We start from the raw sequence: 113204 nt of genomic DNA, 5'->3' as shown, positions 1-113204 counted from the left end.
CTTCGAATCGGTCATCGAATCGCGGATGGCGATGGTCTGCGCACCCGCGCTGGGGATGATGGTGGCGGTTGCCGTGCAGGGGCTGCTCGGGACCGGGACGGAGCAGGCGGGCGCGCGCCTGAGGGGGGTGCCCCGCGGACGGGTCCTCCGGGTGACCCTTCGGACGTTCCTCCGGGCGAGCCTGCGAGCCGTCCGCCGCGCACCCCTGCGCACCGTCCTGCGGATCGCGGGACTCGCCGCCGTCGCCGCCGCCCTGCTGCCGATCGTGCCCCGGCCGCTCAAGGCGGTGGACCGGGCGCCGGTGCCGGCCTTCATCGCCGACGGCACCTGGTCGGTGTATCTCCCGGACCCCGACACCCGCACCGGCGAGACCCTCGTGCCGGTGCCGCTGCCCGATCCCGGAAACGCCGAGGGGCTGCACTGGCAGACCATCGCCCACCTGGGCTTCAGCCTGCCCGGCGGCTACTTCAACGGCCCCTACGGACTCGACCGCGTCGGCATCTACGGCGCCCCGCCCCGCTGGACCTCCCTCCTGCTGCGCCAGGTGAGCGGGACGGGCCGGGTCCCCGAGATCGACGCCGTGTGGCGGGCCCGGGCCAAGGCCGACCTCGCGTTCTGGAAAGCGGGGTTGGTGGTGCTCCCGCCCCAGCGGAACGACGTGGCACTCCGCCGCGTCCTGCGCGAACTGCTGGGCCGCCCGGGAACGTGGGTCGACGGCGTCTGGATCTGGGACCTGCACGGCCCCGCGGGGACGCGAGGACGTAAGACGAGAGACGCGGGGACGTGAGGACGCGGGGACGTAAGACGAGAGACGCGGGGACGTGAGGACGTGAGGACGTAAGCGGACGTGTGGACGTGCCGACGCAGGCACGTGACGGCCTCGAGGGTGAACCGGCCCTTCCGCCGGGTACGCACCGGGCCAGGGGCCGACATGCCGCCGACGCATTACGCTTTCTTGACCGTGTGACGCGCTTCACGTGCCGTGGGCGGCGCCGATGCGCGCGAACCAGATGACCGTACGACCCCCGTACGACCCCCGTACGAGCCGTAGGCGACCTACGTGAGGAGTGCTCCTTGGCCTGTGACCTGTGGCTGGTCCCGCTCGTCGACGTGCTGTGCCACAGCCCCGACAACCCGTTCGCCGAGGAACTGGCGCTCTACGACCGCACGCTCGGCGAGGCCGGGCTCCCCCCGGTGCCGGTCTACGCCTACATGCCGGGCCTGTCCGGCGACGTGGCGCCCGTCGCCGGCTTCGACTACGACGCACTGCACTTCCTCCGGCGCGCCTATCTGCTCCAGATGTGCGGCCTCGCGGTGACGCCGGTCGACGAGCTGGGCGGGGACTACGAGCAACTGCTGGAGATGTTCGAGTCCACGGCCCAGCAGTCCCACCTGGTCTGGCACTACGACCACGCGGGAGCCTACGTGCCGGTGGACTTCGCCGAGCCGCTGTGCAACGACGACCTGCTGGCCGGGGGCGGGCCGCTGGGGTCGTCGCACGCGCTGCTGCGGGAGTTGGAGTACGTGGCACCGTCGATCGGGATCGACCCGTCGAAACCCCCGGCGGCACCCCGGCCGCCCACGGCGCCCACGGAGTTGGAGGAGCCGGCGGCACCGGTACCGGCGGACGGTGATCCGTTCGCGCGGGAGCGGCACGTGTGGGCGGGACTGCACGCGGCGGCGATGCGGAGCCTGGCACAAGGGGCGATGATGGTCTTCAGCTGACCGCCACCCGGCACGCCCCGGCGTGCACGGGGCGTGCCGGGCGCGCCCGGTGTACCCGGGCGATCGGGTGCCAGGGCCGCCCGGGGCGCCCGGGGCGCGGTCGGACGCGTGCTCCGCCGGTCGCGACGGGGGCGCGTCCGCCGTTCCGAAAGGGGACGAGGTGCTCGCCCACTGACCGCCGTCCAGGAAGAGGACGTCCGGCTCTCGGACACCGGCCGGGTCGAGGCGTTCAGCGACGCCGTCCTCGCCATCGTGATCACGCTTCTGGTGCTCGACCTCAAGCCGCCCCCGCACCGGCCCGGGCGTCTCCCGTACGCACTGGGGCAGCTGTGGCCCTCGTACCTCGCGTTCCTGGTCTCCTTCTGCTACGTCGGGGTCATCTGGCTGAACCACCACGCCCTCTTCCGGCGGGTACGGCGGATGGCGATCGGGCTGAAGTGGATCAACCTGGGCATCCTCTTCGGGGCGGTGATCGTGCCCTTCCCGACCGAGATCCTCGCCACCGCGTTCGCCGGGGGGAGCCGGCACGACGAACGCGTGGCGGTGGTGGTCTACGCGGCCGCAGCTGCGGTCATGGGCGGCCCGTGGTGGGGAGCGTTCACCTATCTGCGGTCCCGGCCGCACCTGCTGGAGCCGGGCGTGACGGCGTCCTATCTGCGCATCCAGCGAGTCCGTCCGCTCACCGGCGTGGTGCTGTACGTGGTCTGCGGGATCGGCGGCTGGTTCATCGCCCCGTGGGTGGGGCTGGTGTGCGTGATCGTGGTCATCCTCTACCACGCCCTCACCAGCGAGGGCCTGTACGAGGGCCCGCTCGGCCGGCTCGTCAGGTCCGTCCGACGGTGATCGTCACATTCGGTATCCGTCGGTTGTCCGGTGATCGTCGCATCGGGTGATCGTCACAGGTCGAGCACCACGGCGTCGCGGGGCGTCGAACAGCAGGTCAGCGCGTTGCCCTCGGCCGGCGGGTCCACGGGTTCCGGGAGGTACGCCACCTCGCCGGACAGCAGCCCGGTCTCGCAGGTGTGGCAGATGCCGGTCCGGCAGCTCCAGCGGACCGGCACGTCACACGCCTCGGCGAACTCCAGCAGGCTCGCGTAGGCCGGGTCCCAGTTGGCGCTCAGGCCGCTGCGGGCGAACGACACCTCGGGCCCAGGACCCGGCGGGCCCTTCGGCGGGTGGGGCGGACCGGACGGCTCCGTGCCGGCGGTGACCCCCGGCGTGACGGCGGGTTCGGTGCCGAAGGTCTCGGTGTGGATCAGGCCCGGGTCGATGCCGTAGTCGACGAGACCGGCGTGCAGGTCGCGCAGGAAGGCCTGCGGCCCGCACAGGTAGGCCGCCGCCCTCGTCGGCACCCCCAGCTGCGCGAAGCGCCCGGCGGACAGGTGCCCGGCGGCCGCGTAGTCCCGGCCGAGGCGGTCGCCGGGCAGCGGCGCGCTGTAGCAGACGTGCGCGTGGGCGCGGGGCAGCCGGGCCAGCAGGGCGTCGGACTCCGCGGCGAAGGCGCGCTCCGCACCGTTGCGCGCCCCGTGCAGCCACCACACCTCCCGACCGGAGCGCTCGGCGGCGAGCGCGTGCAGCATGGCCATCTCGGGCGTGACGCCGACGCCGCCGGAGACCAGCAGGACCGGATCGTCCCCGGGGGCGAGGGTGAACGTGCCGCGCGGCGCGGCCACGTCCAGCAGGTCCCCCTCGTGCACGTGCTCGCTCAGCTGCCCGCTGGCACGGCCGTGCGGCTCGTGCTTGACGGTGATGCGGTAGCGGCTGCCGTCCGGTGGGCCGGAGAGCGAGTAGCTGCGGATGAGGGGCGCCCCCTGCGACGGGGGGTGCAGCCGCAGGGTGAGGAACTGGCCGGCGAGGGGCACCGGCAGCGGCTCGTCCCGCTCGCCCGTGAACGTCAACGAGAAGATGTCCCGGCTCTCCCGGGTGATCGCCGTGACGCGCATCGGGCGGAAGCCGGGCCAGGCGGGCTTCGGCGCCCCGGCCGCCGCGTTCAGCGCCGGGTTGCCGCCCGCCGTCCCCGTACCGGCACCCTGGTCGAGGAGCGTCTGCAACGAGGACTGCCAGCCGGGACTGAGCGCCGGGATGCGCCGGGCCCGCGCGATCCTCTCCCGGTCCTCCGGCCGGTGGCCCGGCAGGTACAGCAGCGCGTCGATCTCCGCGACGGTGACGCCCTCCGGTCCCCGCACCACCCGCACGATCTCGTCGCCGGCCGTGACCTGCCCCTCGGTGAGCACTCGGAAGTAGAACCCGGGCCGGTGGTGGGAGACCAGCAGCGCGGCCATCTGCGGCTCGCCCATGCGCATCCCCACCCGGTAGCAGGTGACGCGTGGCTGGGTGACCTCGAAGACCGCCGTGCCGATCCGGTAGCGGTCCCCGATGCAGACCTCGTCGTCGGCGAGCCCGTCGACGGTGAAGTTCTCCCCGAACTGGCCGTAGCCGAAGTCGTCCCGGCCGAAGTGCTCCTGCCAGTACCGGTAGGAGTCGATCTGGTAGACGAGCACGGCGCGCTGCTCGCCGCCGTGGCCCTGGAGGTCGCCCTGCCCGTCCCCGTCGATGTTGAGCCGCCGCACCGTCTGCGGTCCCGGCACGGACTGCTTCCACACGCCGGTGTAGACGGTGCGGTCGTGCCACGGCACGTGCCGGGGAAGACCGACGTTGACCGACAGCAGCCTCGCCACCCGCTCACCTCGCAGCGCTCGGCCCCCTACGCCCATCGTCGCCCGGTCGCGTGCCGGCGCAAGCGGGGCGCGACCGGGGCAGGACCCGCGCCGCGGGGGCACCGCTCGCCATCAGGACCGCTTGCCGTCGCGTGGCTGGCAGTGCGGGCACCACACCGTGGCACGGCCCGAGACCCGGTCACGCCGTAGGCCCGTGCCGCAGCGCGGGCACCGGGCGGGATCGTCGTCGCGGTGGCCGGTGAGCCAGGTGGCGCGGTCCGGGATGCGGCCGGCCTGGACCGTCGCCTTCAGGGTGCTGCGCATCTCCTTGTAGAGGCGTGCCCGGTCGGCGTCGGTGAGCGTGCCGACCGGGGTGTCGGGGGCCAGCCGGGCCCGCCACAGGAGTTCGTCGGCGAGCAGGTTGCCGAGCCCCGCCAGCAGCGACTGGTCGGTGAGCGCCGACTTCACCCCGCCCCGCCGCCGGGCCAGCCGCTCGTCGAACTCCGCCTGGCTCACCTGCGCGGCGTCGGGCCCCTGGTCCGCCAGCATCCGCTTGGCCCCGGCGTCGTCGACCAGCCACAACCCCTTCAACTTGCGCTGGTCGCGGTAGCGCAGCTCGCGCTCGTGCCGGCCGCGCTGCGCCGGTGCCACGGTGAAGACCACCCGGTCGTGCGCGTGCCGCTCCTCGCCGGGTGCACAGCACACCAGCCGCCCCGTCATGCCGAAGTGCAGCAGCACGGTGGGGGAGCCGTCGGCGTCGTCGTCGCCCGAGGTGCGGGCCAGCAGCCACTTGCCGTGCCGTTCGGGCGCGGCGAAGGACCGGCCCGTCAGCTCCCGCCGCAGCCGGGCGGCGCTGACGTCGTGCAGCACACCGGTGTCGTACACATCCACCCGCCGGATCACCGCGTCCTGCGCACAGGACGCGAGGACCTTCCGGAACGCCTCCACGTCGGGGAGCTCGGGCATGGACCTCCACCACCTCGCCGTGCACCGTCGTGGCCTCGGCCGCCCGGTCCCGGGCCGCCCACCACGGGTGCCCAGGCCGGGCCCCGGGATGCATGGGACGTCGGGCCGCCCGAGCACGTAGGCTCGTGTTCGGGCGGCTGCCATGCGGGCGGCTCGCCATTGATTGAAATACAGACCACTCACCGCAACCATTCATTGAGTCACCACGACGAAACCGCAACCAGCTCCGCGAAAGCGGGCGCCGGTTCAGGCGCAAAGGACATCCCGAACGTGATTCCCGGTGGTGGGCAGCCCAACATGCAGGAGCTGCTCCAGCAGGCCCAGAAGATGCAGCAGAACCTCGCGCGTGCGCAGGAGGAGCTGGCACAGACCGAGGTCGAGGGACAGTCGGGCGGTGGCCTGGTGCGGGCGACCGTGACCGGTGCCGGCGAGCTCCGCGGGCTGCACATCGACCCGAAGGCGGTGGACCCGGAGGACACCGAGACCCTCGCCGACCTGATCGTCGCCGCGGTGCAGGCGGCCAACGAGAACGCCCAGCAGGTGCAGCAGGACAAGCTCGGCCCGCTCGCCCAGGGTCTCGGTGGCGGCGGCTTCCCGGGCCTCGGCGGCGGCGGTGGCTTCCCGGGCCTGGGCGGCCGCTGACCCGGTCGGCGGCGCACGGGCGGGGCCCGGTCCCGCCCGTCGGGCCCGGTCTGGCCCGGGCCGGCCGGAATCGTCCCGAGGCTTCAAAGAACGCGGTCCGGCGAACTACGGTTACCGGTCGGGGCCACCACCAGCCTCGACCGGCACCGGGTACGACCGGAGCCGGTCCCCAGCGACCCGGACAGCCACCGCCGACGACCGTACGACCACCGTCCACGACCGTACGACCAGCACGACCTGCGAGGTCGCGCGACCTGTGAGACACAGACCACGGGAAACCCGTGGGCCGGAACGCGTGAGACCCGTTCCGGGGGCAAGGCGCACGACAGGGCACGGCGGAGGCCGGACACCCCGGCATCCGCACCAGGCAAGAGAGGCAGTCCGTTGTACGAAGGCGTGGTCCAGGACCTCATCGACGAACTGGGCAGGCTGCCCGGCGTCGGTCCCAAGAGCGCGCAGCGGATCGCCTTCCACGTGCTCCAGACCGAGCCGGCGGACGTACGGCGACTGGCCAACGCCCTGATGGAGGTCAAGGCGAAGGTCAGGTTCTGCGCGGTGTGCGGCAATGTCGCGCAGGAGGAACGCTGCGGCATCTGCCGTGACGCCCGGCGGGACGGCGCCGTCATCTGTGTCGTCGAGGAGCCCAAGGACGTCGTGGCGATCGAACGGACGCGCGAGTTCCGCGGCCGGTACCACGTGCTCGGCGGCGCGATCAGCCCCATCGAGGGCGTCGGCCCCGACGACCTGCGGATCCGCGAACTGCTCACCCGGCTCGCGGACGGCACCGTCACCGAGCTGATCCTGGCCACCGACCCCAACCTGGAGGGCGAGGCCACGGCCACGTACCTCGCGCGCATGATCAAGCCCATGGGCCTCAAGGTCACCCGCCTGGCCAGCGGCCTCCCGGTGGGAGGGGATCTGGAGTACGCGGACGAGGTCACCCTGGGCCGCGCTTTCGAGGGGAGACGACTCCTAGATGTCTGACACCACGCTGCACGCGACCACACCCGACGCCGACGGCGCGCGGAAGGCACTCGGCGCCGACCCGGACGACTTCTCGGTGCAGATCTCCGATCAGATCGAGAGCTTCATCGTCGCGGTCACCGAGGTGGCCAAGGGCGACGAGCCGGACTCCGCCATCCCGTTCCTGCTGCTGGAGGTCTCCCAGCTGCTGCTGGCCGGCGGCCGGCTCGGCGCGCACGAGGACATCGTCCCCGACGAGCGCTACGAGCCCGACCTCGGACCCGAGCGGGACGCCGAGGAGGGTGCCGAGCTGCGTGACCGTCTCGCGGCCCTGCTCGAGCCGATCGACGTCTACTCCGAGGTCTTCGACCCGTACGAGCCCCGCAAGGCGCCCGTCGCCTGCCGGATCTCCGACGACCTGGCGGACGTCGTCACGGACCTGAGGCACGGCATGGCGCACTACCGCGCGGGCCGGGCGCCCGAGGCGCTGTGGTGGTGGCAGTTCTCGTACTTCTCCAACTGGGGCGCCACCGCGTCCGGCGCGCTGCGGGCCCTCCAGTCCCTGGTGGCGCACGTCCGCCTGAACCAGCCCCTTGAGGAGCTGGACGGCCTCGACACCGACCAGGACCTCGGCGAGGACTCCCTCGCTGAGGAGGCCGGCCGGGTCATGGCCGAGGAGATCGCGGCACCACTGGGCCTGCGCGACAAGGGCGAGTGAGCGGTGCCCCCGCGCCCTGTGCGGGGCGCGGGGGCCGTGCTCAGAGCTTCGCCGAGATGATCGGCGCCAGGTGGTCGGTGATCACCCGGTGGCCCTGGTCGTTCGGGTGGACGCTGTCGGACATGTCGGCGTCGCTCAGCCAGCCGGTGGTGTCGACGAAGGACACCCGGCTGTCGCCCTCGCCGTTCACCGCCTGCACGGCGGCCTGGGTCTGCGGCACGTACCGCCCCCGGAAGGTCTGCAACGCGAAGATCCACGCATTGGGGTAGGCGGCACGGACCTTGTGCAGCAGGCTGGTGTAGGCGCTCTGGAACGTCGTCGTGGACACCGAGTGGCCCACGTCGTTGGTGCCGAGGTTGATCACCACCGCGTTCGCCTGGTAGCGGGAGAAGTCCCAGCTGGGCGTGGCGGCGTTCGGATTGAGCTTGGTGAACTGCTGCTCCAGGCCCACGCAGCCGTCCGAGGTGGCGACCAGGCAGGCGCCGCCCTGGGCGATCTGGGTGTGGTCGGCGCCCAGCTTCTCGCCGATCAGCCAGCCGTAGGCGGTGCTCGCGTTCTGCGAGGTGGTGGTGCCGACGGTGATGGAGTCACCGACGAACTCGATCAGATGCGAGGGCGTCGCCGCTTTGAACGTACTGGCGCCGCTGTCCAGGACGAGCCCCTGGAAGACCGCGTCACCGTGGTACGAGCCCGCCACCACCTGGTAGTGCACCCGCAGGGTGTGGTTGCCGGACGACAACTTGTTCGGCGTGAGATCGACGGTGCCGGAGACGTCGTCGTAGAAGACGTCGGTGCCGCCGTCGATGCTGGCCCACAGGTCGATGGTGTTGCGTTGCTTCAGCTTGACGGTGGTCCCGGTGAACCCGGTGCGGAAGTAGGCGCCCGCCCAGTACGGCGTGTAGGCGGTGCTGGAGCTGGTGGTGTCCCAGCGGCCGACGAAGGTGATGTTCGGGTCGCCGGGCTGCCCGGGGGCAGCAGCGGTGGCCGCCGTGGTGGCCGTCGCGGTCGCCGTCGTCGCCCGCGCGCTGCGTGCACTGCTGCCGAGCGCCGCGCTGATGATCGGGGCGAGCTTCTGGGCGACCTTGGTGTGGCCCGCCTCGTTCGGGTGGCCGTTGCCGTCCTCGTAGTCGGTGCCGTCGGTGAGCCAGCCCGTGGTGTCCACATAGCTGACCCGGCTGTCGCCCGCCTGCCGCCGGGCGTCCACCGCGGCCTTGGTCTCGGGAACGTAGCGCTGCTTGAACGTCTGCATCGCGAACAGGTGGGCGTTCGGGTACTTCGCCCGGATCCCTTGCAGCAGCTGCGTGTAGGCGGACTGGAACTCGGCGCTGGTGACGGTGTGCCCGACGTCGTTGGTGCCCAGATTGATGATCACCGCGCTCGCCTGGTAGCGCGAGAAGTCCCAGCTCTCGGTGCCGGTGCTGGCCGTCCTGAAGAACTGCTGGTCAAGACCGACGCAGCCGTCCTTGCTGACCAGGCAGTAGCCGGCGCGCGCGATCTGGGTGTGCCGCATGCCCAGCAGCTCCCCGGTCTTCCAGCCGTACGCGTCCATGGCGAGCCGGTCGGTGAGGTAGCCGGCGGTGATGGAGTCCCCGACGAACTCCAGCAGCCCGGACGAGGCCGACGGCGCGATGGTGCCGGCGCCGCTGTCGAACTGGAGGCCCTCGAAGACGGTGTCGCCCGAGCGGTACTCGATGCGCAGGGTGTGGTTGCCGGAGGACAGCTTGGTCGGCGTGAGGTCGACGGTGCCCTTCACGCCCGCGTAGAAGACGTCGGGGCCGCCGTCGATGCTGACGTAGAAGTTCACCGCGTCCCGGGCGACGACCTTCACCGTGCTCCCGGTGAACCCGGTCCGCAGGTAGGCGCCGGTCCAGTTGGGCACCGCGGTGCCGGACCCGATGGTCCAGCGCCCGACGTAGTCGATGTTGGGATCACTCACCGACCCGTTTCCGGTGACGGCCGTGCTGGCGGTGCTGGCGGCGTGCGCGGGTAAGGCCCCCGCGGCGGCCAGGGCCCAGGTCAGCGTGGCCGCCAGTGCCACGAGCAGCAGGCGGCGGACGGCCTTCCAGGCCGGGTGGGTCATGACAGGTGGCACGGGTGGCTCCTCTCACGGGGGTGGGGGAAATGTGGGAGCGCTCCCAGTCGTCCGATGGAAGCGTTGAATCGGTTCAGAGTCAACAGATGTCACACGGATTGCGTCCGTAGTTCTGACCGTGGTTCGGCATTCCGAACGGGTGGGGTGGGGCCTGCCGGCCCCCTTGGGGCGCCGAAGGCGCCATACAAGGGGTGCGGGGCTGTACCGATATGCCGCTCCGCGGCGTGTGGGCGCGAGCGACTGGCCGTCGGGTCGGTGGTCCGGGTGCGACGGGAGCAGCCTCTTTGGGTTGGTGGCGATCTGGCGGTTTCGTCGGGGCTGGTCGCGCAGTTCCCCGCGCCCCTGATGGGTGGGCACTTTGTGCCCGACATCGGGGTCTGGGGGGCGCAAGGCGCCCACCTTCTGGGGGTGCGGGGGACTGCGCGAGCGACTGGCCGTCGGGTCGGTGGTCCGGGTGCGACGGGAGCAGTCTCTTCGGGTTGGTGGGGATCCGGTGGTTTCGTCGGGGCTGGTCGCGCAGTTCCCCGCGCCCCTGATGGGTGGGCACTTTGTGCCCGACATCGGGGTCCAGGGGGGTGCAACGCGCCCACCCTCTGGGGGCGCGGGGAACTGCGCGAGCAACCGGCCACCGGGTCGGTGGTCCGGACGCGACAGGAACAGCCCCTCCGGGTCGGTGGCGATCCGACCGTCTCGTCGGGGCCGGTCGCGCCCACGTGGTGGAGCCGCGAAGTGTCACAGCCTCGCACCCCCGGGGTACGCCGGGGCAACCCCCAACCGTGAGGCCCCGAAGTGGCCCGGGGTGACCCGGGCCACTTTTCGCGCAGACGCGAGTGGATGTCACCGAACCGGGGCAGATGCCCGTCTGGGCCGCCGGGCGCCCCGCCCGGACACCACGGACCGTCCCACCCCGAACCGCCCACATCGCGGGCCCAGGTCTCGCGATGTGGTACGCACGGGCCGGATCCCGGCCACTCGGTAAAATGACCGGTGCCGCACTTGTGCAAAGTGCGTGAAACAGACAGATGGAGCGAGGAGCGCACGTGAGCCTTGTCGTGCAGAAGTACGGAGGCTCCTCCGTAGCCGATGCCGAAGGCATCAAGCGCGTCGCCAAGAGAATCGTGGAAGCGAAGAAGAACGGCAACCAGGTGGTTGTCGTCGTTTCCGCGATGGGCGACACGACGGACGAGCTGATCGATCTCGCCGCGCAGGTGTCCCCGATGCCTGCCGGCCGTGAGTTCGACATGCTGCTGACCGCCGGAGAGCGGATCTCCATGGCGCTGCTGGCGATGGCGATCAAAAACCTGGGCCACGCGGCCCAGTCCTTCACGGGCAGCCAGGCGGGCGTCATCACCGACTCCGTCCACACCAAAGCCCGGATCATCGATGTCACCCCGGGGCGCATCCGCACCTCCGTCGACGAGGGCAACATCGCCATCGTCGCCGGCTTCCAGGGTGTGTCGCAGGACAAGAAGGACATCACCACGCTGGGGCGTGGCGGCTCCGACACCACCGCCGTGGCGCTCGCCGCGGCCCTCGAGGCCGATGTCTGTGAGATCTACACCGACGTCGACGGCGTCTTCACCGCGGACCCGCGCGTGGTGAAGAAGGCGCGGAAGATCGACTGGATCTCGTTCGAGGACATGCTGGAGCTGGCCAGCTCCGGCTCGAAGGTGCTGCTCCACCGTTGCGTGGAGTACGCCCGCCGGTACAACATCCCGATTCACGTCCGGTCCTCGTTCTCCGGACTGCCGGGCACCTGGGTCAGCAACGAGCCACACGCACAAGGAGCTCAGAAGGTGGAGCAGGCCATCATCTCGGGTGTCGCGCACGACACCTCCGAGGCCAAGGTCACGGTCGTCGGCGTGCCGGACAAGCCGGGAGAGGCCGCCAAGATCTTCCGCACGATCGCCGATGGCCAGATCAACATCGACATGATCGTGCAGAACGTCTCCGCGGCGTCCACCGGGCTCACCGACATCTCTTTCACGCTGCCCAAGACCGACGGCCGCAAGGTCATCGACGCCCTGGAGAAGATCAAGCCCACCGTCGGCTTCGAGTCCCTGCGCTACGACGACCAGATCGCGAAGATCTCCCTGGTCGGAGCCGGGATGAAGACCAACCCCGGGGTCACGGCAGCGTTCTTCGAAGCGCTCAGCGACGCGGGGGTGAACATCGAGCTGATCTCGACCTCCGAGATCCGCATCTCCGTCGTCACCCGCGCCGACGACGTGGGCGAGGCCGTCCGCGCCGTGCACACCGCCTTCGGGCTCGACTCCGAGACGGACGAGGCCGTGGTGTACGGAGGCACCGGCCGCTGATGGCTGCCTCCGCGCGGCCGACGCTCGCAGTCGTGGGAGCGACCGGGACGGTCGGCGCGGTCATGCTCCAGATTCTGTCCCAACACGCGGATATCTGGGGTGAAATCAGACTCGTCGACCATCCCCTTCCTCCGAGTTCTCGACCGAGCTCGGGCAAGGGGGACTCCCATGGCCATGGCTCGGCCGGCCGCAAGCTGACCGTGCGCGGTGAGCAGGTCGAGGTCCTGGCGCTCGACGAGGCGGTCTTCGAAGGCGTCGACGTCGCCATCTTCGACGTGCCCGACGACGTCGCCGCGCACTGGGCGCCGTTCGCCGCCGAGCGCGGTGCCGTCGTCGTGGACGACTCCGCGGCCTTCCGGATGGACCCGGACGTGCCGCTCGTGGTGCCCGAGGTCAATCCGCACGCCGCCCGGATCCGGCCGCGCTCCATCGTCGCCAGCCCGAACTGCACCACCCTCTCCATGATCGTCGCGATCGGTGCGCTGCACGCCGAGTTCGGGCTGCGCGAGCTGATCGTCTCGTCCTACCAGGCCGTCAGCGGCGCGGGACAGGCCGGAGTGGAGACGCTCCGCCGCCAGCTCTCCCTCGTCGCCGGCTCCGAACTCGGCACCGTCCCCGGAGACGTACGGCGCGTCATCGGCGACGACACCGGGCCCTTCCCGGAACCCGTCGCGCTGAACGTCGTGCCGTGGGCCGGCTCCCTGCGGGAGGACGGCTGGTCGTCGGAGGAGATGAAGGTACGGGACGAGTCCCGCAAGATCCTCGGACTGCCGCGGCTGAAGGTTGCCGTCACCTGTGTGCGGGTGCCCGTCGTCACCACCCACTCGCTGACCGTCCACGCCCGCTTCGAGGACGAGGTCACCGTCGACCGGGCCCGCGAGATCCTGGCGACCGCGCCCGGAGTGGTGCTCTTCGACAACCCGGAAGCCGGTGAGTTCCCCACCCCGGCGGACGCGGTCGGCACGGATCCGACGTGGGTCGGGCGGGTGCGGCGCGCGCTCGATGATCCGACCGCGCTGGAGTTGTTCGTGTGCGGGGACAACCTGCGTAAGGGGGCTGCGTTGAACGCGGTGCAGGTGGCGGAGTTGGTCGCGGCGGAAATCGGTGGGTGAACCGCTCCCTTCTTGAGCGGCGTGCTGGAGAGGTATCTGAGCGGGTTCTACGTCTGGGTGCCGATCCCGGACGGCACCTTCCGGCGGGCCCTGGTCCAGCAGCTTCTGGTCGATCACGGCGAGCACCGCAGCGCCGGACCGGTCGACCTTCTTGTCGCGGCGGTGGCCGAACTGTCCGGTCTCATCCTGCTGCACTGCGACCGCGACTTCGAGGCGATCGCCCGGCACACCGGGCAACGCACGATGATGCTCAGGGACGGCTCCCGGCCGTAACACCTGGGCAAGGCCGCCCTGGAGGGCCTGCACGGTAACGAGTCCACCGCGCACCTGTTCAGGCTTGGGCGTGAAGGACCACGAGGTCCGGCTGACCGTGCGGTGGGCGTCGCTCTCGACTACGTGGGTGGATGAAGGATATTTTTGTTCGTTTCCGGAACCGCATGGGGATGAGTTGCGTCTTCGGGACCGCCGCCAGTGGTGGCGGGCGCCCGCGGCGGAAATGGGTTGGCGCGGGGTAAAAGGGAAGAGCTGGTGCACATGACGGCGGGCGGCGCGACGCTGGCGGCAGTGCCGGGTAGACCGGCTCCCGCGCCCTGCCCGAGACCTCGGGAGCGTACGGGAACCCACCACCGTGCCACCCCGGGGACGCACCGCGGTGCACCGCAGGCGGAGCGCACGCCGGAGGGGGCTTCGGGAGCCCCCGGCGGGGCCGGGCGCCGGGACCGCATAGGGTGCGGGCGGTGTGGCGAAAACGGTGTGTACGACTCTGCAGGCGCGTACAACCCTGACAGGGGGAAGAGTGTCCAACTGGCGTGGCAGAGGTTCTCGACATCTCAGTGGCGCCCGCGGTCGGCGCCGTTCTACGGCCGCCCCGGCGCACGCGTGTCTCCGGCGGCATGCCGGTGATCGCCCCCGCGGCGCGGCCCACCCGTGTTCCGTTGCAGCGCGAGGGCGCTGACGACGTCATGGCCGCCGGTACCACAGTTGATCATCTCACCGAGACCTACCGCGCGCATTACCGGTCGCTCCTCGGCCTGGCCGCGCTGCTCCTGGACGACACCGCGTCCTGCGAGGACGTCGTGCAGGAGGCGTTCATCCGGGTGCACTCCGCCCGCAAGCGGGTGCGCGACCCGGAGAAGACCCTGGCCTACCTGCGCCAGACCGTGGTCAACCTGTCGCGTTCCACGCTGCGTCGCCGCATCCTCGGGCTCAAGCTGCTCCCCAAGCCGATGCCCGACATGGCCAGCGCCGAAGAGGGCGCGTACGACCAGTTGGAGCGCGACGACCTCATCAAGGCGATGCGCGGGCTCCAGCGTCGCCAGCGCGAGGTGCTGGTGCTGCGCTACTTCGCCGACATGACCGAGGCCCAGGTCGCCGAGACGCTCGGCATCTCCCTCGGCTCCGTGAAGGCGTACGGATCTCGCGGCATCGCGGCCCTGCGCGTCTCCATGGGGGCGCCGGCATGAAAGGCACCGGACCGGGGGACGACAGGGACAAGCGCGGCGGCAGTGGCCCCGGCGCCGGCCGTGTCGCGTCCGGCCGGTACACGGGCCGGGCCGGCCGGTACGGCGACGGGCGCGACCTCGGCCGGTACCATCCCGACAGCCGATACGGCCCGCCCGACCTGGGCGGCCGTCCCACAGACGAGCAGCACGCTGGGAACCATTCCGTGACACAGGGCCCCACCGACCGCCTCCCCGAGGGGAACGCAACCGGCGCCGCTGGATCCGGCACCCCGGCCTGGCCCGGCGCCCCCGAGCCCCCGGAGCAGCACGGCACCCTCGGCGTGCCGCACGCCCGAGACGGCCGAAGCGCCGACCGCGCCGAAAGCGCTGAAAGCGGCGACAGAAACGTTCGTGGACCCGGTGCCCCCGCGGGGCCCGGCGGTCCCGGCAGGCGTGGCCCCGGTACCGGCGGCCCGGATGACGGCGGTTTCGATCCCGACGGGTCCGGCGACCCCGCGTTCGGCGCCGACGAACTGGCGCTGGGCCGGCTGCTCAAGGAGGCCGTGCAGGACGTCGAGCCCCGGCCGGGCAGCCTGGATCACCTGCGTCATGCGGTGCCCGCGCGGCGTGCCCGCAAGCGGCAGGCCCTCGTGGGGCTCGTCGCCGCGGCCGTCCTGCTCTGCACCGCCGTCCCCGCGGTCATCCACGTGACACGGTCCGGCGGCTCGGGCGGGGACCACACATCCGTCGCGGGACACGGCGAGGCGGTGCACGGCGGCACGTCGGGCGGCAAGGACACCGACGGCGGCCGGCAGGGCCCGGGCCAGACGGGCGGCACGACCGGCGGCGCCGACAAGGGCAGCGGCCACGGCACCGGCGACGGCACGGATCAGAGCGGCGGCGCCAGCAGCGGACCCGACCCGGACCGCACCCTGGCCGCCACCTCCCCGGCCTGCGCCGCCACCGCGCTCGGCAACGTCCAGTCCACCATCGGCACGGCCGACGCCGACGGCCGGGTCTACGGCAGCTTCCGCGTCACCAACGTCTCAGACAGCGACTGCACCATCGAAGGCGCCGGCACCGTCGCCACGGTCGCCCAGGGCGCGGCGGACCCGTCGAAGATCAACGTGGTCGACCACACCGCGGGCGACCCGGCGAGCGGACTGCCCTCGCCCGCCGCAGAGCCGGCCCAGCTGATCCTCCAGCCCGGTGCGGCCTACGAGATCAAGTTCGCCTGGGTGCCCTCGGAGACCTGCCAGCCCGAAGGCGGCAGCGGCGGGCCCACGGCCGACCCGACCCCGAGCACGGGCGGCGACTCCGGCAGCGACCGGACCGAAATGGCGCCGTCCAGCTCCGACGGGAGCCAGATGTCCACCCAGCTCTACAGCGAGGACGTCACACCGGGCGAAGGCAGCGTCACCGTCTCGCACACCGCCGACCCCGGGGCCCCCAGCGCGACCACCACCATCCCGCACGCCTGCGCGGGGACGCTCTACCGGACGGGGCTGCTGGCGACGTCCTGAGAGCCTGCCGGCCCGGCACGCAACGTCCTCTTACGGAACGTCCGCTTACGGAACGTCCGCGGGTGCCGTCGACGGCTCGTCCGACGGCTCGTCCGGGACCAACCCCAGGCGGGCGTCTCGTACCGCTTCCGCCTCGCGCCGTGCCAACCGGAACCACATGAAGAGCACGAAGCCGGCGAAGACGAACCACTCGCCGGTGTAGCCGAGGTTCTGGAACGCCTTCAGATCCAGGCCGCTGCCCTCCGGGGCGGTGGCCGGTACCGCCTTCATCCCGTCGTCCGCCCTGTCGAGCGTGATCCACGCGTCGTCCACCTGGTAGGGGACGAGGTTCACCAGGGAGGCCGCGCTGATCATGCCGACCTGGCCGGCGGGCAGCCCGCCGGCGCCGCTCACGCCGTTCGACCCGGGGCTCTCGGAGGCTTGCAGGGCGCCGGTCACGGTGACCTGGCCGGTCGGTGGCGCCGGGGTGGCGGAGGGGCTCGGGGTGCCGGGCAGCCAGCCGCGCACCACGGGCAGCGCCTTGTCGTCGCCGGTGCGCAGCAGGGTCAGCACGTAAGAGCCGGTCCTGCCGTTCAGCTGACGGTCCGGGACCAGGAACTGGCGGTCGTAGCGGCCGGTCACGCTGGCCCGCTTGCCGGAGGTGTCCTGCGTCACGGGAAGCAGCGACCCGAGCGGCCGGGGGCGGGCGGTGTGTGCGGCCTCGGCGGCGTGGTCGCTGGCGCGTTGGGCGTGCACGTGGTCCTGGAACCGGCTCAGCTGCCACGTTCCCATGAAGACGCAGAGCGGCACGGCGAGCAGCAGGAAGGCGTTGATCGCCCACCAGCGGGGGGTCAGCAGGAACCGGTACACCCCTCCACGGTACGGGGCCCCGATACGGGCGCGGACGACGGGGACCTCGTCCGGCGACCGGGGTGGTGGCGCCGAATTCCGGTGCGGTGCCCCGGGAGAGCCGTTTTCGCGAATGTGTCTCCCGAGCGGTCATATTCATACGACTTCATACGGCTTAATTTCCGATGCGTGCCGTCACGGGTGCCGTGGGGCATGCTCGGTATTGGATCAGCAGGGATCGGTAGGGGATCACCCGTGTGTGCACGGCCGCCGGAGCAAGCAATGAGGGAGCATGACGAAATCCAATGGCCGCTGGAAACGGCAGGGATTCATTCCGGCGAGCAGACGCACCCGTGAGAATCCGGTACCGGAGCCGCTCTACGCCGCGTTGATGGAGTCCTGGCGCCGCCAGGGCAGGACCCTGCCGGGTCGGCCGGACCCGGAGTGGAACGCGCTCGTGTCACGTGATCACTGGCCGCGCGGTTGAGCGGCGCCTGGGCCTGGCCGGGTGTGTGGGGGCTGGGTCTGGGTCGGTGAGCGGTACCCGGGTCTGGGGTTCTGGGGTGGTGTGGGGTGGCTGGGTCTGGGCCGGTCTGGGGTGGCTGGGGCGGCCGGATCGGGGTGTGGTCCGCCGATTCCCGAGTGGAAATAACATTCCCGGAAAAACACATGGAACATCGGCAGGGTGACAAGGCGAAACCATTCGGGTGCACGGCAGTTGAGCAGATGCCAACGTTCACGGGGGCGCGTTCCCGGTCGGCGGACATGGAATGCGGTAAATGCAGTAGGAAAAGCAGCATCATATGGCCGCCACCGTGATTGCGCGCCCACGCGAAGAAATACGTGGCAGCCGTAGCAGCCTGCCAGGCTGTGTCAGTGCCGGACCTGGACGGTCAGCCGTGGGGCCGGCTCCCATTGCGAGCAGGAAGACAACTAGATTGCGACAGGTCCTCAGTAAGGGAATGCTCACGGCAGCGGCCGTGACGGGCATCCTGTCCGTGCCCGGCGCCTTCGCGTTCGCCGATGCGGACGCGGACGCGGTCGTGTCGGACTCGCCCGGTGTGGCGTCGGGCAACAGCGTTTCGGTGCCCGTGAACGTTCCGGTGAACATCTGCGGCAACAGCCTGGACATCATCGCCGCGCTCAACCCGGCATTCGGCACCCACTGCGCCAACGTCGACGACGACCACAACAAGGAGAAGCCGAAGGAAGAGAGCCAGCCGGAGACCGAGCCGGCCAAGCCGGACACCCCGGCACCGGTCCACCAGGCTCCGGAACCGGTCCAGGCCCGCACCCTGCCGGCCCAGCCCCAGCTGGCCGAGACCGGCGGCAACCCGACCACGATCGCGGCGGCCGGCCTCGGCGCGGTGCTGCTCACCGGCGGTGTGGTGCTCTACCGCCGGGGCAGGGCCGTGGCCGCCCGCGCCTGATCGATCGGGCGGTGTCACACGGCACCGCGGCCGGGGGAGTCAAGGACGACTCGTCCCGGCCGCGGTGCCGTGTCGTCGTGTCGCGGCCCGCTCCCGCACGGCGCGCAGCAGCGCCTTGGCGCGGGTGCGCGCCGCGTGCGCCCAGACGGTCGCGCGCAGCAGCACGGCGGTGCGCCGGCCGGCCAGCAGGAGCCGCCGGTTGACGACCCTCTGCGGGCGCCAGTGGTGCTTGTGGGATTCGTCGCCGCGCAGCAGGCTCAGCACCCGGGTGCCGGCGGAACCGGGTGCACTCCCGGCCCCGTGCAGGATGCACGACTGCACCAGCATCGTCATCACGTCCACCTTCCAGCCCCGTAGACGTGGATCGGCCCCGTACAGGTAACCGCCGGTCAGCCGGGGTGCCAGCAGGGTCAGGTCGGCCGCGAGCAGCGCACCGTCGAAGCGGAACTCGGTCACCACTGCCTCCCCGCGCACCACCATGGCGTGCACCGCCCGCTCCAGGTGCGCCCTGAACCGCGGCTTCAGGTGCTCACGCGTCACCTTCCTGGCGCGCCCCTGCCACTGCACACGGTGCAGGTCGAGCAGGGTGCGCAGGGCGCCGGGCACCTCGTCGGGCGGCACCACCCGGCGCTCCGGCCCCAACGCGGCCAGCTTGCGCAGGTTCGAACGCACCCGCTGCGCGCGGGACGCCGGCAGCCGGGCCACCAGCTCGTCCATCGACCCGCCCGGCAACTCCAGGCAGACCGAGGCGGGCAGCCCCCGCCGTGGCCCGGGCCAGCCGGCGAAGACCCGCTCCACGGCCGCGCCCGGCCGAACCTCCGGAAAGTCGATCAGCGCGCCGCCCGCGACCTCGGCGAGCGCGTCGGCCAGCACCGGGGTGACCCGCGTGGCGTGCGCATCGTCCACCAGCACGTCCGTGAAGTCGGAGATCGCACCGCCCAACGGCACCAGCGCGGGCCACGGGCGATGGGTGCGCCGCAGGGCGGCGGCGGCGACCAGTACCCCGCGAGGGGCGGCGGATCCGGGCGCGCGGGTCGCCGCGCCGGGCCCCGGGGTCGCCGCGCCGGGCCCCTGGGCCGGCATGCCGGCCGTCGTACCGGTCGCCGCCGGCGCGTCGGTCGCGCGGACGAGGACGATCCGCAGGCCGCGGTCCCGTCCGAACCGCCGGGTGCCGTACGCGCGCCACCATGCATGCAGCCAGGCATGGGTCTGGAACGGGGTCGCGGCGGAGCACCGTACGCACAGCTCGCCCCATTCGTCGGCCAGCGCACCGAACCCGTCGGAGGTCGTGCACACCTCGACGCTCAGCTCCGTGCGGGGCAGGGTGCCAATCCGCTTTGCCGGGGCGCTTGGTGGTGCGGGCGGGGCGCACAGGGGCGTGCCCGGCGTGCCCGGGGTGCGGGGCGGTGGGGCCGGGGTCCCGGGCGACGTGGCGCGGGCGATCGCCCCGCTTCCCGGCACCGGTTCCCCGTGCGGCACCATCAGCGTCTCCCGCGTACGTCGGCCGAGGTCGCAGGGCCGGGCACCGGAGCGCCCCCGGCCGTGGACCGGGGGCGCTCCGGGTGCCGGACGAGCAGGGCCAGACCGCCCAGCAGGCCGCCGGCGCAGGCCCCCACCAGCGCGGTCACCAGCGCGGACGGCGACGCGGGCTCCGTGGGCGGGATCGCGCGGGAGAACTGCACGACGCGGACATGGGTGTCGCGGTGCGTCACGTTCGCGTTGATGATCAACGCCCGGGAGACGGCGTTGGCCATGTCCGCCGCCCGGTCGGGAAGGGGCGAGGAGGCGGTCAGCGCGATCATCGGCGCGTCCGGTGAGGTCTCGGCGCGCACGCTGGCGCGCAGGGTGCGCACGGGCACCCCGGCCCACACCGGCGCATCCCCGAGCACCGCCAACTGCGTGGCCGTCCTGCCGTAGGTCTGCGCGAAGCCGAGCGCCGTGGACGGCTCCGACTTGCCCTCCGGGACGACGATCACGTAGGCGGTGGCCGTGTACTGGGGCGTCCGCAGCGCGCCGTACGTACCGCCGGTGAGGCTCCCGACGGCCAGGCAGACCGGCAGCGCCAGCCACGGCAGCCACCGGCGCGCCCGCCACCACCGCTGCTCCGGCGCACCCGCCGGCTCCGGACCCGGCGGATGCGGTACCGGCTCGGGGGCGCGGGCGGGAGCCGGCGCCGGTGCGGGCGTTCGCACCCGCGCTGCGGTGGTGTTGCGCCGTCTGCTCGGGGTTCGGGGCATCAAGGGGTCACTCCCAACGAGGTGGGGCCGCCCGCGTTCGGGGTGGTCCGGTCCTGGGCAGGTGCGGGGGTGGTCGTGGGTGGGCCGGTGTCGGCGGGTGGGGGCGCGGTCGCGTGGGTGCCGGCGACGGTCGTCGCGTAGATCCGCTTCAGCCGGTCCGCGGTGCGGGTGATGGCGTAATGGCGTACGGCGTCGGGGACGGGGAGGCGGTGCGTGCCCTGCGGCAGCCGCGCCGCCTGGGGTTGCGGACCGTTCCGGGCCTCGGCGTACAGGTGGTACAGGGCGCGGGCGAAGGCCTGCGGGGTGCTCGCGATGCGCCGCGCGCCGGGTGCCGCGCTCGGGGGCAGGTCCTGGAGCGCCGGGCATGCGGCGTACAGCACCGGCAGACCCGCCGCGAGCCCCTCGATGACGGCGAGCCCGAAGGTCTCCTCCTGGGACGGCGCGGCCAGCACGTCCATGGCGGCCAGCAGCGCGGGCAGCGTACGGGCAGCGGCCAGCTCCGACGCCGAGGGCAGGCCGGCGCCGGCGCCGTCGCCGGCGGTGGCGCGTGGGTCGTGGGGTGCGCGCGGGGTGCGCGGGGGGACGGTCAGGGGCGGCAGGTAGGGGCGTTCACCTGCGAAGATGACGCGGTCGACGAGACCGAGGCGGCGGGCCGTGTGGCGCAGCGCATCCTCCTCGGGACCGCCTCCGACCAGCAGCAGCACGCACTGGTTCGGCAGCGCGGTCAGCGCGTGCAGCAGGATCTCGAACCGCTTGCCGGGCGCCAGCCGGCCCACGCCGCCGATCACGCACGCGTCCTCCGGCAACCCGAGCAGCCGCCGCGCCCGGTGCCGGACGGCCGGATCGAAGCGGAAGCGTGCGGCGTCGATGCCGTTCGGGACGATGTGCACCCGGTGCGCCGGCACGCCCCAGCGGCGCAGCCGTGCGGCCACCGTGGGCGAGACGGCGACGGTGGCGTGGCCGAGCCGCTCCGAGGCGAGGTAGAGCGCGCGCACGCCCGGCGTGATCGGGCGGCCCTCCATCAGCGTCTCGCCCAGCGAGTGCTCGGTGGCCAGCACCGCCCGGACGCCCGCGAGCCGGGCCGCCACCCGCCCGTACAGGCAGGCCCGGTACAGATGGGTGTGCACCACGTCGTAGCGGCCCGCCCGGATCAGCCTGGTCAGGCGGGGCAGCACGGTGGCGTCGCGGTTGCCGGCCATGCCGATGTGGGTGACGCGTACCCCGTCGGCCGCCAGCCCCTCGGCCACCGGACCCGGGTGGGTGAGCGTGACGACGTCGCACTCGACGGCCCCGTCGACGCGCAGCTGACGCAGCAACAGCCGTACCTGCTGCTCCGCACCGCCCACCCCGAGCCCGGTGATGACCTGCAACACCCTCATGACGCCTCCCCGGCCTCGGGGCCCGGGCCCGGGAGCGGGAACGGGACGGGGGGCAGGGGCCGGTACAGCGGGGCCAGGAAGGATTTGGCGGTGAACCGCCAGTCGGTGTCGTCCTGGCCGATGTGCACGCGGGGCAGCGCGAAGACCCCGGACAGCATGCGGTCGGGGGCGGTCGCACAGGCGTACCGGTAGCCGGCCCGGCGTACGGCGTCCGCCGCGCGCCGGTCCACCGCCCCGTACGGGTAGCAGAAGCCGTGCACCGTACGCCCCGTCAACTCGGTGAGCCGTGCGCGGCTCTCCGCGACCTCGGCGGTGAGCCGTGCCCCGTCGACGCGGGTCAGGTCGGTGTGGGTCAGGCCGTGCGAGGCGATCTCCATGCCGGCGTCGGCTGCCCACCGGATCGCCGCCGCGTCGAGCAGCGGCCTGCGCGGACCCAGCGGATCCCAGTCGTTCTCGCCACCGAGCCGGCCGGGCAGCACGAAGACGGTGGCGGTGCAGCCGTGCGCGCGCAGCAACGGCACCGCGTTCCCGGCGAAGTCCCGGTAGCCGTCGTCGAAGGTCAGCCCCACCAGGGCGCGATCCGCGCCGACCGCACGCGCCGCGAGCAGCTCGCCCACGCCCACGCCGCGCAGCCCACGCCGCCGCAACCGCCCCAACTGCTCGTCCAGTCGCCCGGGCGAGACGGTGACCTGGTACGGGTCGTCGCCGTGCGCGGTCACGGAGTGGTACATGGCGATCCAGGAACGGGCGCCGGCGCGGCGGGGGAGTGCACGTGGCGCGGGGCGGGGCGCGACACGTGGTGCGGCGCGCCACGGGGTGGTGCCGAGGGCGGCCGTGGTGTCGGTGTCAGGGGGCATGGGAGCGCTTTCGGGTGGGGGCGGGGGAGGCGGAGACGGCGGCCACAGGGGGTGGGGCGCGGCGCACAGCGCGCAGGGCGGTGGCGCGAGCGCCGGGGTGCAGGGCGCCGAGGACGAGCACGAAGACGATGCCGACGGCCGTCCCGGACACCAGCACGCTGGCCACCGCCCCGTCCGCCCGGCGCGCGACGGCCAGCCCCGCGCCACAGGCGCTCACCGCCGCGGCGACCTGGGCGGCGATCACCCGCAACACCCGGGAGGCGCGCACGGACACGAGCGCGCCGCCACGCCTGCCGTTCGCGCCGTGCAGCAGGAGCAGGGCGGTGACGGAGATGCCGACCGCGTTGGCCGCGGCGATGCCGGCTGCGCCCCAGGTGCCGGCGGCCCAGGCGCCCACGACCGCGGTCGAGACGGCACCTGCGGCCATGGCGCCCAACGGGTACCAGGTACGCCGGGCCGCCGAGAAGTACGCACGGGCGAGCACCCCGACGACGGTCTGGCCGAGCAACCCGAGCGCGTACACCCGCAGCACGGCCGCGGTCGCCGCGGTGTCCCGCACGGTGTACGCACCGTTCTGGAACAACACTTCGAGCACCGCCGGCGCGCAGGCCACCAGGGCAGCGGTGCCCGACAGCACCACCCCCGAGGCCACCGTCAGATCCCGTTCCGCCCGCCGACCGGCCTGCTCGGCGTCCCCCTCGGCCAGCGCACGCGCCACCACCGGGAACGTGACGGCGCACAGCATGAGCGAGAGCGCCATCGGCAACTGGGCGACCTTCTGGGCGTAGTTCAGATGGGAGATGGCGCCCGGCGGGAGGGACGCGGCCAGGTACCGCTCGATCAGGACCTGCGACTGACGGCACAGCGCGAACAGCACCACGGTCGCGACGAGGGCGGACTCGATGCCGCGGCGTTCGTGTGGCCGACCCGGCTGCCACGGCTGCACGGGCTGGGCTGATCGCCCCGGCCGCGCCGGCTGGTCGCCCCGACGCAACCGGCGCCACAGCGCGGGTGCCTGGACCGCCACCATCAGGCAGCCGCCGGCCGCGACACCGACGGCCGCGGCCCGCACGCCGAGCCGGCCGCCGAGCGCGGTCATCGCCGCGATGATGGCAAGGTTGTACGCCACGTAGATCGCGGCGGGCGGCACGAAGCTGCGGTGCGCCCGCAGGGCGGCGCTGGCGTACCCGGCCAGCCCGAACGACAGCGCGCAGGTCGCCGTGAGCCGCATGCAGTCCACGGCCGCCCCCGACTCCGGCAGGCCCGGCGCCAGCAGCCCGACCAGCAACGGTGCCCCCGCCGCCGTCAGCGCCGCGGCCGCACCGAGGACGAGCAGCAGACGGGGCAGCGAAGCGGCGACCAGGGCGCGCACCGGGTCGGGGGCGGTGGCGGTGCCGCCCCGGGCCAGGGCCCTGCTGAACGCGGGGACGAGGACGAACGCCATGCCGTCCTCGACGAGCAGCGTCGCGGCGACTTCGGGCACGGTCCAGGCGACCAGGAACGCGTCGGTGTCGGGCCCGGCGCCGAACAGCCGCGCCAGCGTACGGTCCCGGGCGAGCCCGAGGAGCGCACCGGCCACCGTGAGGGCGGCGGTGACCAGCGTGGCGCGAAGGAGGAAGCGCCGGGACGGGACGGCGGCGGACCTCGGCGTGCCGGCGCCGGCCGGGCAGGTGACCTCGGTGACCTCGGTGCGGTGTGGACTCATCGGCCGGCCACCCCGTCCCCGTCGGACCCCCGACCGGCCGCTCCCCTGCCGGCCGCACCCCCGCCGGACGTTCCGCCGCCGGACGTTCCGTCCCCGGGCGTCTCCCCGACCGTTCCGCCGCGTGCCGTTCCGCCGTCGGGTGCCCCGGAGACTCCCGTGGCCGGGGCGAGCGACCACCATGCGGCCACGCCGAGCACGACCGCGGTCAGGACCGTCGACGGGCCCCCGATGTCGGCGTACACGAAGTCGATCAGCTGCCAGACGAGCAGCCCGCACCCGACCAGGGCGCAATCCACGCCGTGCGGCGCACGGGCCGCGGACGGGTGCCGGCGGCCGTCGCGCACCGCGTCCTCGGCGCGCGGCCGTGCGCCGGCGGACCCGTCCGCGCCGAGCGCCCGCGCACGTCGCACCCCGTGTGACCCCACGCCGCAGCGTTCGCGACCGAAGCGGACCCGGACCGCGCAGCGAGCCCACCCGGACCACCGCCGCTGCGGCGCCCCCGCAGGCCGGGCCGGTCCTCCGTCCCCCGCCGCCCGGCGCGCCCCCGCGCGATCCGCCGTGCCCTGGCGTACCCCCCGCACCTCCGCCGCCCTGCCCGCCCGTTGCATGCCGGGTCGCAGGTCGCGGGTGCGTGCCGGTAGCGCGCGCCGTGCGCCGAGCACCAGCAGGGCCGCCCACGCGGTGGTGAGCGCGGTGAGGCCGAGGAGGCCCTGCTCGGCCAGGACGAGCAGGTACATGTTGTGGGGCGAGAGCAGCGGCTGGCGGCGGAACGAGGCGCCCGCGCCGTCCGTGTCGCTGCCGGCGGACAGGGCGAGGGGGGCGTGCGTGTCACGGTGCTCGGGAAAGGCCTTCAGGCCGACGCCGGTGACCGGTCGTGCGCGCCACATGTCGAGGGCCGTGACCCACAGGGTGTAGCGGTCGACGACCGACTGGTCCGGCCGGTCGGTGACATGGGCGATGCTGTCCAGCCGCTGCCCCAGCATCGACGGGTGCGGCATCGCGTCCCGCAGCAGCATCGGGCCGAGGGCGAGCCCGCCGGCCAGCGCCGCGGCCGCGGTGGCCAGGGCGACGCCGGTCCGCAGGGATGGCCGGCGTCCGACCAGCGCGAGTTGTGCACCGCACGCCACCGCCGTGGCGATCCACGCCCCCCGGCTGAAGGACAGGGCGAGCGGCACGAGGAGCAGCAGGGCGCAGCCGAGCGCGGCGATCCGCGCCGTGCGCCGCGGGCTTCCCGGCGACGGGTCCGCGCCGGTGTGCGGCGCGGGCGCGAGCGCCAGGCCGACCGCGCACACCACCCCGTACGCCACCACCGTCGCCATCCCCATGACGTCCGTCGGCCCGAAGGTGCCCACGGCGCGGATGTCGGAGCCCATGTACGAGGCACCGGTACGGGTGACGTACTGGTGCACGCCGAGCCCGCCCTGCCAGCCGGCGAGTGCGACGAGCGTCCAGGCGATCAGCCGGAAGTCGGTCCGGTCGCGGATCAGCAGCAGCACCGCAGCGGGCACCAGGACGAAGACCTGGGCGTAACGGACCAGGCCGGCCAGTGCCGTGACCGAGTCGGCCGCCCCCGTCGCCGCCACCGCGAAACCGACCACCGGCAGCCCCAGCACCACCGCGGCGGCCCTGGTCAGCGGTTGCCGTCGATGCCGTACGGCGCGGAGCACGGCGTACAGCACGACGAGTGCGGACACCGCGTCGGCCACCGTGCCGCCCCCGCCGCCGCCCCCGCCCCCGTCGCTCGCGCCACCACCGGCAGCCGCCGGGCCGCCCCCCGGCCAGGCCAGGAGCGCGGGCGGCAACCCGACGGCGACGATGAGCAGGACGAGCGGCGCGATGGGCAGGAGCGGCAAGAGCGGGGTGAGCCGGTGCAGCGCGCCAAGCGGCCCGCACGCCGGCGGGGGCGCCCACCGCCTCGGCGGGTGCGGGAGCGCCGTTCCGGTCGCGGGTTCGCGCACCGGCCTCAGCTCCCTGTGAGGCGCACCAGGGCGCCCCCGGTGCGCAGCAGGATGCAGACGTCCTGCCAGAGCGACCAGTTGTCGATGTACGCGTTGTCGAAACGGCACCGGTCCTCGATCGAGGTGTCCCCGCGCAGGCCGTGGATCTGCGCGAGCCCGGTCACCCCGGCCGGCACTCGGTGGCGGGCCGCGTAACCGGGGTGCAGTCGGGTGAACTCCGCCACGAAGTGGGGGCGTTCCGGCCGGGGCCCGACCATGCTCATGTCGCCCCGGAAGACGTTCCACAACTGCGGCAGCTCGTCCAGCGACGTCCGGCGCAGGAAACGGCAGACGCGGCTCATGCGCGGCTCGTCCGCGATGTTCCAGCGGATCGTCGCCTCGTGCGAATCGGCCGGACGGAGGGTGCGGAACTTCAGCAGCGTGAACGGCCTGCCGTCCTTGCCGATACGTTCCTGTCGAAAGATCACGCCGGGTCCGTCCGCCCAGCGCACCGCCGCCGCACAGGCCGTCAGCACCGGTGCGGCCAGCAGCAGGAGGACCGCGGAGACGATGACGTCCAGGGTCCGTTTGCCGGGCGTGCGAGGGGGCGGAGGCGGTAGCAGGGGCGTGCAGGGGAAGCCCGCGAGATGCCGGGCGCCGTAGCCGTGCGGCGCCGTGTGCGGGTACGCGTACTCGTGCGGATGCCCGGCCGGCTCGGTCTCCAGCCGCCAGGCCCGGCAGCCGTGCTCCGCCAGCGTCCACAGCAGGGGTGCGTACGGGTCCCGGGGCTCGGATGTGCCGTACGGGACGCGCCACGCGCTGCTGAGGACGAGCACGGTGCGCACGCCGTTCTGGACGAGGGCGCGCCGGACGTCCGGGAGGGAGAGCAGCACGGGCAGTTCGCCGACCGGAGGGCTCGGGGTGCTCAGGAGACCGGGGCCGCCCGGGGCGATCGGGCCGTACGGCGTGTGGGGCGTGTGCGGTGCGAGCGGCGTGTGCGGTGCGGGCGGCGCGCCGTCGCGAAGCGACCCGTCCTGACCGGCCCCGCTGCCGGCGCCCCCGTACCCGTCGCCCTCCGGCACCCCCGCCGTGGCCACCCCCACCGGCCGTACCCCGCACGCGGGGTGGCGCAGCAGCGCGGCGGCGACGCGCTGGGCGGGGGCCGGGGGACCGATCACGAGTGCCGGGTGGGGCCGGCGTGCGGCTGTTCGGCGGCGCGCCCAGTGCACCGTGCCGCGCCCCCCGCTGCTCGCCGCCGAGTGCACCAGACAGCCGGTGGCGAGCGCGGGCAGCGTCAGGGCCTGCCTTGGGCCCAGCACCGCGAGCAGGACGGCGAGCAGCAGCCAGCCGGCGGCGATCCGAGCGCAGAGCGCGGGGAGTTCGTCGAGGAGGAAGGGCGCGCGGGGCGGCGGGGGCGCGCTCCGGGCGCCGTAGAGGCCGGCGCGCGCGAGGAGCGCGCTGACGGTGAGCACCAGGACCACGGTCGCCCAGCCCCCCGCTCGCCCCGTGCCGGGGACGGCGCTCGCGAGCAGGGCGGCGAGGACGTCCACGGTCAGCAGGGGCAGGGCGGACGGCGGCGCCTCGGGGCGGCGTCCGCGGTGTGACAGTGCGGCGGCACGGGGGCCGACGACGGCGACGGGTGCGAGGGGCGTGGCCGGTGCCGTGGGCGCGACCGGCGCCGTGGGCGCGGCGGTGGCGACGGGCGCCAGGGGGGAGAGCCCCCCGGTCGCCCGGGGCGGGCCGCCGGGACCGGACGGAACGATGCTTTCCGCTGTCACGGGACGTCGGACCCCCTGCGATCGACGTACCCGCCGAATGCCGCGTGCGCGGGAGGCGCCCCGGGCGCGGCGCACGGCGCGGACCCGGCGGTGCGCTGGGGGCGCCCGGTGCAGGGTACGGCCGCGTGGCCGGCGCCTCCCTCCGCGTGGGGGCCCGCCGAGGCGACGGACTCCGCGTGGGGGCCCGCCGCGGCGACGGACTCCGCGTGGCCCGCCGCCGACCGGCCGTCCCGCACGCGGTGGTACAGGTCCGCGAAGGCAGCGGCGGCGTTGCGCACGTCGTGGTGGGCCACGACGTGGGGGCGGGCCTCGTGCGCCAGGGCGTCACGCAGGGCCGCGTTGCGCAGCAGGGCGACGATGGCGTGGGCGAGGGCTGCGGGGTCGTCCGGGCGCACCAGGCAGTGCCGCGCCTGGCCGGGCGGCAGGCTCTCGCGCGCACCGTCGACGTCCGTCACGAGCACCGGCCGCCCACAGGCCATCGCCTCCAACGGGACCAGCGCCATGCCCTCCCAACGGGACGGCAGGACCACGAGGTCGGCGACCCGGTACCAGGCGGCTGCGTCCACGGTGGGCCCGGCGAACGTCACCGACCCGGGCGCTGCGGCTCGCAGCGCGGCCTCGTCCGGCCCGTCGCCGACCAGCACGAGATGGGCGCCGGGCACCGCGCGCGGCACGGCCGGCCAGGCGCGCAACAGCACGTCCTGGCCCTTCTGCCGGCACAACCGCGCCACGCAGACCACGAGCGGACGCTCCGTGCCGCCGTCCGAGCCCCCAGGGCCGGCCGTGCGCCGCAGGGGCGGCGGGGGCGGCAGGTCGGGGTGGAGGGGCAGCGCGGCGCGGCGGTCGGCGGCCGGTGCGGGCGAGGGCCGGAAGCGTTCGGTGTCCACGCCGCACGGGATCACCTCCCAGGCGGCCTGGGCCGTGGCCGCCATCCTGGTCCTGGCCGGGGCGCCGGCCCCGGTTCCGGCCCTGCCCCAGGTTCCGGTCCCGGCCCGGGTCCTGGCCCCGGTCCCAGTTCGGATCCCCGCCCGGATCCCGCCCCGGATCCCGGCTCGCTCCCCCCTCCGGCGCTCCGCCTCGCTGACGCACACGGTGCACGTCGCCCAACGCGCCGCGTACCGCTCCCAACGCAGTGCCAGGCGCCCGGTGATGCCGTCCGCGGCCTCGAAGGACCAGGCGTGCGGCTGGAAGACGGTCGGCACCCGACCGCGCACCGCGAGCCGTGCGGCGAGTCCCGCCTTGGCGCTGTGCGCGTGCACCACATCGGGCCGCACCGCGGCGATGATCCGGGCGAGCCGGCGCACTTCACCGCCGAGACCGAGCCCCGGCGATCGGGTGGCCTCCCAGGTCCGCACCTCACCGCCCCGTTCGCGTACCGCGCCCGCGAGCCAGCCGTCCGCCGGGCAGGCCACGACGGCGTGCAGACCTGCGGCGGGGGCGGCCGCCACCAGGTCGGTGACGACGCGTGCCACCCCGCCGCCGACGGGTTGGCTGACGTGGAGCACGCGGAGCGCGGGGCGCGCGGGGGGCGCGGAGAGCGGGCGGGCCGGGCGGGCAGGCAGCGGGCGGGCGCTACCGGGGGTCATCGGCGGCTGTCACGTGCGCGCTGTGCTCGGCGGCTGCGGTGGCGTGCGCGTCGTGACCGGAAGGGCGAGGCCCGGGTGGTGTGCCCACGGGACGACGAGTGAGGGGAAGACCAAGAGAAGTGCGCATGGCCGACTCTGCCCTTTCGGGTGGTGAAGACCCGGAACGCGGCCCGGGCGGATCACGTGTGGTGCAGGTGCGTGTGGTGCAGGTGCGTGTCGTGCGGGTGCGTGTGGTGCAGGTGGACGCGGATGAAAGCAAGTGAAAGCAAGTGAAAGCGGGCGAACGCCCGGGGACGCAGGGCTACTTCAGGCGAGTGGCAACTCTAGCCCCTTTTGTGAACATTTCAGACATTTTCTGAAATCCTGTGTGTCGGACTGCGTAGATCCGAATGACTTACGGATGATGCGCAGAATGCCGGGTGTCGCGTCCGGTGCGGCCGGCACGCGTGTCGATGTGCCGGTCCGCTCGAACGCGGCGGGTACGTCGGTCGGCGCGCGAGGGCTTGGCGCGGTCGGGCATGGCGCGACCCTTTCCCGGCAGAGGCGCGCCGTGATCTTCCGCAGGACCACCCGATCGGCGGGTGTCCGTCACGGCCAGCAGCGCCCGCTCGCACATGTCACCTCACCTGGCGAAACCGGCTTCCCCGTGATCGGATTCCAGCTGACATTGGTCACGTTCCGTATTCGATCGGTTGCGTGGGGCGATGGTCGCTCGCACGGTGAACTCAGCACCCGACGCACCCACCGAAAGGAACACCATGCGTCATCTGCCCGTACGCCCCCTTGTGACCGGCGCGGTCTGCGCCGCGCTCGCCCTCGGCGGCGCGGCCCCGGTGGTCGCCGCCGACCAGTCGCCGTCACGCGACGGTGCCCAGGCCCCCGCCGCACCCAGCGCGGCGGCGCTGCTCGGCCAGGCCGCCATGCTGCACCAGACGGCGGACGTGCTCACCCCGGTGAGCCAGCTGCTCGACGCCGTGCTCAAGGCCGACAACCACCAGCTCGCCCCGTCGGAGGCGCAGAAGTACACCGACGCCGTGCACAAGGCCGTCACCACCGCCAAGGCGCCCGCCGCCTCGGGTGCGACGCACACCGCGACCACGCTGCCCGACTACCGCGAGCCCGCGGGCGCGCACTCCTCCGCACGCGACCACCAGGCGCGCCAGGGCCAGTCGGCGCACCGGCAGCAGGCCGCCCGGGACACCGCGGCACCGGCCGCCCCGCAGGCCTCGGCCGAGCTGCGCACCCAGGCCCTCACCCGGCTCCAGACCGCCGCCGACGCCCTGGCCCGGTCGTCGACGGCGGGTGACCGTGCCGCGGTCGACCGCCAGATTCCCGTGGTCGTGAGCGAGGCGGTGAACTTCGTGACCGCCACCCTGGCCGCCGGCGACCTGCCCTCGCCCAGCATGCAGGGCCTGCCCCGGGTCTCCGCCCCGTCCGCGGCCCACCCGCAGCCGCACGCCGACCAGAAGCGCCCGCAGCGCCCGCAACAGCAACACCAGCGCCAGCAGGCCACCCAGGCTCACCCCCAGGCCCAGGACCAGAGCCGCCAACAGCACCCGCAGGCCCAGGACCAGAGCCACCAGCAGCGCCCGAACGCCACCGAGCGCCAGCAGCGCCCGAACGCCGACCAGCAGCAGCGCCCCGACCGCCCGCAGGCCCACCCCCAGGCCCAGGGCCAGAGCCTGAGCCAGGGCCGTCCACAGCACCCGCAGGCCCAGCACCCGCAAGCCCAGCGCGAGCACCCGCAGGCGGCCCAGCACCCGCAGAGCCGGCAGCAGGACGCCCGCGAGCCGCAGGCCCAGCGCGAGCAGCAGCACGCTCAGAACTCGCCGGCCCGGCAGCAGTCGCCCCATGCCCAGGGCCAGGCGCAGGGCCAGGACCAGGCCAAGGCCCCGTCACAGTCGCGGTCACAGGCCGAGCCCCAGTCCCGGTCACAGGCCGAGCCACAGTCCCGCTCGCAGGCCCAGCCCCAGGACTAGGACCGACCACCCCCCGGCACCCACGCGAACGTCGTGCCGGTCCCCGCGCGGACCGGCACGACGTTCGCGTGTGCGGGGGAGCCGTCCGCATCACCCGCACGCCTCCGCGCACTGCTGCGGCCGGGCGAATTCCGGTGCCGCTTCGGCGTGCACGGGCCGTCATCCGCGTGGGGAAGGGTCCGTCACGTGGGAGAAAGGCGTGGCAGTGCAAGCACGGCTGCCGCGCCCGCGCCCAGTGTGAAGGGACCGAACCGAGATGACACCCGAGCGAGACGACGCCCTCGCCATCCGCCCCGGTGCGGTGGCCATGAGCGCCCACCGTCGCCGGGCCCTGCTCCGGGTCCTGGCCGCCTCCGGTGCATCCGTCGCCGCGGCCGCCGTACTGGTCCCGGTCGTCACGGCCTCCGGCATGACCGGCGCGCCGTCAGGGCCGGGGGCCATGGACGGTCAGGCGCCCGGCCCCATGCGGGAGGTGCTCTTCGAGGAGATGTACCGCGGCAGCCACATCAGCGGCCGGCGGCTGGGCGACGACGAACAGCCGCCTCCCGACCGGTACGGGCACACGCACGTCGAACGTGTGGAGGTGCTGATCGACGGGCGGAGGCTGCACCTCATGCGTCGGGCGGACGGCAGCTACCTGAGCATGGTCGACCACTTCAGCTCGTACCCCAACGCGCTGGCCGCCGCCCGCGGCGCCGTCGACGCACTGGGCACCTCACGCCTGCCACGCGAGGACACCGCCGGCCCGGCCACCGGTGCCGGGCAGGCCGGCAGCCGCACCCCCGCGGCCACCTGAGAAGGAAGTCGGCATGGCCTACATCCGCAAGAACCAGAACGCGCTGACGTCTGCCGAGAGGAAGAAGTTCGTCGCCGCGCTCCTCGAACTGAAGAGCAGGGGCGAGTACGACCCCTTCGTGCGCACCCACATCACGTACTACGTCTCGGACGGGGAGAGCGGGCTGCGGGTCGCCCACATGACGCCCTCGTTCCTGCCGTGGCACCGCAAGTTCCTGCTGGAGTTCGAGGCGGCGCTGCAACGCATCGACCCGTCGGTCACCGTGCCGTACTGGGACTGGACGGTGGACCGTACGCCGGCCGCGTCCCTGTGGGCGGAGGACTTCATGGGGGGCAACGGCAGCGGGGGCGACCGGCAGGTGACGACGGGCCCGTTCGCCTACGCGACGGGTGACTGGACGCTCAAGGAGAACGTCACCGACGACGACTTCCTCGTGCGGGACTTCGGCCACCCGACCGACCCGATCGACCTGCCGACCCAGGCCCAGCTGGACGCGGCCGTCAGCGACACCACCTACGACGTCGCGCCGTGGAACTCCACGTCCGAGTCGGGGTTCCGCAACAGGCTGGAGGGGTGGGGCGACGGCTCGGGGAACGAGCAGTACCAGCTCCACAACCGGGTGCACCGCTGGGTGGGCGGCAACATGCTCGGCGGCGCCTCCCCGAACGACCCCGTCTTCTGGCTGCACCACGCCTTCGTCGACCGGGTCTGGGCACGCTGGCAGCAGGCCAACCCGACGTCGGCGTACCTTCCGGCGAAGCCGCCGGGGCCCGACGACGAGCAGTACCAGCGCATCGTCGCCCGCGACGAGGCCATGCCGCCGTGGAACGTGAAACCGTCCGAGATGGAGGACGTGACGTCGATCTACCAGTACACCTGACCCGGTCCTGATCCGCTCCTGACCTGCTCCTGACCCGTTTGTGGCCTGCTTCCTGGCCCACACCTGAGAACAGCCCCCGGCGATCCGCCGGCGGCCCGTGACGGGGGTCGCCGGCAGGGATGGCCGGGGGCGGTGTTACGCGGTGTGCGAGGGGGACGACCGCCTCAGTGGTTGTGGTCGTCGTCCGAGTTGACGCAGACGTTGTCGAACGCCGGGTTGAGCGCACCGATGACGTTGACGGTGTTGCCGCACACGTTGGCCTGGGCGTCGATCGGGGCCTGGACCACGTTGCCGGCCACGATGCCGGGCGAGTCGACGGCAGCGCCCTTGGCGCCCGAGTCGGCCATGGCCAGGCCCGTGCCGGAGAGGACCACGGCACCCGCGCCGGCAGCGATGGCGGCCATCTTGGCGATGCGAGACATCAAGATCTCCTTCAAAGGGATGGTGAGGGCGCCCGCTTGATCAGCGGACGCACTGCCTTCAACGCCGCGCTGCACCGTCGGTCACGGTGATGACGCTTAGTGTGACGACCTGCCCAACGGTTGGGCCGAACGGGTTCACCGCACCCTCGGAGCTCACGCACGCCTACCCGGAACCACGCGCAACCACGCGGAGCACGCCCGAACAACCCCGTTCTACTAAACGGCATCTGCAAGCCAAACAAGTAAATCCCCTTGCAAATGCAAGCCATCCTCTCCTACATTGACGCGTATGCAGTCCTACACCATCGGTCAGGCGGCACGCCTCCTGGGCGTCAGCCCCGACACCGCCCGCCGCTGGGCGGACGCCGGCCGGGTCGCCACCCGCCGTGACGAGAGCGGGCGGCGGTTCATCGACGGCCGGGACCTCGCCGCGTTCGCCGTGGAGGCCGGCCAGGGCGGCGGGGGAGACGACGAGACGCCCCGCACCTCGGTGCGCAACTCCTTCCCCGGTATCGTCACCGCCGTCCAACTCGGCGACGTCGCCGCACAGGTGGAGATCCAGGCGGGCCCGCACCGACTGGTGTCCCTGCTGACCCGGGAGGCCGTTCAGGAACTCGGCCTGGAAGTGGGCATGGAGGCGACGGCACGGGTCAAGGCTACGAACGTGCACATCGACCGCGTCTGACGCGGCCCGTTCCCCCACACTGACGCATGTGCTCCTTCCCCCACTGCCTCAAGGGTGTGGGAGGTGCCCCCATCGCCGCGCCCCGTCCCGTTCGTTCGCCCGCCAAGGAGTCCGCAGATGCCGACCGTCTTCAGTCGCCGCGCCACCGCAGCCGCTCTGACCGCCGCCCTCCTCGTGCCGCTGGCCGGCTGTGACAGCAGCGACGGCAAGGGTGATGACGGCGGATCAGGCAGTTCAGACGGGTCAGGCGGGTCCGGTGGCGCGGACGGCGGGTCGGCGGTGACCCTGACGGTGCTGGCCCCCACCTCCCTCACCGACGTCTTGAAGGAGGCGGGCGCGGCGTACCAGAAGAAGCATCCGAACGTCCGTCTGGCGTTCTCCTTCGCCGGGACCGAGCAGCTGGCCGCCCAGGTCAAGCAGGGCACGTCAGCCGACGCCCTGGTCACCGACGACCAGAAGACCATGACCGACGCGCAGTCCAAGATCGTCGGCAAGTCCTCGGTCATCGCCAGGAACAGCCTGGTCATCGCGGTCGGCAAGGGCAATCCGAAGAAGATCCACGATCTGCGGGACCTGGCCGGTGCGAAGCTCAAGGTGGCGCTGGCCGCACCCGAGGAGCCGGCCGGCCGCTACAGCCACCAGGTCCTGGACGCCCAGCACGTCACCGTCCACCCGGCTGCGGAGTCGCCCAACGTACGGGCGGTGCTCGACAAGGTCGCGATGGGCAAGACCGACGCGGGCCTCGTCTACAAGACCGACATCGCCTCCGCACCGACGAAGGTGGCAGGCGTCCCCATCCCCGCCGCACAGAACGTGAACATCCCCTACCCCGCCGGCACCCTCAAGGCTGCCGGCCACCCCAAGGAGACCGCGGCATTCCTGACCTGGCTCTGGACCACGGAGGGCCAGAAGCTGCTGAGCGACGCGGGCTTCGAGAAGCCGTAGGCGAACGGGGCGGGGTGATTCTTGCGTTTCGAAGAGCGCCCCGACGCACTCGCGGGCGCGGGGTACCTCATGAGTCGAGGGCACCCCGACGTACACAGGGGCGCGGGGAACTGCGCGACAAGCCCCGACGAAACCGTCAGTTCGTCACCGTCCCGAAGGGGCAACCGCTGCCGGGCCAGGACCACCGGCCCGCACCCGGGGCCACCCGCCCGCACCCGGAGCACCCGCGCCCGCGGCACCCGCTCGCACCGGGCCACCGCCCCGCTTCGGGGGCACCGGGGGCAGAGCCCCCAGTGGACAGGGGCGACCGCCTCAAGAAAAACGCCCGTGGCGACCCAGCAACTCCGCCAACCCCCGCCGCGTCGCCGCGATCACCACCCGATCGTCCGCCCGCAGCACCCGCCCGGGATCCAACTCCCAGACCAGGTCGAGCGCCCGCCCCCCGTCCCCGGTGGACTCGCCGCGCGTGGACTCCCCGCGCGCGGACTCCCCGCGCGCGGACTCGCCGTCCGCGTGCGCGCCGCCGCGCCGGTTCCGGGGCGCGGCCCGGTCGAGCGCGAGGATGCGCCACTGCCCGGGCCGGAACGCGTCCTCGATCGTGCGGCCTTCCAGCATCGGATGCCCGGCGACGTCCACCACCGCGAAGAGCAGCACCCGCCGCTCCACCGGTATGGCCCCCAGGATCTGCCGCCCCATCATGGCCGCGGCGAACGCGGGCGCCGCCAGGTGCGAGACGCTGCGGCTGCGCGTCCGTGCCCGCGGGTGTGCGGCGCGCAGGGTGCGGTACACCGCGGTGGCGAAGTCGTCGTCGTAGAGCCGGAGCACCACCCGCAGCCGCGGCTGGACGGCGCGTGCGGTCAGCGCCGCCTCCAGGTTGATGGTGTCGAGGCTGGTGAGCGCGAGCAGGGAGCGCGCCCGGCTGACCTTGGCGGCCTCCAGCACCCCCTCGTGGGTGACGTCACCGAGCACCACGGGCACCCGTAGCCGTCGCGCCACGGCGACACCGCGCGCCTCGGGGTCGGCCTCGACGCACACCACCGGGATGTTCAGGTGCCGCAGCTCCACCAGCACCCGGGTACCGATCTTGCCGAGCCCGAGCAGCACCACGTGGTCGGACAGGCCGCGCGGCGGGCGGCGCGCCACGGACCCGCTGCGGAAGCTGCCCAGCGCCTCCAGCACGGCGGCCAGCAGCACCGGCAGCAACAGCAGCCCCACCAGCCCCGACAGCAGCTGGAGGATCTGCCGGCCGGCCGGCTCGTTCACGGCCGGATCGTTGATCGCGAACAGGTCGAGCAGGGTGAGATAGGTGGCGGTCAGCGGGCGGTCGCCGGTGACCAGCATGGACGCCACCGCCAGTGCCAGGACCGCGCCGACCAGGACGGTGAACGACCAGCGCAGCCGCTTGGACAGCAGCGAACCGAGCGGCACGCTGCGGGGCCGGGCCGGCGCGGCGCCCGAGGACGACACCGTGGTCAGCACCACCCGCCCCCGTGCCGGCGCCGCGGCCACCGACGCCTTGTCCGGCAGCATCCGCGGCCCGTCCGAGCCGCTGCCCTCGGTACCCTCGGCACCCGCCGGGTCGGCGGCCGTCGACGACAGCAGCGCCAGCGTGCACAGGCCCTGCCCGGCGTCGCCCCCGCGGCCCGGGGTGACCTCGGCGGCGCGCAGCAGCAGCCCGCCGGCCTGGACGACCTTGCTGGAGCCGGCGACCGCGGAGGCGGCCAGCGCCGGGGCGGCCGTGTCGGCGTCCGAGAGCACGGTCGTGGAAGCGTCGGCGGGGTCCTGGTCCGGCTGGGCCAGCGTGGCGGCCTGGTCGAGCAGGGCCTCCAGGTGCTGGCCGAGCCGCCGGTTGTAGAGGCGGATGACCAGCCGCACCCGCGGGTTGATGCGGCGGGCGGCGAGCGCGGCGCGGATGTTGGTCTCGTCGTCGTCGTGGACGAGGGCGAGCGCCGCGGCCTGCCGCACCCCGGCCTCCGCGAGCACGGCCTCGGTCGGCTCCGGCGCCGCGATGATCCGGTCGGCCGCCGCGCCACCGCCGTCCGCGGCACCCGGATCGGACGCACCCCCGGCGCGCCCGGCGCCGCCGCCCGCGCCGCCGTTCCCGCTCCCGGCGCCGGTGCCGGACCCGGTGCCGGACCCGTTCCCCGAGCCGTTGCCGCCGCTTCCGCCCCCGCTGCCGGCCGCGCGGGTGACGACGGCCGAGATCCGGCCGAGCAGCATGGAGGCGCGGGCCAGCCCGCCGACCGGCTGCCCGGGCGCGGCGGGGGCACCCGGCACGATCAGGGTGACGGTCTCTCCGTAGAGCCCGCGCAGTTCGGCAGCGAGCCGGAGCGCCAGGGCGTCACCGCCGCACACCACCATGGCCCCGGTGGGCCTGGTGGCATCGCCGGGGCCGGCGGTGGACGCTTGCTGCGGAAGAGTGGGCACGTGGGGAATGACTGTTCCGGCCTGCACGGTGGTTCCAGGACTTGTGCGAAAGCCATCGACGGCCGCACTGCCTAGGCCCCCAGCATCCCCATCCCCAGCAGCGCGAACAGCAGCACGCCGATCACGATGCGGTAGAGCACGAACGCGTTGAACGAGTGCTTGGCGACGAACTTCAGCAGCCAGGCGATGGACGCGTAGGCGACGATGAAGGAGACCACGGTGCCCACGACCAGGGGCAGCACGGGGGCGCCGCCGCCCACCGCGTCCTTCAGCTCGTAGACCCCGGCGCCGGTCAGGGCGGGCAGGCCGAGGAAGAACGACAACCGGGTCGCGGCGACCCGGTCGAGGTCGAGGACGAGGGCGGTCGACATGGTGGCCCCGGAGCGCGAGAAGCCGGGGAAGAGCAGCGCCAGGATCTGGGAGCAGCCCACCAGCATGGCGTCCTTGAACGAGGTGTCGTCCTCACCGCGCTTGTGCCGCCCCATCTGGTCCGCGGCCCACATCACGCCACTGCCGACGATCAGCGAGCCGGCCACCACCCACAGCGAGGCGAGCGGCCCTTCGATCAGCGGTTTCGCGGCGAGTCCGACGATCACGATCGGGATCGTGGCGTAGATCACCCAGGTGGCGAACTTGAAGTCGTGGTGCTGTCGCACCTCGCGGTCGGTTATGCCGCGCAGCAGCGCCGAGACGAACCTCACGATGTCGCGGAAGAAGTACACGAACACCGCGGCGATGGCACCGACCTGGATCACCGCGGAGAAGGCGACGACGGACTTGTCGTCGACCGGGATGTCCATGAGCCCTTCGGTGATCTTCAGATGACCGGTCGAGGAGACCGGCAGGAACTCGGTGACCCCTTCGACGATCCCGAGGACCGTGGCTTGGCCGACGCTGATGGCGCTCACGTGTTTTCGTCCTAACGCGCGGGGGAGACGACGCGACTCTACTTGAGTCGGCGGTCCCGCCGCGGCGGCCGGGCGAACGTCACAGGGGAACGGCCGGGGTGCCCGTGATGTCCCACGGGTCGCCCCGGCCGTCCGTTCAGCCGTTCATCTCGGTGGTCGTGACCTCAGGCCGTGACCTCAGGTCCTGACCTCAGTGGTGGTGACCCCCGTGGTGGCCACCGTGGTGGCCCCCGTCGCCCGCGACGGTCGGAACGGTGCCCAGGTCGTCCACGTAGGAGGCGACCCAGGCCAGCGGGGCGTTCCAGTTGATCGCCATCTCGTTGGTCGAGTACGACTGGATGTCGTCGATGTAGCACATCGCCCCGACGCAGCCGACGAGCTTCGCCTGCGCGGTCGGGTCCTCCAGCGCGTTGTCCGGGCCGCCGGCCATGGAGCCGGGGACCGGGTTGGCGAGGTCCGCGTCCAGCTGGTGGGCGTAGATGCGGTTGTGCTCGTTCTGCGTGGCGCGCTCACCGAAGCCGGTCACGTACGACTGGTTCATCGGGTTGTCGCCCAGGATGTAGTTGATCGCGCCCAGCACGGCGTTCTTGTACTTCGCCTGGCCGGTCAGGTCGGCCGCCGTGGCGAGCACCACGGCGTTGTTGAGCACCGAGCTGTTGGAGCCCCACACCCACGCGTTCTTCTCGGGCGCGTACGGCTGGCCGTAGGCGGCAGCCGTGGCGTCCGCCGCGTAGCCGTCGGCGGCACCGGTGACCTCGCTGCGGACCTCGGTGAGCTGGTCGGCGGCCAGCTTGTTCGGCACGGTCGCCAGGTCCAGGGCGCCGAGTGCGGCGGTCGAACCCCAGTAGAAGCCACCCTTCGGGAAGACGTCCTCGCCCTGGCCCCACAGCTCCGAGCCCGTCAGGTCGCTCTTGAACGAGTCCTCACCGGTGGTGATGTACAGCTCGGCAGCGGCCCAGTAGAACTCGTCCGTGACGTTGTCGTCGTTGTACGCGCCGCCACCCGTGGAGTCGGTGGCCGGGGCGTAGACGGCCGGGTGCGCCTTGGCGGCGGCGTACGCGGTGCGGGCCGAGGCCAGCAGCTTGTCCGCGAAGGCGGCGTCGTACGGCTGGAAGAGACGGGCACCCTGCGCGGCGGCGGCCGCCAGGTTCAGCGTCGCTGCGGTGGACGGCGGGTGCAGCTCACGCGGCTGGTCGTCGTCCGTGGGCTGGGTGGGCAGCGCGGTCCACTGGGCGTCGTGCAGCTTGTGGTGCGCCATGCCGGCCAGCGGCTGGCCCTCCGGCACCTGCATCGACATCAGCCACGAGAGCTCCCAGCGGGCCTCGTCCAGGATGTCCGGCACGTTGTTGCCGTGCTCGGGCACCCGCAGCTTGCCGTCGCCCAGGGCGTCCTTGCTGGCGCCCGGCGCGGTCAGCGTCCGCTCGTAGCTGGACAGCAGCGTGGCGGCGGCGATACCGCCGTTGACGACGTACTTGCCCTGGTCACCGGCGTCGTACCAGCCGCCGGCCGCGTCCAGGGTGTAGTCGCAGGGGTCGGACGCGACACAGGTCACGCCGTTGTCGCCCTGGTTGGCGCCCTCGTTGACATGGCCCGCCGGCCGTGCCCACTTGTCGCCGACGATGCTGCCGTCGATCGCGATCCCGCTGCGCTCCACGTAGAAGTACTGCAACGCGTCCGTGCGCAGCTCGCTGTAGACATCGGCGGCGATGGTGAACGGCTCGCTGACCTGGTCGCCGATGGTGACCGTGTAGCCCTCGCCGGGTGTGCTGAAGCTGCTGAAGTCGAACGTCTGCACGTTCTTGCCGGAGGACGCGTCGACGCCCTTCGGTGTGGTCGTGCCGCTCGCCTTCTCGGCGCCGTTCGCGTCCTTCAGGGACCACGCCACCGGGTCGGTCCCGTCGGTGACGAAGACGCCCTTCTTGGGTCCGTCGGGCAGATAGCCGACCTGGTTCACCCGCACGGGGGAGCCGGTGTCCGGGTCGTACGGCGGCACCTCGGCGCCGCTGTCCAGCGAGATGTCGTCCACGCAGAACGTGTACGCGCTGCTGCTGCCGCCGATCTGGAACGCCAGCTGGGCGGCGTCGTCGTCGGCCTTCGCCGTGAACGTCTGCTCGTACGTCTTCGGTTCGGCCGTCAGCTGGTCGGCGGAGGTGAAGTACTGCGTGTACGGGTCCGTGGCCTGCTGCACGTTGGTGGTGATGGTGACCGGCGACGTGGCGCTCGCGGTGTACGTCAGCGCATACGTCTCGCCCGCGGTGACCGGCAGGTCGTTCTGGCCGATGATGGCGTCCCACGGGTTGCTGGTCCCGGCCGGCACGTCGGCGCAGAGCCGGCCGTCGACGACGGAGGCCGGGTTGTTCTCGGTCCACCACCAGGGTGCCGTGGCACCGCTGTCGAAGGTGCCGTTGATGACCTCTTCGGCCTTGACGGTCGGCGCGGCGGAGGCACCGCCGGCCAGCGCTCCGGCCAGCAGCCCGGCGGTCGCAGCGGCGGCGACCAGTCGGACCACGGTTCTACTGCGCCGCACACGGGGCGCGATACCCAGCGCGTCCGGCGCGCTGGGGGTGGGGTGAGCGGGTGGTTGGGGCACGGTCGGATCCTCCCGGGGGGTTGGGTTGGGGAAGCGCCCCCACATGCGTGACGCATCGGGGTATGGGAGCGCTCCCACCGAGGCATCGTGGCGCGTTTGTCAAAGGATCGTCAAGAGGTAGGAGGGGGGTGGGATTTGGTCGGGGCGGGGGAGGTGCGGGTGAGGTCGGGGGGTGGAGCCGGAGGCGGGTGGGGCGTGGTGGTTCGGGCGGGGTGCGGTGGGGTGCCCCCACCGTGCGGGGTAAGCGCTTGCGTCAAGGGGGCGCCCGACGTTCGGGGCGCCCCCGTTGGGGTGACGGTCAGACCGAGGTCACTCCCGGGACCGTCGGACTGGTCTCCCTGCCCGGACCGGTCGGACTGGTCTTCCTGCCCCGACCGGTCGGACTGGTCTTCCTGCCCGGACCGGTCGGACTGGTCACTCGGAACGTCCGAGGTGGCCTTCGACCACCTTCCCCCCGATCGGCTCCCGCCCCCACAGGGCCAGCAGCGCGTTCGCGACCTCCACCGTTCCACGTGGGTCGGGCCGGCCACGTTCCTCGACACCTGCGGCCAGCAGGGTGCGCGGGACGGCGTCGGCGTCGAGGAGGACACGCCAGTCGGTGGAGCTGAGTTCGAGGTATTCGAGGCCGGTCAGTCCGGCGATCTCCAGCGGGTCGGCGAGCGTCCCCGGGTACGCCGCCAGGGTGCGCAGCCGCGGCAGGCCCGTGACGGCTGCCAGGCTGAAGGGTTCGCCGTCCCACACGCCGAGGCTCAGCACCTGGAGTTCCGGGTGAGCTGCGGCCTCGATGCTGGTCACGCTCGCGTGGTTGACGTGGGCCACGTACGGCTGGTCTCCGCGGCGTCGGCCTGCCCCGCGTTGGACGTGGTGCACCACCCAGTCCGTCAGGGACGGTGCGACGTGGTCAGCGCCGACGCTCTCCTCATGGCTGATCACGATGAGCTGCCCGGTGTGCCCGCCCGGGCCCGGTGTGAGGTCGACGGCGATGCGGTCTCCGCCGCCGGTGTCGCCGACGACGATCCAGCCGGGCGAACCCGGCAGGTCCTGCACGGCGGCGCCGGGCACGGTGGCGGCCACTTCCATCGCCCCGTGTTGCCAGAGGAAGTGGCGGGACGCCGCATACGCGACGTACACCTCTTTCAGCGGGAACAGTTCGAACCCCACCGCGGTCGCCTCCCGCCCCAAGGCGTCGAGGTCCAGGTCGCCGTGGAGCGGCGGTTCCCCGCCCACCACGCGGTAGAGGGCCCGCACCTCCTCGGGCAGTGCGACGCCCAGGCGCGCCTCAGCCCTGGACAGCTCCTCCTCCGACGCGCCGACGGCTTCCGGCAGCCGCTCGCGGAGCGTCCGCTCCAGCAGGTCGGCGTCCGCCGACGCGTCCGGTGCGACGTCGGGAAACCTCTCCGGCAGCCGCCGCCACGGTTCGGGAACCGCCCCGTCCACCAGCAGCAGCGCCCCCATGGGCGACCCGATCCCGCTGGTCACGGCGGGGTTGCTCCCCCATATTCGGAGCACCGTGCGCCCGTCCGGAGCGAAACTCACGGAGAACGCCACCCGGTCGACCGCGGCCTGGTCGAACGCCTCCCCCATGTCGGTCACGACCTGGAACAGGGCGGCCATGTCGCCGAGGTGCGCGTTCGCCCCGAAGCCGCCGTGCCGCTGGACGTGCCCCGACACGTGCAGTCCGCCGCCGGCGATCTCGTCGGCGTTGGCCGTCCGTATGGACCGCAGGAACGGCTCCCAGGTCGCGAAGTCGTGGAGCGCGGGCAACGGGGCCTCCTGGCATTGTCGGACGTGCTTCAAGGGACGTGCTTCAACGGACGTGCTTCATCAACGGACGTGAAAGCTAGCAAGCGGCACCGACAATCCGGAGTTGCCGGGCTCACCCCTGGTAGAACTGCCGCGCGCATCACCTCGGACACGTCGTACGGCAGGAGCGGACAGCATGCGGACCCAGGACCACCACCTTGAGGAGCTGTACGGCCTCCCCGCCTTCACCTTTCCCGAGCACTGCGGCGTGACGACCACGCTGCCCGAGCCCCACGCCGTGGCCTGGCGGATCGGCGGCGAGCGGTGGACGACCGAGGAGCTGTGGGTGGACACCTTCGACAGCTTCTGCGCCGAAGTCGACATCGCGCGGGTCCGCGCCCTGATCGTCGGCGTCTGGGGCGACCCGGAGGACACCGATCCCTCCGAGGTCGTCGAGGCGCTGCTGGCCGTGCGCGACCGGATGCCCGCCCTGCGGTCGCTGTACCTCGGGGACATCACGGACAAGGAGTGCAAGCTCTCCAGGATCACCCAGACCGATGTCACACCGCTCCTGGCAGGGTTCCCCGCGCTGGAGGAACTCGGCCTGCGCGCGGGAGACGAGACGCCGGGCATCGAGATGGGGGAAGACCACGAGGAGCGACGGATCGTCCTGAAGCTCAGGTTCCGCGCTCTGCGCCACGCATCGCTGCGCAGGCTCGTCGTGGCGAGCAGCGGACTGTCGGCCGAGGTCATACAAGGTGTGGGGGCGAGTGAACTGCCCGCGCTCGAACACCTGGAGCTGTGGCTGGGCGGCCCGGACGACGGTGCGGACCACGAGGTGGCCGACCTGGAGCCGATCCTGTCCGGTGCCCGATTGCCCCGGCTGCGGCACCTGGCGCTGCGCAACAGCGAGATCCAGGACGAGGTGGCCGCCGCCGTGGCGTCCGCCCCGATCGTCCCCCAACTGGAGGTGCTCGACCTGTCCCTGGGAACCCTGGGCGACGACGGCGCCACCGCCCTCCTCGCCGGCCGATCGCTGACCCACCTCAAGAAGCTCAACCTGCACCACAACTACCTCAGCGAGCCGCTCCGCCAGCGCATCCGCCAGGCGCTCGAACCCGCGGGTGTCGAGGTGGACGTCGACGAGGACGACGCCGAGTGGTACGCGGAGGACGACGGCACCGTCGTGCGCCATATCTGCGTGGGACCACTGAGCTATTGATCCTGGTGGTGAGGTGGTACGGAGCCTGGTCGGGTGCGCCCGCCGATGTCAGGCCGTCGGGTGGATGAGCCGGTCGCACGCACGCCCCGCAACCCGGCCGCGTACGGCCGTGGTGCGGGGCGTGCGGCGCGCTCAGGCGTCTTCGAGGACCTCCGCGAAGGCGATCACCATGCCCCCGGTGGCGTGTTCGCGGGTAGCGGCGACGAGGGGACCCGCCTCCGCGGCGGCGGCACTGGCGGCCGCGTAGTCGGTGAAGTACAGGTCCAGCAGTCGGTACGCCGGCGTCGGGCTGCCGTCTTCCTTCGGCCAGACCTTCGACGCCTGCAACCGGGTCAGGCCGGGGAGCTTCCGCGCCAGCGCGAGTTGCTCGGGGTAGGCCACCTCGAACGCCTCCGGGTCGGTGGGGTTGGAGTAGACAAAGCTGATCTTGGTCGGGTTGCTCTGCGCGGTCACGGATGGCTCCTGGTCGTCGTTGTTCGTCGATACGCGTGAGTCGATACGCATGCGATACGCATGGGCGGACCCCGACCTTGACGTGGCGTCGGAGGTGTCGGAGGTGTCGGACGAACTTCCGGTGGCGCGCAGCCGCCCCGTGTCCCGTCGAACGACGTGGTAGACAGAGCGCCCCAGCGTGGGCCCGGAGCCCGCACGAATCACTTGCTGTGATTCGAACTTAGGCGGAGGAACGGAAGACAACCATGATCGTCCCGCCGGGAGACTTTGCCGATCGTCCAGCGGACGCGGCACTCGGCCCTGACCTGAGTGGTCAGCCGCACGACTTGCTCTCGGAACTGCTGCGGAACGTCCGTCTGGGCGGAGAGCGGATCGCCGCCTACGGTCCGCTGAGCACCTTCCCGGTCGGCTTCTCCGGTATCGGCGCCCTGCACATCGTCGACGAGGGCGAGGTCGTGGTTCGGATGGACGGCTCCCCGCAGGCCGAGCGCGTGCGTCACGGCGATGTCGTCCTGCTCCCGCGCGGCGATCCGCACCACATAGGCGGAGTGGGTGACGCGATGGGCGACCGCACAGGTGACGCGGGCGAGCGCGCACCCGCGACCGTGCGCGCCGGCGCGTCCGGGCACGACGCATCCGAGCACGACGCACCCGCACCTCGGTCGGCGCGCTGGCTCTCCGGAACGTTCACGATCGGCGACCCGCAGGCGAGCCATCTGCTCTCGAGCCTCCCCGCCGTGATCATCCTGCGCGGCGCCCGCGGCCCAGCGCTCGAAGGCCTTGAAGTGGCCCGCAGGATGCTCCTCATCGAGATGCAGTCACCCTCACAGGGGTCGGCGGTGATGATCGCCCGCATCCTCGATCTGCTCTTCATCCAGGTGCTGCGCGCCTGGGCTGCCGGCCCGGACGCCGAGCCGAACTGGCTCGCCGGCGCGCTCGACCCCGAGATCGGTCCGGCCCTGAGCGCCGTCCATCGGGACCCCGGCCACGACTGGACAGTCGAGGAACTGGCCCGAGCGTGCTGCCTCTCCCGCTCCGCCTTCGCCGCCCGGTTCGTCGCCCGGGTCGGCAAACCGCCGGCCACGTACCTCGCACACGTACGCCTCGACGCCGCCGCCGACCTGCTCCACAACACGTCCCTTCCGGCCGGGACCATCGGAGAGAACGTCGGCTACACGTCAGAGGCGGCGTTCAGCCGCGCGTTCAAGCACCGCTACGGCAGGCCGCCGGCCGTGTGGCGTCGGGATGCGCAGGCTGGACGCTTCTGAGCGGTCCGCCCTGAGCGGGTCCGCGCGCCGCGGGGTCGCCCTGGACCCGCGCAACGCAATGGTGCCTTCCGGTCAGGCGGGCGGTTCCGGGCACGGGTGCTGCGGCGTGGTCCTGCTCGGGCAGGACACGACAAGGTGGTGCGTCATCGTGGTGCCGGAGGCGTTCCAGTGGGCCCAGACGACTTCGGAGCCGTCGGCGAGACGGCCGACGGCAAGGGCGGCGCGGTCATGGAGGGGCGGGCCCGGCGTGATGCCGTTCGAACGGCGAGGCGGGGGATGGGCTTCGTGCTGCATCCGGAGCCAGGCGACGGCGTCCTTCGGATCGGTCCAGGTACAGCCGGGGTCGGGTCTTCGCAGGAGCGCGTTGCCGAGGAGGAGTGGGGGAAGTCGGGAATCGATGAAGGCTTCGGTGTGCGGGTCCCCGCGATCCGGGCCCGGGCGGCGGTTGGACTCCCGTCCGAACTCGGCGCCTGCCCCCTGCCAGTGGTAACCGTGCCAATGCAGCATCCGGGCTCCTGAGATTATTGAGCGGCCCGGGAGATCCGGATGTGGGTCACGGGGGCCGACTGCTGGGGTTGATGTGGGGTGAGGGCGCAGCGCGAGTCACGCTGTGCCGCTCACATTTCCTGTGAGATATCGTGAACGAACGGCGATGATTTGACGGTATTGAGTGCGGCATTTCTGAAATCCCTTAGAAATCGTCGAATGGTGGTGCTGGGGAAGCGTCGCTGGGCGATGCCACCGACAGGACGGTTAACGGTTAACGTGAAGTGCTCAATCGCGGGATGCTCCTTCCGGCCAGATCACCCTGACCGGTACGCCGGTCTGGCGGGCGTAGGCCACCACGTCGGCCGTCCCGCCGTACCCTCGGGCCGGTAGTCCGTCCCAGACCGCGACGAGTTCGTCCACCAGGTTGACCAGGAGTTCACTGCCTGCCTGGTGCGCCTCGGACGTGGATGCCTTCATGCCGGTCGAATGAACCTTGCCGGAATGCTCGACCAGTTCGTCATAGACAGCGTGATGGTCCTCGGGGAGTCCTGCCCGATACTCTTCGGCCGGAACGACCACCTCAATCCGTCCACCATGCGCGAGAATCTCCTGCGCGAACCAGGCATCTGGTCCGTCCGCGATACAGGAGACCCCGACGAGTTGGCTGGGGTTGTGTTCTTGCACTACCTTGGCCAATTCGGTGCGAATCAGTTCTTGGCTGGAAGCCGGCATGCCGCGGTGGCCGGTGATACCCAAACGCATGATGTTCCTTTCGGGTGACGGTTACAGGTAGACGTCGTGCAGGCGGTCGTCGAAATCGCGGACGACACGAGGATTAGCTGAGGGATACTGGCGGCGAACGGAGCGGGCGCGTTCAACGATCCGACCCGAACGGTAACGAATACCCGTCTCGAGCGCCTGAGTGGCCAGTGAGAATCCTCCGTCCACCCGGCCGGCGGCCACCTGCGCTGAAGCGATGTCGAGCATCAGCAAAGCACGTTGCTTTTCGTGCCCCGAGGAAAGGGTTTCCTTTGCATCTCTCATACTGCTGGTCACCCAACTGGGCAGGCCGAGTAGGGCACCACAGGTCAGACGCATGGCGGCCACCTTCGCACCGCTAAAGGCGAATATCCACGGCCACGGTGCGGGCTCTTCTGCTGGTGCCTGCTCAGCAGCACGTGCTGCTTGCGTGAGGGACTGGTCTGCCGCTTGCTGATCGCCTGCCGCAGCATGGGCCAGAGCCTCGATAGCGAATAGCCAAGCAGTGGCGATGGCAAGAGGATGGTCCTGAAGTTCCAGGCGAGCCTTCCGAATCAAAGCGAGCCCTTGTGCGGCATTGCCTGCGTGGGCTTCGAACTGCGCCAGGCTTCCAATCTGGTATGCACTCAGCAAACGGTCACCCGCTCGACGAGCGGCCTTGATGGCGCCTCCGTACCAGGTGCGAGACGAACCGCTGTCGCCCATATCCCACGCCAGCCATCCGGCCAAACTGGCTACTTCGCTCCCGACCGCGGCCAACCGCCTCTTCAGCTCTCCGCCGTGCGCCTCGGCGGCGGTGATCTGCGTCAACCGAAGATGCGCAAGCACAGCTTCTTGCAGGTGCCGAGAAGGAGTGGTGCCGTCAAGCCTTCTGAACGCGGAGGTGGCCAAGCGGAGGCTTGACGCCTGGGCGTTGTCGGTCGTGTGCGCATGAGGATTTCCGAGAGAAGCGATGCCGGGGACTGCGGCAACGGCTGCCGCCCCCTGAAGGAACGATCGACGTTCCACCCCCGATCCGCCCAGGTGGGTGGTAGGTGTTGCCGTCTGGTCGGCGAGACCGACGAACTGGAGAGGAATGCCTAAGTGCTGGGCAGCCCTCGCCAGAAGAGACATGTTGTAGGTGCCGTCTGCGCCCATGCCTTCGAGTCGGGAGACAGCCGACTGGCTGATCCCGCAGCCTTCACCCAACTGCCGCTGACTGACTCGAGCGTCGAGGCGCGTCAGCTTGATCACCCGCCCGTAATCGCCTTTGCCGGAGGCGGCGCGCACCGCCTGATTCGACCAGTTCACCATTACCCCGATTCGTACATCGTGCGGCGTGCCATGGCACCCCGGTTATGCGACTGCTGCATACGTCTATGCGCCGCACGGATCAGTGTTGGCCCTTCCAGGATGCCTTACGTCACCGTCACACCACTTTCCGTAGTGGAGGAGGGTGGTATGGCTGCTTCCCCAGATGCCATTGCCAGTGGCCCGTTGTCCTCAGGACCAATCGATGTGAGGGCGATGCGGAGCGTCGCGGCTGAGCTGCTGGCAGACGAAGCGACGCTTCCGCGGTTCGACGATCTCTCTGCGAGGACCAAGCAGTTAGGCGACTACATCGTGGTCCTCGTCTCCGTGGTGGGTGACGCGGCGCACGCACTATCCGACGAGAACGCCGTACGGGGCCCTGTTCTGGCCTCGGTGGATGGGGCGAGCGCGCGGCTTGCCGCAGGCCCCGGCGACGGGCTGGTCTCTGCTGTGAAGTACGCGCGAAGCCTCGCCGTTGTGCTGCTCACTCTGTGCGACCACTACGAGAACTTGACTGGCCCAGAAGCCAAGGATTCCTGCACCAATACCACAGCCGGAGGCATGCAATGACTGAGGCAGACACCAACGGGACCATCAAGCGACCGATCACCGCCGCCGAGCGGCTCAGGGAAGCCGAAGACGTACGCGACGAGTTGTGGGCCGCGCTGCACGCCGCCGGCGTCACCCTGCCGTCGCTGTGCGTGGAACCCGCGGCCTACGCGGACGCCTGGCCGCGCCCGCTCGTCGAGTTGGGGCGCTGCAACCTCGAGACGGCACGGCTGCTGACCAGCGCGCTCAAGAAGGAAGGGGCGGCGTGATGAGGAGGGCGAAGACGCCGGCCGGCAAGGAGGCGTTACGGGCGGCGGCCATCGCCGTGACCCCAGGGCCCTGCCCGAACGGGGTCTTCGCCGATCCCGCGGCGATCGGGATCGGCTCGGTGCTGTACGACCGTGACCGTGACATGCCCGGTCGGGTCCGCAACGTCGACGGTCAGGTCGTCGAGCTCGAACGCCCGACGGGCTGCGCCTGGCGCGTTCACTACCGTCGTCTCCGGCCCGCCACCGAACGGGAGCAGCGCCAGCTGACCGCCCTCGGCAGGCTGCATCGGCAACAGCAAAAGCGACTCCCTCCAGGGAGAAGGAGGCCTTTGCTCCCACCGTGAGGTCTCGTGCGGTCTCCTGCGGTCGCGCGAGGCCCCGTGACGGCCCGTCCGCCCACCCGGGCGAACCCGGATGAGCGGACGGGGTAAAGCCGAACCTACGGGTTCACCACCTTGCCCCCGAACGTCACGTTGAGCGTGCCGTCCGAGGCGAAGGACCAGCCCAGGGTGCCGCTGTAGGACGAGCACCCGGACCCGTTCCCGGTGTCCTCGTTCCAGAACTGGTTCGAGCTGTCGACGGTGCCGATGGTCTTGTCGTTGGAGCCGTCGACGCTGAAACGGCACGAGACGTTGCTCTTGAACACGGACGTGCCCGCGTCGAACGAGAAGTTGCGCTCGGCGTTGTCGATGCTGACGTTGTTCGAGATCGTCATCGAGCCGGGGTTGCTGTTGTAGGTGAACCCGTGGTGGCCGTTGTCGACCGCGATGTCGTGCTGGATGACGTGGTTGACCTTGATGTCGTCGCCGCCGAGCTTGTAGCCGTTGCGGTCGCCGCTGTCGTTCTGCTGGCCGTTGCTGAGCGTACCGTTCCCGTAGGAGAGGGAGTGCTCGATGGTCACCGGGCCGATGGGTCCCGTGTCGGTCTTGGTGTAGAGGTCCCAGCCGTCGTCGATGTTGTTGTGGGACACGTCGTAGCGGAAGACGTTCCCGTTGCCCGAGGTGAGCTTCGACGCGAAGCCGTCCGCGTCCTCACCGTCGGAGTCGGCGTTGTCGTGCGACTCCGAGCTGAGGATGAGGTTGTTGGCCGGCCACTGGCTGTCCGGGGTGTCGGAGGAGATTCGGGAGATCTGGAGGCCCGAGTCGTGGTTGAAGGCCGTTTCGACACGTTCGATGACGTTGTTGCTGCCGCCGACGAAGATCCCGTTGTCACCGGCGTGCTCGACGGCGAGACCGTAGACGTGCCAGTAGTTGCCGTCCACGGCGAGCCCGCGGTTCGCCGAGTCCTCGGCCTGCGCCGAGAAGTTCAGGACCGGCTTCTCGCCCTGGTAGGCGGTCAGGTTCGTGCGGGCGCTGGAGGTGCCGTTGTTGCCCGCCGGGATGGTGACCGTACTCGACAGGTTGTAGGTGCCGCCGCGCACGTAGATCGTGCCGCCCGGGGCGATCCGGCTGATCGCCGAGGTCAGCGTGGTCGGTGCCGACTCCGTGCCGGCCGCGCTGTCGCTGCCGTTCGGTGCCACGTAGAGCGTGCTGTCGGCCGCCGTCGCCGTGGCACCGGGCAGCGCCAGGGCCGCGCCGATCGCCAGGGCCGCGCATGCCGCCAAGGACAGGGGGGTCTTCGACTTCATTGGCGTCTCGTCCTTCTTCCAGGTGGCCCGCGGGGCAGGCGCGGAGAGGGTCCGCGGCACGGGTGCATGGGTGCGTGTGTCTGACTGTGCGGTGTAGAAAGCGCTTACTATGGAAGCGCTTCCTTACGCTAGGCGGGCGCCATGGGCACGTCAATAGTTGGGACTCGATCCACAGGACGGCGCCGTCCAGCACGTGTCTTGGTGGTGAAGCGGCGGAACGCGCCTGGACGAGGGGCGGCCGGGATGCTCCTTGCGGTGCCGGACGTGTCCGAAAGCGATGGTGTGGGGGATGTGCGGGTGGGCTTGGAGGCTGGACGCGTCTGGAAGCTTCTGGAACGTCCAGATGTCGTCGGCTCGCCGTTCCGTGCGGGTACAAATGGGGGGCGCATCCCTGGCCCCGGCGCGTCTTGGAGGTTCCGGCGTGGAGCTGTTGCTCAGTTCGTACGTGCTCACCGGTGTGCAGCGTCCCCGGATGTTGCCGGCGACGACCGTCACGGGCCGGGCGGGCATCATCCTGAACGCGCTCGACCAGTACGGTGCCACGCGGGATTACGCGCTCGTTCGGGAGCAGAAGACCCTGGCGTCGTGGGGCTACCGCGCCGAAGAACTCGACCTGCGGGCCTATTTCGCATCGCCGGACTCGCCCGACGCGCCCGGCTCATCCGAATCGCTCAGCTCATCCGGCGCGCCCAGTTCACCCGGCTCGACCGGCCCGTCCGGCCCGTCCGGCTCGCCCGACGCGCTTGCCGCGCGGCTGGCCGGGCTCGACATGGTGTGGGCGCTCGGTGGCAACGTGTTCGTGCTGGCCAGGGCCATGCATGCGGCCGGGTTCCATGCCGCCCTGCAACGCCAGTCCGGGAGGGCCGAGTTCGTCTACGGCGGGTATTCGGCGGGGGCCTGCGTGGCCGGGCCGGATCTCCAGGGGCTCGGGTTCGTCGATGACGAGGAGATCGTCCCTCCTGGTTACCCTGCGGCGGCGCGGCCCGTCAGCCTCGGGCTCGTGCCGTTCCGGATCGTGCCGCACTGGCAGTCGGACCATCCGGACGCGTCAGCGGTCGACGCCGCCGTGGCCTGGCTCGGGCAGGCCGGCCTGGAACACCGGTGCCTCCGGGACGGGGAGGTCGTGACGCGGGACGGCGCCGTCATCGCCCTTCCCTGACGCGTCGCCCTTCGCGTCGCCGTTCCCTGAGCGGGGAGAAGGAGGGCATCGAGGGGCTTCTAGTTCTTCGTCACGGAGAACAGCTCCAGATGACCGCAGGACGGGCAGCGGTACGAATCGACCTGCCAGGTGCGGCCCGTGAGGTTCTCCCGCACGGCCGCCAGACCGCTGAGCGGTGTCTCGTCCCGCCACACGATGGTCTCGTAACCCATGCGTAACGCCCCCGGGGCCAGCCCCACGGTGCCGCAGTACGTACACCTCACCTCGTTCATGCGCGCGAGCGTATGGTGCTCCGCGCCGGCCGCCGCGCTCTTTCGGGCGCACTGTGACGAAGCGCGTACACAGGAGGAGTTGTGCGGTGGTACGGGGCTAATGACCTGTAAGTTCCGTTCGATGGCCTTCGCGCCTCACCGCTGACGCATCGCCCCCTCCCATAGCGTGAATTGATTCACATCTGTCTCAAAACCGTATGGGGTGTCCGCTGTGGCCGGACGGAGTATCAGGACGCGTCTGCTCCCGTGGACGACCCGACCTCCCACCACCCAGCCTCCCACCGCGGCCGCTCGCCGGCTCCCACCGCAGGCCCTCGCGGCACTCCGCTTCCCGCGCTTCCCGCCGACGTACCGCAGACCTCTCCGGCCCTCCCGTTTCGACCGACCCCGCGCAGATCGAACCCGCAGATCGACCCCCGACCCAACTCCTGACCCACTCCACCGTGATCACCCTCCCGGCCTTCCGTTCGCAGTACACCCCCCCGGCCTCCGCGAGGCTGCTTCAGGAGACGCCATGAACGCTGCGCCTATAGATCACTCCTCGACCACGTCCTTAGCCCCAGCCTCAGTCTCAGCCTCAGCCTTACCGTCCCCCTTACTCCTCGACGTCACCATCCGAGACGGCGGATACGTCAACGGGCACGACTGGACGGTTGCCCAGGCGCGGTCCGTGGTGCGGACGATGGAAGCCGCGCGGGTGCCGTTCGTCGAGGTCGGCTATCTGCGGCAGGCCACGGGGGGCGCCCTCACGCCCGCCGCCCGCTGCGAACCCGACTACCTGCACGCGCTCGCCGCCGAGACCCGCGACACCCGGCTCGTCGTGATGGTGCGGCCCGGTGAGACCGAGCCCGAGGCCTTGAAGGGGCTGGCGGACTCGGGGGTCGGCATGGTCCGGATCCTGGCGGCGCGGCTGGACGTGCCCGCGGCCGTCCCCTTCGTCGAGGCCGCCGTCGCCGAGGGTCTGATCCCGGCCGTCAACCTCACGCACGCCAGCAGGTTCCCCGCCGAGCGGCTGGCCGACGCCGTCGCCGAGGCGGCCCGGGCCGGCGCCCGGATCGTGTACCTGGCCGACTCCAACGGCAGCCTGTACCCGGAGCAGACGGCCTCCCGCATACGTGCCGCCGTGCAGGCCGCCGCGACGGAGGCGACGGACAGGGCGGGCGGGGCGGACGGGACGGGCGGGGCGGTCATCGGCTTCCATCCGCACGACAACCTGGGCATGGCCTTCGCCAACACCGCCGCCGCCCTGGACGCCGGCGCGGCTGCCATCGACGCGTCGATCGGCGGCATAGGCAAGGGCGGCGGCAACCTGCGGCTCGAACTGATCGCCGCCCATCTGGTGCGTCACGCCGGCGCCGACTACTCGATCGATCCGCTGGTGCAGGACCCCACCACCACTCCGGTCAGACTCAAGATGATCATGGAGGCCGGTGCGAAGGCGCTGATGACCGGCATCCTCGACGTCAGCCTGGAGCAGCTACGCGGCTTCCAGGAAGAGGCCGCCCGGCGCGGTTACGACGCACTGCTGCGCGCCGGCGCGTACACCCCGGCTCCGGCCACACCGGCGCCCTGAGCCGTCTGAGTCCCCTGAGCCCTCAGCCCTCAGCCCTGGGCTCCGCGGCGGCACCGCGCTCGGCCGGCCGCGAGCACTCCCCATCCCCTGCTCGTACCACCGCTACCAGCCATCACTCCCGCAGAAGGGTCTCCTTGTTCATGACCGCCCCCACGACCGACTTCGTCGCCGTCCTCGACCGGATGATCGCCGAGCGGAAGAAGATGACCAGCCCGCTCTACCAGACCATCCTGGCGGGCAAGGCGACCGAACGGTTGCTCCAGTCGTTCGTGCTGCACCGTTGGCCGATCAAGAGCCTGTGGACGCGCAACATCCTCGGGATCGCGTCGCACATCGACGACTACGCCATCCGCAGGCTGCTGATCGAGAACATCTACGAGGAGGAGACCGGCGCACTGTCGAACTCCGGCCGCCACCTCGACACCTTCGCGGCGTTCGGGGCCGCCGTCGGCGTCACGCCGGAGCAACTCGAGAACCCGCCGTTGGCTGCCGAGACGGCGGCCGTCGTGGCGCACAACGTACGGGTGTGCAACAGCCGCGAGGTGCACTTCACCGCCGGCATCGCGTCCGTGCTGCTGCTGATGGAGGGCCAGCCGCCCATCGTCCGCAAGGACGGCGCCAGCATGCTGTCGGTGATGCGGGACGTCTACCAGCTGCCGCCCGAGGGGTACGAGTTCTTCGTTCACCACGCCTCGTCCGACGCCGCCTCGGACGCGGTCAGCGAGCTGGAGGACGAGCACGCCGCCGCCGCACGCGAGCTGCTGCGCCGCTACTGCACCACCGACGTGCTCAAGGCCCAGGCCGTCGACGCCCTGGCCACCGCGTTGGAGCTGCGCCACCGGCACTTCGACATGATCCTGGCCACCGGCTACGACGCCGCCGAGCCGGTCTTCGGCCACGGGGACGGCAAGTGACGTCCGAACGGTCAAGCGCGTCAGGTCCGGCGCCAGTGCCAGTGCCAGTGCCAGTGCCAGCGCCGGCGGCGACGCCGGCTGCCGGCCGCCTCGTGCACCACCGCGGCCGGCTCGTCCCGCCCGCCGAGGCGACACTGCCGGTCGGCAGCATCGCCCTGCGATACGGCGTGTCGGTCTTCGAGGGCATCAGGCTCTACCGGCAGACCGGGCTGTCCGACGGTACGGCCGGCGGGCTGTCCGGCGGTACGGCCGGCGGGCTGTCCGATGGCCCGTCCGATGTCCCGTCCGGTGGGGTGCGCGCCTGGCTGATCGAGCAGCACCTGCGGCGGCTGCGCGACTCCTGCCGGCTCATGGGCCTCGACGACGGCTGCTGCGCGGACGTGCCGGGGATCGTCGACGAACTCGTCGGGGTCAACGGCGTCGACGAGGACAGCTACGTACGCGTGGCCGTCAGCGCGGCCAACCCCGGCGGCATCACCGACGCGGCGGAGTGCGCGCTGACGGTGTCCGTGACCCCGTCCGGGCGCAAGAAGTGGCTGGCCACCGGCACCGGCGCCCGGCTGTCCGTGAGCGCCTGGCAGCGGCCGTCCAACGCGGTCTTCCCGGCCGCGGCGAAGAACATCTCCGCCTACGCGGGGCCGCGCCTCGCGGTCGCCGAGGCGCGCGCGGCCGGATACGACAACTGCGTCCTCGTCACCGACGAAGGGCTGATCAGCGAGGCGCCCACCGCGACGGTCTTCCTCGTCGAGGGCGGCCGTCTCGTCACCCCGCGGCTGGCGGACGCGGTGCTGCCCGGCGTCACCCGTGCCTGGGTGCTGGCGGTCGCGGCGGAGCTCGGCCTGCGGGCCGCCGCCGAACCGGTCACGGTGGAGCGGCTGCGCGCCGCGGACGAGGTCTTCCTCTGCGGGACCGGCGCCGAGTTCACGCCCGTGCGGGAGGTGGACGGCGCCCCGTGCGGCACCTGGCCCGCGCACCCGGTGACCGAGTCGCTGGTGGACACCTACTTCCGCCAGGCACGTGGCGAGTGCCCCATCACGCCGGTGCGGTGGCCGGCGCCGGACGGTGCGGATGGTGCGGCGTCGGGCGGGGACGGTGCCGTCCGGATTGCCGGCGCAACGACGGTGGCAGCCGCCGCTTCGGTGCCGGTCGGCGACGGCCCGGCGACCGTCGAGGGGGCCGCCCGGTGACGGAACCGATGGAACCGACGGAACCGGCGGGATCGACGGGGTCGGCGGGACCGACGGGATCGACGGGACCGACCATCGCCTGGCCCAGGGCGCTGGGCCACGCCCAGGCCCTGGTGGCGCGCCCGGGAACGGCCGCCGCCGCGGTCGCCGCGGTCCTGGTGGACGCGCCGTGCTTCCAGAACCGCGACTTCCCGCTCTCCCCGCTGCCCGTCTTCGTCCGGGGCTCCGCCGCCCAGGAGTTGCGGGAGCCCCTGGAGCGCTACGGCGACCTGCTCGGGCACGTGGTGCGGCTGTACCGGGAACACGCCGAGGTGCGGGCCTGGTTCGCGCTGCCGCCCGGTGCCGAACGGCTGATCGCGGCCGATCCGGGGCCGGGGGACGCGCCGTGGGTGTGCCGGCTCGACGGCTACCTGGAACAGGGCACCGAACGGCTGGTGCTGCTGGAGAACAACGCCGACGCCCCCGCCGGCACCCTCTTCACGGCGCGCATCAACGACACGGTGCGCCGGGTCGCCGCCTCGCTCGCACCGGACGCGGCCGGAGCCGCCGGGGTGAACGGTGCTGCGGAGCTGTCGCCGCTGACCTACGGCGGCGACGACCGGTTCCTGAGCGCGCTGCGTGCGGCGGCCGGTGCCGCCGCCGCACGGGTGCCGGGCAAGAACGCCCACCCCGAGAGCGTGGCGGTGCTGCAACCGTCGGGGGCCGCCAACCGGGAGAGCCGGGAGATGGCGGACGAGTTCCGGCAGCGCGGCCTGGACGCCTTCCTCGCCGACCCCCGCACCCTGACGGTGACCGGCGGCCGGGCCCGGTTCGACGGCCGGGTCGCCGACCTGTGCTGGAACAAGGTCAACACGGTGTCCTGGAACGCGATGGCGGCCGAGCAGGACTTCGTGACCGTCTGGGAGCGTGCCCTGCGCGACACCCCGCTGGTGCACGTCAACCCGTTCGGCGCGCGGTACGTGGCGGAGAACAAGCTGAGCCTGGCCTTCGTCCAGGAGCCGCGGTTCGCCGACCTGTTCGACGCCGCGCAGCGGGACCTGGCCGCCCGGCTGCTGCCGTGGACCCGGCGTCTGGGCACCGGCGCGAGGGGCCCGGACGGCACCACCCCCCTGGTGGACGAGTTGCTGGAACGGCAGGGCGACTACGTGCTCAAGCAGCCGTACGACATCCGCGGCGACGGCGTGACCATCGGGGACGCCGTGTCACGCGGCGACTGGCGGGCGGCCGTGCGGCGGGCGGCGGACGAGGGCCACCTCGCCCAGCGGCGCGTGCAGCCGGTGCGCTACCCGGTGGTGACCGCGGGCTCGCCGCAGGTGGAGATGATGGCGATCAGCCTGGACGCCTACCTGCTGGGCGGGCGGCTGGCCGGTTTCGGCTCGAAGGGCAGCCACCACGCCAAGGTGAACGTGTTCCAAGGCGGCCGGAAGCTGGCCGTACACGTCACGACGGGAGAGGACCCGCCAGCGACGGGAGGCAGGGATCGTTGAACACCTCCTCCCTGCCGCCGGACGACCAGACGACCGACCCGCCGCCACCGGACACGGCACGCGGGCCGGCGAAGGCACCCTCCGGAGACGGCGGGCTGCCGAAGACGGGCACCACCAGCGGGTTGCCGGTGACCGGTGCGGCCGGCGAGTTGCCGGTGATCGTTGCGACCGGTGCGACCGGCGAGGCAGCCGTGGCCACGGCGCCGACCCGTGCGACCACCGGAACCGCCGCCGGGATCACCGCCGATCCACCGTCGACCGGGATCACCGACGATCCACCGTCGACCGGGACCACCGCCGCGTCGGCGAAGGCGCGCGGAACCGGCGGCCGTGCCGGGCAACGGCCCGGACTGGGCGGCGCGGGCGGCGGGTTCGCCCGGTTGTGGACCGCCTCGACCGCCTCGGCGATCGGCGACGGCGTCAGCCTGACCGCGGCACCCCTGCTGGCCAGCACCCTGACCGACGACCCGCGTCTGATCGCCGGGGTGACCATGGCGCTCACCCTGCCGTACGCGGTGTTCGGCATCCCGGCCGGCGTGCTGGTCGACCGCACCGAGCTGCGGCGCGCCATGCTGGGCATCGACTTCTTCCGCGGCACGCTCATGCTGCTGCTGTCGTTGTCGCTCGCCTACGGCTGGGCCGGGCTGCCCGCGCTGTACGCCTGCTTCTTCCTGATCGGCACCTGCGAGACGTTCTTCCGCAACGCCTCGCAGGTGATCGTGCCGTCCGTGGTGCCCGAGACCCGTCTCGTGGAGGCCAACGGGCGGCTGATGGGAGCGCAGACCGCGGCGAACCAGTTCGTCGGCCCGCTGCTCGGCTCGGCGCTCTTCCCGCTGGCCCGAGCCGTGCCGTTCGCGCTCGACGCGGTCAGCTTCTACGTCTCGGCCGGCCTGCTGACGAGCCTGCGGATCACCTGCCGGCCGGCGGCGAGCAAGGCGACGAGGACGGGCAGGACCGGGCTGCTCGGCGACATGGCGACCGGCGCCGCCTGGCTGCTGCGGCACCGGATGCTGCGCAACCTGGCGGTCACCGCCGGGCTGCTCAACCTGGTGGTCACCGGCGGCCTCGCGGTGCTGGTGGTGCACGCCCGCGGGGTGCTGCACCTGGGCGACACCGGCTACGGGCTGCTGCTCGCCTGCCAGGCGGTGGGCGCGGTGCTGGCCGCACGCCTCTCACCCGAGCTGACCCGGCGGGCCGGTCCCGGCTGGTCACTGGTGCTGGTCGCGCTGGCCATCAGCGCGGCGAACCTGGTGGTGTGGCTCGTACCGTCCGCTTGGGCGGTGGGCCCGGCACTCGCGCTGACCGCGTGCGCCGGCGTCACCTGGGACGTCGTGGTGGTGGTGAAGCGCCAGACGCTCATCCCCAAGGAGCTCCAGGGCCGGGTCAACAGCGTCTACCGCCTGCTGGCCTGGGGCGCGATGCCGATCGGCGCCGCACTGGCCGGCGTGCTGTCGAAGGCCGCCGGCACGCCCGCCGTCTTCGCGGCGGGCGCGGTGGTCACGGCCGCCATGGCCATACGGCTCGCACTCGGCGTACGGGCCGGCTGGCTGACCCGAACGGAGAGCGGCGGAACGGACGGTACCCGGATGGACAGTGCCGGGATGGACGATTCCGGGACGGACGGTGCCGGGACGGGCGACGGCGAAACGGACGGTGGCGGGACGGGCGGTGGCTAAACGGACGGTGGCGAAACGGAGGGCGTCGGATCGGGCGGCGTCGGATCCGGTGGCGGAACGGGAGATGCCGGTAGTGCAGCGGGTCCCGGAACAGTGGACGAAGCAGAAAGCAGAAGGTGAACCCATGACCGACGCCACCCCGACCGACGGCGGACGCGCCGCGGCCAGCCCCGCACCCGCCGCGGCCAGCCCCGCACCCGCCGGCTCCAGCCCCACACCCACCGGGCACAACACCGCACCCGCCGGGCGCAGCACCGGACCGGCGGGCGACGTCCTCGCCGCCACCGACCTGCTGGAGCTGACGGCCGCCCTGGTCGGCGTCGCCTCGGTGAGCGGTGCCGAGGAGCAGATCACCGACCTGGTGGAACGCCGCTTACGCAGCCGGGCCCCGGCGCTGACGGTGGCCCGGCACGGCAACAACCTGGTGGCCCGCACCCGGCCACGCGGCGCTGGCGTCCCCCGCGTGGTGCTCGCCGGGCACCTGGACACCGTGCCGCAGATGCCGCGCCCGGACGTGCCGCGCGAGCCGGACACCGTGGCGGGCCTGGGTGCCGTGGACATGAAGGGCGGCCTGGCGGTCATGCTCGACCTGGCGGAACGCGCCGCGGACGCCCCCGTGGAGCTCGGGTTCGTCTTCTACGACAAGGAGGAGATCGGCTCGGGGGTCAGCGGGATGAACCTGCTGTTCGCCGAGCACCGTGACCTGGTAGACGCGGATCTCGCGATCCTGCTGGAGCCCACCGACGGCCTGGTGGAGGCCGGCTGCCAGGGCAACCTGGTCGTCGAGCTCGACTTCGAAGGGGTACGGGCGCACACCGCACGCCCCTGGCGCGGCGTCAACGCCGTGCACCGGGCCTCGGCCGCCCTGGCCAGGATCGCCGCGTACGACCCGGAGCCGGTGGTCATCGACGGGCTGGCCTACCGGGAGTCCATCTCGGTGGTCTCCGTGAAAGGCGGCGTCCAGGGCAACGTGGTGCCCGACCGGTGCACCATCCGCGTCAACTACCGGCACGCCGCCACCCGCGACAGCGCCGCAGCGGCCGACCTGGTCGCCGGCCTCGCGCCGGAGGCCGACGAAAGGCGCGTCCTGCTGACCTCGCCGCCCGCCCCGCCCGACCTGCACCACCCCCTGGTGGCGCGGCTGTGCACGGCGACCGGGGAAGCACCGCGGCCGAAACTCGGCTGGACCGACGTGGGCCGCTTCGCCGCGCACGGCATCCCGGCCGTGAACTTCGGTCCCGGCGACTCCGAACTCGCCCACGGCCCCGACGAGGTGGTCTCCCGCACCGAGCTCGTCACCTGCCGGGACGTCCTCGCCGACCTGCTCCTCTCCGGCTGACCCCCGCTTCCGCCGCCCACCCCGTCGCGCCTGACGGCCCCTCCTTCCGTGCCCCTCTCCTACGTTCCTCCGTGCCCCTCTCCTACGTTCCTCCGTGCCCCTCTCCTACGTTCCTCCGTGCCCCTCTCCTCCGTTCCTCCGTGCCCCTCCTCGTGACACAGACGGGATCGATCCTTGATGAGCCAGCCCCCGCACCCGGACCGCCTGACCAGGTCGTCGCTGGGCGCCGAGTACCTCGACCACGTCGCCCGGCGCGGCGCAGCGCCGGCCGACCTCATCGCGGAAGCCGCCGCGTCCGACCTGCTCTCGGTCGCCTACCGGGGGCGGTTCCTGCCGGCGCCGGTGTTCATCTCCGCGGCCGAGCGCACCCGGCTCGCCGACGACCTGGGCACCCTGTACGCGTTGCTGACCGACCTGCCGAACCGGCTGTTCGGCGGCGACCTGGCCGCGCTGGCACGGGGCGTGGGCATGAACGAGCACCAGACCTCCGTGGTGTGCCGGGCGGCGGCCACCGGCGCCCCGCTGGTGCCGCTGGCCCGCTCGGACCTGTACCGGGACGAGGACGGGTTCCGGCTGCTGGAGCTGAACATCACCAGCGCCCTGGGCGGGTTCGAGAACGCCGACATCTGCCGGGCGATGCTGCACCACCCGGCGCTCGCGGAGTTCGCCGAGGCGCACGGGCTCGACCACCCGGACACGATCCGGACGATCCGCGACGCGCTGTTCGCCGAGTGCGCCGCCTTCCTGCCGGAGGGCCGGCGCCCGGTGGTGGCGCTGACCGACTGGCCGGAGAGCTTCCGCACGTACGAGCCCCGGCTGCGGGTGTGGGCGGCGCTGCTGGAGCGTCTCGGCGTCGACGCGGTGCCCTGCCACGTCGGCCAGATCCGGGCGCGCGGTGACCGCCTGGAGGTCGGCGGGCGCACCGTCGACATCGTCTTCCGCTTCTTCCTGGTCGAGGAGATCGCCACCGCGCAGGACGCGGAGCTGGTGGAGCCGGTGCTGCGGGCGGTCGAGCGCGGCGGCGTGGGCATGTTCAGCCGCCTGGACGCGGAGCTGTACGGCAACAAGGGCGCGCTCGCGATGCTCTCCGACGACCGGCACCGCGACGCCTTCAACGCCGCCGAACTGGCCTGCGTCGACCGGTTCCTGCCGTGGACGCGACCGGTGCGGCGCATGGTGGCGGACGGCGACGGCGGTGAACTCCCGCTGCTGCCGTACGCGGTGCGCGAGCAGCAGGAGCTGATCCTCAAGCCCACGCTGCTGCACGGCGGCAGCGGTGTGGTGGCGGGGTGGACGGTCGACGCGGCACGGTGGCGGGCCCACCTCGACGAGGCACTGGACGGGCCGTACGTGCTCCAGCGCCGGGTGCACCCGATGGCGGAGCGGTTCCCCGGCGCGCCGGGCGCCGCCCCCGAGGAGCTGTACCTGAACTGGGGCGTGTTCTACGCCGATCCCGCGGTGGCCGGGGGCGATGGCTACGCGGGCTGCATCATCCGCGGCAGTCTCGACCCGCAGGTGGGCGTGGTCAGCATGGGCGGCGGCGCGAGGGTCGGCTGCTGCCTGCACGAGCCGGCACCCGTGTCCGCGCCCGGGCCCGCGTCCGCGTCCGCCGCCACGTCCAGGTCCGCCGTGCCGCCCGTCCGCGTGCCGGCCGGGATGTCGGACTCCGCCCACGGAGCGAAATGAAGACCGCCCAATGAAGATCGCCCTCATCGACGGCTACTCCACCGGGCGGGTGCTCGCCGAGGCGGTCCGGCGCCGTGGCGCGCCCGCCGTGCACGTCAGCTCGGCGGACGGGATGCCGGAGTACTTCACCCGGGGTTTCGACCCCGGCCAGTACGAGACCTGCCTGACCGCGGACGCCGTCATGGGCGACGCGGGCCCGCCCGCGCTCGCCGAGCGGCTGACGGCGCTCGGCGTGACCCGGGTGGTGGCCGGTACGGAGTCCGGCGTCGAACTCGCCGACACCCTCACCCACCTGATGGGGCTGCCCGGCCACCGGTTCGAGACGGTCGCCGCCCGGCGCGACAAGAGCGCCATGGCCCGCGCGGTGGCCGCGGCGGGCCTGGCCGTCCCGCGCGGCGCGGACTTCGGCGACGAACGGGAGGCGGGCACCTGGTACGCGGCGAGCGGGATGACCGATGTGGTGGTGAAGCCACCGCGCAGCGCGGGCAGCGACAACGTCTGGTTCTGTCGCACCCGCGCGGAGGTCACGTGGGCCTGCGCGCGGGTACTGGCGTCGCGCAACCTCTACGCGGAGCGCAACGGCGCGGTGCTGGTGCAGGAACGGCTGAACGGCACCGAGTACTACGCCAACTCGGTCAGCCACGACGGTCTGCACCGGGTCGCGGAGCTGTGGCGGTACACCAAGCGCACCGGCAGCTCGGGCCGCCCGGTCTACGACTACGAACTACCGGTCCCGGTCGGCGACGCGCAGGGCGATCTGGTCCGCCGCTTCGTGCCCCACGTCCTCGACGCGCTCGGCATCGTCTCCGGCGCGGCGCACACGGAGGTGATGGTGACCGCGCGCGGCCCCGTGCTGATCGAGAGCGGTGCCCGACCGGGCGGCGCCACCCTGCCGTGGGTCGTGGAGAAGTACTGCGGCGTCTCCCAGACCGCACTCCTGGCCGACACCCTCGTCGACCCCGACGCGCTGCGGCGCTTCGACGAGTCCGACGGGAGCGCGGCCGGCCCGGCGGAACTGCGCAACGTGGCGCTCATCAACCACGTGGACGCGCCGGTACGGTCGCTGGCCTGGGAACACCGGCTACGCGGCCTCCCCACCCTGACCGCCCTCAGCCACGGCGCCCACCCCGACCGCCGGCTCCCCGTCACCGTCGACCTGCTCAGCTCACCCGGCTACGCCTACCTGGCCGGCACGCCGGAGGAGGTCGCCCGGGACTATCGGGAGTTACGGGGGTGGGAGGAAGGGGGGCTGTACACGGGGTGACCCCCGGCGGTGCCCCCCGGCACGGCACGCTCGTCTAGGCCGCCGGCCGATCCACCGCCGGCCTTCTGCGTTCGGCGATGTCGGTGAGCGCCGGGTGGGTCCACGCCCCGTCCGGGTGATAGACGTTGGTGCCCGGCGGCACGACGGCGTCGATGCGGTCGAGCGTCTCGTCGTCCAGCAGCAGCGACGCGCCCTTGAGGAGCGCTTCCAACTGCGCGGTGGTGCGGGGCCCGATGATGACCGAGGTGACGGCCGGGTGCGCCGCGGCGAAGGCGACCGCCAGTTCGGGCAGGGTGCAGCCGATACCGGCTGAGATGTCGACGAGTTGCTCGACGATCTCCAGTTTGGTGGCGTTGACGGGCAGCGCCGGATCGAAGCGGGCCGGGGTGAGCGCGGCACGCCCGGTGCCCAGATCGACGGGCCGTCCCTGGCGGTACCTGCCGGTGAGGAAGCCCGAGGCGAGCGGACCCCAGGTCAGGACCCCCATGCCGGAGCGCCGGCAGGTGGGCAGCACGTTCGCCTCGATGCCCCTGGCCAGGATCGAGTAGGGCGGCTGCTCGGTGCGGAAGCGGTGCAGGGCGCGGCGCTCGGCGACGTGGTGGGCGTCGACGATGTCCTCGGCCGGGAAGGTCGAGCAGCCGAACGCGCGGATCTTGCCCTGCCGCACCAGGTCGGTCAGCACCGACAGGGTCTCCTCGATGTCGGTCGCGGGGTCCGGGCGGTGCACCTGGTAGAGGTCTATCCAGTCGGTGCGCAGCCGCCGCAGGCTGTCCTCGACCGCCGTGGTGATCCAGCGTCTGCCGTTGCCCCCGCGGTTGCGGCCCTCACCCATCGGGAAGTGCACCTTGCTGGCCAGCACGACCTCGTCGCGCCGGCCGCGCAGGGCCTTGCCGACGATCTCCTCCGACTCGCCGGCCGAGTACATGTCGGCGGTGTCGACGAAGTTGACACCTGCGTCCAGCGCGGTGTGCACGAGGCGGGCGCACTCGTCGTGGTCCGGGTTGCCCACGGCACCGAACATCATGGTGCCCAGGCAGTGGACGCTGACCTCCATACCGGTGCGGCCGAGAAAGCGGTAACGCATGATGGTGCTCCCTGCGAAGATCGGGGATTCTCGCTCGTCCAGCGCACCCTAGGAACTGGACCCGACTCCAGCTCAAGTCCCATCCTGTGCCCTGTGAACGATTCCCACCCGACCCTGACCATCGGCCAGGTCGCCGTCCGTACCGGACTGAGCGCGGACACCCTGCGCTTCTACGAGCGCGAGGGCATCCTCGCCCATCCCGTACGGCGCGGCGTCGGAGGCCGGCGCGTCTACGCCGAGCACGACGTCGAGTGGCTCCGCCTCTGCGTCGTGCTGCGTTCCTCCGGTATGCCCATCCCCGCGATCCGCCGCTACACCGAGCTGGCCCGCGAGGGAGACGGCACGATGCCCGACCGGCTGGCGCTGTTGCGCGAGCACCGGACGCAGGTCCTGGCGCAGATCGCCGAACTCCACCGCTGTCTCGACCTGATCGGCCACAAGGTCGCCGTCTACGAGGACCATCTGGACGGCGCAGCGGAGCACGCCTGAGCCGGTGAGCCGCCTTGTCCGCGGCTGGCCGCGCCGGGGACCCGCAGCCCGGCAGCCGTCAGGAACCGGCCGTCTCCAGGGCCTCCCGGAGCCGGCCCCGGGATCGGTCGAGCAGGTCGGCGGCCGTCCGCGCGTCCACGTCCGCCAGGATCATCAGGATGGCCTGCTTGACCTCTCCGTCCGCGGCCAGGAGGGCGTTCTCGATGGTCTCGTCGGGGGCGCCGGTGGCCTGGGCGACGATGCGGCGGGAGCGGGCGCGGAGCTTGTCGTTGGAGGCGCGGACGTCCACCATCAGGTTTCCGTAGGTCTTGCCGAGGCGGATCATGGTGATCGTCGAGATCATGTTGAGGACGAGTTTCTGGGCCGTGCCCGCCTTCAGACGGGTCGAGCCGCTGATCAGCTCGGGGCCCACGACCACCTCGATGCCGTGGTCCGCGGCGGCGGCGAGGGGGCTGTCGGCGTTGCAGGACAGGCCGATGGTGAGCGCCCCGCGGTCGCGGGCGTGCCGCACGGCGCCCACCGCGTACGGGGTGCGGCCCGACGCGGAGATGCCCACGACCACGTCGGCGCCGGTCAGGCTCCGTTCGTCGAGGTCCTGGGCGGCCAGTTCGGCGGAGTCCTCGGCGCCCTCGACCGATGTCACCAGGGCGCCGGGGCCGCCCGCGATGATGCCGACCACCTCGGACGGATCCGTGTTGAACGTGGGCGGGCACTCGCTGGCGTCCAGCACGCCGAGGCGGCCCGCGGTGCCCGCGCCCGTGTAGATCAGCCGGCCGCCGCCGGCCATCCGCTGCGCGGCGGCGTCGATCGCGGCGGCGATGCGCGGCAGCTGCCGGGCGACGGCGGCGGGGACGGAGCTGTCCTCGCCGTTCATGATCCGCGCGATCTCCTTCGTCGGCAGCCGGTCGATCTCGGCGAGGTCGTCGCGGAAGGCCTCGGTGGTGAGCGTGGCCAGTTCGGCGCGGAGGGCGGTGTAGGTGTGCGATTCGCTCGAACGGGCGGCGGCGGAGGCGGTGTCGGGGGTACCGGAGCCGTCTGCGCCGTCTGCACCGTCCGTGCGGCCTGCGCTGTCCGTGTCGTCGGTCGTGGAGGTCATGAGGGGCGGCTCTTTCGATGGTTCGCCGTGCGGCGGGTGTGGGTGCGGGGCCGGGAGGAGAGGAGGGAGGGGGCGCTGGGGGAGTGCGGTGCCGGGAAGGGGGGGCCGGGGCCACGGGGTGCCGGGCCACAGGGGCGCGTGGCGGGGCGGGGACGGACGATGACGACGGCGGTGCGAGCGATCTCGGGGCTCCGTGGCTCCGTGGCTCCGTGGCTCCGGGGTGGCGGTCAGCGGGTCAGCGGGTCAGCGGGCCGTTCCGGCACGTGGGGTGTGGCGGTGGGCCAGGGCCTCGTAGGAGGCGGCGAGGGCCGGCGCCGCGGTCTCGTACGTGCGCTGTGCGACGCCCACGAAGAGGCAGTCCACGACGAGCAGCTGGCTGGTGCGCGACGACATCGCCGCGGGGCGCAGCTCGCTCTCGCGCGCCGTGGACGTCGTCAGCACGTGGTCGGCGTACTGCGAGACCGGGCCGTCCGGGCGGCCGGTGATGGCGATGGTCGTCGCGCCGTGCTCGAACGCGACCCGCAGGGGTTCTATGACGTCGCCCGTGGAACCGGAGTGGGTGATCGCGATCGCCACGTCCTTGGCGCGCAGCTGCACCGCGTTGGTGATCGCCAGGTGCGGGTCGCCGTGGGCGTGCGCGATCAGGCCGATGCGCAGCAGCTTCTGGGCCAGGTCCTGGCCGACCAGGGACGATGCGGCATGACCGTAGATGTCGATACGGCGGGCGACGGCGAGCGCGTTGACCGCGGCGCCGAGCTGCACCGTGTCGAGTGCGGCGGCGGTGTCCGCCAGGGTCTGCTGCTCGTCGTAGGCGAGCTTGGCGACGACGTCGGCGATCGGGTCGTCGACTGCTATGTCCGCGGTGACCGCGGGGGCGCGGCCGGACTGCTGCTGGGCGGCCAGGCCGGCCAGGGCCAGCCGCAGATCACGGTAGCCGGGGTAGCCGAGCAGACGGGCGGTGCGCACGACGGTGGCCTCGCTGGTGCCGGTCAGCTCGGCGAGGCCGGTGACCGTGAGGGCGGCGCAGCCGGCCGGGTCGCCGGCGACCGCCTCCGCGACGCGCTGCATGGAGCGGGTCATGGAGGGCGCGAGCGTGCGCACCTTGGCCGCCAGGGCCGCAGGGGCGGGCGGCGTCTCGCCCACGAAAATTTCCTTCACGTTCGAGGTCACGTGTGAAAGATATTTTCGGACGGGGGCGGGGTCAAGAGGGCTGGGTGGGGCGGGGGACGGTTCCGGCCGTGGCGGACGTGTGCGGCGGTGGCGGGGTGTGCGGTGCCGCACAATGGAGAACAGGGAGGTATGGGCATGTCGGGTTCTTCAGGGGCGGCGCCGGTCGATGCGCTGGAGCAGGCGTTGCACGCGGCGCGTGCGCTGGTGCTGGCCGATCTCGTCGCCGGCGGGGTCGCGGAGGCCGACGTCGTCTCCCTGGTCGAGGACTCGGTGGCACACCGCCGCTGGTGGGTGAACGAATGGCCGGACGGCCTCCCGTACCTGGCCGGTCTGGTCGCCCAGGACGTCCAGGACGCGCTGCTCGAACGGTACGGGCGCTGGCCGCTCTGCCCGGTGTGCGGCGCCGGCGACCCGCACGCCCTCGACGTCCAGCCGGAGCTGGGCCCCGACCCGCACTGGGTGTGCGGGAAGGCGGGTGTACGGGTGGCGGCGGTCGGCGGCCTGAGCCGGGTGCCGGGACACGGCGTCGGAGGCTCCGGGGCGTCGCCCGCGTGAGCACCCGCACGGGCCCGCGGTGCGCGGCCGGCCCGACCGGCTCCGTCGATCCACAGCCTGTGGACGGCGCGGTCGCACCCCTCTCCACGACGGCCCGCACGACCGCTGTCCGCAACGCCCCCTCATGACCGTCTACATCGACCCGCCGACCTGGCCCGGGCACGGCCGTATGTGGTCGCACCTGATCAGTGACGTGTCCTTCGCCGAACTGCATGTCTTCGCGGCGGCGCTGGGCGTGCCGGCCCGTGCGTTCGAGCGCGACCACTACGACCTGCCCTCGCACCGGTACACCGACGCGATACGGGCCGGTGCCGTGCAGGTCAGTAGCCGTGAGGTGGTACGGCTGCTGACGGCTGCGGGGTTGCGGCGCCGGAAGCGACGGTGAGGCCGTCCTGCGCACCGCGCCGGGCGTCCGCGCGGTGCCGGCGCAGGGAGACGGTGACCGCGACGGTCGACGCCACGGCCATGGCGGCGCCCGCCCAGGCCGTGGCCGCGTACCCGAAGCCCGCGTCGATGATCGTGCCGCCGACCCAGGGGCCGCCGGTGTTGCCCACGTTGAAGGCGGCCGTGGTGGTGGCGCCGGCCAGGGTCGGGGCGGCGCCGGCGACGTTGAACATCCGGGCGTTGAGGGCCGGCGCCGTGGAGAACGCGGAGAACCCGAGGAGCAGGGAGAGGCCGACCGCGGCCACCGCGTACTGGCTCAGGAGCGCGAAGCAGGCCAGCAGCACCGCGGTCACCGTGGTGCCGAAGATCATCACCCCGAACAGGTGCGCGTCGGCGATCCGCCCGCCGACCGTCGTCCCCACCAGCGCACCGACCCCGAACAGCGCCAGCACCGTGGGCACCCAGCCGTCGTCAAGACCGGCCACCTCCGTCAGTACCGGCGAGAGATAGCTGAACAGGCAGATGACGGAGCCCGCCGACAGCGCGATGGCGGTGACCGACAGCCAGAGCTGACGGTCGCGGTAGATCCGTATCTCGATACCCAGCCGCGGCAGCTCCGCCGGCCTGGGTATCGGCGGGATCAGCGCAGCGATGCCGACCAGCGCCAGCGCGGACGCGGCGCCCACCGCCCAGAACGCGGCACGCCAGCCCAGGTGCTCACCGAGGAAGGCGCCCGCCGGCACCCCGACGACGTTGGCGACCGACAGGCCGCCGATCATCACGCCCATCGCGCGCGCCCGCGCGGTCACCGGCACGGTCGCGATCGCCACCGCAGCGCCGACCGCCCAGAACCCGGCGCAGGCCAGCGCGCTCACCACCCGGGACGCGAACAGCACCCCGTACGTGGGCGCGAGCGCCCCCGCGACCTGGCCGGCGCCGAAGACCGCCAGCAGGGCGAGCAGGGTGGCGCGGCGCGGCAGCCGCAGCGTCGCCACCGCCAGCAGCGGAGCGCCCACCACCATGCCGATCGCGAACGCCGAGATCAGCAGCCCGGCCTGCGGGATCGACACCTGCATGTCGTCGGCGATCGGCGGCAGCAGCCCCGACAGCATGAACTCGCTGGTCCCCAGCGCGAAGACGGACGTGCCGAGCACGTAGACAGCCAGGGGCATGCGAGAGGAGAAACGTCGGGGCATATGAACGCCAACGGGGTGGTTCCCTGAAGCATTCCCCCCACGATCACCACGCCCGGTACCCGGGCTCGGGGGTGCGCCGGCTCACGTTTCGGCACCCGGGCCTGGGCGCCGCGCCGGCTCACACCTCCGGGACTGCTCACGCCTCCGGGACTGCTCACGCCTCCGGGGACGGCTCACACCTCCGGGGACGGCTCACACCTCCGGGGACGGCTCACACCTCCGGGGACGGCTCACGCCTCCGGGGACGGCTCACACCTCCGGGGACTCCAGGGAGGCCAGCTCGGCGGTGAGGTTGTGTCGGGCCGGGGTCTCCCAGTGGCGTGCTCCGTGGGGAGTGCGGAACAGTGCCGGGAGTGCGAGCAGTTCGCGTAGTACGCCGGCGCGCCCGGTGCGGAAGGCGTCGTCGGGAACGAAGCCGTACTCCGCGCGAACCGCTGCCACATATGCGGCGTACGCCCGGGGCCGGCCGGCCAGGACGGCCAGGTCCGCGTCGCACAGCACGGCGCCGTCGGTGTCGCCGGGCCGCGGGTCGTGGGTGACGGTGAGCCGGACCAGCCGGGCCACCTCGGCGGTGGCGTCGGGCGCCAGGCCCGCCTCGGGCAGCGCGCGTTCGGCCAGCGCCGCGCTGCGCTCCTCGTTCTCGGAGCGGTCCGGGCGGTAGACGGCGTCGTGGAACCACGCGGCCAACCGGACCACGGCGGGGTCGTCCGCGTACTGCTCCAGCTCGTCGATGCGGTCCAGGACCGCCGCAAGGTGGTCGGTGGTGTGGTACCGGCGCTGCGGCTCGGCCCAGCAGGCCAGCAGCCGCTCGGCGTACGGCGCCGGGTCGGGCCCCGCGGCACCGCCGCGCGCCGCGATCAGGGCGGTGTGCCAGCGGGCGCGCAGGTCGTCGTGGGCGGGGTGCGGGGGCAGGGGCGGACCGGCCATACGGCCATTATCGCCCGCCGCATACGGCAGGTGCCTCGCCGGGACACCCCCTAGCGTGAGGGCATGACTGCTCAGGAACGCCAGGAACGAGACATACCGCAGGCACCGGGCGCCACCCCGCAGCCCGAGTTCGGCGGGTCGGCCGAGGAGACCGAGGAGACCGAGGCGATCGAGGCAATGGAGGAGGTCGAGGAAGTCGAGGAGGTCCAGGAGATCGCGGAGATCCCGGACGCCGAACTGCCCGGCCGGCTGCTGGCGGTCGAACGGGACGCGCTGCTGCCCCTGCTGCGCTCCCGTGACGAGGCCGACTTCGCGCTGCGTACCGCCTGCCCCGGCTGGACCGTCCGCGATGTGCTCGCGCACTGCGGTGCGGCGCTGACACGGGTCGTGGACGGCCGGTTGGAGAAGGGCGCGTTCACTCCCGAGGCCAACGCGAAGGACGTCGCCGAGCGCGCCGACTGGCCGCTCGAACGCGTCCTGGACGAGGTGGAGCGCGGCATGACGGACGCCGGCCCGGTGATCGCCGGCGCGGGTGGCGTGCTGGACGGTGTGGCGTTGGGCGAGTGGGTGCACGGCGGGGACGTGCGCGAAGCCCTGGGCGAGCCGGGCGCGTACGGCGGCGCTGGGCTGCCGTACGCCCTGCTCCTGCTCGGCAGGACGGCCCGCCGGAAGAAGCACCTCGCGCTGCACGCCGACCTCGACGACCAGGACGAGCCGCTGCTGTTGGGCACGCCTTCCGGCGACGGCCCGCCGGCCCGCTACCTCGGCGCAGCGGCCACCCTCGTACGGCTCTACGCGGGTCGGCCGCTGGTGGGCACGCGGTACGAACTGGTGGGGGCGACGGAGGACGAGCTGCGGATCTTCGGGTAGCGGGTGGACCGGCCGGGGTGGCTCACCTGGAGGAGGCCCACCTGGAGGTGGCCCACCTGGAGGTGGTCCACGGGGCGGGCGTCCGCCGTCCCGTGGGCCGCCCCCTGTCAGGCCTGCTGGACCAGCTGCTCCGGCAACGGTGCCGCGTGGAGCACCGTCAGCCCGGAGACGGCGCGGGTCAGGCACACGTACAGGCGGCGCAGGCCGGTGCGCTCGTCGGGTTCGCCGTCGACGATGGCGGCGGGTTCGTCCAGCACCACGTAGTCGTACTCGAGGCCCTTCGCGAGGGAGGCCGGGACGAGGGTCAGGCGGGTGGCCTCGGTGGTCTCCTCACCGGGAGACAGGTGCGTGAGCCCGGCCGCGGTGAGCGCGGCGGCCAGGGCGGGGACCCGGGCGTCGGCGGCGATCAGACCGATGGAGCCCTCCTGCCGCAACGACTCGGTGCAGGCGGCGACGACCGCGGCGACCGCCGCCCCGCCGTCCTCGCCGCCGTCTCCGGCTGCGGTCGCGGTCGCGGCTGGCGCCACGGCCGCGTCCGGCACGTGCCGCACCGACAGCGACCCGGGCGACTCACGGACGGAGGCGACCGGTGCGAGGCCGGGCGCGATGGCGGGGAGCAGGGCCGACGCGTAGGCGATGACCTCGCGCGGCACGCGGAAACCGGCCGTCAGCTCCTCCACCACCGCGTCCTGCTTGCCCAGGTGACGCAGGGCCTCGTCCCACCCCCGGGTCGCCCAGGGCGTGGTGCCCTGCGCCAGGTCGCCGAGGACCGTGGCGGACCCCGTGGAGCAACGTCGGCCCACCGCGCGGTACTGCATCGGCGACAGGTCCTGCGCCTCGTCCAGGACGACATGCCCGAGCGAGGGCGTGCGGGAGATCAGGTCTTCCGCCTCGTCGATCAACACCGCGTCGGCCGCCGACCACGGCGCCGACTTCACGCTCCGCGGCGGCTTCGCCCACAGCACCGTCTTCTGCTCCTGCGCGGTCAGCAGACCCTCCGCGTGGACGCCGAGGAAGTCCGCGTCGGAGAGCAGCCGCCACACCAGCTTGGCCGGATCCACCACGGGCCAGATCGCCTTGACCGCCGCCTTCACCGCGGGGTTGCGGGCCACCGCGTCCTGCACCCGGTCGTCCGGAGCCTCCCCGGCCTGCTCCATGCGGACCAGCACGGCGTGCGCGATGCGCTGCGGCAAGGCCTCGTGTGCCGCCCCGTAGCGGATGTCGCGGGCCAGCAACTCGCCCGCGATCTCCTCCAACTCGTACGCCGGGATGCGCCAACGACGCGACCCGCGCACCACGACGAGCGGTTCCGTCGGCATCGTCACCTGCGCGCGCAGCGCCCGGCGCAGCACCTGGGCCATCCGCGCGTCGCCCTTCACCAGCGCCGCCGCCGGCTCGTCCGCGCCGCGCACCGCCACCAGCCGCCCGACCAGCTCCCCGACCGTCACCTGCTGCACCTCCAACTCGCCCAGCGCGGGCAGCACCTGCTCGATGTAGCGCAGGAAGGAGGCGTTCGGGCCGATGACGAGCGTGCCGGTCCTGGCCAGCCGCTCCCGGTGCGCATAGAGCAGGTACGCCACCCGGTGCAGGCCCACCGCGGTCTTCCCGGTGCCGGGACCGCCCTGCACGCACACCGTGCCGGCGAGTTCCGAGCGGACGATCTCGTCCTGCTCGGGCTGGATGGTCGCCACGATGTCCCGCATCGGACCGACACGCGGCCGCTCGATCTCCTCCTGGAGCAGCCGGCTGGTGCGGTCCGCCTCCGCCGGGTCCATCAGGTTCTCGTCCTCGTACGCGGTCAGCTCACCGCCGGTGTAACCGAAGCGGCGACGCAGCACCACGTCCATCGGTTTCTTCTTCGAGGCCTGGTAGAACGCCTGCGAGACCGGCGCACGCCAGTCGATCACCATCGGGTCGCCCACGGCGTCGTGGACGTGGCGCCGTCCGATGTAGAGCGCGGTGGCCGACGAGGGTTCCTCGGCCCGCTCGGCCGGCTGGGACGGTTCGGCGCCCGGGTCGTGGCGGTAGTCGAGGCGGCCGAAGAAGAGCGGGGTGTGGGCGAGGTCGGCGAGGGCCTTGATACGGGCGTCGATCTGGTGCTGGAGCACCTCCGCGTTCACCCAGTTCGCCGTCACGTCGCGGATGTCCAGGGACTGCACGTCCTCGCGCATGGCCCGCAGGGCGGCCCGCGACGCGGCCAGATGAGCACGCTCCCGACCCAACGGGCCGGGGTCTTCGGGAACGGCGGCGGACGCGGGAACGGCGGCGCCGGACGGCGAGTCGGCGGGCGGGATGGACACGGGTGCGGCCTCCGGACGGTCGGACGGTGCGCCGCGCCGGATCCGCCGGACTGCGTGAGCGGCGGGGAACGTGCACGGCGAGTGGTCGGCCGGTTTCCGTCCGGGCGACGGCGCTCCACAGGGGAGGCGGGCAAGAGCGGGAGTCTAGGCGACGGGGTGTGGCGGTCGCCAACGCTTATTTCGGTGGCCCGGTGGCCCGGTGGCCCGGTGGCCCGGTGGCCCGGTGGCCCGGTGGCCCGGTGGCCCGGTGGCCCGGTGGCCCGGTGGCCCGGTGGCCCGGTGGCCCGGTGGTTCGGTGGGCGGCCCGGCGGCGGGGTGGTTCGGTGGCCCGGTGGTCCCGTGTTTCGGTGATGGGGGGAGAGCCGGGGTCCACCTCAGGATGGACGAGGGCGGGGGCGAGGGCGTAGCGGGAAGCTCGGCAGATTACATCCGTGGGCCGATGTGCGCGACCCGTACCGGAACCATGCTGGAGACATGAGCGCATCGGGCTTCTCGCACGTTCCGGCTTCGCTGCCGGCACGGCGGCCGAACCGTTCCGGCCCGCCCGGAGCGACGGCCGCCACCGGCACCGTGCACCCGCACCGCCTGGGCAACACCTTGCGTGCGATCAGGGTGTACGCGATCACCGCGTTCGAGGTCGCCGTGCTCGGTGAGTACGCGGAGGAGACGGAGAAGGCGGGCGTACGGCGCCGCTGAGCGGACAGCGTCCGCAGCGGTTCCTTTCGCCGGTCCCGCCGGTCCACCGGTCCCGCCGGGGACGTGGGGAGGAGTGCGGCCGGAAGCCGCCTCACCCGTCCGGGTTGGCTTCCAGGCAGGTCAGGGCGATGTCGTCGAGGAGCGCCTCATGGGTCCGGCCGCTCAGCATGGCGTCCCGCTCGATCTCCACGGCCGCCCAGCCGGTCATGCTCATCACCAGCAGCCGCAGACCGTCGGTGCCGTACTTCTCCAGCACGTCATCGGCGACGTACAGGGCCTCTTGCGGGATGCGTTCGGCGGGCTCCAGGCCCACCACCTTGCGCAACAGGGCGACCGTGGTCTGCGAGATCACGGGAGCGAGCTCCCTCAGTCGCCGGTCCTCTTCCTCGTCCACGAGCCCGACCCCGTCCCTTCACCACGTCTTGGATACCGGCCGCACCGGCATCCACCGTAGGGGGGTCGCCACCTGCGTGCGCCGGAGTGCGGCGCACTGCACGTACGAGCGAACGCTCTCGGCCCGGTCCCGCCGGGCCGGCCCGACGGGACTCCGTTCGGGTCGGGGTGCCCCCGGTCCACCTATCAGGGGCGCGGGGCTGTGACACTCTGCGGCTCCGCCGCGTGGGCGCGATCAGTCCCGACGAGACGGTTGGGTCGTCACCGTCCGAAGGGGGCGGTGTGTGTCGTGTTCGGGCCACCGGCCGGTGGTGGGTTGCTCGCGCAGTTCCCCGCGCCCCTAAGGGGTGGGCGCGTTGCGCCCCTCCTTGGGCCGGGTGTCGGGCACGCAGTGCCCACGTTTCAGGGGCGCGGGGAACTGCGCGAGCAACACGTCAGGCCTCCAGCTCACCCGTGAGCAGATCATCCGCATCGACGATGCGGTACGCATACCCCTGTTCCGCCAGAAACCGCTGGCGATGCGCCGCAAAGTCCTGGTCGATGGTGTCGCGCGCCACCACGGAGTAGAAGCGCGCCTCGTGACCGTCCGCCTTGGGCCGCAGCACCCGCCCAAGGCGCTGCGCCTCCTCCTGGCGGGAGCCGAACGTGCCGGACACCTGGATGGCGACCGTCGCCTCCGGCAGGTCGATGGAGAAGTTGGCCACCTTGGAGACGACGAGCACGGAGATCTCGCCCTGCCGGAACGCGTCGAACAGCTTCTCGCGCTGGGCATTGGTCGTCTCGCCCTTGATGACCGGCGCGTCGAGGTGCTCGCCGAGTTCGTCGAGCTGGTCGATGTACTGCCCGATGACCAGCGTCTGCTCGCCCGCGTGCTGCCGCACCAGCGCCTCGGTGACCTTGCGCTTGCTGTCGGTCGTCGCGCAGAAGCGGTACTTCTCCTCGGTCTCGGCGGTGGCGTAGGCGAGGCGTTCGGAGTCCGTGAGGTTCACCCGGACCTCGACGCAGTCGGCGGGCGCGATGTAGCCCTGCGCCTCGATCTCCTTCCACGGCGCGTCGAACCGCTTCGGCCCGATCAACGAGAAGACGTCCGACTCGCGGCCGTCCTCACGGACCAGCGTCGCCGTCAGACCGAGGCGGCGACGGGCCTGGAGGTCGGCGGTGAACTTGAAGACCGGCGCCGGCAGCAGGTGCACCTCGTCGTAGAGGATCAGCCCCCAGTCGCGTGAGTCGAGCAGCTCCAGGTGCGGGTAGACGCCCTTCCGCTTGGTGGTGAGCACCTGGTACGTGGCGATGGTGATCGGGCGGATCTCCTTCCGCGTACCGCTGTACTCGCCGATCTCGTCCGCGCTGAGCGAGGTGCGGGCGACCAGCTCGTGCTTCCACTGGCGGGCCGAGACCGTGTTCGTGACCAGGATCAACGTGGTCGCCTTGGCCTGCGCCATCGCGCCGGCGCCGACCAGCGTCTTGCCGGCACCGCAGGGCAGCACGACGACGCCGGAGCCGCCGTGCCAGAAGTTCTGCACGGCCTGCTTCTGGTACGGCCGCAGCGCCCAGCCGTCCTCCGCCAGCTCGATCGGGTGCGCCTCGCCGTCCACGTACCCGGCCAGGTCCTCCGCCGGCCAACCGAGCTTCAGCAGGGTCTGCTTGATCTGGCCGCGCTCGGAGGGGTGCACGGCGACGCTGTCGGCGTCGATGCGGGCACCGACGAGGGGCTTGACGCGCTTGGACCGCAGCACCTCTTCGAGGACCGGGCGGTCGGTGGTGGTCAGGACGAGACCGTGGGCCGGGTCCTTGCTCAGGGTGAGACGGCCGTAGCGGTCCATCGTCTCGGCGATGTCGACCAGCAGGGCGTGCGGCACGGGATACCGCGAGAACTGCACGAGGGCGTCCACGACCTGCTCGGCGTCGTGGCCGGCGGCGCGGGCGTTCCACAGGCCGAGGGGGGTCACCCGGTAGGTGTGGATGTGCTCGGGGGCCCGCTCCAGCTCGGCGAACGGGGCGATGGCACGGCGGCACGCGTCCGCCTGCTCGTGGTCGACTTCCAGGAGCAGGGTCTTGTCCGACTGGACGATCAGGCAGGACACGCATACCTCCGGCTGGCCATGGGGCCTCGTGGTGGGCTGGCGGTGGCGGGTCTCGGGTGGAGACCTCGGGGCGGCGGCCTCGTGGTGGGGCCTGTTGAGCTGGTAGGGGCCTGCGCGCGGTGGGGCGCCGGCGCGCGGGCCTCTTTGACGGGCCTTTTGGACGGGCCTCTTTGATGTGCGAGGACACCAAAGAGGTGATTTTACCCGGTGTCGGCCGGGAAGCGGGAAGTCTCGCCATCCCGGGGGCCGGACGGCCTGCACAGGGTCGCTGTCGGGAACATCGCCGTGGGGCCGAAACATTCCTGCGCGGCCACAGCAGGGCAGCCCCCGAGTCGCCGGGTCCGAGTCGGGCACGACGCACGCCACGCCGTTGAGGCGTGCCAGCGCGTGCCGGCGCGTGCCGGCTGAGGTGCGCCAGCCGAGCTGAGCTATGCGCGGCCCTATCTGCCCTACCGGCCGGAACGGCCCTACCGGCCGGAACAGCCCTATCGGCCGGAACGGCCCTACCGGCCCTATTCGCCGCCCGCCAGCTCCGCCACCCCCGTGATGCGGTGCAGGGGGAAGGTGCGGACCTCCTCGGCCGTGCGGTCGAAGGCGGTCACGAACCCGCCCTCGACCCGGATCGGCTCGATCACCCGCTGGCTCGCCGTCCCCTCCGCGTTCACGTAACCGATCCAGACCCGCTCGCCCGCGAGCACCGCGGCCTGCATCGTGGCCAGGGTGTCGGCGGACGTGGTACGCGGCGGGCCCGTCTCGCGCCCCGCCCCTTCGGGCGCCGTCCGGTCCTGCACCGGCTTGCGGGGAGCCGTCGAGGCGGCGTCACCGGCCCGGATGGCCCGCACCGCGGCGCCGAGGAGCGTGGCGTCGGGCACCGGAGGTCCTTCCGGCACGGGTTCGGGTGCCCTGCGTGGCGGGGTGCGCCGGGCCTGCGCGCGAGTGATCAGGACGTCACCCTCGGCGGACTCGGCCGCCGGTGCGAAACCCATCACCCGGAGGCCGTCCAGCAGGGTGGTCGGGTCGACCCGGGAGGCCAGCACGGTGGGGGCGAGGCGGCGCAGTCCCAGGGCGGCCGAGCGCCGGTCGGCCAGGATCTCGCCGAGCACGGCGTCGTCGTCGCACCGTACGTAGGCCGACGCGGCGCCGACCCGCAGCCGGCCGTGCCGGCGGGCCACGTCGTCGATGAGGTAGCTGAGCGGCTGCGGCACCGGTGTGCGCGCGTGTTTGGCCAGGAAGGCGTGCAGATCGGCGGTGGACTGCCCGGCGTCCAGCGCACGGCGCACCGACGCGGGCGTGAAGCGGTAGACGGTGGCCGCGCCCTTCGACTCGACGTCGGCCAGCACGTCCAGCATGTCGGCGAGCGGGCGCAGCAGCGGGCCGGGTGCGACGGCGGTGAGGTCGGCCTGGAGGAGGATGTGGTCCAGCGGCTCGGGCAGCAGCGGGGTGAGCAGCCGGGCCGCGCGGGCGGCTTGCACGGCCTGCTCGGCCGGGGTGGGGGCGACCTCCGGTGCCGGGCCGGGACCGGAGCGGGAAGCGGCGCTGGCGACCGCGTCCGGGCCGGTGACCGCGTCCGGGCCGGCGTGCGCCGTGCCGAGCAGGGCCCGGCCTTGCGACGACAGGGCGCCGCGGCCTGTGACGCCGATCAGCTCCGCCTCCGCCAGCGTCCACCGGGCGATGCGGGACCGCAGGTCGTCGCGTGGCGGCGGGGCCTCGGGGGCAGCCGGGGCGGACGCCGCGCGGCCGGTCGGGCGGGCCCGGCCGACCGACCGGGGCCGACCGGACTGCTGAGGCGGCGGAGGGCCGGGCTGCGAGGTGGCGATCGAGGTGGTGCCTTGCAGGGGGCGCTCCCATTGCAGGCGGTCCATCAGCCCGGCCGGGTCGGGGGACGCGCCCTCGGGCAGCTCGGCGAGCAGGGTGAGCACCCGGTGCCGCACCTCCGGTGCCGAGGAGCGGTCCAGGCCGGGGCCGAGCGCCGACAGGGTGCGGTCCTTGCCATCCCGGCCGCCGACCAGGCCCGCGGTGCGGGTCGCGGTCAGCCACGCCGAGACGAGCGCCGCCCAGCGCTCGGCGACGGGCAGCTCCAACCAGGCGTCGTACGCCGGCGTGGGCGCATACCGCTCACCCTCCCGGCGTGCGCCGCCGGTCGCCTCCGGGTCGTCCGACCCGTCGGCCAGACCGCCGTCCGACGCCAGCAGCCCCGCCGCATAGGCCAGCTCCACCCAGAACGCGGCCAGGGGGTACGGCTCACCCCCTGAAGGCAGCGGCTGGTACTCGGGAACGTCCAGCGTGACCGCCGCCCGCTTCAGGTCGCGCACGCTCAGCCCGCCCGCGCGCAGCACGCTCGGACCCGCCTCGCCCCACTCCTTCAGCAGCTGCTCGACGGTGCCGATGGCCGCGTGCGCCTGCCCGGCCGCGGCGCTGTCCACCGTGTGCGGGTCGTGCGGCGTCGCGGGCTCGATCGGGGGCGGCAGCGGGTGCACGGCGCGGTGCGCCCGGCCGCCGCGCAGGTGCAGTGCCGCCTCGCGGGGCAACGTGACGGTGCCGGGTGAGGTGGGCAGCAGCAGACCGCGGTCCAGCAGCCAGCGCAGATGCGCGGCGGGATCGGCGGTCACCTGCCCGTACGGCGGGCCCCACACCAGCCGGGACAGCACGTCGAGCGAGGCGGGCGGCGCCTCGCTCAGCAACGCCGCCATCCGCGCGCGGTCCGTGAACAGCTCCGTCAGCGCGGCCACCGCCGACACCGAGTCATGCGTCGTGGGCAGGCCTGCGGCCGTCACGATCTCCTGTATCCGCCCGGGTGACATGCCCGTGGTGGCCTCGGCGACGGTCGGTCCCAGCCCGGTCGGCGAGGGGTGCCGAGGTGCCGGTGCTAGGAGTTCGCGTGCGGTGCGGACCAGCCGCAGCGCATCGTCCGCGCCCCAGACCAGGGCCTGCCCGCGAAGGGTGTCCAGGGCGTGGGGGAGCGCGGCGGCGACGGTGGCCGCATCGGGGTCGTCCCCTTGCGTACCGTCGCCGATCATGAGGGTGCGCAGGCTGTCGTACGGGGTGGGCTCGGGGGCCACCGCCAGGGCCTCGGCGGTCTGGAGGGCGAACCGGTCCAGGCGGCTCAGCGCACGGACCACGGAGGCGCGGGTGCCCGCGCGGGTGGCCAGCTGGGTCATGTCGCTCGGCACCGGGGAGAGCAGGTCGGGCCGGGCGCGCAGCAGCGCGGCCAGCGCGTCGTCGGCGCGGGAGCGTAGCGCTTCCGCGAGCGAACGAGGGGCGACACCCCCGCCGTCCGGGTGTACGTGGCTGCTCATCTCGTTCACGGTAACGGGTCTGGCTGACATCGCGGGACGTGCCGGTGGGATCGGGGTGGCCCGAAACCGTGCGGCACGTGCCCGCCGCACCGGAACCGACCCGGCGTGGAACCCGACGCCGGGACCCTGCGGCGCGGTAACGTCACGCGCGGGCAGGCCGAGGACCGAAACGCGCGGGCAGGCGAAGGACCGGCAGGACGGACGCGGCGACGTCGCAAACCCCGCCCGGGAGGGGACTTCGTGGGGATCGAGAGTGATCAGCTCGTCTTCGACTACCTGAGCAGGGTCGGCGACCTCGCTCAACAGCAGCAGCTCCCGTCCGGCACCCGCATGCGCCTCGTCAACGAACTGCGTGGCGAGATCGAACGCCGCCGTGCCAAGGCCACCACCCCTGACAGCCCCGCCGCGGTCCGGCGCATCCTCGCCCGCCTCGGCACCCCTGACGAGGTGGTCGAGGCGGCCGGCACCGGCACGGCCCACCAGGCGGCGAAGCCGACGGCCCCGCCCCACGGCGCGGCGGCCGCATCCGGACCACCCGCGGCACCCGCCGCCCCCGTCGCACCGGCCTCGCGCACCTCACGCACGTCAGACGCCTCAGGCACCGTGGCGGGATCCGACGACGGAACCGTCGCCGACCCCGCCCAGCACCCGAAGGACGCCCGCCCCGGCCAGGGCGCCGGCGATGCACGCGCACCCTGGTCGAAGGTGCTGCGCGGCAAGCCGTCCCTGCGCAAGGTGCCGCGCCCCCGCCCCGGTGGAGCCACCCCGAACGCACAGCCCGACTCCCGTTCGACCCAACCGCCCGCCGCCCAGGCACCGTCGCCGCCGCACCTCGCGTCCACCGGCGAGTTGGGTGACCCGAGTGCTCAGCCGGACTGGTGGCGCATCGACAGCGCTCCGTTGGGCGGCATGGAGATCGCTCCCGGGTTCACGGGGGGCGTGGAGATCCCCGAGATACTGCGCCCCCCGGCGCCGAAGGAGGAGACGACCGGCAAGGGCCCCGGCACCGGCGCACCGGCCGACCCGGCCGCCGCCGGAGCCGAGGGCGGCGCCGCGCCCGCCGCCCCCCGCCCACGTGGACTGCGGCGCCTGCTGCGGCGCCGTACCGCGCCGCAGGCCGACGCCGTGGCGCCGGCGAGCCGGGCGCGGCTCAGCTGGAACAACCCGCTGCTCCTGCTCGCGGCCGCCGCCCTCGTCGCCGGTGCCGTGCTCAGCAGCTGGCTCGCGCTCGCCTTCGGCTGGGTGATCGCCTACGCGTCGCGCCGGCTGACCGCGGCCGAGGTCAAGTGGGCGGTCATGGTGCTGCCCGGTCTTGCCGTCACCGCCGGGATCGTCTGGCTCTGGGGCAGGGAGCACCACCGCTGGGGTGCCGACCTGGCTCAGGAGCACATGAGCGACGCCATCGCCCAGACCTGGCCCTGGGTGGTCCGCGGCGCGGCCCTCGCGTCCGCCGCCTTCCTGGTGTGGAGGTCGCAGCGCCGCCGGTCGTGAGGCAGCGGACGCCGGGACGAGAAGCCGCGGACGACCGCTCGTGCGGCAGTGGACGACCGGTCGTGAGGCCGTGGATGATCCGTCGCGAGGCCGCGGATGACCGCTCGTGATGCCGTGGATGAACCGGTCGCGAGGCCGCATGTGAGGGACGCCTCGCCGGAAAGTGGCGCCGGAGTAGGCAGAATAAGTCATATGAATTCGCGCGCCCTGACGGTCGGTTTCGACCTGGACATGACCCTGATCGACTCCCGACCCGGCATCCGCGCCGCCTACCTGGCCCTGTCCGAGGCCACCGGAGTCCACATAGACGCCGATCTCGCCGTCACCCGGCTCGGGCCACCGCTGGCCGAGGAACTGGTGCACTGGTTCCCGGCCGAACGGGTCGCGGAGATGAGCGACCGGTACCGGGCGATCTACCCGGACCACGCCATCGCTCCGACGCTCGCGATGCCCGGCGCGCGCGAGGCGATCGACGCGGTGCACGCGGCCGGCGGTCGCGCCGTCGTCGTCACCGCCAAGTACCAGGCCAACGCCCTGCTGCACGTGAAGCACCTCGGCATCGACGCCGACGTGGTGGTCGGAAACCTGTGGGCGGAGGCGAAGGCCGAGGCGCTGCGCGAGCACGGGGCCGGCGTGTACGTCGGCGACCACACGGGAGACGTCCGCGGGGCGCGCACCGCGAACGCCCGGTCCGTGGCGGTGGCCACCGGACCGTGCAGCGCGGCGGAGCTGCGCGCGGCGGGTGCCGACACCGTCCTGCCCGACCTGCTGGCCTTCCCCGCCTGGCTCACGCAGTACCGGGCGACGGCGGTCTGAGCATCCGGTAATGGTGTAGTAAGCACCTAACTCTGTCGGCCCGAACCGGAAACGGAACGACGGCCCGAAACGCGGACCGGTCGCTTGGAAACCGACCCGGACACCCGAAATCCGGGGATCCGGGAACGCCGAACCGGAATCCATCCGACCGGAAACCGGAAAGCCTCGTATCCCGACCCGGCCCGCTATCCCGAGTCGAAGTACTCGCGCCCGGACAACACCGAAGAGTCCCCGCTATCCGCTCCACACCACATCTCCACACGACATCAGTACGCGACATCAGCACGGTCCATCAGCACGGTCCATCAGCACGGGACATCAGCACGCGGCATCCCGTCACGCGTCGGCCCGGCAGTTGGGGCGCGCAGCGCTGCCCGGCAGCCCGGTACCGCGTCCTCACCACCGCGCGGGAAAACCACCGTCCCAACGGGTAACGGCAGATGGGAAACCGGCGAGGGAAAACCGGCCGATCATTCGAAACCGGCCGATCAGTGGGCGGGTGTCGGCGGCCGTGGTTTTGTGCCGCACCCGAGCCGGGTAGTTCCCAGCGGGTAGGCACTCCGGCGGCGTCTTGTCACCAGCCACGGGACCATTAGCCTTGGTGACGGCGGGTCGGGTGACCCGCTGTAGTGCTATCCGGAGCCGTATTCCATCGGATGATGCGGCATGACCAGTTACGAGGACGAGGACTTCAGGTGCCCACCGGCAAGGTCAAGTGGTTCAACAGCGAGAAGGGCTTCGGCTTTCTCTCCCGCGACGGCGGCGGCGACGTCTTCGTTCACTCCTCCGTACTGCCCGCCGGTGTGGATGCGCTCAAGCCGGGGCAGCGGGTCGAATTCGGCGTCGTCACCGGACACCGTGGCGACCAGGCGCTCTCCGTCACCCTGCTCGACCCCACCCCGTCCGTCGCCGCGGCCCAGCGCCGCAAGCCCGACGAACTGGCCTCCATCGTCCAGGACCTGACCACGGTGCTGGAGAACATCACCCCGATGCTGGAGAAGGGCCGCTACCCGGACAAGGCGTCCGGCAAGAAGATCGCCGACCTACTGCGCGCCGTCGCGGACCAGTTGGACGTATAGCGCCACAGCCCCGTACGTGGCGGCCGGCCCCCGGTGCAGGACGGAAACATGCCGGGTGGCCGCCCACGACGGCCTCGGATACGGATACGGGTACGGGTACCGGTACGGGTACAGGTACGACGTCCTCGGCTACGGGTAGGCCAGCGCGTCCGGGGCGATGGCCGGCACCAGGCCTTCGGCCGCCGCGCGGGTGAGCAGGCCGTGCACGGCCGCGTAGCCGTCCTCGCCCAGGTCGGCCGTGAACTCGTTGACGTACAGGCCGATGTGCTGGTCGGCGACGGCGGGGTCCATCTCCTGCGCGTGTTCGAGTACGTACCCGCGGGAGGCCTCCGGCTCGTCCCAGGCCATCCGGACCGAGGCGCGTGCCGACTCCGCGAGCTGCTTCAGAGTGGCCTCGCCGAGCGAGCGGCGGGCGATGATCGCGCCCAGCGGGATCGGCAGACCGGTCGTCGCCTCCCAGTGCTCGCCCATGTCAGCCAGGCAATGCAGCCCGTAGTTCTGGTACGTGAAGCGTGCCTCGTGGATGACCAGGCCGGCGTCGACGCGGCCGTCCCGCACCGCCGGCATGATCTCGTCGAACGGCAGGACGGTGATCCGGCCGACCCCGCCCGGCACGGTGGCCGCCGCCCACAGCCGGAACAGCAGGTAGGCGGTCGACTTCTCGCTCGGCACCGCGACGGTGGCACCCCGCAGGTCACGGCCCGGCTCGCGGGTGAGCACCAGCGGCCCGCAGCCACGGCCCAGCGCACCGCCGCACGGCAGCAGCGCGTACTGGTCGAGCACCCACGGCAGCACGGCGTACGACACCTTGAGCACGTCGAGTTCGCCGCGCTCGGCCATGCCGTTGGTGATGTCGATGTCAGCGAAGGTGACCTCGACCGGCGGTGCGCCGGGGACGCGGCCGTGCGCCCAGGCGTGGAAGGTGAAGGTGTCGTTCGGGCAGGGCGAGTAGGCCATCCGCAGGGGGCGGCCGCCGGACGGCTGCGCGGAAGGGGTGTCAGTCGGGTACGTCATGCTGCCTCGCCTCTTTCTCACTACGGGCCCGTCACGGACCTTCGAGCACGGTACGGAGCTTCCCGAACGCCTCGGTGAGCGCGGCGAACGCCGCGTCGATGCGCCAGGCCGCCCGGTCGCGCGGGCCCACGGGATTGGATATCGCACGGACCTCCAGCACCGGCACGCCATGCGCGGCGGCCGCCTCGGCCACCCCGAAGCCCTCCATCGCCTCGGCGACGCAGGACGGATGGCGGGTGCGCAGCTCGGCGGCGCGCGCGGCGGTGCCGGTGACGGTGGAGACGGTCAGTACGGTGCCGGTGACCGCGCCGGCCGCGGTGGCGGCGGCCCGCACCAGGTCCGGCGGCGGGTGGTGGGTGACGGTGCCGAAGCCGAGCGCGGTGACCGGCACGAAGCCGTCCGCGGTCTCGGCGCCCAGGTCCGCCACGGTGATCGCGTCCGCGACGACCACGGCGCCCACCGGGGCGGCCGGCGCGAAACCGCCGCCGATGCCCGCGCTGACCACCAGGTCGTACGGCTGCCCGACGAGCGCCGCGGCGGTGAGCGCCGCCGCGGTGGTGGCCGCGGCCCGGGCCGGCCCGACCCCGGCGGCCACCAGGTCCCAGCGCGCCGCCGCCGCGTGGGGCTCCCCGGACCCCCCGGCCGGCTGCGGTGTGACGAGCGTGGCCCCGGGGATTCGGGACTCCCGCACCGGGGCCGCGAACGCGGCGATCACCGCATCCCGTTCGGGTGGTACCGCGGTGGCGACGAGTATCCGCATGCCCCGATCAGCTCTTCCTGGTGAACGTGAACGACCACAGCCCGGTGAACTTCCGGCCGCTGCCCTCCAGCACGCTCGCGGTGCTGGCCGGTCCGGTGGCGCCGTACTGCCGGTCGAAGAAGACGCTGGCCGGGATGGTGCGGTACGTCTTGTGGCTGACGTCGCTGAGCGGCCGGCCGTTCAACAGGATCGCCCAGCCCCTGTCCGCGACCACCGGATCCACGCCGAACCGCACGATGGCGTCAGGGTCCACGCCGAGCGTCTTGTGCCGGCCGCGCAGGCACCGCTCCAGCGCCGACGTCGGCAACTGCCTGCCGTCGTCGTAGCAGTCGGTCTCCGCGTGCACGGAGTCCCGGCCGGAGGTGACGGTGACCAACGGCGTCGGCTTCTGGCAGCCGGAGAGCACGGCCAGCCCCGCGCAGACCGCGCCGAACGTGCCCAGCCTGGCCACGGCACGGTGCCGCCCGGCCCGCGTCGGCGTCGGGCGCGGCGGCCGGCACCGCGACGGCCGCGGCTGCCGGTGCGGCGACCGCGGATGCCGTCTTGCCGTGGGCTGGGAGGTCATAGGCGCAGGTTATCCGGCCGGGCGCGGGCGCGCGGTGCGCGGGGCCCGGCGCGCCGCGCGCCGGTCGCGCCGGGCCTCGAACATGACCTCAGATGACCCGCGTACGCATGTCCTCAGATCACCCGCGTACGGGAGAACGGGCTCCCGTGCCGGGCCGCGCGCAACAGCCCCCGGACGGTCGTCAGCCACCCGGAGGCCACGATCGCCGCGGCGACGGACAGTCCCAACGTGCCGTTGAGCGGCAGCGCGATGCCGACGGCGCCACCGACCACCCACGCCATCTGCAACAACGTCTCCGACCTGGCGAACGCCGACGTGCGCACCGCCTCCGGCACGTCCCGCTGGATCAACGCATCCAGCGACAGCTTCGCCAGCGCCTGCGCGAAACCGGCCATCGCGGACAGCGCCGCCACCAGCACCGTGCTGAACAGGATCGCCGCGGCGACCGCCACGCCGAGCGCGAGCGCCACCACCGTCACGATGATCACCTCGGGGGCGCGCGACTTCAACCAGGCGCCCACCGCCGTACCGAGCGCGTTGCCCGCGCCCGCCGCGACACCGGCGATGCCGAGCGAGACGGCCGCGCTCTGGCCCGCCAGCGGGTGCTCCCTGAGCAGGAACGCCAGGAAGAAGATCAGGAAACCCGACAGGCAGCGCAGCACCGCGTTCGCCGCCAGCGCGGGGATGACCGCGGGGCCCACCGACCGCAGGCCCCGGCGCGGGCGCTCCCGCCGTATCCGCGAGGCGCGCAGATGGGCCTCGTCGGCCGCCAGCAGCGCCTTGTCCTCGCCCTTGCCCGAGTCGACCTTCGGCGGCAACTGGAACGACAGCACCGATCCGACGATGAAGATCACGCAGGCGCCGTACAGCGGCCAGGCGGGCCCGACCAGATGCAGCCAGGCCGCGACCGGGGCGGCCGCGCCGGTCGCCAGCAGCCCGCACAGCGTCACCCGGGAGTTCGCCCTCACCAGCGAGAACCGGGGCGGCAGCAGCCGCGGCACGATCGCGCTGCGCACCACGCCGTACGCCTTCGAGGCGACGAGCACGCCGAGGGCGGCCGGATACAGCTCCAGCGTGCCGGAGGAGACCGCGCGGGACAGCACCAGCGCGAGCACCACCCGGGCGAGCATCGCGGTCGCCATCGCGGCGCGGCGGCCGTGCGGCACGCGGTCGAGGATCGGGCCGATCACCGGCGCGAGCAGGGCGAACGGGGCCAGGGTGACGGCGAGGTAGAGCGCGACGCGGCCACGGGCCTCGCCCGTGGGCACCGAGAAGAACACCGTCGAGGCGAGCGCGACGGTGATCATGACGTCGCCCGCGCCGTTGACGCCGTGCAACTCGATCAACTTCGCGAGCCCCGACTCGCCGGCGCCGTGGGCGTGCGTGGCCTTGCGGATGCTGCGGAGGGTGGCGGTCACGGGGTAGCGGAGGGCGCGGGTGAGGGTGTGGACGGTACGCAGGACGGTTCGGCGGGTGGGGGCCGAACCGTCTGGCGTCAGGGTCGCTCGCGCGGCTGCCATTCCGTCATAGTGCCCCCAGAACGGTCCCGTACGTGTCTTTCCACGTGGGCCGCCCCCGTGGGTGCCCCCCTCTGGGGGCTTTGCCCCCAGGCCCCCTTTGTCGGCCTTGACGGCCTCGTCCTCAATCGCCGGACGGGCTTTGATGTGCGCGGCGTGTGCCGGTGCGCTGGTGCGTGTTTGCGACTGCGGGTCGGCTGTGGCTGGGGTCGCCTTCTGTTTCGTTGTGGGTCGGGGGCGTGGGGGATGTACGTGCTCGGCCGGCGCGATGATCGTGGACCGTCAGTTCACCGGCACTCGGCGGCGGTCCTGCGCGCGCACATCCCCCACGCCCCCTCCCGTCTCGTACGCGACCCGCACCCCGGTGGGCCTTGCCCCATGCCCGTGGGGGGCGACACCCCGAAAGGGGTGGAGGAAGGAAAAGGAACCACCGGGGGAGAGCCGCGTCTGAGACGGGAGGTGTCGTGGGGGTATGTGCGCGCGCAGGACCGCCGCTGGGTGCCGTGAACTGGCGGTCCAGGGCAATCGCGCCGGCCGAGCACGTACATACCCCCGCGACACCGACCCACCCACCCCAGCAAAGGCGGCCCTTCGGCACCCCAGGGACAAGGGGGCACCGCCCCAAACCTTCTGTGGGCAGTCGTTCCGCAGGGCGGAACGGGTGGGCACAGGCCACGACGCACGGTCACGTGCAACGGCACCGGGCCCCCGGACGACCGGGCACCGCTAGCGCAGCGCTACCGCAGGCGCCTCCCCAGGCGCCACCGCGAGCAGCGAGATGATCGCAAGCCCCCGCTGCGCCGCATCGTTCGTCGCCGCGTTCGGGACCTCGTCGACCGCCTCCGGCACCGCATCGCCGTCGACGCGGGTAGTCGACGGCCACGGCTTGCCGGCCGGGTCGGCAAGGTACTGGTCCCAGCCGCGCTTCCGGATCGCCGGGTCGTCCAGCTGTTCACCGGCCCAGGCGGTGACGCGGGAGTAGATCGTCTTGAACGCGCCGGGATTGAAGTCGCGCCCGTAGCGGGCGATCTTCTCGTCGGACGGGGCCTGGACGTAGCGCGCGAAGTCGAGGAAGGTCTGGCGGAACTCCGGTACGTCGACCAGGTCGAGCGCCTCCCACAGGGCCTGCTCGCCGCAGAACGCCATCGACAGGTTGTATCCGCCGTCGAAGTCGCCCTTCTCGAAGTTGACGAGGTGCCCGGTGCCGGGGTCGAAGCCGACCGCACCGCCCGCCTCACCGGTGAACAGGCCGGCGGGGAACGTGGCGATGTCGCGCATGCCGGTGACGATGCGGTCCCGCCACCTGGTGTCGCCGGTGCGTTCCCACTCGGTGAGCCAGTTGCCCATCAGCGCGTACCAGTCGGGTCCTATCCGCACCCGGGCCGGCGCCTTGTCCTGCGGGGGCAGCACCTCGCGCAGCGGGTCGACCGTGAGCAGGGTCTCGTCCGCCTTCAGGGAGCTGCGGATCAGGTCGCCGAGGAGTTCGTCGGCGGTGAGGTAGTACATGAACCGCTTGGTGTACGACTCGCCGACACGGGCCTCCTTGGCCCCGTCGCCCCAGTGCATGACGTTGTGCCGGGAGCCGAGCCCGGCGAAGCGTCCGGTGTGGTGGGTGTCCACCTCGGATACGTGCCGGGTCATCGCGTGTGCCAGCCGGAACGTCGCCGCGTCACCGCTGCGCAGGAACGCGTACCAGAGCATGGCGTCGGTGCCCAGCTCGGCGTTGTCCCAGGCGTAGCCGCCGACGTCGTAGCGCCAGGTGTGCCGGTCGGTGTCGTAGGTGTGCATCACGTCGCCGTAGTCCCAGAAGCCGTACCACTCCCGCTCGTCGACCTGCTTGCGGTAGAACTCCACGTCCGCGGCGACGGAGTCCTCCAGCGCGGCCCGTGCGGGGGTGCTGCGGTCGGGCAGGCTCCAGCGGCCGAAGACCCCGGCGGCGTGGTACCACTCCGGGGCCGCCACCAGCTGCGGCGGGGCGGCGACGGCGGTCGACAGGGCGACGACGGTCTTGCGGGACGGGGTCGCCGCGTGCGCCCAGAGTTCCATCTCGGTGGAGCGGACCATGCCTTCGGGGGTGCTGAACCCCTCCTGCACGTCCTCGTAGGCGAGGTCGAGTCCGTGCCCGGTGGTGTCGTAGTGGCGCAGGTCCATCGCGCCGCCGAGCGGCGACCACGACCACAGGGTCACCGTGGCGGTGTCCGTGCCGGCGCCACGGACGTCCAGGGCGCGCGGGAAACGCTGCCAGAAGTCCCGCATGCCGACGCCGAGCCCGCCGCCGGCGCCGCCCACGTAGCCGTAGCCGGAGGCCCGCTTGCCGTGTCCTGCGTGCTTGAGCCAGCTGCCGTGTGACGACGTGCGCTTCCACACCGAGAAGTGGTCGGGCGAACCCTGGAAGAGGGTGAAGTCGTTCCAGACGGCGAGCTGCTGGTAGCCGTCCCGCACCTGCTGGGCCCATTCCGAGACCGGTGGTGTGGCGGTGCCGGCGAGTTGCGCGGTGCGGACGGCTTCGCCGGGGTCGCGGCGCAGCCCGGTCAGGACCCGCACGGGTTCGCCCCAGACGCCGCCCGACGTGGTGCCGAAGCGGATGTGCCGGTTGTGCGCCTCGTCGGCCATGGGGACGGCCAGCTGGAGTCCGAGTCCGCGCACGAAGTCCCGGGAGGTGTCGGCGTTCCAGGTGAAGTGGTGCACCAGGCGCAGCGATTCGGCGCCCGCGCCCAGGTAGACCCGGAGCACCCAGGGCAGGATCGCCCGCCCGCCGCGGCCGTGCGCCGTGCCCTCGTCGCGGTGGTGGGAGCCGGACAGCTCCACCATGGCACGCACCGCTCCCGCCTCCTTGACCACGGCGGACTCCACGACTCCGGTCCAGCCGGTGCGCACGGGGGTGTCGTCGTCCTCCGGCCGGTCCTGGAGCAGCAGGACCAGCCGGCCGTCGTGCGCGGTGGTGCGGCCGTCCCGGCTGATGGAGCGGATCGCGATCGGCCCGCGTTTCGACAGCCGGACCTCCACCACGCCGTTGGCCAGCACGATCTCGGTGCCGGTCGACTTCACCGTCACGGGGTGCGCGGGCGCGGCGGGGGTGCCGGGCGCGAGGTGGTAGCCGTCCGCCGCGGTGTCGGCCGCGATGGCGTGCCCGGTCCACTTCAGCGATCCGTCCGGCCAGTGCGCGAGCGGCCAGGACTGCACCGGGACCGCCGTGCCGGCGTCGTCCCGCAGGGCGAACGTGGCGTCCTTCGCCATGGTCCCCTTCGGCCAGGGAACGCCCCACGCGGTGCCGGTGCCGGCCGCCGGCGCGCCGTCCAGCCAGTGCAGGTCGACGCCTTCGGCCGGCCCGGTCGCCCTGGCGGGCCCGGCCGGTCCGGCGGCGGCAGCCGCGCCCGGTCCTGCGGCGGACGCACGGGCCGCCGGGCCCAGCGCGAAGGCGGCCGTGGCCACGGAGGCCCCGACGAGGAAGTTGCGGCGGTCGAACGGCGCCGCCGAGGACGCAGGCGACGGCGACGGCGACGGAGATGGTGAGGGCGACGACGGCGCGGGCATGGCTGGCCTCCGGCAGCGGGGTACGGACTCGGGCGGGCGCACGGCGCGGGACGGGTGCGGAGTGGGACGGCATGGGCGGCATGGGGATGGCGCGGGGCGCCGTCACCTCCGCGGACGGTGCGTCGAGGTGGCGCGTGACGGGGCTCGGGACTTCCCTGTCCGGGTGCGTGACGACGTGGCCGTGGTGTCCGTGACGTGTGGGTGCAGCGAGAAACGCGGGAATGCTGAATCGATCTAAAGTCCGAGGTGGGGCCTTGTCAAGGGATGGAGCGGTAAACAGTAAGCGCTTTCGAAAATCTCATGCATACGGCACGTAATTGCCGTCGGCTGCGGCTCCCTCGGCCTCGTTGGCCGCGTCGATGGGGGTGTCCGGGGGTCCGGGGTGGGAGCGCGTCCATGGGAGGATTTCGTCCTATTGGTAATGGTTATGAGCGCCGGTGCGGAGACCTCTTCGTCGGCGGCGCGGTGACGGCGAAACCGTCGCCCCACCTCCTCCCCGCCACGAATAGCGCTTTCCAAATCTCTTGACTAGCCGTCGTAGTCGCCTTAGCGTGCGTGGCCGTGAAACGATTCAGACCTAGCCCGTGCGGGTGATAGGGGAACGCCATGCCAGGTAAATGGTCCCGCCGGGGCGTCTGGACCACGGTGGCCGCGCTGTCGGTCACCCTCACCGGTGTCCTCACCGGGTGCGGCTCGTCGTCGGGGGGTGACGGTCCGCAGACCATCCGGTTCGTGTGGTGGGGTGCGCAGGACCGCGCCGACGCGACCGAGAAGGCCGTCGCGCTGTTCGAGAAGAAGTACCCGGACATCAAGGTCAAGACGGAGTTCAGCGGCTACGCCGACTACGTCCAGAAGCTGACCACGCAGATGGCCGGAGGCGCGGCCCCCGACGTGATGCAGCTGGACCGCCCGACCTTCGGCGAGTACGTCCACCGGCATGTGCTGGCCGATCTCGGTGACGCCGGGAAGGCGATCCGGGTGAACAAGATCCCGAGCAATCTGCTGTCCGGCGGTCAGGTCGACGGCGCCCAGTACGCCATCCCGGCCGGCCAGACCGCGCAGGTGCTGGTGTACGACACCGCGCTCTTCAAGAAGGCCGGCGTCACCCTGCCGTCCCAGGGCAACGGCTGGACCTGGGAGCAGTTCACCACCGCCATGAACAAGGTGGGCTCCGCCACCGGCACCCCCGGGACCACCGACTTCGGCTGGGCCGTCGACTGGTTCGAGTCCTGGCTGCACGCGCAGGGCAAGCAGCTCTACACCAGTGCGGGCAAGCTCGCCTTCACCAAGGACGACCTGGCGAGGTTCTGGAACCTCACCGGAGACATGCGCAAGGCCAAGGGCGTCAGCGCACCGCAGGCGACCACGAAGATGGACGGTTCCATGCAGACGTCGGCGCTGGTGCTGAAGCAGGCCGCGTCCGAGATGAACTACGACTCCAACCTGACGTCGTACAACGCCTCGTACAAGGGCACCCTGAAGGCGGCCCCGCTGCCCGGTGCCGCCGGCAGCGACCGCACCGGCATGGCCGCGCTGCCGCCCGTCTACTACGGCGTCGCCCAGCACTCCTCCCACAAGGACGCCGCCGAGAAGCTGCTCGACTTCCTCGTCAACGATCCCGCGGCGGGCAAGGCCCTGGGCGCCACCCGCGGACTGCCGGCCAACACCGACATCCGCACCCGGGTGTGTGACGCCGCGACCGCCGGCGACAAGGCGGTGTGCGACTACGAGAGCAGCGTCACCGACCGCCTCGGCCCCTCGGCGACCTGGCTGTGGCCCACCGGCTCCTCGGCGATCAAGACCGACTTCCAGCAGGTCTACGACGACGTGATCTTCGGCAAGACGAGCGTCGCCGACGCCGCGGAGCGGGTGGTCAAGGACGCCCAGGACTCGCTGGACTCGTGAACCCGGGTCAGAGGGAGAGCGCCGGGCGGCCACCGGCGACGGAGGAAGGGTGACCGATGGCGAACACCGCACTGACGCGACCGGTGGCCGACCGCGCACCGGTCGGCGCCGGGGCGACGGCCCAGCGGCGCCGGCGCCGCCGTCGTGACCGCACGGCCTATGTCTTCCTGTCGCCGTGGGTCATCGGCGCGAGCCTGCTGACCATCGGCCCGATGCTGGCGTCGCTCTACCTGTCGTTCACCGACTACGACCTGTTCGACGCGCCGAAGTGGGTCGGGTTCGACAACTACGTCAAGATGTTCGGCGAGGACGACCGCTACTGGCACGCGGTGACGACCACCCTGGAGTACGTGGTGGTCTCCGTGCCGCTCAAGCTCGGTCTCGCGCTCGCGGTCGCCGTGCTCCTGAACAAGCGCCGGCGCGGCACCGGCTTCTACCGTTCGGCCTTCTACGCCCCGTCGCTGCTCGGCGCCAGCGTCAGCGTCGCCCTGGTGTGGCGGGCGATGTACGGCGACGGCGGTGTCGTCAGCCGGGTGCTCGGCGCCTTCGGGCTGCACACCGGCAGCCTGGTGGACCAGCCCCGGTACGCCCTGCTGACCGTGATCGCGCTGGCCGTATGGCAGTTCGGCGCCCCGATGGTGATCTTCCTGGCCGGCCTGAAGCAGGTGCCGCGCGACCTCTACGAGGCGGCAGCCCTGGACGGTGCAGGGCCGGTGCGCCGGTTCTTCGCGGTGACGCTGCCGATGCTCTCCCCGGTGCTGCTGTTCAACCTGGTGCTGGAGACCATCCACGCCTTCCAGTCGTTCACCAGCGCCTTCATCATCAGCAGTGGCCGCGGCGGACCCAGCGACTCCACGCTGCTGTACACGCTCTACCTCTACCAGCGCGGCTTCACCGACTTCCGGATGGGCTACGCCTCCGCGATGGCCTGGGTGCTGCTGATCGTCGTCGCGCTGATCACCGCGCTGCTCTTCGCCAGCGCCGGCAGGTGGGTCTTCTACGCGGGGGAGGACAAGCGATGAGCGCCGAGGCGACGACGGTGACGGCGGTCCACGGGCCGGCCGGTGCCCGGAAGCGGTCGGCGGGCCGTGCCGGCCGTTCCGTGCTCTGGCACGTGCTGGTGGTGGCCGTCGTCCTGCTGCTGCTCTACCCGGTCGGCTGGCTGGTCTCCACCTCGTTCAAGCCCGCCGACGAGGTCCTCTCCAGCCTGGCGCTGCTGCCCGAGCACGGCACCACGGGGAACTACACCGAGGTCCTCCACGGCGTCGCCGGGTACGGCGTCTGGCGGTACTTCGGCAACTCGCTGGCCGTCTCGGTGGGCGCGGTGGCCGGGAACGTGCTGTCCTGCTCGCTGGCCGCCTACGCCTTCGCCCGGCTGCACTTCCGCGGGCGCGGACCGCTGTTCGGCTTCATGATCTGCACGATCATGCTGCCCCAGCACGTCGTCCTGATCCCGCAGTACATCGTGTTCCAGAAGCTCGGCATGGTGAACAGCTTCTGGCCGCTGATCCTGCCGAAGTTCCTCGCCACCGACGCGTTCTTCGTCTTCCTGATGGTGCAGTTCATCCGGACGCTGCCGCGCGAGCTGGACGAGGCGGCCACCGTCGACGGCTGCGGCCCCTACCGGACCTTCGGCCATGTCATCCTGCCGCTGCTGCGGCCGGCCCTGATCACCACCGCCATCTTCACGTTCATCTGGACCTGGAACGACTTCTTCACCCAGATGATCTACCTCAACGACCCGGCCAAGTTCACCGTCCCGCTGGCCCTGCGGATCTTCATCGACCAGACCGGGAACTCCGCGTTCGGCCCGATGTTCGCCATGTCGGTGCTGGCGCTGGTGCCCATCGGGCTGTTCTTCCTCGCCTTCCAACGGTTCCTGGTGGACGGCGTGTCCACGTCGGGGCTGAAGGGCTGAGGGGGCCGAAGGCGATGGAAGCGGCTCCCGATCCCTCCTCCGAAGGACTGCTGCGGCACCTGCGGCTGCCCGCCGAAGTGCTGCTCGTCGGGGTACTGGTCTGCGTCGCCGCGCTCCCGGTGGTGACCTCGCTGGCGGCGGCCGGCGCCGGTGCCGTCCTGCTGCGGGAACTGGTGGCGGACGACCGCACGCCCACCGTCCGCCGTTTCCTGCACCTCGTCGGCGGCGCGCTGCGGCAACCGGTGGCGCTGCTCGCCCCGTTCGCGGTCGCCGCCGTCGCCGCCCTGGACACCCTCGCCCTGCTCGCCGGCCTGCCGGGCGGCACGGTCACGGGGCCGCCCCTGGCGCTCGCGCTCGTCGCGGTCCTGCTCACCGGGGTGCGCGCCGCGGCCCGGTGGCGGCCGGGCGACAGCTGGCGCACCGTGCTGGCCGAGGCGGCGCCGCTGGTGCTGCGTGACTGGCCGGGCAGCCTGATGCTGGTCGGCGCCCTCGTGGTGCTCGGCGTGGTCGCCGCGCACGCACCGGCGTTCGTCATGGTCCTGCCCGGTCTGCTGGTCATGGCCGGGGTGGCGGTGGAACGGCGCACGCGGCGGCCCGCACGATCGCGCTCCTGACGATGACATGACTCCGGTGCGGCCCGCGGGGGAGGCGGACCGCACCGGAGCGCGTGCTCGCACGCGATCAGCGGTCGGCAGGACGCGTCATCCCCGACCGGGCACGGCCGCCGCCGACTTGCTGCCGATGCTGCCGGGCACCGAAAGCAGCGCGTTGTACCAGACGTTGGCCATCTTGCTGTAGCCACTGGCGTTGGGGTGCACCCCGTCACCCGCCAGGTCGGACAAGGTGAGTGCGTCGTACATGTCGACCATGTGGACGTGCTTGCCGGCGTTCACCTTGTTCTGCACGATCCCGGGGATGGCCGCGTTGAAGGAGCGGACGATCGAGTCGTCGAACGCGAGTGGGGTGATCTGCGCGACGAACACCTCGGCGTCCGGTGCCGTGGCCGTGATGTGGTCGAGCAGGGTGGAGAGCCGGGACGGCGCGCCGCCGGGGTCGCTGCCGTAGATGTCGTTCGTGCCGATGTGCAGCAGGATGGTGTGCGGCGTGGAGGCGCGCAGCCAGTTCACCACGTTCTGGTCGATCTGGGCGATGGTCCACCCGGAGTGGCCCTCGTGGTCGTGGTCGCCGAGGCTGCTGGGGCCGTTGTACAGCGAGCCGACGAAGTCGACCTTGTAGCCGCCCGACACGAACTTGTTCCAGAGGTCGATGCGGTAGCCGCCCGGCACGGTGATGCCGTCGGTGATCGAGTCGCCCAGCGGCATGACCTTCACCCCGCCGTTGGACTCGGTGGTCCCGGCCTGGGCGGTGGTGGCGGTGGTGGTGAGCAGCGCGAGCATCATGGACGCGATCGCGATGAAGCCGGTGAGCAGACGTTTCGTTCTTGCCATGCTCCGTCTCCTTTCCATCTCCTTGAAGGCCCTCCTTCGCGGAGGACCAGGTCAGGCGGGCAGCCGGCATGGCGCCGCCGAGGGGTGGTTCGGGGGTGTAGCGGAGCCGGTCGGCCCGGGGCCGACCGTCGGCACCGTCGGTCTGGCGGTTCCGGCGGTACCCGCAGCGTCGCGGCTTCAGCGGTACCGGTGATGGCTGAGGCGGTGGCGACCCACGGTGAAACATCTCGGAGTCTGCCCCCGATTGTTTTCGTCCTGCAAGAGCCCCTGCGGGGCGAGTTCACGGCCCGAGCGAGGCGACCGCCTCGGAAAAGCCCTGCTGTAGTGCGAAGATGACGCCCTCTCAGGGGTCAAGATGCGCGAAAGATTTCGGGACCGGGGGCGGGCTGGTCCCCTGTCCCAGGTCGTGCAGAAGGTATTGACGTGCCCTGGGGGCCGCTTATTATCGCATGCTGTCCGGATAATCGGCCATCGTTCGAGATGTCGAATGCGCGCGGCCTTCGGAGGAGTCCGGTACTACGTGAACGGCCAATGGGACGGCTCCGCCGTGAAGTGGACCGACGACTGGGACCTGTCGACCACCGGTCTCCAGGTCGGACGCGACGGCACCGGCGCCGCGGGCAGCGAGTACTTCGCCGGCGCGGTCGAGGAGGTGCGGGTGTTCGACGGTGCCCTGGGCAGCCAGTCGGTCGCGCAGCCGGCCGGGTGGCCGTCGGGCAGTGATGTGGGCGGCGCCGTGGCCTGATCGCCGTTGCTGCGGGCCGACGTCGTTCGTGCGGGCCTACGCGGGCCATGAACCCGTCGGCCCGCTCGCCTGCACCCCCTTACAACCCGTCCGCCTCGATGAGCCGGCTGTCCGGTTCGGTCGGGTCGGCCTGGTTGACCCGTCGTCGCATCGCCGGAAGGCGCTTGGCGAGGAGGGTGATGCCGAGCATGTCGACCAGGGCCAGGGCCGCCATCGGCAGCCACGTGGCGGCCGGGCCGTGGGCGAGGAGGGTGGTCATGAGGACCGGGGTGACCACGTCGCCGATGCTGAAGGCCATCTGGGAGAGCGAGTTGTACCGGCCTCGGCTCGCCGCGGTGGCGCAGTCGTTGACGATGGGGGAGACGACCAGGCTCTGGATCAGTTCGCCGACGGTCATCAGGACGACCGAGGCGAGCGCGAGGCAGATGCTGAACGCGGCGGACCGTACGTACGCGCAGCAGAGCACCACGACGTACGCGCCGCCGACGACGGCCTGCGAGGCCAGCAGGCTGCGGTGCCGGCGGCGGCCCGTGATGGCAGCGCCCACGGGGGTGGCGCCCGCCGCGCTGAGTACGGCGTTGACCGCCAGGACGGTGCCGGGGATCCACGGCGGCAGGTGCACCGTGTCGACCAGGAAGACGGGGACGGCCAGGCCGAACGCGAGCGAGAGCAGCGCCAGGCCGAAGTTGAGGGCGACGAAGCCCAGGAACGGGCGGTCTCGGAGGGTGGTTGCCCAACTGGCCGGGGGCTCCGGGAGATCGGAGTCGTCCAGGCCGTTCCCGGCGGTGGGGGAGGACGAGTCGCCTGCCGGGTGGGCACCGCGCGCGGCGTCCAGCCGCGTCAACACCGCCGCCACCGCGAACGACACCGCGTTGACCGCGACGATCGCGAAGTACCCGTTCTTCCCGCCGACCGCCACGGCGAGGCTCGCGCCCAGCGCCCCGACGCCAAGACCCGCATGGCGCAACGTGGTGATCAGGGCGAACCAGGACTCCTGCTGCTTCCCTTCCGCCACGTCGTGCACGAGGGCCGGATAGGCCACCCAGAACGCCGAGTTGCCGACCTGCACCACGATCGCCGCGACGAGCAGGTGGGCGAAGGAGGAGTCCACCAGGAGGTAGTTGAGGAAGCCGATCGCCTGGGTGACGTTGGAGACGATCACCGTGGTGCGGGCGCCGAAGCGGTCGCAGAACATGCCGGAGGCCGGGGTGGCCGGTATGCGTATCAACGCGGCGATGGACAGGGCAAGGCCGACCCTGCCGAGGGTCAGGTCGGTCGTCGCGGTGAAGTAGAGGACCGAGAAGGGCAGGAAGAGGCCCGTGCCCAGGGCGTCGATGGACAGTGCCGAGAACAGTCGTCGGTGGCCGCGGGCGTCGGGGAGCCATGCGCGCACGGTGGAACCCTTTCGGGACGATCCAGCCGCACCGCGCTGCCGTGCAGCGTCTCGTGCGACCCCACCCCGAAAAGGGCAAGACGACTAACGTATGAAGGGCCTGATCGGCGGGTCAAGTCATTATCGGTGCCCCTCCGGCCCCGGCTCGTCGAACCGCGCGAGGTCCCGCAGCCACACCTGTGCCGTGCTGTCGGACGGTGCGCGCCAGTCGCCGCGCGGCGAGAGGGAACCGCCGGCCGACACCTTCGGCCCGTTCGGCAGGGCCGAGCGCTTGAACTGGGCGAACCCGAAGAAGCGGCGGCAGAAGACGTCCAGCCAGTGCCGGATGGTCGGCAGGTCGTAGGCCTTCCGCTTGGGGTCGGGGAAGCCGGGCGGCCAGACACCTGCGTCGCGGTCGTGCCAGGCGTGCCAGGCCAGGAAGGCGATCTTCGACGGGCGCATGCCGTGCCGCAGCACGTGGTGGAGCGTGAAGTCGTGCAGCGCGTACGGGCCGATCTTGTCCTCCGTGGACTGGAGTTCCTCCCCGGGGACGAGCTCGGGGCTGATCTCCGTGTCGAGGATCGCGGTCAGCGTCTCGCCGGTCTCCTCGTCGAACTGCTCGCTGCTGACGACCCAGCGGATGAGGTGCTGGATGAGCGTCTTCGGCACACCGGAGTTCACGTTGTAGTGGCTCATCTGGTCGCCGACGCCGTACGTGCACCAGCCCAGCGCCAGCTCGGACAGGTCACCGGTGCCGAGCACGATGCCCCCGCGCTGGTTGGCCAGCCGGAACAGGTAGTCGGTGCGCAGGCCCGCCTGCACGTTCTCGAAGGTGATGTCGTACACCGGCTCGCCGGCGGAGAACGGGTGGCCCATCTCCTCCAGCATGGTCCGTGCGGTCGGCTTGATGTCGAGTTCGGCCGCGGTGATGCCGAGGGCGCGCATCAGCTTGTGGGCGTTGCCCCTGGTGTGGTCGCTGGTGGCGAAGCCGGGCATGGTGAAGCCGAGGATGTCGCTGCGCGGGCGCCCTGCACGGTCCATCGCGCGGGCGGCGACGATCAACGCGTGCGTGGAGTCGAGGCCACCGGACACCCCGATGACGACCTTCGGGCCGCCGATCGCGGCCAGCCGCTGCTGGAGGGCGGCGACCTGGATGTGGTACGCCTCGTAGCAGTCCCGGGCGAGACGGCTCGCGTCGGCCGGCACGAACGGGAAGCGCTCGACCCGGCGCCGCAGCCCGAGGTCGGTCCGCGGCGGGTCGAGCCGGAACGCGATCTGGCGGAAGCCGTCGGTGCGGGCGGCGTGGGTGCGGCGGTTGTCGTCGAAGGTGACCGTGTGGTGGCGCTCCTGCCGGAGCAGGTCGAGATCGACGTCGGCCACCGCGTACTGGTCGTCGAGCGGGAAGCGGTCCGTCTCGGCCAGCAGCACCCCGTTCTCGTAGATCATCGTCTGGCCGTCCCAGGACAGGTCGGTGCTCGACTCGCCGAGACCGGCCGCGGCGTAGACGTACGCGGCGAGGCAGCGCATGGACGCCGACCGGCAGAGCAGCCGCCGGTCATCCTCGCGCGCGACGGTGATCGGGCTGCCCGAGAGGTTGGCGAGGACGGTCGCGCCGGCCAGCGCCGCCTCCGCGCTCGGCGGTACCGGAATCCACATGTCCTCGCAGATCTCCACGTGCAGCACCAGGCCGGGGACGTCCTGGGCCGCGAAGAGCAGGTCGACGCCGAACGGGACCGTCGCGCCGCCGACGGTGATCGTTCCACCGCGCTCGTCGTCGCCCGCCGCGATCTGCCGCTTCTCGTAGAACTCGCGGTAGTTCGGGACATACGACTTGGGCGTGATGCCGAGGATCCGGCCGCGGTGCACGATGACCGCGCAGTTGTAGATCCGGTGGCGATGGCGCAGCGGGGCGCCGACGACGAGCACCGGCAGCAGCTCCGCCGAGCGGGCCACCACCGTCGCAAGCGCTGTCTCGACCTCGTCGAGCAGCGCGTCCTGCAACAGGAGGTCCTCGATCGAGTAGCCGGTCAGGCAGAGTTCCGGGAAGACCGCGACGGCGACGCCCTCCTGCGCGCAGCGGTTCGCCAGCCGCAGTACCGCCTCCGCGTTCCGCTGCGGGTCGGCGATGGTGGCGTGGCCGGTGCACGCGGCGACCCGCGCGAAGCCGTGCTCGTAGATCGACCAGAAGTTCATCGGCCCTCCGTGTCCTGTCACCGGGCGTCCAGCCACGGCCTGCGCCCCGGCCCGGTCGGGTGGGTACCCGTGACGCCCATGACGACCGAGTAGAGGCTGGTCTCCGCCGTGATGAAGAGACGGTTGCGCTTGGCACCGCCCCAGCTGATGTTGGCGACCGCCTCGGGAACGTTGAGCCGCCCGATCAGCGTGCCGTCGGGGTCGTAGCAGTGCACCCCGTCGTCCATCGCGCCCACCCAGAGCCGGCCGGCGTCGTCGAAGCGGATGTTGTCGAAACGGGCCCGCTCCCGGGGCGCGGCCTCGGCGAAGACCGCACCGTCCGACAGCGTGCCGTCCTCGCGCACGTCGAAGACCCGGATGACGCCTCCCCGGGTGTCGGAGACGAACAGCCGCCGCTCGTCGGCCGAGAAGACCAGGCCGTTCGGAGCGCCGAAGCAGTCGGCGACCAGCCGCACCTCGGCGGTGGCCGGATCTATGCGGTAGACGTTGTTGGCCCCGATCTCGCTCTCCGCGCGGTAACCCTCGTAGTCGGTGAGGATGCCGAAGTCCGGGTCGGAGAACCAGATCGAGCCGTCGGACTTCACCGTCGCATCGTTCGGGCTGTTCAGGCGCTTGCCCTGCCAGCGGTCGGCCAGCACGGTGAGGGTGCCGTCGTGCTCGGTCCGGGTCACCCGGCGGTTGCCCTGCTCGCAGCTGATCAGCCGGCCCTCGCGGTCGAGCGTGTTGCCGTTGGTGTGGCCGGCGGTGCGGCGGAAGACCCTGACCTCGCCGGTCTCCTCGTCCCACCGGAGCATCCGGTCGTTGGGGATGTCGCTCCAGATCACCTGCCGCCAGGCGGGCAGGTAGATCGGGCCCTCGGCCCAGCGGCAGCCGGTGTACAGGAGCTCCAGGCCGTCATCGCCGTTCATGCAGCGACCGGTGCGGAACCGGTCGTCGAGCATCTCGTACAGCGGTGCTGCGTGCTCGCTGGTCATGCGGGTCCTTCCCAGCCGGACGGGTGCCGAATACCGTGCGCCGAGCGTCGAATGTGCTTCGGCTCATAGTGAAGACTGCTGGATGACGTATGGTCGCTGCAAGGTCGGTCCGAACGGAGAGTCGTGGATCACAGAGTCATGGATCACATAGATCGTGCCCTGCTGGCACATCTCCAGCAGGATGCCACCCAGTCCTACGCCACACTCGGCCAGGCCGTGGGCCTCTCCGCCGGTGCGGCCCACGAACGCGTGCGGAAGCTGCGGGAGCAGGGTGTCATCCGCCGCACCGCCGCCGAGGTGGACCCGGCGGCGGTCGGCGGCGGCGTGCTGACCTACGTGACGGTGGACTCGACGTCCTGGATGGGTGACTCCGCGGAGAGCTTCGCCGCGCTCCCCGAGGTCGTCGAGGCGCACGTCATCGCCGGGAGCGCCGCGGTGCTGGTGAAGGTCAGGACCGCGAGCACCGGGCAGTTGCAGGACGTGCTGAGGCGGATATACGCCATCGACGGGGTGAGCGGGACGCGGGCCACGGTGGTGCTGGAGACGTTCTTCGAACGGCCGGTGTCTCCCGGCATCGCCGATCAGGGGTGAGCCACGGGGTGCCACATGGGGTGCCAAGGAGGCTCGGGGGACTCAGGGGGCCCGAGGGGGCCTGTCACACCCGCCGCCTATCCTGCCGGCGTGTCTGACGATCGTTTGGTTCTGAGCAGCGCGGCTCCCGGCGAGCACCGGATCGACGACCTCGCCGTGGTCGACGTCGACGGGGCGCCGCTGGTGGTGTGCACCGGCTTCTACACGGTGTGGAGCTGGGCGCCGTTGCAGGACGCATGGCTGGAACGGCCCCTGGCGTACGCCTTCGCCGAAGATCCCCTCGCCGCCGCGTACCCGGACGCCAGGAACGACGTCGACTCGGTCGCCGTGGCCGTCTCCGACGGGCGGGTGGTCGTGGCCGCCGGCGGCGATGAGCAGGGACCGGCCGTCTGGGACCTGGCCAGCGGCGCGTTGCTCCGCGGGGCGTCCTACGACGAGCCCTACGTCTCGTCCATAGCCGCGGTGCGGGGGGAGGGCCCAGCCCTGTTCGTGGTGGGCAGCGGGGTCCACTGGGACGGGCTCCGGGTGCTGGGACCGTCCGCCGACGTGCCTTCGGTGGAGCTGGACGCCGGCTCCGTCTGGGGCCTGGCCAGCGCACGGATAGACGGCCGTCCGCTGGTCGCCGGGGGCGGGGAGGAGGAGGTGGCGGTCTGGGACGTGGCGAACGGTGCCGAGGTCGCCTCGTTCCACCTGGACGACGAGCAGCGGGCCTACGCCGTCGCCTTCTCCCGGCTGAACGGCGGCCCCGTCGTCGTGGCGGGCACGGACTCCGGAAACGTCTACGCGTTCGACCTCTCCGGGGACGAGGACGACGATCCGATCCACGAACCCCTGACCGGCCACGAGGGTGAGATCAACGCCCTGGACGTCGCCACGGTCGGTGACCGGGCCATCGTGGTGACCGGTGGCGCGGACGGGACCGTGCGGTTCTGGGACCTCGCCGGCGGGCGCCCCGCCGGACCCCCGGCGACCGGTCACGAGGCGAGCGTCGAAGCCGTGACGATCACCACGCTGCGGGATCGCCCGGTCGCCGTGACCGCGGGCCGGGACGGGGTCGTACGGGTCTGGGACCTGTCCTTCTGATCTCGGGTGGGCACGGCGCATCGTCAGCGCCGCCTTCGACGCGGTGTACAACGGGGCCACCACCGACGACTCGATCCGCGCCGGATCGGCCGAGCGCGAGCCCGCGGAGTGAGTGCGCGGAGTGCGCCCGCGGAGTGCGCCCGCGGAGTGAGTGCGGCGCGCTACCGGTCGTGCATGAGGTGCCCGCGGGCGGATCCGTCCTCGGTCCCGGTGGCGGTGGCGGTGGCGGCTTTGTCGGGGACGAGGACGAGGTTGAGGATGTGGCGGGTGCGGCCGTCGCCCGGGGTGGTGCGGGTGCGGCGGGCGACGGCGGCTTCGATCTCCTCGACGAGCTCGGTGAACTCGTCGTCGGTCAGCCAGACCGCACCCTGCCGGTAGAGGACGCCTTCCCGGGGCGGGTCGGCGTCGTCGCGGGAGAGGTAGCGGTCGAAGTCGCCCATCATGGCGCCGGTGAAGACGGTGAAGGCCTGCCGGTGGTCGTCCTTGGTCATGCTGGTGCGGGTGTCGTCGTCGACGAGAACCTCTTCCTGGCGGATCCGGTAGCTGCGTTCGATGGTGCCTCGGATCCGCCGCTCGCTGACCACTTCCAGGATGCCGGCCTGCGCAAGGGTGGCGACGTGCCGGTACATGGTGGCCGCGGAGACGTCGGGGAGCCGGGCGCGTAGCTGAGCGGTGGTCAGCTCGTCGGCGCCCAGCAGGGTTTGCAGGATGCGCGCCCGTACGGGGTGGAGCAGAAGGTTCGACGGTGCCATGCGTTCATGATCTCATGTTTGATAACGTTCTCGAAATTGAGAACAATGGGGGCTTACGGCCGGCCTGGCATGGGTGGCGCCACGTGGCGCCAGATGGTGCCACCCTGGCGCTTTTGGCGACATCGCCGACCGGTGCCGGCCGGAGTCAATCCAGTGTCACTGGTTGGCGCCATCCGGTGCCACATGGCGCCTTCGGAGGCGCGTGAAGCCGTGCGACGCCGCGGAAACTCGCCTCGTCGATGTCATGTTTCCGCAGTTCAGGGGCGACTTTCTGGCGGCCCTCCCGAGGTGGCGCCATTCGGGCTTGCGTATGGCGCCATGGTGGTGCCATCATGGCGTCATGGACCTCACCCCGTACGTCGACACTCTCCGCCGTGAACTTGCGGTGGCCGCCGAAGCCGGTGGCGATGAAGCTCGTGAGTTGGCCGAGAGGCTCACCGCTCCCTTGGAGTCGGCGACCCGGCTGACCATGCTCAACGTGCTCTCCGCCGCGATGGACGAGATCACCCGTGAACTCGCCCCCGGCTCGGTCGACGTACGGCTGCGCGGGCTCGACCCCGACTTCGTGGTCACACCGCCGCCCATCGACGTCGGCGGCCCCGTGGAGCCGGCCCCGCCCGTCGAACCGCTCACGACCCCGATCCCCGCCGACGCCGACGAGGGCGGCACCGCCCGCGTGAACCTGCGGCTGCCGGCCCACCTCAAGGCCCGCGCCGAGGAGGCCGCGACCCGCGAGGGCCTGTCGGTCAACGCGTGGTTGGTGCGCGCCGTGTCGGCCGCGGTCGACGGCAGCACCCGGCCGCGTACGACGGAGAAGAGCCAGAGCCTCGGACAGAGCTTCACGGGCTGGGTGCGCTAACCGCGGCCCCCGCCCAGGCGCACCACCACTTCACCCGCACCGCCGCTTCACCCACACCGCTTCACCCGCACCGCCGCTTCGCCCACACCACTTCATTCACACCACGTCCCACCAGCGGGGACGCCCCGAAGACCCAAGAGGACGGGACAGCCATGCCTTCTTTCGACACCCCCGAACCGATCTCGGCCACGGCGCACGTGGAGGCCGGTTCCATCCAGTTCACCGCGAGCGACCGCTCCGACACCGTCGTCGAGGCGCGGCCCCGTGATCCGAAGCGGGACCTGGACGTGCGTGCGGCCGAGGCGACCGAGGTCACCTACGTGAGCGGCGCCCTGACCGTCAGGACGCCCAAGGGCAATCTGTTCGGGCTCGGCCGCACCGGCACCGTGGACGTGACGGTCGAACTGCCCTCCGGCTCGCGTATCGACATGACCGGCGCCTGGGCCCAGGTGCTCGGCGAGGGCCGCCTGGGCAAGGTCGACGTGAAGACCTCGTCCGGCGACGTCCGCCTCGACACCACAGGACCGCTCCACTTGAAGGCGTCGCACGGCTCGATCACCGTGGATCGGGTCGAGGGCGCGGCCGAGATCACCACCAGCTCCGGCAGCCTGCGCGTCGGCCTCGTCGACGGCACCGCCGTCCTGAAGAACTCGCACGGCACCACGACCGTCGGCGCCGTCACCGGCGAACTGCGCGTGAGCGGCGCCAACGGTGACATCGAGATCCGGCGCGCCGAGGGCTCGGTCACCGCCACCACCGCCCACGGCACCCTCCGCGTGGACGAGGTGGCCCGCGGCACCGTCCAGTTGGAGACCTCCTACGGCGCCATCGACATCGGCGTCCGCGAGGGCACGGCCGCCTGGCTCGACGCCAGTTCGGCCTCCGGCCAGGTGCGCAACGCGCTCACCGCGTCCGGTGCCCCGGAGGAGACCGAGGACACCGTCAAGATCCGCGCCCGCACCCGGTACGGCAACATCGACGTCCGCCGCGCCAAGACCGCCGCCTGATCCCAGCGGCCTCCGCCTCAACTCACCTACGTCGTCGGCGCCTTCAGCCTTCCAACGCCCTCGAAAACGTCCTCGGAAACGTCCTCGACGACATCCTCGACAACGCCCTCGAACGGGAGGACTCCATGCCTTCTTCTGTCATGTCCACGTCCAAAAGGCGAGGAGGCGATCACTCGTCGCCCGCCGCCGTCTCCACTGTCGGCCTGCGCAAGTCGTACGGCGACAAGACCGTCCTCGACGGGATCGACCTGCGTATCCCGACCGGGTCCGTGTTCGCGCTGCTCGGGCCGAACGGGGCCGGCAAGACCACCGCCGTGAAGATCCTTTCCACGCTCATCACCGCCGACGGCGGCCAGGCCCAGGTCGCGGGCCACGACATCGCCACCGACCCGCAGGCCGTGCGTGCCGCGATCGGCGTCACCGGGCAGTTCTCGGCCGTCGACGGGCTGATCACCGGCGAGGAGAACATGCTCCTCATGGCGGACCTGCACCATCTCTCCAAGCGGGAGGGGCGGCGGGTCACCGCCGAGCTGCTGGAGCGGTTCGACCTCACCGAGGCCGCGAAGAAGCCCGCCTCCACCTACTCCGGCGGCATGAAGCGCCGCCTGGACATCGCCATGACCCTCGTCGGCAACCCGCGGATCATCTTCCTCGACGAGCCGACCACCGGTCTCGACCCGCGCAGCCGCCACAACATGTGGGGGATCATCCGCGAACTCGTCGCCGACGGCGTCACCGTCTTCCTCACCACCCAGTACCTGGACGAGGCCGACGAACTCGCCGACCGCATCGCGGTGCTCAACGACGGCGTGATCGCCGCGGAGGGGACCGCCGACGAGCTGAAGCGGCTCATCCCCGGCGGACACGTCCGGCTCCGCTTCACCGACCCGGCCGCGTACCGGTCCGCCGCGTCCGCGCTGCGTGACGTCACCCGGGACGACGAGGCACTGGCGCTCCAGATCCCCAGCGCCGGCGGCAGCCAGCGTGAGCTGCGCGTGATCCTCGACCGGCTGGACGCGGCGGGCATCGAGGCCGACGAGCTGACCGTGCACACGCCCGACCTCGACGACGTGTTCTTCGCGCTGACGGGCTCCACGGTGCCCGTCCAGTCAGCCCAGTCAGCCCAGTCAGCCAGGTCATCCGAGTCCGACCCGTCCGACCCGTCCGACCCCTCCGACCAGCCTAAGGAAACCGTCCGATGAGTTCCGTCTCCCTCGCCGTGCGCGACTCCTCCACCATGCTGCGCCGGAACCTGCTGCACGCGCGGCGCTACCCGTCCCTCACCCTGAACCTGCTGCTCACCCCGATCATGCTGTTGCTGCTCTTCGTCTACGTCTTCGGCGACACCATGAGCGCGGGCATCGGCGGCGGCGGTCCGGACCGCTCCGCGTACATCGCCTACATCGTCCCGGGCCTGTTGCTGATGACCATCGGAAGCACCGTGGTCGGTACCGCGGTCTCCGTCTCGAACGACATGACCGAGGGCATCGTCGCCCGCTTCCGCACGATGGCGATCCACCGCGGCTCCGTGATCGTCGGACACGTCATCGGCAGCGTGTTGCAGTCCATCATCAGCGTCGTCCTCGTCGGCGCCGTCGGCGTCGCGATCGGGTTCCGCTCCACCGACGCCACCGTCCTGGACTGGCTCGCGGCCCTCGGGCTGCTGGTGCTCTTCGCCACGGCGCTCACCTGGATCGCCGTCGGCATGGGCCTGATCAGCCCGAACGCCGAGGCCGCCAGCAACAACGCAACGCCCCTGATCCTGCTGCCGCTGCTGTCCAGCGCCTTCGTCCCCCTCGACACGATGCCGGGCTGGTTCCAGCCGATCGCCGAGTACCAGCCGTTCACCCCGGCCATCGAGACCCTGCGGGGGCTGCTGCTCGGCACCGACATCGGCCACAACGGATGGCTCGCGGTCGTCTGGTGCGTGGCGCTGACCGTGCTCGGCTACTTCTGGTCGACCTCGAAGTTCAACCAGGACCCGAGGTGACCCGACCCCACCTGAAGTAAGCGGGAAATGGCGGCGTACTCCGACACCACGTCGGCGTACGCCGCCCTTTGACATACCTCTGGCATACGTTGACTGTCATGGACGACGAGACGGAGCGCCGCCTGACGGAGGCGCGGCAGGCAGCGGTCGAGGCACGGCAGGTCGCCGACGCGTGGCAGCGCATAGAGGCGTGGCTCGGCCGGTACGCGCCCGGGACGCTGGCCGTGCTGCGTCGCGGCGCTCTCCCATCGGAGGTCGCCGAGGTGCGAGACAGGATCGGCGTACGGATACGCCCGGGGCTGCTGGCGCTCTGGAAGGAGCACGCCGGGATGTACCCGGTGCCATGGCCCCCGTTCATGCTCGGCGACTGGGTGCTGATGGACTTCGAGGCCCTGGTCCAGGTGTACGAGATGATGATGGGCCTCCAGCGCAGTGACGGTGACGAGGAGCACCCGTTCTGGCGGCCCGCCTGGATCCCCTTCTGCTCCGCCGGCGTCACCGATCACGCCTCAGGTCTCTACCTGGACGCGGAGACCGGACGGATTTGCAGCTGGGACCGGTACGGCGACCGCTCGCCGCGGTATGAGTCGCTGACGACCTACCTGGAGGAGATGGCGGACCGCCTCGAGACTCCGGATCTGGTGGACGGCGAGAAACCGGGGCTGCTGAACCTGCGCGCCCTGGCGTGGGAGGCGCCGCCGGGTTGGGAAGGCCTTTGGGAGCCCGTCACCGGGAGCTGACGGAGTGTCCCGGCTCCGTTCCGGCTCCGTTCCGGCTCCACCCCCGGGCCGCGGGAGCCTGGACTGAATTGTCCCGCTCCAGCACACTTGTCTTCCAAGCGGGGCCTTGGTATCCGGGGGGACGCATGCTCAACTCCAAAGTCAGCGGGTTATCCGCTCCGTTGGCGATCGGCCTGGTCGCCGGTGGCTGCCATGCCGTGTTGACCGGTGACGCGGGCGGATGGCCCTGGCTCGTGGTGGGTCTGGTCATCGGCGTATGGGCCGCGAGCGGGATACGGCGGCTGCTCACGGATGTGCGGGAACGAGATCGTTCCGCCTCCGACGGTGCCGACGATGCCGACGCGGCGGCGCCCGGGCCGGCCCCGCGTACCCTCCGGCGAACCGTGTGGTGCCTGGGCGTGGTCACCCTGCTCTGGGCGGCGTTGACCACGCTGCTGGCGGTGTTCCTCCCCGGGTTCGCGCGCACCGGTTCCGGCGCCTTCGGTGTCATGACCGCCGTGCTGTCGCTCGCCGCCTTCTTCACGGCGCTGGCCGCCGTGGCCATCCGCCAGGTCCTGCGCGGCGATCTGGCCGCCGCCCCTTGGGGGACCGTCTCGGCCCTGTTCCTTGCTCTCTGGGCGCTCGGTTACGTGGGCGACGACTGGGCAGGTGGGAGCGTTGTCCGCGCGACGGTCGGACTCGCCGTGGTGGCCGTCGCCGGCATTTCGGGGCTCGTGCTGGGGCGGGTGCAGAACAACGTTCCCGGGGCCTAGGAGGGGTTGTCCACTAGTCACCGTCATCGCCGCTCGCGGGCCGGTTCAGGCTCCGGCGACGGTTCTGGCGCAGCAGCTCTCCTGCGGCGAGCGTCACGGTCGCCACGCCACGGGCCCAACGAGGCCCGCCGCGCTCCGCCCACACCACACATACGCAACCGCCGCCGACAGCGAGTACCGCGATGCCGAGCAGTGCCAGTAGAACCATGTTCCTCACCTCTACGATCGTGTATCCGGTCTATCCGGAAGGACTGCGATCCGGGTCTCTGAGGTTCCTTTGATGGCGCCGGTGATGAACCCGTCCACGTACCCTGACGGGCATGGCATGCCGCATCAGTGAGCTGGTCATCGACGCCGCCGACCCCGACCGCCTCGCCACGTTCTGGAGCGAGGTCCTCGGCTACGTCGAACTCGACCGTGACGACGACGGAAGCATCGAGATCGGGCCGCCCGACGCCGGCTTCGGCGGCCCGCAGCCCACCCTCATCCTCAGCCCCACCAGCGACCCGCGCCCGGAGAAGCTCCGCCTGCACATCGACGTCAACGCCACCGACCGCGACCAGGACGCCGAGCTGGAGCGACTGCTCGCACTCGGCGCCCGCCCGGCCGACATCGGCCAGACCGGCACCGAGAGCTGGCACGTCCTACTCGACCCGGAGGGCAACGAGTTCTGCCTGCTGCGCCGCCGGCTACAGCCCCTCTGACGCCCTGGCCGCCCAGCCCGTCGCCCCTACGGAGTAGCCCCGTCGTCGGACCGATGCGCCTGCTGGTAGAGGGTCACCAGTACACCGTGCACGGGTTGGTCCGCTGAGTCCTCCTCGAGCTCGTCGACCAGCCGTGTCAGGGTCTCGCCGAGTTTCTGTGCCTTCTCGGGGCTCAGATGCAGGTGTCGCAGGGTCAGGTGGGTCTCGGACGGCGAGCGGTCCAACTCCTCGGCGACCGCTCCGAGCATGGCCGCGGTCCCGGCCGCCTGCGGTTCGGCGACGAACATGCGGCGTGCCGTGCGCTGGTAGTACTGCTCCGTGCCGCCGCGCACCTGGCGGGTCTCGGCGACGTACACCAGGCCGGCCTCACGCAGCACCTTCATGTGGTGGGCCACGTTGCCCTTCCGCGCGTCCAGTTGCACGGCCAGCTGGCTGATGGTGGCGGGCCTGCGTGCCAGCGCGAACAGCAGGCGCTGACGCAACGGGTGGGCGAGCGCCGCGAACTGCTCCGGCTCGCCGATCTCCTGTACCTCGGCAGGTGGTGGTGGGTGGCTCGGACGCTGATCGGTCATGGGCTAAGTGTCTAACTCTCTTGACGCTTTTTCAACGGCAGTGCTCTACTCCTCGCCATGACCACTGCCCTTTCTGTCGACGCTGCCCCCGTCGTCGACGAGACCGCACGGCTCCTCGTCGAGCACTACGTCTTCCCCGAGGTCGGCGAGCAGCTCGCCGGCCTGCTGCGGCGACGCCTGGCCGAAGGCGCCTACGACGTCGACGACGCCGCGACCCTGGCCGCCCTGGTGACCACCGACATGCAGTCGATCAACGGCGACCTGCACCTGCGGCTGAAACACCACGACGAGCCGGTGCCCCCGGACGCGGGTGCCGCGGCCCTGGCGTCCATGCGGCGGGAGTTCGAGACCTCACTGGGCGGCGCCCCGCGGGTCGAGCTGCTCGATGGCCGGGTCGCCGTGCTGGAGCTGGCCCCGAAGCTGTTCCCGCTGGAATGGTGCGCCGAACCGCTCGCCGCCGCGTTCACCCTGGCGGCCCGCGCCGACGCGCTCATCCTGGACCTGCGCCGCACCACGGGCGGCAGCCCGGACACGGTGGCCTTCGTCTGCGGCTATCTGCTGGACGAGCGCACCCACCTCAACACCCTGCACTCGCGCCAGGGCAACCGCCAGGACCAGTTCTGGAGTCCGCCGTACGTGCCCGGCGCGCGCTTCGGCGGCAGCAAGCCGCTGTACGTGCTCACCAGCGGGGCCACCTTCTCCGGTGGCGAGGAGCTGGCCTACGACCTGCAACAGCTTGATCGGGCCCAGGTCGTCGGTGAGGTGACCGGCGGTGGGGCGCACCCGCGCGAGGGCTGGACGGTGCACCCGCACCTGGAGGCGACCATCCCGGTCGGCCGGGCGGTCAACCCCGTCTCCGGCACCAACTGGGAAGGCGTCGGCGTACAGCCGGACGTCCCCTGCCCGGCCGCCGACGCCCTCGACCGCGCCCACGCACTTGCCCTGGGCGTGATCGGTTAGTGCAGAGACCTCGTTGCCGCGTGCGCGGTGAAGGCGGACCAGGCGGCGGGGGTGACGGTGAGGGGGCGGACGGCGGTGTCTTTGGAGTCGCGGATGTGGACGGTGGTGGGGTGTAGGGCTACCTCTATGCAGTTGCCGCCGCCTCCACCGCTGTAGCTGCTCTTGGACCAGTTCAGGGCCACCTCTATGCAGTTGTCTCCTTCGTCGCCGGAGTAGCTGCTCTTGAACCAGTTCAGCTTAGGGGTGGTGGTCATATCGCTCCTCGCGTCTGCTCCAGCAGATTCACAGTAGCCCGCCAATCCAGGGCCTGGGAACGGAGCTTGCCATAACGCTGCTGGAGCACACTCACGTCCCCGGGGGCCGTGATCAGTGCACTCGACCGATGGCCTTCGACATAGCCGTACCACTCGTGTTGAGGGCTTTCAGCCAAGTACATCTGACCGTTGGCGCCGGCGTGGTCTTCCCTTCGGAGCGGCATGATTTGGATATCCACGTTGGGACGCTGACCGGTGTTTAGTAAGTGGTCGATGACGCCTACCGTGATGGACGGGCCTCCGAGACGGCGCTCCAGCACAGCCTCTTCGATGACGAAGCTGAAGGTCGTATCGGGCTTCTGCATGATGAGCTGCTGGCGTTCCAATCGTGCGGCGACCTCCTGTTCAAGCTTCGCTTCCGATACGGACGGCAACCTGCGCTCGAAGACCGCCCGGATATATCCCTCCGGCTGCAACAACCCCGGAACCGTCCGACACTCATACGCGTATAGGGAGATCGCCTCTTGCTCGATCCCCGCCCACTGGAGGAACCACGACGCAAGCCCCGCCTTCCGCCGCAACGTCTTCGCCGCCGCCGCGAGCACCTTCCCGGCCGTGTCCCCCAACGGACCTTCCGCCCGCGTCGGAAGATCCGCCGGTGGGAACCGTTTGCCCTGCTCGAACTTGGCGACGTAGGCGGCCGAGTACCGCACCTCCGTCGCCAGTTCCTCCTGGGTGAGGCCAGCCGCCTCCCGTAGTGCCTTCAGGACGGCGCCGAAGGTCTTGAGGCCGTCGGAGAGTTCGGGTTCGGTCTGGTGGTTGCCGTCTTCGGTGTGGTGGTCTGGTGCCATCGTCGTCCGCCTCCCGTTGCACCGATCCGTTCGTTCGGTTATGTGTTCAACTGGCCTGGGGATACGGGGTTACGTGGACCGACCCATACAGTTCCGTGCACGTACTGATACAGCCCGGACTGTATGGGTGTCGTGCCTGCCGACCTGGGCATTCGGGTCGGAACGCTGGGCGCATGCCAGGCTCATCGGCCCAGGAGGCCGTCACCGTCAGTGGGTTCGTGCAGCGGTTCTCGTCGACGCGTCGAGGGGCGCGGTTAGCGCGCCGGCTGGCCACACAGCGGCTCGACCACTGGGGGCTGCCGTACGGCTCGGCGATCTCCGACACCGTTGCGCTGGTGGTCGCGGAGCTGGCCGCGAACGCGGTCACGCACGGATGCGTTCCCGGGCGCGACTTCGAGCTGCGGTTGGCCTACGACCGTGAGGCCGGAGTGATCCGCGTGGCGGTGTCCGACACGCATCAGGAGT

Annotated in this window: 102 protein-coding genes and 1 pseudogene (2 of these 103 cut by a window edge); 57 read left to right on the top strand and 46 right to left on the bottom strand. The window is 72.2% G+C overall.

What is annotated here, in order from left to right; genetic code table 11:
* From NQO67_RS08640 to NQO67_RS08630, 3 genes are all read left to right on the top strand, one after another.
* Nucleotides 1-787, top strand: partial view of a dolichyl-phosphate beta-glucosyltransferase gene (locus tag NQO67_RS08640; RefSeq protein WP_255948980.1) — the end only. It extends 1898 nt beyond the left edge of the window; only the last 787 of its 2685 coding nucleotides appear in the window; the start codon falls outside the window, past its left edge; it ends in the stop codon at nt 785-787.
* A gap of 287 nt (nt 788-1074) precedes the next feature.
* Nucleotides 1075-1725, top strand: coding sequence for a putative DNA-mimic protein (locus NQO67_RS08635; RefSeq protein ID WP_255948978.1), 651 nt, complete (start codon nt 1075-1077; stop codon nt 1723-1725).
* 33 nt (nt 1726-1758) lie between these two features.
* On the top strand, nt 1759-2568 hold the full coding sequence (locus NQO67_RS08630) for a TMEM175 family protein (RefSeq protein WP_308295633.1): 810 nt from the start codon (nt 1759-1761) through the stop codon (nt 2566-2568).
* A 53-nt stretch (nt 2569-2621) separates the two neighbouring features.
* Here the strand turns inward: NQO67_RS08630 and NQO67_RS08625 are convergent, their stop codons facing one another.
* Together NQO67_RS08625 and NQO67_RS08620 are read right to left on the bottom strand one after the other, a co-directional pair.
* Nucleotides 2622-4403 (bottom strand): MOSC domain-containing protein, encoded by a 1782-nt coding sequence (locus NQO67_RS08625; RefSeq protein WP_255948974.1) that lies wholly within the window; start codon nt 4401-4403, stop codon nt 2622-2624.
* A 111-nt stretch (nt 4404-4514) separates the two neighbouring features.
* Nucleotides 4515-5348: a DNA-formamidopyrimidine glycosylase family protein gene (locus tag NQO67_RS08620; protein ID WP_255948972.1), complete on the bottom strand. Its 834-nt coding sequence runs from the start codon at nt 5346-5348 to the stop codon at nt 4515-4517.
* A gap of 270 nt (nt 5349-5618) precedes the next feature.
* On the opposite strand from NQO67_RS08620, the gene NQO67_RS08615 reads away from it, so the two are divergent.
* The 3 genes from NQO67_RS08615 (at nt 5619) to NQO67_RS08605 (ending at nt 7671) form a co-directional block, all read left to right on the top strand.
* The gene (locus NQO67_RS08615) at nt 5619-5990 is read left to right on the top strand and encodes a YbaB/EbfC family nucleoid-associated protein (protein WP_255948970.1); all 372 of its coding nucleotides are present in this window, start codon (nt 5619-5621) and stop codon (nt 5988-5990) included.
* Between the two features lie 384 nt (nt 5991-6374).
* Complete coding sequence (recR, locus tag NQO67_RS08610; protein ID WP_255948957.1) at nt 6375-6974, top strand: recombination mediator RecR; 600 nt, start codon at nt 6375-6377, stop codon at nt 6972-6974.
* Entirely contained in the window at nt 6967-7671 is a 705-nt protein-coding gene (locus NQO67_RS08605) for a DUF5063 domain-containing protein (protein WP_255948946.1), read from the top strand. The genes recR and NQO67_RS08605 overlap by 8 nt, the downstream gene beginning before the upstream one ends.
* A 40-nt stretch (nt 7672-7711) precedes the next feature.
* Here NQO67_RS08605 and NQO67_RS08600 read toward each other — a convergent pair whose 3' ends face one another.
* Nucleotides 7712-9763 (bottom strand): GDSL-type esterase/lipase family protein, encoded by a 2052-nt coding sequence (locus tag NQO67_RS08600; RefSeq protein ID WP_255948944.1) that lies wholly within the window; start codon nt 9761-9763, stop codon nt 7712-7714.
* Nucleotides 9764-10803: 1040 nt separating this feature from the next.
* On the opposite strand from NQO67_RS08600, the gene NQO67_RS08595 reads away from it, so the two are divergent.
* The 5 genes and pseudogenes from NQO67_RS08595 (at nt 10804) to NQO67_RS08575 (ending at nt 16158) form a co-directional block, all read left to right on the top strand.
* Entirely contained in the window at nt 10804-12081 is a 1278-nt protein-coding gene (locus NQO67_RS08595) for an aspartate kinase (protein ID WP_255948933.1), read from the top strand.
* Nucleotides 12081-13193: an aspartate-semialdehyde dehydrogenase gene (locus NQO67_RS08590; RefSeq protein WP_255948922.1), complete on the top strand. Its 1113-nt coding sequence runs from the start codon at nt 12081-12083 to the stop codon at nt 13191-13193. Before NQO67_RS08595 ends, NQO67_RS08590 begins: the two co-directional genes overlap by 1 nt.
* Nucleotides 13194-13241: 48 nt before the next feature.
* Nucleotides 13242-13466 (top strand): annotated as a pseudogene (locus NQO67_RS08585) (PIN domain-containing protein); the annotation flags it as partial.
* Between the two features lie 536 nt (nt 13467-14002).
* Complete coding sequence (locus NQO67_RS08580; RefSeq protein ID WP_255948912.1) at nt 14003-14656, top strand: SigE family RNA polymerase sigma factor; 654 nt, start codon at nt 14003-14005, stop codon at nt 14654-14656.
* Complete coding sequence (locus NQO67_RS08575) at nt 14653-16158, top strand: hypothetical protein (protein ID WP_255948910.1); 1506 nt, start codon at nt 14653-14655, stop codon at nt 16156-16158. Before NQO67_RS08580 ends, NQO67_RS08575 begins: the two co-directional genes overlap by 4 nt.
* A 45-nt stretch (nt 16159-16203) precedes the next feature.
* On the opposite strand, the gene NQO67_RS08570 is transcribed toward NQO67_RS08575, so the two are convergent.
* Nucleotides 16204-17007 (bottom strand): SURF1 family protein, encoded by an 804-nt coding sequence (locus NQO67_RS08570; RefSeq protein WP_255948908.1) that lies wholly within the window; start codon nt 17005-17007, stop codon nt 16204-16206.
* Nucleotides 17008-17278: 271 nt separating this feature from the next.
* Here NQO67_RS08570 and NQO67_RS08565 point away from each other — a divergent pair, with 271 nt between their 5' ends.
* Nucleotides 17279-17473 carry a hypothetical protein gene (locus NQO67_RS08565; RefSeq protein ID WP_255948906.1) on the top strand — a complete coding sequence of 65 codons (195 nt, stop codon included), beginning with the start codon at nt 17279-17281 and terminating at the stop codon, nt 17471-17473.
* Between the two features lie 475 nt (nt 17474-17948).
* Nucleotides 17949-18416, top strand: a complete 468-nt coding sequence (locus tag NQO67_RS08560) for a chaplin family protein (protein WP_305125576.1) — start codon at nt 17949-17951, stop codon at nt 18414-18416.
* A 39-nt stretch (nt 18417-18455) separates the two neighbouring features.
* Here NQO67_RS08560 and NQO67_RS08555 read toward each other — a convergent pair whose 3' ends face one another.
* From NQO67_RS08555 to NQO67_RS08520, 8 genes are all read right to left on the bottom strand, one after another.
* Complete coding sequence (locus tag NQO67_RS08555) at nt 18456-19712, bottom strand: GNAT family N-acetyltransferase (protein ID WP_255948901.1); 1257 nt, start codon at nt 19710-19712, stop codon at nt 18456-18458.
* A gap of 185 nt (nt 19713-19897) precedes the next feature.
* Complete coding sequence (locus tag NQO67_RS08550) at nt 19898-20653, bottom strand: YveK family protein (RefSeq protein ID WP_255948899.1); 756 nt, start codon at nt 20651-20653, stop codon at nt 19898-19900.
* The gene (locus NQO67_RS08545) at nt 20653-22032 is read right to left on the bottom strand and encodes a glycosyltransferase (protein ID WP_255948897.1); all 1380 of its coding nucleotides are present in this window, start codon (nt 22030-22032) and stop codon (nt 20653-20655) included. Before NQO67_RS08545 ends, NQO67_RS08550 begins: the two co-directional genes overlap by 1 nt.
* Nucleotides 22029-22763: a polysaccharide deacetylase family protein gene (locus tag NQO67_RS08540; RefSeq protein WP_255949618.1), complete on the bottom strand. Its 735-nt coding sequence runs from the start codon at nt 22761-22763 to the stop codon at nt 22029-22031. The genes NQO67_RS08545 and NQO67_RS08540 overlap by 4 nt, the downstream gene beginning before the upstream one ends.
* Nucleotides 22764-22878: 115 nt before the next feature.
* Nucleotides 22879-24594 (bottom strand): lipid II flippase MurJ, encoded by a 1716-nt coding sequence (locus NQO67_RS08535; RefSeq protein ID WP_255948895.1) that lies wholly within the window; start codon nt 24592-24594, stop codon nt 22879-22881.
* Entirely contained in the window at nt 24591-26552 is a 1962-nt protein-coding gene (locus NQO67_RS44185; protein WP_255948893.1) for an O-antigen ligase family protein, read from the bottom strand. Before NQO67_RS44185 ends, NQO67_RS08535 begins: the two co-directional genes overlap by 4 nt.
* Before the next feature lie 5 nt (nt 26553-26557).
* Nucleotides 26558-28309, bottom strand: coding sequence for a sugar transferase (locus NQO67_RS08525; protein WP_255948891.1), 1752 nt, complete (start codon nt 28307-28309; stop codon nt 26558-26560).
* Nucleotides 28306-29895 carry a glycosyltransferase gene (locus NQO67_RS08520; protein ID WP_255948889.1) on the bottom strand — a complete coding sequence of 530 codons (1590 nt, stop codon included), beginning with the start codon at nt 29893-29895 and terminating at the stop codon, nt 28306-28308. Before NQO67_RS08520 ends, NQO67_RS08525 begins: the two co-directional genes overlap by 4 nt.
* A gap of 125 nt (nt 29896-30020) precedes the next feature.
* Here NQO67_RS08520 and NQO67_RS08515 point away from each other — a divergent pair, with 125 nt between their 5' ends.
* The 4 genes from NQO67_RS08515 (at nt 30021) to NQO67_RS08500 (ending at nt 33550) form a co-directional block, all read left to right on the top strand.
* The gene (locus tag NQO67_RS08515; protein WP_255948887.1) at nt 30021-30158 is read left to right on the top strand and encodes a hypothetical protein; all 138 of its coding nucleotides are present in this window, start codon (nt 30021-30023) and stop codon (nt 30156-30158) included.
* Between the two features lie 495 nt (nt 30159-30653).
* A complete protein-coding gene (locus NQO67_RS08510; RefSeq protein ID WP_255948885.1) occupies nt 30654-31874 on the top strand; it encodes a hypothetical protein in 1221 nt (406 codons plus the stop codon).
* A 256-nt stretch (nt 31875-32130) separates the two neighbouring features.
* Nucleotides 32131-32670: a tyrosinase family oxidase copper chaperone gene (locus NQO67_RS08505; RefSeq protein ID WP_255948883.1), complete on the top strand. Its 540-nt coding sequence runs from the start codon at nt 32131-32133 to the stop codon at nt 32668-32670.
* Between the two features lie 13 nt (nt 32671-32683).
* A complete protein-coding gene (locus NQO67_RS08500) occupies nt 32684-33550 on the top strand; it encodes a tyrosinase family protein (protein WP_255948881.1) in 867 nt (288 codons plus the stop codon).
* A 164-nt stretch (nt 33551-33714) separates the two neighbouring features.
* On the opposite strand, the gene NQO67_RS08495 is transcribed toward NQO67_RS08500, so the two are convergent.
* Nucleotides 33715-33972 carry a chaplin gene (locus tag NQO67_RS08495; protein WP_255948879.1) on the bottom strand — a complete coding sequence of 86 codons (258 nt, stop codon included), beginning with the start codon at nt 33970-33972 and terminating at the stop codon, nt 33715-33717.
* Nucleotides 33973-34261: 289 nt separating this feature from the next.
* Here NQO67_RS08495 and NQO67_RS08490 point away from each other — a divergent pair, with 289 nt between their 5' ends.
* The gene (locus NQO67_RS08490) at nt 34262-34657 is read left to right on the top strand and encodes a TOBE domain-containing protein (protein ID WP_255948877.1); all 396 of its coding nucleotides are present in this window, start codon (nt 34262-34264) and stop codon (nt 34655-34657) included.
* 117 nt (nt 34658-34774) lie between these two features.
* A complete protein-coding gene (gene modA / locus NQO67_RS08485) occupies nt 34775-35602 on the top strand; it encodes a molybdate ABC transporter substrate-binding protein (RefSeq protein WP_255948875.1) in 828 nt (275 codons plus the stop codon).
* 312 nt (nt 35603-35914) lie between these two features.
* Here modA and NQO67_RS08480 read toward each other — a convergent pair whose 3' ends face one another.
* From NQO67_RS08480 to NQO67_RS08465, 4 genes are all read right to left on the bottom strand, one after another.
* On the bottom strand, nt 35915-37963 hold the full coding sequence (locus NQO67_RS08480; protein ID WP_255949617.1) for an NAD(P)-binding protein: 2049 nt from the start codon (nt 37961-37963) through the stop codon (nt 35915-35917).
* Between the two features lie 137 nt (nt 37964-38100).
* Complete coding sequence (locus NQO67_RS08475) at nt 38101-38937, bottom strand: undecaprenyl-diphosphate phosphatase (protein ID WP_255948864.1); 837 nt, start codon at nt 38935-38937, stop codon at nt 38101-38103.
* Nucleotides 38938-39127: 190 nt separating this feature from the next.
* Nucleotides 39128-41446, bottom strand: coding sequence for a glycoside hydrolase family 9 protein (locus NQO67_RS08470; protein WP_374118956.1), 2319 nt, complete (start codon nt 41444-41446; stop codon nt 39128-39130).
* Between the two features lie 495 nt (nt 41447-41941).
* On the bottom strand, nt 41942-43291 hold the full coding sequence (locus NQO67_RS08465) for an SMI1/KNR4 family protein (RefSeq protein ID WP_255948862.1): 1350 nt from the start codon (nt 43289-43291) through the stop codon (nt 41942-41944).
* A gap of 175 nt (nt 43292-43466) precedes the next feature.
* Here NQO67_RS08465 and NQO67_RS08460 point away from each other — a divergent pair, with 175 nt between their 5' ends.
* The gene (locus tag NQO67_RS08460) at nt 43467-44492 is read left to right on the top strand and encodes an STM4015 family protein (RefSeq protein ID WP_255948860.1); all 1026 of its coding nucleotides are present in this window, start codon (nt 43467-43469) and stop codon (nt 44490-44492) included.
* Nucleotides 44493-44624: 132 nt separating this feature from the next.
* Here NQO67_RS08460 and NQO67_RS08455 read toward each other — a convergent pair whose 3' ends face one another.
* On the bottom strand, nt 44625-44996 hold the full coding sequence (locus NQO67_RS08455) for an EthD family reductase (protein WP_255948858.1): 372 nt from the start codon (nt 44994-44996) through the stop codon (nt 44625-44627).
* Nucleotides 44997-45190: 194 nt separating this feature from the next.
* Between NQO67_RS08455 and NQO67_RS08450 the strand changes: the two genes are divergently transcribed.
* Nucleotides 45191-46213: an AraC family transcriptional regulator gene (locus NQO67_RS08450; RefSeq protein ID WP_255948856.1), complete on the top strand. Its 1023-nt coding sequence runs from the start codon at nt 45191-45193 to the stop codon at nt 46211-46213.
* A gap of 72 nt (nt 46214-46285) precedes the next feature.
* Here NQO67_RS08450 and NQO67_RS08445 read toward each other — a convergent pair whose 3' ends face one another.
* The 3 genes from NQO67_RS08445 to NQO67_RS08435 form a co-directional block, all read right to left on the bottom strand.
* Nucleotides 46286-46720 carry a hypothetical protein gene (locus tag NQO67_RS08445; protein WP_255948854.1) on the bottom strand — a complete coding sequence of 145 codons (435 nt, stop codon included), beginning with the start codon at nt 46718-46720 and terminating at the stop codon, nt 46286-46288.
* A 267-nt stretch (nt 46721-46987) separates the two neighbouring features.
* Entirely contained in the window at nt 46988-47464 is a 477-nt protein-coding gene (locus tag NQO67_RS08440) for a hypothetical protein (RefSeq protein WP_255948852.1), read from the bottom strand.
* Between the two features lie 21 nt (nt 47465-47485).
* The gene (locus NQO67_RS08435; protein WP_255948850.1) at nt 47486-48754 is read right to left on the bottom strand and encodes a helix-turn-helix domain-containing protein; all 1269 of its coding nucleotides are present in this window, start codon (nt 48752-48754) and stop codon (nt 47486-47488) included.
* A 147-nt stretch (nt 48755-48901) separates the two neighbouring features.
* Here NQO67_RS08435 and NQO67_RS08430 point away from each other — a divergent pair, with 147 nt between their 5' ends.
* Genes NQO67_RS08430 through NQO67_RS08420 form a run of 3 tightly spaced genes read left to right on the top strand, consistent with a single transcriptional unit; the run spans nt 48902 to nt 49913 of the window.
* Nucleotides 48902-49321 carry a DUF6415 family natural product biosynthesis protein gene (locus NQO67_RS08430; protein ID WP_255948848.1) on the top strand — a complete coding sequence of 140 codons (420 nt, stop codon included), beginning with the start codon at nt 48902-48904 and terminating at the stop codon, nt 49319-49321.
* The gene (locus NQO67_RS08425) at nt 49318-49569 is read left to right on the top strand and encodes a hypothetical protein (protein ID WP_255948836.1); all 252 of its coding nucleotides are present in this window, start codon (nt 49318-49320) and stop codon (nt 49567-49569) included. The genes NQO67_RS08430 and NQO67_RS08425 overlap by 4 nt, the downstream gene beginning before the upstream one ends.
* Entirely contained in the window at nt 49569-49913 is a 345-nt protein-coding gene (locus NQO67_RS08420; RefSeq protein ID WP_255948834.1) for a hypothetical protein, read from the top strand. Before NQO67_RS08425 ends, NQO67_RS08420 begins: the two co-directional genes overlap by 1 nt.
* A 95-nt stretch (nt 49914-50008) precedes the next feature.
* Here the strand turns inward: NQO67_RS08420 and NQO67_RS08415 are convergent, their stop codons facing one another.
* A complete protein-coding gene (locus NQO67_RS08415) occupies nt 50009-51196 on the bottom strand; it encodes a right-handed parallel beta-helix repeat-containing protein (RefSeq protein WP_255948832.1) in 1188 nt (395 codons plus the stop codon).
* A 421-nt stretch (nt 51197-51617) separates the two neighbouring features.
* Between NQO67_RS08415 and NQO67_RS08410 the strand changes: the two genes are divergently transcribed.
* A complete protein-coding gene (locus tag NQO67_RS08410; RefSeq protein WP_255948830.1) occupies nt 51618-52355 on the top strand; it encodes a Type 1 glutamine amidotransferase-like domain-containing protein in 738 nt (245 codons plus the stop codon).
* Nucleotides 52356-52414: 59 nt separating this feature from the next.
* On the opposite strand, the gene NQO67_RS08405 is transcribed toward NQO67_RS08410, so the two are convergent.
* A complete protein-coding gene (locus NQO67_RS08405) occupies nt 52415-52627 on the bottom strand; it encodes a hypothetical protein (RefSeq protein WP_255948828.1) in 213 nt (70 codons plus the stop codon).
* A 514-nt stretch (nt 52628-53141) separates the two neighbouring features.
* Between NQO67_RS08405 and NQO67_RS08400 the strand changes: the two genes are divergently transcribed.
* From NQO67_RS08400 to NQO67_RS08365, 8 genes are all read left to right on the top strand, one after another.
* Nucleotides 53142-54200, top strand: coding sequence for a hydroxymethylglutaryl-CoA lyase-like TIM-barrel protein (locus NQO67_RS08400; protein ID WP_255948826.1), 1059 nt, complete (start codon nt 53142-53144; stop codon nt 54198-54200).
* A gap of 140 nt (nt 54201-54340) precedes the next feature.
* Nucleotides 54341-55114, top strand: a complete 774-nt coding sequence (locus NQO67_RS08395) for an iron-containing redox enzyme family protein (protein ID WP_255948824.1) — start codon at nt 54341-54343, stop codon at nt 55112-55114.
* 92 nt (nt 55115-55206) lie between these two features.
* On the top strand, nt 55207-56301 hold the full coding sequence (locus NQO67_RS08390; RefSeq protein ID WP_255948822.1) for an aminotransferase class IV: 1095 nt from the start codon (nt 55207-55209) through the stop codon (nt 56299-56301).
* Nucleotides 56298-57788, top strand: coding sequence for a hypothetical protein (locus NQO67_RS08385; RefSeq protein ID WP_255948811.1), 1491 nt, complete (start codon nt 56298-56300; stop codon nt 57786-57788). Before NQO67_RS08390 ends, NQO67_RS08385 begins: the two co-directional genes overlap by 4 nt.
* Nucleotides 57785-59464, top strand: a complete 1680-nt coding sequence (locus NQO67_RS08380; protein ID WP_255948809.1) for an MFS transporter — start codon at nt 57785-57787, stop codon at nt 59462-59464. Before NQO67_RS08385 ends, NQO67_RS08380 begins: the two co-directional genes overlap by 4 nt.
* Before the next feature lie 124 nt (nt 59465-59588).
* Complete coding sequence (gene dapE / locus NQO67_RS08375; RefSeq protein WP_255948805.1) at nt 59589-60803, top strand: succinyl-diaminopimelate desuccinylase; 1215 nt, start codon at nt 59589-59591, stop codon at nt 60801-60803.
* Nucleotides 60804-60980: 177 nt separating this feature from the next.
* A complete protein-coding gene (locus NQO67_RS08370; RefSeq protein ID WP_255948794.1) occupies nt 60981-62489 on the top strand; it encodes a hypothetical protein in 1509 nt (502 codons plus the stop codon).
* A gap of 10 nt (nt 62490-62499) precedes the next feature.
* The gene (locus NQO67_RS08365; RefSeq protein WP_255948792.1) at nt 62500-63753 is read left to right on the top strand and encodes an ATP-grasp domain-containing protein; all 1254 of its coding nucleotides are present in this window, start codon (nt 62500-62502) and stop codon (nt 63751-63753) included.
* Nucleotides 63754-63787: 34 nt separating this feature from the next.
* Here the strand turns inward: NQO67_RS08365 and NQO67_RS08360 are convergent, their stop codons facing one another.
* Entirely contained in the window at nt 63788-64837 is a 1050-nt protein-coding gene (locus NQO67_RS08360) for an aldo/keto reductase (RefSeq protein WP_255948790.1), read from the bottom strand.
* Nucleotides 64838-64930: 93 nt separating this feature from the next.
* Between NQO67_RS08360 and NQO67_RS08355 the strand changes: the two genes are divergently transcribed.
* On the top strand, nt 64931-65326 hold the full coding sequence (locus tag NQO67_RS08355; protein WP_255948780.1) for a MerR family transcriptional regulator: 396 nt from the start codon (nt 64931-64933) through the stop codon (nt 65324-65326).
* Nucleotides 65327-65384: 58 nt separating this feature from the next.
* Here NQO67_RS08355 and murQ read toward each other — a convergent pair whose 3' ends face one another.
* Complete coding sequence (gene murQ / locus NQO67_RS08350; protein WP_255948778.1) at nt 65385-66422, bottom strand: N-acetylmuramic acid 6-phosphate etherase; 1038 nt, start codon at nt 66420-66422, stop codon at nt 65385-65387.
* A gap of 243 nt (nt 66423-66665) precedes the next feature.
* Nucleotides 66666-67592 (bottom strand): MurR/RpiR family transcriptional regulator, encoded by a 927-nt coding sequence (locus tag NQO67_RS08345; RefSeq protein ID WP_255948762.1) that lies wholly within the window; start codon nt 67590-67592, stop codon nt 66666-66668.
* Nucleotides 67593-67727: 135 nt separating this feature from the next.
* On the opposite strand from NQO67_RS08345, the gene NQO67_RS08340 reads away from it, so the two are divergent.
* Both NQO67_RS08340 and NQO67_RS08335 read left to right on the top strand, forming a co-directional pair.
* Entirely contained in the window at nt 67728-68147 is a 420-nt protein-coding gene (locus tag NQO67_RS08340; protein ID WP_255948760.1) for a DUF8819 family protein, read from the top strand.
* A 124-nt stretch (nt 68148-68271) separates the two neighbouring features.
* Entirely contained in the window at nt 68272-68532 is a 261-nt protein-coding gene (locus tag NQO67_RS08335; protein WP_255948758.1) for a DUF4031 domain-containing protein, read from the top strand.
* Here NQO67_RS08335 and NQO67_RS08330 read toward each other — a convergent pair.
* Nucleotides 68468-69703 (bottom strand): Cmx/CmrA family chloramphenicol efflux MFS transporter, encoded by a 1236-nt coding sequence (locus tag NQO67_RS08330; RefSeq protein WP_255948756.1) that lies wholly within the window; start codon nt 69701-69703, stop codon nt 68468-68470. The genes NQO67_RS08335 and NQO67_RS08330 overlap by 65 nt on opposite strands.
* A 273-nt stretch (nt 69704-69976) precedes the next feature.
* Nucleotides 69977-70654: an HD domain-containing protein gene (locus NQO67_RS08325; RefSeq protein WP_255948754.1), complete on the bottom strand. Its 678-nt coding sequence runs from the start codon at nt 70652-70654 to the stop codon at nt 69977-69979.
* Nucleotides 70655-70831: 177 nt separating this feature from the next.
* Between NQO67_RS08325 and NQO67_RS08320 the strand changes: the two genes are divergently transcribed.
* A complete protein-coding gene (locus NQO67_RS08320) occupies nt 70832-71524 on the top strand; it encodes a maleylpyruvate isomerase family mycothiol-dependent enzyme (RefSeq protein ID WP_255949615.1) in 693 nt (230 codons plus the stop codon).
* A gap of 107 nt (nt 71525-71631) precedes the next feature.
* Here NQO67_RS08320 and NQO67_RS08315 read toward each other — a convergent pair whose 3' ends face one another.
* On the bottom strand, nt 71632-73746 hold the full coding sequence (locus tag NQO67_RS08315; RefSeq protein ID WP_255949614.1) for a HelD family protein: 2115 nt from the start codon (nt 73744-73746) through the stop codon (nt 71632-71634).
* 552 nt (nt 73747-74298) lie between these two features.
* Here NQO67_RS08315 and NQO67_RS08310 point away from each other — a divergent pair.
* Nucleotides 74299-74520: a hypothetical protein gene (locus NQO67_RS08310; protein WP_255948752.1), complete on the top strand. Its 222-nt coding sequence runs from the start codon at nt 74299-74301 to the stop codon at nt 74518-74520.
* A gap of 91 nt (nt 74521-74611) precedes the next feature.
* Here NQO67_RS08310 and NQO67_RS08305 read toward each other — a convergent pair whose 3' ends face one another.
* The 3 genes from NQO67_RS08305 to NQO67_RS08295 form a co-directional block, all read right to left on the bottom strand.
* Nucleotides 74612-74872, bottom strand: coding sequence for a hypothetical protein (locus NQO67_RS08305; RefSeq protein ID WP_255948750.1), 261 nt, complete (start codon nt 74870-74872; stop codon nt 74612-74614).
* Nucleotides 74873-75347: 475 nt separating this feature from the next.
* Nucleotides 75348-76997 carry a DNA repair helicase XPB gene (locus NQO67_RS08300; protein ID WP_255948748.1) on the bottom strand — a complete coding sequence of 550 codons (1650 nt, stop codon included), beginning with the start codon at nt 76995-76997 and terminating at the stop codon, nt 75348-75350.
* A 512-nt stretch (nt 76998-77509) separates the two neighbouring features.
* A complete protein-coding gene (locus NQO67_RS08295; protein WP_255948746.1) occupies nt 77510-80293 on the bottom strand; it encodes a helicase C-terminal domain-containing protein in 2784 nt (927 codons plus the stop codon).
* Between the two features lie 240 nt (nt 80294-80533).
* Between NQO67_RS08295 and NQO67_RS08290 the strand changes: the two genes are divergently transcribed.
* The 3 genes from NQO67_RS08290 (at nt 80534) to NQO67_RS43715 (ending at nt 83679) form a co-directional block, all read left to right on the top strand.
* Nucleotides 80534-81784 (top strand): hypothetical protein, encoded by a 1251-nt coding sequence (locus NQO67_RS08290; RefSeq protein ID WP_255948744.1) that lies wholly within the window; start codon nt 80534-80536, stop codon nt 81782-81784.
* A 192-nt stretch (nt 81785-81976) separates the two neighbouring features.
* Nucleotides 81977-82600, top strand: coding sequence for an HAD family hydrolase (locus NQO67_RS08285; RefSeq protein ID WP_255948742.1), 624 nt, complete (start codon nt 81977-81979; stop codon nt 82598-82600).
* 695 nt (nt 82601-83295) lie between these two features.
* Nucleotides 83296-83679 (top strand): cold-shock protein, encoded by a 384-nt coding sequence (locus NQO67_RS43715; RefSeq protein ID WP_308295632.1) that lies wholly within the window; start codon nt 83296-83298, stop codon nt 83677-83679.
* A gap of 129 nt (nt 83680-83808) precedes the next feature.
* Here the strand turns inward: NQO67_RS43715 and NQO67_RS08275 are convergent, their stop codons facing one another.
* From NQO67_RS08275 to NQO67_RS08255, 5 genes are all read right to left on the bottom strand, one after another.
* Entirely contained in the window at nt 83809-84693 is an 885-nt protein-coding gene (locus NQO67_RS08275; protein ID WP_255948740.1) for a 1,4-dihydroxy-6-naphtoate synthase, read from the bottom strand.
* A gap of 31 nt (nt 84694-84724) precedes the next feature.
* Entirely contained in the window at nt 84725-85453 is a 729-nt protein-coding gene (locus NQO67_RS08270; RefSeq protein WP_255948738.1) for a futalosine hydrolase, read from the bottom strand.
* Between the two features lie 7 nt (nt 85454-85460).
* Complete coding sequence (locus NQO67_RS08265; RefSeq protein WP_255948736.1) at nt 85461-85904, bottom strand: DUF2771 domain-containing protein; 444 nt, start codon at nt 85902-85904, stop codon at nt 85461-85463.
* Nucleotides 85905-86131: 227 nt separating this feature from the next.
* Nucleotides 86132-87538 (bottom strand): MFS transporter, encoded by a 1407-nt coding sequence (locus NQO67_RS08260; RefSeq protein ID WP_255948734.1) that lies wholly within the window; start codon nt 87536-87538, stop codon nt 86132-86134.
* 723 nt (nt 87539-88261) lie between these two features.
* On the bottom strand, nt 88262-91069 hold the full coding sequence (locus NQO67_RS08255) for an exo-rhamnogalacturonan lyase family protein (protein ID WP_255948732.1): 2808 nt from the start codon (nt 91067-91069) through the stop codon (nt 88262-88264).
* Between the two features lie 606 nt (nt 91070-91675).
* Here NQO67_RS08255 and NQO67_RS08250 point away from each other — a divergent pair.
* The 4 genes from NQO67_RS08250 to NQO67_RS08235 are packed head-to-tail and all read left to right on the top strand — an operon-like array spanning nt 91676 to nt 95506.
* Nucleotides 91676-92974 carry an ABC transporter substrate-binding protein gene (locus tag NQO67_RS08250; protein WP_255948730.1) on the top strand — a complete coding sequence of 433 codons (1299 nt, stop codon included), beginning with the start codon at nt 91676-91678 and terminating at the stop codon, nt 92972-92974.
* A 56-nt stretch (nt 92975-93030) separates the two neighbouring features.
* On the top strand, nt 93031-93996 hold the full coding sequence (locus tag NQO67_RS08245; protein ID WP_255948728.1) for a carbohydrate ABC transporter permease: 966 nt from the start codon (nt 93031-93033) through the stop codon (nt 93994-93996).
* Complete coding sequence (locus NQO67_RS08240; protein ID WP_255948726.1) at nt 93993-94892, top strand: carbohydrate ABC transporter permease; 900 nt, start codon at nt 93993-93995, stop codon at nt 94890-94892. The genes NQO67_RS08245 and NQO67_RS08240 overlap by 4 nt, the downstream gene beginning before the upstream one ends.
* Nucleotides 94893-94906: 14 nt before the next feature.
* Nucleotides 94907-95506 carry a hypothetical protein gene (locus NQO67_RS08235; protein ID WP_255948724.1) on the top strand — a complete coding sequence of 200 codons (600 nt, stop codon included), beginning with the start codon at nt 94907-94909 and terminating at the stop codon, nt 95504-95506.
* 87 nt (nt 95507-95593) lie between these two features.
* On the opposite strand, the gene NQO67_RS08230 is transcribed toward NQO67_RS08235, so the two are convergent.
* A complete protein-coding gene (locus tag NQO67_RS08230; RefSeq protein WP_255948722.1) occupies nt 95594-96340 on the bottom strand; it encodes an SGNH/GDSL hydrolase family protein in 747 nt (248 codons plus the stop codon).
* Between the two features lie 355 nt (nt 96341-96695).
* On the opposite strand from NQO67_RS08230, the gene NQO67_RS08225 reads away from it, so the two are divergent.
* Nucleotides 96696-97085, top strand: coding sequence for a LamG-like jellyroll fold domain-containing protein (locus NQO67_RS08225; protein WP_308295631.1), 390 nt, complete (start codon nt 96696-96698; stop codon nt 97083-97085).
* Nucleotides 97086-97164: 79 nt separating this feature from the next.
* On the opposite strand, the gene NQO67_RS08220 is transcribed toward NQO67_RS08225, so the two are convergent.
* From NQO67_RS08220 to NQO67_RS08210, 3 genes are all read right to left on the bottom strand, one after another.
* Nucleotides 97165-98478, bottom strand: coding sequence for an MFS transporter (locus NQO67_RS08220; protein WP_255948718.1), 1314 nt, complete (start codon nt 98476-98478; stop codon nt 97165-97167).
* Between the two features lie 120 nt (nt 98479-98598).
* Entirely contained in the window at nt 98599-100650 is a 2052-nt protein-coding gene (locus NQO67_RS08215) for an NAD(+) synthase (protein ID WP_255948710.1), read from the bottom strand.
* Nucleotides 100651-100667: 17 nt separating this feature from the next.
* The gene (locus NQO67_RS08210; protein WP_255948699.1) at nt 100668-101624 is read right to left on the bottom strand and encodes an SMP-30/gluconolactonase/LRE family protein; all 957 of its coding nucleotides are present in this window, start codon (nt 101622-101624) and stop codon (nt 100668-100670) included.
* 138 nt (nt 101625-101762) lie between these two features.
* Between NQO67_RS08210 and NQO67_RS08205 the strand changes: the two genes are divergently transcribed.
* Both NQO67_RS08205 and NQO67_RS08200 read left to right on the top strand, forming a co-directional pair.
* Entirely contained in the window at nt 101763-102215 is a 453-nt protein-coding gene (locus tag NQO67_RS08205) for an Lrp/AsnC family transcriptional regulator (protein WP_255948697.1), read from the top strand.
* Between the two features lie 90 nt (nt 102216-102305).
* Nucleotides 102306-103298 (top strand): WD40 repeat domain-containing protein, encoded by a 993-nt coding sequence (locus NQO67_RS08200; protein WP_255948695.1) that lies wholly within the window; start codon nt 102306-102308, stop codon nt 103296-103298.
* Nucleotides 103299-103459: 161 nt separating this feature from the next.
* Here the strand turns inward: NQO67_RS08200 and NQO67_RS08195 are convergent, their stop codons facing one another.
* Nucleotides 103460-104050, bottom strand: coding sequence for a helix-turn-helix domain-containing protein (locus NQO67_RS08195; protein WP_255948693.1), 591 nt, complete (start codon nt 104048-104050; stop codon nt 103460-103462).
* A 340-nt stretch (nt 104051-104390) separates the two neighbouring features.
* On the opposite strand from NQO67_RS08195, the gene NQO67_RS08190 reads away from it, so the two are divergent.
* The 6 genes from NQO67_RS08190 to NQO67_RS08165 all read left to right on the top strand — a co-directional run bounded on the left by NQO67_RS08190 (nt 104391) and on the right by NQO67_RS08165 (nt 109398).
* Entirely contained in the window at nt 104391-104909 is a 519-nt protein-coding gene (locus tag NQO67_RS08190) for a toxin-antitoxin system HicB family antitoxin (protein ID WP_255948691.1), read from the top strand.
* A gap of 152 nt (nt 104910-105061) precedes the next feature.
* The gene (locus NQO67_RS08185) at nt 105062-105916 is read left to right on the top strand and encodes a DUF4097 family beta strand repeat-containing protein (protein ID WP_255948689.1); all 855 of its coding nucleotides are present in this window, start codon (nt 105062-105064) and stop codon (nt 105914-105916) included.
* A gap of 125 nt (nt 105917-106041) precedes the next feature.
* A complete protein-coding gene (locus tag NQO67_RS08180; RefSeq protein WP_255948687.1) occupies nt 106042-107118 on the top strand; it encodes an ATP-binding cassette domain-containing protein in 1077 nt (358 codons plus the stop codon).
* Complete coding sequence (locus tag NQO67_RS08175; RefSeq protein WP_255948667.1) at nt 107115-107906, top strand: ABC transporter permease; 792 nt, start codon at nt 107115-107117, stop codon at nt 107904-107906. The genes NQO67_RS08180 and NQO67_RS08175 overlap by 4 nt, the downstream gene beginning before the upstream one ends.
* Before the next feature lie 98 nt (nt 107907-108004).
* Nucleotides 108005-108646, top strand: coding sequence for an SMI1/KNR4 family protein (locus NQO67_RS08170; protein WP_255948665.1), 642 nt, complete (start codon nt 108005-108007; stop codon nt 108644-108646).
* Between the two features lie 125 nt (nt 108647-108771).
* Nucleotides 108772-109398, top strand: a complete 627-nt coding sequence (locus tag NQO67_RS08165; protein WP_255948663.1) for a hypothetical protein — start codon at nt 108772-108774, stop codon at nt 109396-109398.
* 13 nt (nt 109399-109411) lie between these two features.
* Here the strand turns inward: NQO67_RS08165 and NQO67_RS08160 are convergent, their stop codons facing one another.
* Nucleotides 109412-109606, bottom strand: a complete 195-nt coding sequence (locus NQO67_RS08160; protein WP_255948661.1) for a hypothetical protein — start codon at nt 109604-109606, stop codon at nt 109412-109414.
* 112 nt (nt 109607-109718) lie between these two features.
* Here NQO67_RS08160 and NQO67_RS08155 point away from each other — a divergent pair, with 112 nt between their 5' ends.
* Nucleotides 109719-110102, top strand: a complete 384-nt coding sequence (locus NQO67_RS08155; RefSeq protein WP_255948659.1) for a VOC family protein — start codon at nt 109719-109721, stop codon at nt 110100-110102.
* A gap of 26 nt (nt 110103-110128) precedes the next feature.
* On the opposite strand, the gene NQO67_RS08150 is transcribed toward NQO67_RS08155, so the two are convergent.
* Nucleotides 110129-110674, bottom strand: coding sequence for an ArsR/SmtB family transcription factor (locus tag NQO67_RS08150; RefSeq protein WP_255948651.1), 546 nt, complete (start codon nt 110672-110674; stop codon nt 110129-110131).
* Nucleotides 110675-110731: 57 nt separating this feature from the next.
* Between NQO67_RS08150 and NQO67_RS08145 the strand changes: the two genes are divergently transcribed.
* On the top strand, nt 110732-111634 hold the full coding sequence (locus NQO67_RS08145; RefSeq protein WP_255948650.1) for a S41 family peptidase: 903 nt from the start codon (nt 110732-110734) through the stop codon (nt 111632-111634).
* Here the strand turns inward: NQO67_RS08145 and NQO67_RS08140 are convergent.
* Together NQO67_RS08140 and NQO67_RS08135 are read right to left on the bottom strand one after the other, a co-directional pair.
* Entirely contained in the window at nt 111631-111888 is a 258-nt protein-coding gene (locus NQO67_RS08140; protein WP_255948649.1) for a DUF397 domain-containing protein, read from the bottom strand. The two genes, NQO67_RS08145 and NQO67_RS08140, sit on opposite strands and share 4 nt — an antisense overlap.
* The gene (locus tag NQO67_RS08135) at nt 111885-112739 is read right to left on the bottom strand and encodes a helix-turn-helix domain-containing protein (RefSeq protein ID WP_255948648.1); all 855 of its coding nucleotides are present in this window, start codon (nt 112737-112739) and stop codon (nt 111885-111887) included. The genes NQO67_RS08140 and NQO67_RS08135 overlap by 4 nt, the downstream gene beginning before the upstream one ends.
* A gap of 173 nt (nt 112740-112912) precedes the next feature.
* Here NQO67_RS08135 and NQO67_RS08130 point away from each other — a divergent pair, with 173 nt between their 5' ends.
* Nucleotides 112913-113204: the 5' portion of an ATP-binding protein gene (locus tag NQO67_RS08130; protein WP_255948647.1), read on the top strand. It continues 212 nt past the right edge of the window; 292 of the gene's 504 nt are visible here — the first part of the coding sequence; the start codon lies at nt 112913-112915; its stop codon lies beyond the right edge, outside the window.

The sequence above is a fragment of the Streptomyces odontomachi genome (assembly GCF_024435355.1).
GTDB lineage: Bacteria > Actinomycetota > Actinomycetes > Streptomycetales > Streptomycetaceae > Streptomyces > Streptomyces odontomachi.
Note: the sequence above shows the minus strand (reverse complement) of the source record. Positions and strands in the feature narration are given on the sequence as shown.

Bases quoted from the DNA above. Each gene is read 5' to 3' on its own strand.
- NQO67_RS08175 (WP_255948667.1), top strand. From the start codon at position 107,115: ATGAGTTCCGTCTCCCTCGCCGTGCGCGACTCCTCCACCATGCTGCGC.
- NQO67_RS08515 (WP_255948887.1), top strand. From the start codon at position 30,021: ATGGCCGACTCTGCCCTTTCGGGTGGTGAAGACCCGGAACGCGGCCCG.
- NQO67_RS08330 (WP_255948756.1), bottom strand. From the start codon at position 69,703: ATGCCCCTGGCTGTCTACGTGCTCGGCACGTCCGTCTTCGCGCTGGGG.
- NQO67_RS08150 (WP_255948651.1), bottom strand. From the start codon at position 110,674: ATGACCGATCAGCGTCCGAGCCACCCACCACCACCTGCCGAGGTACAG.
- NQO67_RS08395 (WP_255948824.1), top strand. From the start codon at position 54,341: ATGACCGCCCCCACGACCGACTTCGTCGCCGTCCTCGACCGGATGATC.
- NQO67_RS08285 (WP_255948742.1), top strand. From the start codon at position 81,977: ATGAATTCGCGCGCCCTGACGGTCGGTTTCGACCTGGACATGACCCTG.
- NQO67_RS08190 (WP_255948691.1), top strand. From the start codon at position 104,391: ATGGACCTCACCCCGTACGTCGACACTCTCCGCCGTGAACTTGCGGTG.
- NQO67_RS08155 (WP_255948659.1), top strand. From the start codon at position 109,719: ATGGCATGCCGCATCAGTGAGCTGGTCATCGACGCCGCCGACCCCGAC.
- NQO67_RS08550 (WP_255948899.1), bottom strand. From the start codon at position 20,653: ATGCCCCGAACCCCGAGCAGACGGCGCAACACCACCGCAGCGCGGGTG.
- NQO67_RS08215 (WP_255948710.1), bottom strand. From the start codon at position 100,650: ATGAACTTCTGGTCGATCTACGAGCACGGCTTCGCGCGGGTCGCCGCG.
- NQO67_RS08510 (WP_255948885.1), top strand. From the start codon at position 30,654: ATGCGTCATCTGCCCGTACGCCCCCTTGTGACCGGCGCGGTCTGCGCC.
- NQO67_RS08205 (WP_255948697.1), top strand. From the start codon at position 101,763: ATGGATCACATAGATCGTGCCCTGCTGGCACATCTCCAGCAGGATGCC.
- NQO67_RS08400 (WP_255948826.1), top strand. From the start codon at position 53,142: ATGAACGCTGCGCCTATAGATCACTCCTCGACCACGTCCTTAGCCCCA.
- NQO67_RS08575 (WP_255948910.1), top strand. From the start codon at position 14,653: ATGAAAGGCACCGGACCGGGGGACGACAGGGACAAGCGCGGCGGCAGT.
- NQO67_RS08415 (WP_255948832.1), bottom strand. From the start codon at position 51,196: ATGAAGTCGAAGACCCCCCTGTCCTTGGCGGCATGCGCGGCCCTGGCG.
- NQO67_RS08295 (WP_255948746.1), bottom strand. From the start codon at position 80,293: ATGAGCAGCCACGTACACCCGGACGGCGGGGGTGTCGCCCCTCGTTCG.
- NQO67_RS08255 (WP_255948732.1), bottom strand. From the start codon at position 91,069: ATGCCCGCGCCGTCGTCGCCCTCACCATCTCCGTCGCCGTCGCCGTCG.
- NQO67_RS08260 (WP_255948734.1), bottom strand. From the start codon at position 87,538: ATGGCAGCCGCGCGAGCGACCCTGACGCCAGACGGTTCGGCCCCCACC.
- NQO67_RS08235 (WP_255948724.1), top strand. From the start codon at position 94,907: ATGGAAGCGGCTCCCGATCCCTCCTCCGAAGGACTGCTGCGGCACCTG.
- NQO67_RS08455 (WP_255948858.1), bottom strand. From the start codon at position 44,996: ATGCGTATCGACTCACGCGTATCGACGAACAACGACGACCAGGAGCCA.
- NQO67_RS08250 (WP_255948730.1), top strand. From the start codon at position 91,676: ATGCCAGGTAAATGGTCCCGCCGGGGCGTCTGGACCACGGTGGCCGCG.
- NQO67_RS08210 (WP_255948699.1), bottom strand. From the start codon at position 101,624: ATGACCAGCGAGCACGCAGCACCGCTGTACGAGATGCTCGACGACCGG.
- NQO67_RS08245 (WP_255948728.1), top strand. From the start codon at position 93,031: ATGGCGAACACCGCACTGACGCGACCGGTGGCCGACCGCGCACCGGTC.
- NQO67_RS08435 (WP_255948850.1), bottom strand. From the start codon at position 48,754: ATGGTGAACTGGTCGAATCAGGCGGTGCGCGCCGCCTCCGGCAAAGGC.
- dapE (WP_255948805.1), top strand. From the start codon at position 59,589: ATGACCGACGCCACCCCGACCGACGGCGGACGCGCCGCGGCCAGCCCC.
- NQO67_RS08430 (WP_255948848.1), top strand. From the start codon at position 48,902: ATGGCTGCTTCCCCAGATGCCATTGCCAGTGGCCCGTTGTCCTCAGGA.
- NQO67_RS08340 (WP_255948760.1), top strand. From the start codon at position 67,728: ATGTCGGGTTCTTCAGGGGCGGCGCCGGTCGATGCGCTGGAGCAGGCG.
- NQO67_RS08240 (WP_255948726.1), top strand. From the start codon at position 93,993: ATGAGCGCCGAGGCGACGACGGTGACGGCGGTCCACGGGCCGGCCGGT.
- NQO67_RS08275 (WP_255948740.1), bottom strand. From the start codon at position 84,693: ATGACGTACCCGACTGACACCCCTTCCGCGCAGCCGTCCGGCGGCCGC.
- NQO67_RS08520 (WP_255948889.1), bottom strand. From the start codon at position 29,895: ATGACCCCCGGTAGCGCCCGCCCGCTGCCTGCCCGCCCGGCCCGCCCG.
- murQ (WP_255948778.1), bottom strand. From the start codon at position 66,422: ATGACCTCCACGACCGACGACACGGACAGCGCAGGCCGCACGGACGGT.
- NQO67_RS08195 (WP_255948693.1), bottom strand. From the start codon at position 104,050: ATGGCACCGTCGAACCTTCTGCTCCACCCCGTACGGGCGCGCATCCTG.
- NQO67_RS08170 (WP_255948665.1), top strand. From the start codon at position 108,005: ATGGACGACGAGACGGAGCGCCGCCTGACGGAGGCGCGGCAGGCAGCG.
- NQO67_RS08365 (WP_255948792.1), top strand. From the start codon at position 62,500: ATGAAGATCGCCCTCATCGACGGCTACTCCACCGGGCGGGTGCTCGCC.
- NQO67_RS08505 (WP_255948883.1), top strand. From the start codon at position 32,131: ATGACACCCGAGCGAGACGACGCCCTCGCCATCCGCCCCGGTGCGGTG.
- NQO67_RS08560 (WP_305125576.1), top strand. From the start codon at position 17,949: ATGCTCACGGCAGCGGCCGTGACGGGCATCCTGTCCGTGCCCGGCGCC.
- NQO67_RS08590 (WP_255948922.1), top strand. From the start codon at position 12,081: ATGGCTGCCTCCGCGCGGCCGACGCTCGCAGTCGTGGGAGCGACCGGG.
- NQO67_RS08565 (WP_255948906.1), top strand. From the start codon at position 17,279: ATGACGAAATCCAATGGCCGCTGGAAACGGCAGGGATTCATTCCGGCG.
- NQO67_RS08320 (WP_255949615.1), top strand. From the start codon at position 70,832: ATGGAGGAGGTCGAGGAAGTCGAGGAGGTCCAGGAGATCGCGGAGATC.
- modA (WP_255948875.1), top strand. From the start codon at position 34,775: ATGCCGACCGTCTTCAGTCGCCGCGCCACCGCAGCCGCTCTGACCGCC.
- NQO67_RS08135 (WP_255948648.1), bottom strand. From the start codon at position 112,739: ATGGCACCAGACCACCACACCGAAGACGGCAACCACCAGACCGAACCC.
- NQO67_RS08225 (WP_308295631.1), top strand. From the start codon at position 96,696: ATGCGCGAAAGATTTCGGGACCGGGGGCGGGCTGGTCCCCTGTCCCAG.
- NQO67_RS08460 (WP_255948860.1), top strand. From the start codon at position 43,467: ATGCGGACCCAGGACCACCACCTTGAGGAGCTGTACGGCCTCCCCGCC.
- NQO67_RS08450 (WP_255948856.1), top strand. From the start codon at position 45,191: ATGATCGTCCCGCCGGGAGACTTTGCCGATCGTCCAGCGGACGCGGCA.
- NQO67_RS08185 (WP_255948689.1), top strand. From the start codon at position 105,062: ATGCCTTCTTTCGACACCCCCGAACCGATCTCGGCCACGGCGCACGTG.
- NQO67_RS08325 (WP_255948754.1), bottom strand. From the start codon at position 70,654: ATGGCCGGTCCGCCCCTGCCCCCGCACCCCGCCCACGACGACCTGCGC.
- NQO67_RS08145 (WP_255948650.1), top strand. From the start codon at position 110,732: ATGACCACTGCCCTTTCTGTCGACGCTGCCCCCGTCGTCGACGAGACC.
- NQO67_RS08165 (WP_255948663.1), top strand. From the start codon at position 108,772: ATGCTCAACTCCAAAGTCAGCGGGTTATCCGCTCCGTTGGCGATCGGC.
- NQO67_RS08230 (WP_255948722.1), bottom strand. From the start codon at position 96,340: ATGGCAAGAACGAAACGTCTGCTCACCGGCTTCATCGCGATCGCGTCC.
- NQO67_RS08270 (WP_255948738.1), bottom strand. From the start codon at position 85,453: ATGCGGATACTCGTCGCCACCGCGGTACCACCCGAACGGGATGCGGTG.
- NQO67_RS08480 (WP_255949617.1), bottom strand. From the start codon at position 37,963: ATGGTGGTGTGCGGCGGTGACGCCCTGGCGCTCCGGCTCGCTGCCGAA.
- NQO67_RS08370 (WP_255948794.1), top strand. From the start codon at position 60,981: ATGAGCCAGCCCCCGCACCCGGACCGCCTGACCAGGTCGTCGCTGGGC.
- NQO67_RS08440 (WP_255948852.1), bottom strand. From the start codon at position 47,464: ATGCGTTTGGGTATCACCGGCCACCGCGGCATGCCGGCTTCCAGCCAA.
- NQO67_RS08445 (WP_255948854.1), bottom strand. From the start codon at position 46,720: ATGCTGCATTGGCACGGTTACCACTGGCAGGGGGCAGGCGCCGAGTTC.
- NQO67_RS08490 (WP_255948877.1), top strand. From the start codon at position 34,262: ATGCAGTCCTACACCATCGGTCAGGCGGCACGCCTCCTGGGCGTCAGC.
- NQO67_RS08425 (WP_255948836.1), top strand. From the start codon at position 49,318: ATGACTGAGGCAGACACCAACGGGACCATCAAGCGACCGATCACCGCC.
- NQO67_RS08335 (WP_255948758.1), top strand. From the start codon at position 68,272: ATGACCGTCTACATCGACCCGCCGACCTGGCCCGGGCACGGCCGTATG.
- NQO67_RS08605 (WP_255948946.1), top strand. From the start codon at position 6,967: ATGTCTGACACCACGCTGCACGCGACCACACCCGACGCCGACGGCGCG.
- NQO67_RS08495 (WP_255948879.1), bottom strand. From the start codon at position 33,972: ATGTCTCGCATCGCCAAGATGGCCGCCATCGCTGCCGGCGCGGGTGCC.
- NQO67_RS08310 (WP_255948752.1), top strand. From the start codon at position 74,299: ATGAGCGCATCGGGCTTCTCGCACGTTCCGGCTTCGCTGCCGGCACGG.
- NQO67_RS08160 (WP_255948661.1), bottom strand. From the start codon at position 109,606: ATGGTTCTACTGGCACTGCTCGGCATCGCGGTACTCGCTGTCGGCGGC.
- NQO67_RS08405 (WP_255948828.1), bottom strand. From the start codon at position 52,627: ATGAACGAGGTGAGGTGTACGTACTGCGGCACCGTGGGGCTGGCCCCG.
- NQO67_RS08180 (WP_255948687.1), top strand. From the start codon at position 106,042: ATGCCTTCTTCTGTCATGTCCACGTCCAAAAGGCGAGGAGGCGATCAC.
- NQO67_RS08360 (WP_255948790.1), bottom strand. From the start codon at position 64,837: ATGCGTTACCGCTTTCTCGGCCGCACCGGTATGGAGGTCAGCGTCCAC.
- NQO67_RS08140 (WP_255948649.1), bottom strand. From the start codon at position 111,888: ATGACCACCACCCCTAAGCTGAACTGGTTCAAGAGCAGCTACTCCGGC.
- NQO67_RS08420 (WP_255948834.1), top strand. From the start codon at position 49,569: ATGAGGAGGGCGAAGACGCCGGCCGGCAAGGAGGCGTTACGGGCGGCG.
- NQO67_RS08545 (WP_255948897.1), bottom strand. From the start codon at position 22,032: ATGAGGGTGTTGCAGGTCATCACCGGGCTCGGGGTGGGCGGTGCGGAG.
- NQO67_RS08620 (WP_255948972.1), bottom strand. From the start codon at position 5,348: ATGCCCGAGCTCCCCGACGTGGAGGCGTTCCGGAAGGTCCTCGCGTCC.
- NQO67_RS08535 (WP_255948895.1), bottom strand. From the start codon at position 24,594: ATGAGTCCACACCGCACCGAGGTCACCGAGGTCACCTGCCCGGCCGGC.
- NQO67_RS08500 (WP_255948881.1), top strand. From the start codon at position 32,684: ATGGCCTACATCCGCAAGAACCAGAACGCGCTGACGTCTGCCGAGAGG.
- NQO67_RS08540 (WP_255949618.1), bottom strand. From the start codon at position 22,763: ATGTACCACTCCGTGACCGCGCACGGCGACGACCCGTACCAGGTCACC.